Source organism: Demequina salsinemoris, assembly GCF_000974805.1.
GTDB classification, from domain to species: Bacteria; Actinomycetota; Actinomycetes; order Actinomycetales; family Demequinaceae; genus Demequina; species Demequina salsinemoris.
In genome coordinates, this window is the sequence record NZ_BBQZ01000002.1 from 313,510 (window position 1) to 428,852 (window position 115,343).

The 115,343-nt window shown below is 70.1% G+C and carries 97 protein-coding genes and 6 tRNA genes; 70 read left to right on the forward strand and 33 right to left on the reverse strand.

Annotated elements, in window-relative coordinates; translation table 11 throughout:
- Positions 1–42: 42 nt before the first annotated feature.
- Positions 43–2,037: a Stk1 family PASTA domain-containing Ser/Thr kinase gene (gene pknB, locus AOP78_RS05035; protein WP_062202129.1), complete on the reverse strand. Its 1,995-nt coding sequence runs from the start codon at positions 2,035–2,037 to the stop codon at positions 43–45.
- Positions 2,038–2,140: 103 nt separating this feature from the next.
- Positions 2,141–3,511, reverse strand: a complete 1,371-nt coding sequence (locus AOP78_RS05040; protein ID WP_236685298.1) for a LysM peptidoglycan-binding domain-containing protein — start codon at positions 3,509–3,511, stop codon at positions 2,141–2,143.
- A gap of 112 nt (positions 3,512–3,623) precedes the next feature.
- Between AOP78_RS05040 and AOP78_RS05045 the strand changes: the two genes are divergently transcribed.
- Complete coding sequence (locus AOP78_RS05045; protein WP_062202130.1) at positions 3,624–3,974, forward strand: Rv2175c family DNA-binding protein; 351 nt, start codon at positions 3,624–3,626, stop codon at positions 3,972–3,974.
- 35 nt (positions 3,975–4,009) lie between these two features.
- Here AOP78_RS05045 and AOP78_RS05050 read toward each other — a convergent pair whose 3' ends face one another.
- A complete protein-coding gene (locus AOP78_RS05050) occupies positions 4,010–5,092 on the reverse strand; it encodes a polyprenyl synthetase family protein (protein ID WP_062202131.1) in 1,083 nt (360 codons plus the stop codon).
- 110 nt (positions 5,093–5,202) lie between these two features.
- Here AOP78_RS05050 and AOP78_RS15630 point away from each other — a divergent pair, with 110 nt between their 5' ends.
- The 3 genes from AOP78_RS15630 to AOP78_RS05065 all read left to right on the forward strand — a co-directional run bounded on the left by AOP78_RS15630 (position 5,203) and on the right by AOP78_RS05065 (position 8,472).
- Complete coding sequence (locus tag AOP78_RS15630; protein WP_062202132.1) at positions 5,203–6,285, forward strand: DUF4192 family protein; 1,083 nt, start codon at positions 5,203–5,205, stop codon at positions 6,283–6,285.
- A gap of 3 nt (positions 6,286–6,288) precedes the next feature.
- Entirely contained in the window at positions 6,289–7,629 is a 1,341-nt protein-coding gene (locus tag AOP78_RS05060; protein ID WP_236685317.1) for an RNA polymerase sigma factor, read from the forward strand.
- 255 nt (positions 7,630–7,884) lie between these two features.
- Positions 7,885–8,472 (forward strand): hypothetical protein, encoded by a 588-nt coding sequence (locus AOP78_RS05065; RefSeq protein ID WP_152659408.1) that lies wholly within the window; start codon positions 7,885–7,887, stop codon positions 8,470–8,472.
- 96 nt (positions 8,473–8,568) lie between these two features.
- On the opposite strand, the gene AOP78_RS05070 is transcribed toward AOP78_RS05065, so the two are convergent.
- The 3 genes from AOP78_RS05070 to AOP78_RS05080 form a co-directional block, all read right to left on the reverse strand.
- The gene (locus AOP78_RS05070) at positions 8,569–11,496 is read right to left on the reverse strand and encodes a helix-turn-helix transcriptional regulator (RefSeq protein WP_152659409.1); all 2,928 of its coding nucleotides are present in this window, start codon (positions 11,494–11,496) and stop codon (positions 8,569–8,571) included.
- An 86-nt stretch (positions 11,497–11,582) separates the two neighbouring features.
- Positions 11,583–11,795 carry a hypothetical protein gene (locus tag AOP78_RS05075; protein ID WP_062202135.1) on the reverse strand — a complete coding sequence of 71 codons (213 nt, stop codon included), beginning with the start codon at positions 11,793–11,795 and terminating at the stop codon, positions 11,583–11,585.
- 109 nt (positions 11,796–11,904) lie between these two features.
- On the reverse strand, positions 11,905–12,894 hold the full coding sequence (locus AOP78_RS05080; RefSeq protein ID WP_062202136.1) for an EamA family transporter: 990 nt from the start codon (positions 12,892–12,894) through the stop codon (positions 11,905–11,907).
- Positions 12,895–13,037: 143 nt separating this feature from the next.
- Here AOP78_RS05080 and AOP78_RS05085 point away from each other — a divergent pair, with 143 nt between their 5' ends.
- The 5 genes from AOP78_RS05085 (at position 13,038) to AOP78_RS05105 (ending at position 17,800) form a co-directional block, all read left to right on the forward strand.
- Entirely contained in the window at positions 13,038–13,388 is a 351-nt protein-coding gene (locus tag AOP78_RS05085; RefSeq protein ID WP_062202137.1) for a hypothetical protein, read from the forward strand.
- A gap of 7 nt (positions 13,389–13,395) precedes the next feature.
- A complete protein-coding gene (locus AOP78_RS05090; RefSeq protein ID WP_062202138.1) occupies positions 13,396–13,857 on the forward strand; it encodes a GNAT family N-acetyltransferase in 462 nt (153 codons plus the stop codon).
- Positions 13,858–13,948: 91 nt separating this feature from the next.
- The gene (locus AOP78_RS05095) at positions 13,949–16,045 is read left to right on the forward strand and encodes a DNA gyrase/topoisomerase IV subunit B (protein ID WP_062202139.1); all 2,097 of its coding nucleotides are present in this window, start codon (positions 13,949–13,951) and stop codon (positions 16,043–16,045) included.
- On the forward strand, positions 16,042–16,452 hold the full coding sequence (locus tag AOP78_RS05100) for a hypothetical protein (RefSeq protein ID WP_062202140.1): 411 nt from the start codon (positions 16,042–16,044) through the stop codon (positions 16,450–16,452). Before AOP78_RS05095 ends, AOP78_RS05100 begins: the two co-directional genes overlap by 4 nt.
- Positions 16,453–16,531: 79 nt before the next feature.
- The gene (locus AOP78_RS05105) at positions 16,532–17,800 is read left to right on the forward strand and encodes a threonine/serine exporter family protein (RefSeq protein ID WP_160297596.1); all 1,269 of its coding nucleotides are present in this window, start codon (positions 16,532–16,534) and stop codon (positions 17,798–17,800) included.
- 80 nt (positions 17,801–17,880) lie between these two features.
- On the opposite strand, the gene AOP78_RS05110 is transcribed toward AOP78_RS05105, so the two are convergent.
- On the reverse strand, positions 17,881–20,328 hold the full coding sequence (locus tag AOP78_RS05110) for a DNA gyrase/topoisomerase IV subunit A (RefSeq protein ID WP_062202142.1): 2,448 nt from the start codon (positions 20,326–20,328) through the stop codon (positions 17,881–17,883).
- Between the two features lie 122 nt (positions 20,329–20,450).
- Between AOP78_RS05110 and AOP78_RS05115 the strand changes: the two genes are divergently transcribed.
- Both AOP78_RS05115 and AOP78_RS05120 read left to right on the forward strand, forming a co-directional pair.
- A complete protein-coding gene (locus tag AOP78_RS05115) occupies positions 20,451–21,017 on the forward strand; it encodes a DUF5998 family protein (protein WP_062202143.1) in 567 nt (188 codons plus the stop codon).
- Positions 21,014–22,183 (forward strand): alkaline phosphatase family protein, encoded by a 1,170-nt coding sequence (locus tag AOP78_RS05120; protein WP_062202144.1) that lies wholly within the window; start codon positions 21,014–21,016, stop codon positions 22,181–22,183. The genes AOP78_RS05115 and AOP78_RS05120 overlap by 4 nt, the downstream gene beginning before the upstream one ends.
- A 6-nt stretch (positions 22,184–22,189) precedes the next feature.
- Here the strand turns inward: AOP78_RS05120 and sepH are convergent, their stop codons facing one another.
- Entirely contained in the window at positions 22,190–23,206 is a 1,017-nt protein-coding gene (gene sepH / locus AOP78_RS05125) for a septation protein SepH (RefSeq protein ID WP_062202145.1), read from the reverse strand.
- 65 nt (positions 23,207–23,271) lie between these two features.
- Between sepH and AOP78_RS05130 the strand changes: the two genes are divergently transcribed.
- From AOP78_RS05130 to AOP78_RS05150, 5 genes are all read left to right on the forward strand, one after another.
- Positions 23,272–24,090, forward strand: a complete 819-nt coding sequence (locus AOP78_RS05130; RefSeq protein WP_062202146.1) for an inositol monophosphatase family protein — start codon at positions 23,272–23,274, stop codon at positions 24,088–24,090.
- 129 nt (positions 24,091–24,219) lie between these two features.
- On the forward strand, positions 24,220–24,519 hold the full coding sequence (locus tag AOP78_RS05135) for a DUF4193 domain-containing protein (RefSeq protein WP_062202147.1): 300 nt from the start codon (positions 24,220–24,222) through the stop codon (positions 24,517–24,519).
- Between the two features lie 20 nt (positions 24,520–24,539).
- Positions 24,540–25,001 carry a dUTP diphosphatase gene (gene dut / locus AOP78_RS05140; protein WP_062202586.1) on the forward strand — a complete coding sequence of 154 codons (462 nt, stop codon included), beginning with the start codon at positions 24,540–24,542 and terminating at the stop codon, positions 24,999–25,001.
- Positions 24,998–25,285, forward strand: a complete 288-nt coding sequence (locus AOP78_RS05145) for an OB-fold nucleic acid binding domain-containing protein (protein ID WP_062202148.1) — start codon at positions 24,998–25,000, stop codon at positions 25,283–25,285. Before dut ends, AOP78_RS05145 begins: the two co-directional genes overlap by 4 nt.
- Positions 25,282–26,025: a DUF3159 domain-containing protein gene (locus AOP78_RS05150; RefSeq protein WP_062202149.1), complete on the forward strand. Its 744-nt coding sequence runs from the start codon at positions 25,282–25,284 to the stop codon at positions 26,023–26,025. The genes AOP78_RS05145 and AOP78_RS05150 overlap by 4 nt, the downstream gene beginning before the upstream one ends.
- Here AOP78_RS05150 and AOP78_RS05155 read toward each other — a convergent pair.
- Positions 25,955–26,629: a potassium channel family protein gene (locus AOP78_RS05155; RefSeq protein ID WP_062202150.1), complete on the reverse strand. Its 675-nt coding sequence runs from the start codon at positions 26,627–26,629 to the stop codon at positions 25,955–25,957. The two genes, AOP78_RS05150 and AOP78_RS05155, sit on opposite strands and share 71 nt — an antisense overlap.
- Complete coding sequence (locus AOP78_RS05160; RefSeq protein ID WP_062202151.1) at positions 26,626–27,291, reverse strand: potassium channel family protein; 666 nt, start codon at positions 27,289–27,291, stop codon at positions 26,626–26,628. Before AOP78_RS05160 ends, AOP78_RS05155 begins: the two co-directional genes overlap by 4 nt.
- Positions 27,292–27,332: 41 nt before the next feature.
- Between AOP78_RS05160 and AOP78_RS05165 the strand changes: the two genes are divergently transcribed.
- The 3 genes from AOP78_RS05165 (at position 27,333) to acnA (ending at position 33,205) form a co-directional block, all read left to right on the forward strand.
- Entirely contained in the window at positions 27,333–29,246 is a 1,914-nt protein-coding gene (locus AOP78_RS05165) for an APC family permease (RefSeq protein ID WP_152659410.1), read from the forward strand.
- Positions 29,243–30,430, forward strand: a complete 1,188-nt coding sequence (locus AOP78_RS05170; RefSeq protein ID WP_062202153.1) for a class I SAM-dependent RNA methyltransferase — start codon at positions 29,243–29,245, stop codon at positions 30,428–30,430. Before AOP78_RS05165 ends, AOP78_RS05170 begins: the two co-directional genes overlap by 4 nt.
- Before the next feature lie 78 nt (positions 30,431–30,508).
- Positions 30,509–33,205 (forward strand): aconitate hydratase AcnA, encoded by a 2,697-nt coding sequence (gene acnA, locus AOP78_RS05175; protein ID WP_062202154.1) that lies wholly within the window; start codon positions 30,509–30,511, stop codon positions 33,203–33,205.
- A gap of 14 nt (positions 33,206–33,219) precedes the next feature.
- Here the strand turns inward: acnA and AOP78_RS05180 are convergent, their stop codons facing one another.
- Positions 33,220–34,077 carry a hypothetical protein gene (locus tag AOP78_RS05180; protein WP_062202155.1) on the reverse strand — a complete coding sequence of 286 codons (858 nt, stop codon included), beginning with the start codon at positions 34,075–34,077 and terminating at the stop codon, positions 33,220–33,222.
- A 159-nt stretch (positions 34,078–34,236) separates the two neighbouring features.
- On the opposite strand from AOP78_RS05180, the gene dxs reads away from it, so the two are divergent.
- The gene (dxs, locus tag AOP78_RS05185) at positions 34,237–36,105 is read left to right on the forward strand and encodes a 1-deoxy-D-xylulose-5-phosphate synthase (protein ID WP_062202156.1); all 1,869 of its coding nucleotides are present in this window, start codon (positions 34,237–34,239) and stop codon (positions 36,103–36,105) included.
- On the opposite strand, the gene AOP78_RS05190 is transcribed toward dxs, so the two are convergent.
- Both AOP78_RS05190 and AOP78_RS05195 read right to left on the reverse strand, forming a co-directional pair.
- On the reverse strand, positions 36,102–37,370 hold the full coding sequence (locus AOP78_RS05190) for an HRDC domain-containing protein (protein ID WP_062202157.1): 1,269 nt from the start codon (positions 37,368–37,370) through the stop codon (positions 36,102–36,104). The two genes, dxs and AOP78_RS05190, sit on opposite strands and share 4 nt — an antisense overlap.
- Entirely contained in the window at positions 37,367–37,927 is a 561-nt protein-coding gene (locus AOP78_RS05195; RefSeq protein WP_062202158.1) for a DUF3000 domain-containing protein, read from the reverse strand. The genes AOP78_RS05190 and AOP78_RS05195 overlap by 4 nt, the downstream gene beginning before the upstream one ends.
- 102 nt (positions 37,928–38,029) lie before the next feature.
- On the opposite strand from AOP78_RS05195, the gene gnd reads away from it, so the two are divergent.
- The 3 genes from gnd to zapE are packed head-to-tail and all read left to right on the forward strand — an operon-like array spanning position 38,030 to position 41,709.
- Positions 38,030–39,463 (forward strand): NADP-dependent phosphogluconate dehydrogenase, encoded by a 1,434-nt coding sequence (gnd, locus tag AOP78_RS05200; protein ID WP_062202159.1) that lies wholly within the window; start codon positions 38,030–38,032, stop codon positions 39,461–39,463.
- Positions 39,464–39,468: 5 nt separating this feature from the next.
- Positions 39,469–40,692: a carboxylate--amine ligase gene (locus tag AOP78_RS05205; RefSeq protein WP_236685299.1), complete on the forward strand. Its 1,224-nt coding sequence runs from the start codon at positions 39,469–39,471 to the stop codon at positions 40,690–40,692.
- 33 nt (positions 40,693–40,725) lie between these two features.
- Positions 40,726–41,709 (forward strand): cell division protein ZapE, encoded by a 984-nt coding sequence (gene zapE, locus AOP78_RS05210; protein ID WP_062202160.1) that lies wholly within the window; start codon positions 40,726–40,728, stop codon positions 41,707–41,709.
- Positions 41,710–41,727: 18 nt separating this feature from the next.
- Here the strand turns inward: zapE and AOP78_RS05215 are convergent, their stop codons facing one another.
- The 4 genes from AOP78_RS05215 to AOP78_RS05230 form a co-directional block, all read right to left on the reverse strand.
- On the reverse strand, positions 41,728–42,615 hold the full coding sequence (locus tag AOP78_RS05215) for an alpha/beta hydrolase (protein WP_083979846.1): 888 nt from the start codon (positions 42,613–42,615) through the stop codon (positions 41,728–41,730).
- Between the two features lie 8 nt (positions 42,616–42,623).
- Entirely contained in the window at positions 42,624–44,363 is a 1,740-nt protein-coding gene (gene treZ / locus AOP78_RS05220; protein ID WP_083979847.1) for a malto-oligosyltrehalose trehalohydrolase, read from the reverse strand.
- Positions 44,360–46,876: a malto-oligosyltrehalose synthase gene (treY, locus tag AOP78_RS05225; RefSeq protein WP_062202163.1), complete on the reverse strand. Its 2,517-nt coding sequence runs from the start codon at positions 46,874–46,876 to the stop codon at positions 44,360–44,362. Before treY ends, treZ begins: the two co-directional genes overlap by 4 nt.
- A 187-nt stretch (positions 46,877–47,063) precedes the next feature.
- Entirely contained in the window at positions 47,064–47,510 is a 447-nt protein-coding gene (locus AOP78_RS05230) for an organic hydroperoxide resistance protein (protein ID WP_062202164.1), read from the reverse strand.
- Positions 47,511–47,658: 148 nt separating this feature from the next.
- Here AOP78_RS05230 and AOP78_RS05235 point away from each other — a divergent pair, with 148 nt between their 5' ends.
- Together AOP78_RS05235 and fucO are read left to right on the forward strand one after the other, a co-directional pair.
- On the forward strand, positions 47,659–48,237 hold the full coding sequence (locus AOP78_RS05235; protein WP_062202165.1) for a TetR/AcrR family transcriptional regulator: 579 nt from the start codon (positions 47,659–47,661) through the stop codon (positions 48,235–48,237).
- A gap of 224 nt (positions 48,238–48,461) precedes the next feature.
- A complete protein-coding gene (gene fucO / locus AOP78_RS05240) occupies positions 48,462–49,616 on the forward strand; it encodes a lactaldehyde reductase (RefSeq protein WP_152659411.1) in 1,155 nt (384 codons plus the stop codon).
- Positions 49,617–49,724: 108 nt separating this feature from the next.
- On the opposite strand, the gene ptsP is transcribed toward fucO, so the two are convergent.
- Both ptsP and AOP78_RS05250 read right to left on the reverse strand, forming a co-directional pair.
- On the reverse strand, positions 49,725–51,407 hold the full coding sequence (ptsP, locus tag AOP78_RS05245; RefSeq protein ID WP_062202167.1) for a phosphoenolpyruvate--protein phosphotransferase: 1,683 nt from the start codon (positions 51,405–51,407) through the stop codon (positions 49,725–49,727).
- Positions 51,404–51,676 (reverse strand): HPr family phosphocarrier protein, encoded by a 273-nt coding sequence (locus AOP78_RS05250; protein ID WP_062202168.1) that lies wholly within the window; start codon positions 51,674–51,676, stop codon positions 51,404–51,406. Before AOP78_RS05250 ends, ptsP begins: the two co-directional genes overlap by 4 nt.
- Before the next feature lie 453 nt (positions 51,677–52,129).
- On the opposite strand from AOP78_RS05250, the gene AOP78_RS05255 reads away from it, so the two are divergent.
- The 6 genes from AOP78_RS05255 (at position 52,130) to AOP78_RS05280 (ending at position 58,996) form a co-directional block, all read left to right on the forward strand.
- Positions 52,130–53,995 (forward strand): beta-glucoside-specific PTS transporter subunit IIABC, encoded by a 1,866-nt coding sequence (locus AOP78_RS05255; RefSeq protein ID WP_062202169.1) that lies wholly within the window; start codon positions 52,130–52,132, stop codon positions 53,993–53,995.
- 77 nt (positions 53,996–54,072) lie between these two features.
- The gene (locus AOP78_RS05260) at positions 54,073–54,981 is read left to right on the forward strand and encodes a PRD domain-containing protein (RefSeq protein WP_062202170.1); all 909 of its coding nucleotides are present in this window, start codon (positions 54,073–54,075) and stop codon (positions 54,979–54,981) included.
- A complete protein-coding gene (locus AOP78_RS05265; protein WP_062202171.1) occupies positions 54,981–55,244 on the forward strand; it encodes a PTS transporter subunit EIIB in 264 nt (87 codons plus the stop codon). The genes AOP78_RS05260 and AOP78_RS05265 overlap by 1 nt, the downstream gene beginning before the upstream one ends.
- A 69-nt stretch (positions 55,245–55,313) precedes the next feature.
- A complete protein-coding gene (locus AOP78_RS05270; protein ID WP_062202172.1) occupies positions 55,314–56,735 on the forward strand; it encodes a glycoside hydrolase family 1 protein in 1,422 nt (473 codons plus the stop codon).
- Positions 56,736–56,803: 68 nt separating this feature from the next.
- Positions 56,804–57,790 (forward strand): Gfo/Idh/MocA family protein, encoded by a 987-nt coding sequence (locus tag AOP78_RS05275; RefSeq protein WP_062202173.1) that lies wholly within the window; start codon positions 56,804–56,806, stop codon positions 57,788–57,790.
- 9 nt (positions 57,791–57,799) lie between these two features.
- A complete protein-coding gene (locus AOP78_RS05280) occupies positions 57,800–58,996 on the forward strand; it encodes a glycosyltransferase family 4 protein (protein ID WP_083979848.1) in 1,197 nt (398 codons plus the stop codon).
- Here the strand turns inward: AOP78_RS05280 and AOP78_RS05285 are convergent.
- Complete coding sequence (locus AOP78_RS05285; RefSeq protein WP_062202175.1) at positions 58,990–59,916, reverse strand: sulfotransferase; 927 nt, start codon at positions 59,914–59,916, stop codon at positions 58,990–58,992. The genes AOP78_RS05280 and AOP78_RS05285 overlap by 7 nt on opposite strands.
- A 24-nt stretch (positions 59,917–59,940) precedes the next feature.
- Here AOP78_RS05285 and AOP78_RS05290 point away from each other — a divergent pair, with 24 nt between their 5' ends.
- Positions 59,941–60,936 carry a lysylphosphatidylglycerol synthase domain-containing protein gene (locus AOP78_RS05290; RefSeq protein ID WP_152659412.1) on the forward strand — a complete coding sequence of 332 codons (996 nt, stop codon included), beginning with the start codon at positions 59,941–59,943 and terminating at the stop codon, positions 60,934–60,936.
- A gap of 68 nt (positions 60,937–61,004) precedes the next feature.
- Here AOP78_RS05290 and AOP78_RS05295 read toward each other — a convergent pair.
- The 5 genes from AOP78_RS05295 to AOP78_RS05315 form a co-directional block, all read right to left on the reverse strand.
- Positions 61,005–61,079: transfer RNA gene (locus AOP78_RS05295), tRNA-Val, on the reverse strand.
- A 23-nt stretch (positions 61,080–61,102) separates the two neighbouring features.
- Positions 61,103–61,175 (reverse strand) — tRNA-Gly (locus tag AOP78_RS05300).
- Between the two features lie 213 nt (positions 61,176–61,388).
- A tRNA-Val gene (locus tag AOP78_RS05305) sits at positions 61,389–61,463 on the reverse strand.
- Between the two features lie 5 nt (positions 61,464–61,468).
- Positions 61,469–61,539, reverse strand: a tRNA-Cys gene (locus tag AOP78_RS05310).
- Positions 61,540–61,572: 33 nt separating this feature from the next.
- A tRNA-Gly gene (locus tag AOP78_RS05315) sits at positions 61,573–61,645 on the reverse strand.
- A gap of 128 nt (positions 61,646–61,773) precedes the next feature.
- On the opposite strand from AOP78_RS05315, the gene AOP78_RS05320 reads away from it, so the two are divergent.
- The 7 genes from AOP78_RS05320 (at position 61,774) to AOP78_RS05350 (ending at position 69,855) form a co-directional block, all read left to right on the forward strand.
- Positions 61,774–62,874, forward strand: a complete 1,101-nt coding sequence (locus AOP78_RS05320; RefSeq protein ID WP_062202177.1) for a chorismate-binding protein — start codon at positions 61,774–61,776, stop codon at positions 62,872–62,874.
- On the forward strand, positions 62,871–63,743 hold the full coding sequence (locus AOP78_RS05325; RefSeq protein ID WP_062202178.1) for an aminotransferase class IV: 873 nt from the start codon (positions 62,871–62,873) through the stop codon (positions 63,741–63,743). Before AOP78_RS05320 ends, AOP78_RS05325 begins: the two co-directional genes overlap by 4 nt.
- Positions 63,744–63,767: 24 nt before the next feature.
- Positions 63,768–63,839, forward strand: a tRNA-Val gene (locus AOP78_RS05330).
- Positions 63,840–64,000: 161 nt separating this feature from the next.
- Positions 64,001–64,648: a hypothetical protein gene (locus AOP78_RS05335; protein WP_062202179.1), complete on the forward strand. Its 648-nt coding sequence runs from the start codon at positions 64,001–64,003 to the stop codon at positions 64,646–64,648.
- On the forward strand, positions 64,645–65,673 hold the full coding sequence (locus AOP78_RS05340; protein WP_062202180.1) for a C40 family peptidase: 1,029 nt from the start codon (positions 64,645–64,647) through the stop codon (positions 65,671–65,673). Before AOP78_RS05335 ends, AOP78_RS05340 begins: the two co-directional genes overlap by 4 nt.
- A gap of 137 nt (positions 65,674–65,810) precedes the next feature.
- Positions 65,811–68,231, forward strand: coding sequence for a glycosyltransferase family 2 protein (locus AOP78_RS05345; RefSeq protein WP_201774753.1), 2,421 nt, complete (start codon positions 65,811–65,813; stop codon positions 68,229–68,231).
- A gap of 61 nt (positions 68,232–68,292) precedes the next feature.
- Entirely contained in the window at positions 68,293–69,855 is a 1,563-nt protein-coding gene (locus AOP78_RS05350) for a chitinase (RefSeq protein ID WP_062202181.1), read from the forward strand.
- A 201-nt stretch (positions 69,856–70,056) separates the two neighbouring features.
- Here AOP78_RS05350 and AOP78_RS05355 read toward each other — a convergent pair whose 3' ends face one another.
- Positions 70,057–70,902: a hypothetical protein gene (locus tag AOP78_RS05355; protein ID WP_152659413.1), complete on the reverse strand. Its 846-nt coding sequence runs from the start codon at positions 70,900–70,902 to the stop codon at positions 70,057–70,059.
- Positions 70,903–71,047: 145 nt separating this feature from the next.
- On the opposite strand from AOP78_RS05355, the gene AOP78_RS05360 reads away from it, so the two are divergent.
- The 3 genes from AOP78_RS05360 (at position 71,048) to AOP78_RS05370 (ending at position 74,572) form a co-directional block, all read left to right on the forward strand.
- The gene (locus AOP78_RS05360) at positions 71,048–72,238 is read left to right on the forward strand and encodes an aminoglycoside phosphotransferase family protein (RefSeq protein WP_152659414.1); all 1,191 of its coding nucleotides are present in this window, start codon (positions 71,048–71,050) and stop codon (positions 72,236–72,238) included.
- Complete coding sequence (locus AOP78_RS05365) at positions 72,202–73,773, forward strand: deoxyguanosinetriphosphate triphosphohydrolase family protein (protein WP_236685300.1); 1,572 nt, start codon at positions 72,202–72,204, stop codon at positions 73,771–73,773. Before AOP78_RS05360 ends, AOP78_RS05365 begins: the two co-directional genes overlap by 37 nt.
- A gap of 148 nt (positions 73,774–73,921) precedes the next feature.
- Positions 73,922–74,572 (forward strand): hypothetical protein, encoded by a 651-nt coding sequence (locus AOP78_RS05370; RefSeq protein WP_152659415.1) that lies wholly within the window; start codon positions 73,922–73,924, stop codon positions 74,570–74,572.
- Between the two features lie 44 nt (positions 74,573–74,616).
- Here the strand turns inward: AOP78_RS05370 and AOP78_RS05375 are convergent, their stop codons facing one another.
- Together AOP78_RS05375 and AOP78_RS05380 are read right to left on the reverse strand one after the other, a co-directional pair.
- Positions 74,617–75,285, reverse strand: coding sequence for a response regulator transcription factor (locus AOP78_RS05375; protein WP_062202185.1), 669 nt, complete (start codon positions 75,283–75,285; stop codon positions 74,617–74,619).
- On the reverse strand, positions 75,282–76,760 hold the full coding sequence (locus tag AOP78_RS05380) for a sensor histidine kinase (protein WP_062202186.1): 1,479 nt from the start codon (positions 76,758–76,760) through the stop codon (positions 75,282–75,284). Before AOP78_RS05380 ends, AOP78_RS05375 begins: the two co-directional genes overlap by 4 nt.
- A 166-nt stretch (positions 76,761–76,926) precedes the next feature.
- Here AOP78_RS05380 and thrS point away from each other — a divergent pair, with 166 nt between their 5' ends.
- The 16 genes from thrS (at position 76,927) to AOP78_RS05460 (ending at position 93,251) form a co-directional block, all read left to right on the forward strand.
- Complete coding sequence (gene thrS / locus AOP78_RS05385) at positions 76,927–78,933, forward strand: threonine--tRNA ligase (protein ID WP_062202187.1); 2,007 nt, start codon at positions 76,927–76,929, stop codon at positions 78,931–78,933.
- Positions 78,934–78,935: 2 nt separating this feature from the next.
- The gene (locus tag AOP78_RS05390) at positions 78,936–79,487 is read left to right on the forward strand and encodes an HIT family protein (RefSeq protein WP_062202188.1); all 552 of its coding nucleotides are present in this window, start codon (positions 78,936–78,938) and stop codon (positions 79,485–79,487) included.
- 45 nt (positions 79,488–79,532) lie between these two features.
- Positions 79,533–80,270 (forward strand): phosphatidylinositol phosphate synthase, encoded by a 738-nt coding sequence (gene pgsA / locus AOP78_RS05395; RefSeq protein ID WP_083979850.1) that lies wholly within the window; start codon positions 79,533–79,535, stop codon positions 80,268–80,270.
- Entirely contained in the window at positions 80,267–81,160 is an 894-nt protein-coding gene (locus AOP78_RS05400) for a phosphatidylinositol mannoside acyltransferase (protein WP_062202189.1), read from the forward strand. Before pgsA ends, AOP78_RS05400 begins: the two co-directional genes overlap by 4 nt.
- A gap of 1 nt (position 81,161) precedes the next feature.
- Complete coding sequence (locus AOP78_RS05405) at positions 81,162–82,316, forward strand: glycosyltransferase family 4 protein (RefSeq protein ID WP_062202190.1); 1,155 nt, start codon at positions 81,162–81,164, stop codon at positions 82,314–82,316.
- Positions 82,313–83,215: a pyridoxal 5'-phosphate synthase lyase subunit PdxS gene (pdxS, locus tag AOP78_RS05410; RefSeq protein WP_062202191.1), complete on the forward strand. Its 903-nt coding sequence runs from the start codon at positions 82,313–82,315 to the stop codon at positions 83,213–83,215. The genes AOP78_RS05405 and pdxS overlap by 4 nt, the downstream gene beginning before the upstream one ends.
- Before the next feature lie 2 nt (positions 83,216–83,217).
- The gene (locus AOP78_RS05415) at positions 83,218–83,724 is read left to right on the forward strand and encodes an NUDIX hydrolase (protein WP_062202192.1); all 507 of its coding nucleotides are present in this window, start codon (positions 83,218–83,220) and stop codon (positions 83,722–83,724) included.
- Complete coding sequence (gene pdxT, locus AOP78_RS05420; RefSeq protein ID WP_062202193.1) at positions 83,721–84,323, forward strand: pyridoxal 5'-phosphate synthase glutaminase subunit PdxT; 603 nt, start codon at positions 83,721–83,723, stop codon at positions 84,321–84,323. Before AOP78_RS05415 ends, pdxT begins: the two co-directional genes overlap by 4 nt.
- Positions 84,320–84,805, forward strand: coding sequence for a tetratricopeptide repeat protein (locus tag AOP78_RS05425; RefSeq protein ID WP_062202194.1), 486 nt, complete (start codon positions 84,320–84,322; stop codon positions 84,803–84,805). Before pdxT ends, AOP78_RS05425 begins: the two co-directional genes overlap by 4 nt.
- A 95-nt stretch (positions 84,806–84,900) precedes the next feature.
- On the forward strand, positions 84,901–85,656 hold the full coding sequence (locus AOP78_RS05430) for a YebC/PmpR family DNA-binding transcriptional regulator (protein WP_062202195.1): 756 nt from the start codon (positions 84,901–84,903) through the stop codon (positions 85,654–85,656).
- Positions 85,657–85,659: 3 nt separating this feature from the next.
- The gene (gene ruvC / locus AOP78_RS05435; protein ID WP_062202196.1) at positions 85,660–86,214 is read left to right on the forward strand and encodes a crossover junction endodeoxyribonuclease RuvC; all 555 of its coding nucleotides are present in this window, start codon (positions 85,660–85,662) and stop codon (positions 86,212–86,214) included.
- A gap of 52 nt (positions 86,215–86,266) precedes the next feature.
- The gene (ruvA, locus tag AOP78_RS05440) at positions 86,267–86,857 is read left to right on the forward strand and encodes a Holliday junction branch migration protein RuvA (protein ID WP_062202197.1); all 591 of its coding nucleotides are present in this window, start codon (positions 86,267–86,269) and stop codon (positions 86,855–86,857) included.
- Positions 86,850–87,905, forward strand: coding sequence for a Holliday junction branch migration DNA helicase RuvB (ruvB, locus tag AOP78_RS05445; protein WP_062202198.1), 1,056 nt, complete (start codon positions 86,850–86,852; stop codon positions 87,903–87,905). Before ruvA ends, ruvB begins: the two co-directional genes overlap by 8 nt.
- Positions 87,906–87,987: 82 nt before the next feature.
- Complete coding sequence (secD, locus tag AOP78_RS05450; RefSeq protein ID WP_062202199.1) at positions 87,988–89,886, forward strand: protein translocase subunit SecD; 1,899 nt, start codon at positions 87,988–87,990, stop codon at positions 89,884–89,886.
- A complete protein-coding gene (gene secF, locus AOP78_RS05455) occupies positions 89,886–90,968 on the forward strand; it encodes a protein translocase subunit SecF (protein WP_062202200.1) in 1,083 nt (360 codons plus the stop codon). Before secD ends, secF begins: the two co-directional genes overlap by 1 nt.
- Positions 90,969–90,998: 30 nt before the next feature.
- Positions 90,999–93,251: a RelA/SpoT family protein gene (locus AOP78_RS05460; RefSeq protein WP_236685301.1), complete on the forward strand. Its 2,253-nt coding sequence runs from the start codon at positions 90,999–91,001 to the stop codon at positions 93,249–93,251.
- Between the two features lie 112 nt (positions 93,252–93,363).
- On the opposite strand, the gene AOP78_RS05465 is transcribed toward AOP78_RS05460, so the two are convergent.
- The 3 genes from AOP78_RS05465 to AOP78_RS05475 form a co-directional block, all read right to left on the reverse strand.
- On the reverse strand, positions 93,364–93,945 hold the full coding sequence (locus AOP78_RS05465; protein ID WP_062202202.1) for a hypothetical protein: 582 nt from the start codon (positions 93,943–93,945) through the stop codon (positions 93,364–93,366).
- Between the two features lie 115 nt (positions 93,946–94,060).
- Complete coding sequence (locus AOP78_RS05470; RefSeq protein ID WP_062202203.1) at positions 94,061–95,647, reverse strand: DUF349 domain-containing protein; 1,587 nt, start codon at positions 95,645–95,647, stop codon at positions 94,061–94,063.
- Entirely contained in the window at positions 95,644–96,462 is an 819-nt protein-coding gene (locus AOP78_RS05475) for a peptidylprolyl isomerase (RefSeq protein WP_062202204.1), read from the reverse strand. The genes AOP78_RS05470 and AOP78_RS05475 overlap by 4 nt, the downstream gene beginning before the upstream one ends.
- Before the next feature lie 64 nt (positions 96,463–96,526).
- Here AOP78_RS05475 and hisS point away from each other — a divergent pair, with 64 nt between their 5' ends.
- Complete coding sequence (gene hisS / locus AOP78_RS05480; RefSeq protein ID WP_062202205.1) at positions 96,527–97,879, forward strand: histidine--tRNA ligase; 1,353 nt, start codon at positions 96,527–96,529, stop codon at positions 97,877–97,879.
- A gap of 125 nt (positions 97,880–98,004) precedes the next feature.
- Entirely contained in the window at positions 98,005–99,792 is a 1,788-nt protein-coding gene (gene aspS, locus AOP78_RS05485; protein ID WP_062202206.1) for an aspartate--tRNA ligase, read from the forward strand.
- 291 nt (positions 99,793–100,083) lie between these two features.
- On the opposite strand, the gene AOP78_RS14700 is transcribed toward aspS, so the two are convergent.
- Together AOP78_RS14700 and AOP78_RS05495 are read right to left on the reverse strand one after the other, a co-directional pair.
- A complete protein-coding gene (locus AOP78_RS14700) occupies positions 100,084–100,926 on the reverse strand; it encodes an endonuclease domain-containing protein (RefSeq protein ID WP_083979851.1) in 843 nt (280 codons plus the stop codon).
- A gap of 186 nt (positions 100,927–101,112) precedes the next feature.
- On the reverse strand, positions 101,113–102,099 hold the full coding sequence (locus AOP78_RS05495) for an EamA family transporter (protein WP_062202208.1): 987 nt from the start codon (positions 102,097–102,099) through the stop codon (positions 101,113–101,115).
- A 71-nt stretch (positions 102,100–102,170) separates the two neighbouring features.
- Here AOP78_RS05495 and AOP78_RS05500 point away from each other — a divergent pair, with 71 nt between their 5' ends.
- From AOP78_RS05500 to AOP78_RS05545, 10 genes are all read left to right on the forward strand, one after another.
- Positions 102,171–103,067 (forward strand): LysR family transcriptional regulator, encoded by an 897-nt coding sequence (locus AOP78_RS05500; RefSeq protein WP_062202209.1) that lies wholly within the window; start codon positions 102,171–102,173, stop codon positions 103,065–103,067.
- A gap of 161 nt (positions 103,068–103,228) precedes the next feature.
- Positions 103,229–104,707, forward strand: a complete 1,479-nt coding sequence (locus AOP78_RS05505; protein WP_062202210.1) for an SH3 domain-containing protein — start codon at positions 103,229–103,231, stop codon at positions 104,705–104,707.
- A gap of 56 nt (positions 104,708–104,763) precedes the next feature.
- Positions 104,764–106,092 carry a replication-associated recombination protein A gene (locus tag AOP78_RS05510; protein ID WP_062202211.1) on the forward strand — a complete coding sequence of 443 codons (1,329 nt, stop codon included), beginning with the start codon at positions 104,764–104,766 and terminating at the stop codon, positions 106,090–106,092.
- 98 nt (positions 106,093–106,190) lie between these two features.
- Entirely contained in the window at positions 106,191–107,444 is a 1,254-nt protein-coding gene (locus AOP78_RS05515; RefSeq protein ID WP_152659416.1) for a hypothetical protein, read from the forward strand.
- A 157-nt stretch (positions 107,445–107,601) separates the two neighbouring features.
- Positions 107,602–108,228 carry a 30S ribosomal protein S4 gene (gene rpsD, locus AOP78_RS05520; protein ID WP_062202213.1) on the forward strand — a complete coding sequence of 209 codons (627 nt, stop codon included), beginning with the start codon at positions 107,602–107,604 and terminating at the stop codon, positions 108,226–108,228.
- Between the two features lie 148 nt (positions 108,229–108,376).
- Complete coding sequence (gene alaS, locus AOP78_RS05525; RefSeq protein WP_062202214.1) at positions 108,377–111,049, forward strand: alanine--tRNA ligase; 2,673 nt, start codon at positions 108,377–108,379, stop codon at positions 111,047–111,049.
- A gap of 4 nt (positions 111,050–111,053) precedes the next feature.
- The gene (ruvX, locus tag AOP78_RS05530; RefSeq protein WP_236685302.1) at positions 111,054–111,512 is read left to right on the forward strand and encodes a Holliday junction resolvase RuvX; all 459 of its coding nucleotides are present in this window, start codon (positions 111,054–111,056) and stop codon (positions 111,510–111,512) included.
- Positions 111,505–112,632, forward strand: coding sequence for an endolytic transglycosylase MltG (gene mltG, locus AOP78_RS05535; protein WP_062202216.1), 1,128 nt, complete (start codon positions 111,505–111,507; stop codon positions 112,630–112,632). The genes ruvX and mltG overlap by 8 nt, the downstream gene beginning before the upstream one ends.
- 4 nt (positions 112,633–112,636) lie before the next feature.
- A complete protein-coding gene (locus tag AOP78_RS05540) occupies positions 112,637–113,479 on the forward strand; it encodes a shikimate dehydrogenase (protein WP_062202217.1) in 843 nt (280 codons plus the stop codon).
- Positions 113,480–113,578: 99 nt separating this feature from the next.
- Positions 113,579–115,252, forward strand: coding sequence for a GspE/PulE family protein (locus AOP78_RS05545; RefSeq protein WP_062202218.1), 1,674 nt, complete (start codon positions 113,579–113,581; stop codon positions 115,250–115,252).
- The last annotated feature ends 91 nt before the right edge of the window (positions 115,253–115,343 follow it).

The following is a 115,343-nucleotide window of genomic DNA, read 5'->3' on the forward strand; positions in this document are numbered from 1 at the left end:
CGGGGCCCGGCTGATGCCGGGCCCCGCCTCTTGCGTCGAGCGTCAGTTGTCGTAGATCAGGTACACGGTGGTGCCCTGCTCGACCCAGGTGCCGGCATCAGGGCTCTGGTCGACGATCTTCGACTTCTTGCTGAGGTCGCCCGTGATGAAGTCCCAGAAGCGAGGGCTGTACTGCGCCTCAAGGTTGGCGGCGTCCGCCGCGCTGGCCGCGTCGTCGGCCTTGAGATCGATGAAGTCGGGCACCTGCACGAGCGGCAGGCCCTCCGACACAGTGATCGTCACGCTGTCGGTCCGGAACCCTTCCGAGCCGCCCCTGGGCGTCTGCGCGTACACCTGACCGGTGTCGACGGCGTCGGTGCGCCCGTACTCGACGGTGACGTTGAGCGCGTCGTCCTCGAGCGCGGCGGTCGCCTCGGACTCGGACATGCCGTACACGTTCGGGATCGTGATCGGCGCGGGACCCTTGGACACGGTGAGCGTGAGGTCGGCGTCGTGGCGCAGGGTCTCGCCCTCGGCCGGGTCGATCGAGAGCACGGTGCCCTTCGCGACGGTGTCGGAGTACTGGCGCTTGATCGTGACCCCATCGTCGTCGAAACCGGCGTCGGCGAGCGTCGCGACCGCATCGTCCTTGGATCCGCCCGTGACCTCGGGGACCGTGGCCATGCGCGGACCGTCGGAGACGGTGAGCGTGATCTCGGAGCCGTTGAGCACGCGGAGGTCGGGCTCGGGATCCGACGACAGCACGACGCCGGCCTTCACCTCGTCGTCGTAGGCATGCTCGGAGTCGAGGACGACGAAGCCGGCCTCCTCGAGAGTCGCGGTGGCATCGGCCTCCGCCTGCCCCGTGACATCGGGGACGGAGGAGTACGCCCCGGGTCCGATCGTGAGGTACCACCATGTGCCCGCGAGTCCCAGGACGATGAGCGCGACGGTGATCGCGCCGATCCACAGCGCGGGTCGGGGCCGCTTGCGCTCCGTGGTCGGGACGACGAGAGGGCCCGTGAGGACCTCAGCCTCGATGGGCTCCTCGGTGTCGACGGTCGCGAGGCCCACCGGCAGGGCGACGGTGGAGCCCGCGGGGGCCGGGTCGAAGACCGTGGTGGCGTCCGGGTCGGTCGCCACGCGCACGGGGACCGCGCCCGAAGGGGGATCCGCCCGGCGGTCGAGCGTCGGGTCGTCCATGACCGCGCGGACCGCGCGCAGCTCCACGAGGGCCGCGGCGGCGTCGGCAGGGCGGTCCTGGGGGTCGCGCGCGGTGAGGCGCTGCACCAGGCCGTCGACCTCGGTGGGCAGCCATGGCACGTGCGCGGAGGGAACAGGCATGTCCTCGTGCACGTGCATCGATGCGACCGCGTGCGGATCGTCGCCGGTGAACGGCTGCCGTCCGGTGATCATCTCGAACAGCAGGATCCCGACCGCGTACAGGTCGGTGCCCGCGCTCGTGGTGCCGTGGGAGACGAGCTCGGGGCTCAGGTACGCGACCGTGCCCATGATCAGGCCACTGGTGGTCGTGGTCGAGGCGGCGTCCTCGACGGCGCGCGCGAGACCGAAGTCGGCGAGCTTCGCGCGACCGTCCGTGTCGAGCAGGACGTTCTCCGGCTTGATGTCGCGGTGGACGAGTCCGAGGCGGTGCGCGGCGGCGAGCGCGTCGAGCACCTGATCGGCGATCGCGAGCGACTCGCCCAGCGTGAGGGTGCCCTCGTGCGAGATGCGCGAGCGCAGGTTCTCGCCCTCGACGTACTCCATGGTCAGGTACGCGATGTCGCCGTCGAGCCCCTGGTCGTAGACGCGGACCATGCCGGGGTGCGTGAGGCGCGCGGCCGCCCGTGCCTCCGAGCGGAAGCGCGAGGCGAAACGAGCCGAGTCGCCGTCGTCGCCCAGGTAGGGGCTCATGACCTTGATCGCGACCTCGCGCTCGAGCCGCCGGTCGAACGCGACGTAGACCGTGGCCATGCCGCCCGCGGCGACGCGCGAGCGGACCTCGTAGCGGCCGTCGATCAGGCGGCCGAGCAGGGGATCGGTGAGGGTCTCTGACACAGGCACATTCTAGTTGGGGGATCTGAGAGGTCCGCGGAGGCCTGGGCCGAGCCGCGTGACGAGTGAACGCGCAGGGCTGGCGTGGCGCTCCCCGGCGTGCGTGCTACTCGAACCGGTCCATGAGGGCGAGCACGCTCGCGACGTACCGCTTGGTGTCCGCGAACATCCCGTACTTCCGTACGGAGGCGGCGCCCTGGTAGTAGCCGGCGATCGCCGTCTCGAGCGAGCTGCTCGTGCGCAGGAGCTGGCGCAGGATCGCTACCCCCGCGACGACGTTGTCCTCGGCGTCGAGCAGGTCGAGATCCCTGCCGACGAGGTCGGAGGCCCACTCTCCGGAGGTGGGGATCACCTGCATCGCGCCGATCGCGTTGGCGGGGGAGACGGCGCGCATGTTGAAGCCGGACTCCTGGTAGGCGATGGCCTGCGCGAGCGCGGTGTCGACGCCCATGGACGATGCGGTGGAGACGACCATCGACTGGATCTGCGCCTTGGTCGGCACGGACATCGCGAGGAGCGTGGCCTTGTTCCGGTTGGCGGCGGAGACCACCTCGGTCGAGTAGGTGCGGCCTGCGAACGTGTCGCCGACCAGGCCCGAGACGGCGCCGGGGATGGTGAGCGTCTGCCCGATGCGGATGAGGGCAGGGTTCTTGATCCCGTTCGCGGACACGATGGACGACACCGTGACGCCGTACTTGACCGCGATGCTCGACAGCGTCTCGCCGCTCTTGACCGTGTGCGACGCGGTCGCGGCGGTGGTCGTGGTGGTCGACGTCGTCGTGGACGATGCGGACGATGTGGATGATCCCGAGGCGGCGGACGTGCCCGCGGCGGAGGCGCCGGGGATGGTGAGCCGCTGGCCGATCGTGATGACGCCGGACGTGGAGAGCCCGTTGGCCGACAGGATCCTCGCGACGGAGGTGCCGTACTTGCGTGCGAGGTCCCAGACCGTGTCTCCGGCGACGACCTTGTGGGTCGCGGTCGTCGTGGAGGACGATCCCCCGGACGATGCGGACGCCGCGGACGAGGACGAGGCGCCGGGGATCGTGAGGACCTGGCCGATGCGGATGGTCGCGGAGGCGTTCAGCGCGTTGGCCGCGATGATGGCGGCGACCGTCGTGCCGTTCGCCCGAGCGAGGCCCCAGACCGTGTCGCCAGCGGCGACCGTGTGCGTGCCGGAGGTCTTGGTCGTGGCGGTCTTCGTGCTCGTGCCTGTCGAGGTCGGGATGGAGAGCGTCTGCCCGACGTAGATGGTCGCGCGCGAGTCGAGGCCGTTGGCGGAGACGATCGTCGCGACGGTCGTCCCGTACGCGACGGCGAGCGCGCTCACGGTCTCTCCCGAGGAGACGCGGTGACGCTCGTCCGCGGTGGCGGGGAGACCTCCGGCGGTGGTGAGCGCGAGTGCGGCGACGACTCCCGCGGCCGCACGGCGGTTCCTGCGGGGTGGGATGAGGTGGGTGGTGTGGGTGCTGTTCACGTGGGCCTCCCGTGTGGCATGTGGGGCTGATGTGACAGATGTGACATATGCGACTGTAAGTCAGGGTCGGACATCGAGCAAGAGATGGGCCGCGGTTCTATACGCTGAGCGGGTGAGCAACGACATCGAATGGCTGTCCATCCCGGAGTTCGCGGATCGCATCTCCGTGCGCGACTCGCGCGTGCGCGACCTGCTGCGCGACCGCGCCCTCATCGCGGTCCGCAGGGGAGAGAACAACGCGCTGTCGCTGCCCGCGGACTTCATCGTCCCCGGCGATCACGCCCCGCACATCATCGCAACCCTCAAGGGCACCCTCACGCTGCTGCTCGACATGGGGCTGTCGGACGACGAGGTGATCGAGTGGCTCTTCACGCCCTCCGATGAGCTCGACACGACTCCCATGGAGGCACTGCGTCAGGGGCAGCGCGCCGCGGTGCGCAGGGCGGCTCAGACGCTGCTCTGACGCGCCTGCTCGACCGGCCCTGCTCGAACCTCGGGCTAGGAGGCTCGCGTCGTGAGCCCGACCGCAAGGTCGCGCAGCGCCGCGGCGCCCTCTGCCTCCAGCGTCAGCGCGTCGAGGTCGTGCAGTGCCGGGCTCGCGAGCGCATCGATCTCTCGCTCGGCCGCCGCCACCCCGCCGGCGTCCACGATCGCGGCGACCGCGTCGTCGATCGTCGACTGCTCGGCCTCGCGGTCGCCCAGCGCCCTCGAGATCGTGAGGCGCTGGGTTTCGGTGCCCTCGGTCCAGGCGTGCCACAGCAGCAGCGTGCGCTTGCCCTCCCGGACATCGTCGCCAGCGGGCTTGCCCGTGACGGCTGGGGCGCCCACGAGCCCCAGAATGTCGTCGCGAAGCTGGAACGCGATGCCGAGGGGCACGCCGATCGCCTTCATCGCGTCGACGCGCGTGGCGTCCGCGCCCGCGACGGCGGCTCCTAGCGCGAGCGGAGCCTCCGCCGAGTACGAGGCCGTCTTGCAGCGCATCGTCGCGACGATCTGCTCCCGCTGATCACCGAGCCCCTGCAGCGGCGTGCCAGCCAGCCGCATGTCCAGGTACTGGCCCGCGGTGACGAGCTCGGACATGGCGGCGAACAGCGAGGCGACGGGGCGTGGGTCGGGCAGCTCGACCAGAGCGGCGTCGAGCACCCGATGCGAGGTCATGAGGGCGACGTCCCCCGCGAGCACCCCGGCGGAACGGCCCAGCGCGGCCGCGATCGCGGGCTCCGCCGTGACCGCGAGGATCGCCTCGAAGCGACGATGCGCCGCGGGCTGCCCACGCCGGGTGTCCGAACCGTCGAGCACGTCGTCATGGATGAGAGCCGCCGTCTGGAACCACTCGAGCGCCGCGGCGACGGACACCGCGGCCTCGTCCCTGGTCCCTCCGTGGGCGGCATGCGCGGCGATCGTCAGCAGGGCACGCAGGCGCTTGCCCCCGTGCGCCGAGGCCGCGAGCACGTCGATCATCTCGGTTCCGGCGCCGCCGGCGGGGGCGACCGCGAGCGCGGTCTCGGCGAGAGTCTCGCGGATGCGCGCGTCGACGCGCGCCTTGACGGAGGCGGGGGAGAGGTCGAGCTGTCCTGGCACGCGACAAGCCTAGGGTGCTGCGGTGTCCCCAGGCCGCACCACGGTCCCGTTCCTCCACCGATTCACGCTGATCGCCCTGGCGGTCCTGACCTCTCCGGTCTGCTGGGGTCATGGCCGACATCATCAGAATCTCCGATCCGGGCGACCTCATCGCCGCCGTTCCCACGCTTCTCGGCTTCCGCCCGCGCGACTCCGTCGTGGTGCTCGGCATGAACCGCGCGAACAGGGTGGCCATGACCGCCCGGGTGGACCGTGCTGACTGCTTCCTCGAGGACGTCGCGCTGTCGATGTCCCGGGCCATCGTCGACGAGGCCCGCCGCACCGGATCGGTGGGCGCCCATGTGATCGAGTTCGCGGAGGAGCCGCCCGACTGGGGGACAGAGGCGTCGGAGCCACTGTGTCGCGGCTGGGGCGACCTCGAGGTGCGGGACACGTGGGTGGTCCATCGCGACCGGTACTGGTCGCCGGGATGCACCGACCCCGGATGCTGCCCTCCCGGCGGGCGACCGCTGCCGGGCCGGCAAGGTGCGGTCACGGGGGACCGGCGTGGTCATGGGCTCGACGCCAAGGACCGGCGGCGCGCGCGCAGAGCGCGGGCGCGCTTCCTGGCGAGGCGTCGGGATGGCGAGGCGGCGTGGCGCGCGACGGCGCTGGCGGAATGGAGCGAGGCGATGGAGGGCACCGTGCCGTCGGCGCCGCGGCTGGGCAGGCTCGGGGCTGGGCTCGCGGCGCCCGCCGTACGAGACGCCGTCATCCTCGCGGCTTTCGGCGCGGAGGAGCCGCAGCAACGGGCGTTGCTCGAGGACCGTACCGACGCGGCCACGGAGGAGCGGCTCGACCGCGTGATGCATGGCGACCTGGAGCCCGTCGGGGGGGCGGGTCGACCGCCTGCGTGCCGTGCTCGGCGACGTCGCCTCGCTGACGGTGGGCGAGGAGCGCGCGGCGGCACTGGCGGTGATGGCGTTGATCGACTGGTGGTCGGGCGACCAGGCGAGATGCATGCGAGCCGCGGATCGGGCGCTCGAGGCCGACGGGCGCTCGCGGCTCGCCGCGCTTGTGGGCGAGACCGCCGCGCGCGGTATCCTTCCTGGCTGGCTCAGGGAACCGCGGTGACGTCGCGCGGCCGCGTTGACTTTGCAGGATCCCGCACGCGGATCTGGAACATGCTCCTTGCGGTGGGCGTTATACTTTAATGGATTTGCGCGAGGCGGTCACCGGCCTCAACGCTCACTCCCACGTCACGCGAGAGACGGTCGGTGCCGCCCTCGTCGTGTTCGCTCGTGGGGCTGGTGCGCGGATGGCGGTGGCCGACGAGCCGTGACCGTGCCACGCAGCAGGACTGGAGCCCGGACAGCAACCCGGGCGACACGACGAAGGAGAACGCCACGACCACCGCAGCGAAGAAGCCCGCCGCGAGGAAGACGGCCTCGAAGGCCGCCTCCACGACGAAGAAGGCGGCGCAGACCGGCGCCACGCCCAAGGATGTCGACGCGGACGAGCCGCAGACCGACCTTGCCGATGAGAAGGGCCCCGACGAGGTCAAGGAGGAGGAAGAGGACTCGAAGTCCGGCTTCGTCCTGGACCGCGCGGACGACGACGCCCCTGTTCAGCAGGTCACGACGGCAGGCGCCACCGCCGACCCCGTGAAGGACTACCTCAAGCAGATCGGAAAGGTCGCGCTCCTCAACGCGGAGCAGGAGGTCGACCTTGCCAAGCGCATCGAGGCCGGCCTGTTCGCGGAGGAGAAGCTCGGCTCGGGGGAGAAGATCGCCCCCAAGCTGCGTCGCGAGCTCGAGTGGATCGCCAACGACGGGCGCCACGCGAAGAACCACCTGCTCGAGGCGAACCTGCGTCTGGTCGTGTCGCTCGCGAAGCGCTACACCGGACGCGGCATGCTGTTCCTGGACCTGATCCAGGAGGGCAACCTCGGTCTGATCCGCGCGGTCGAGAAGTTCGACTACACCAAGGGCTACAAGTTCTCGACCTACGCCACGTGGTGGATCCGTCAGGCCATCACCCGTGCCATGGCCGACCAGGCGCGCACCATCCGCATCCCGGTTCACATGGTGGAGGTCATCAACAAGCTCGCCCGCGTCCAGCGCCAGATGCTGCAGGACCTCGGCCGCGAGCCCACCCCCGAGGAGCTCGCCAAGGAGCTCGACATGACGCCCGAGAAGGTGGTCGAGGTCCAGAAGTACGGCCGCGAGCCCATCTCGCTCCACACCCCGCTGGGTGAGGACGGCGACTCCGAGTTCGGTGACCTCATCGAGGACTCGGAGGCGGTCGTGCCCGCCGACGCGGTCGGCTTCACGCTCCTTCAGGAGGAGCTGTCGAAGGTCATGGACACGTTGTCCGAGCGCGAGGCCGGCGTGGTCGGCATGCGTTTCGGCCTGACCGACGGCCAGCCCAAGACGCTGGACGAGATCGGCCGCGTGTTCGGCGTGACCCGCGAGCGCATCCGCCAGATCGAGTCGAAGACCATGTCGAAGCTGCGGCACCCGTCGCGCTCGCAGGTCCTCCGCGACTACCTGGACTGACGCAGTCCTTCAACGAAGGGGCCGCCCCGCCGACACCGGTGAGGCGGCCCCTTCGTCGTCCTCGGTGGCCGCCCCGCGCAAGGTCACCGCGTCCCCGCGCGGCGACACGGGCGGCACTTGGTGTCGGAAGGTCCGGGATGCCGATAGCATCTGCCTCACGCGCGCGTCAGGGGGTCGGCGTCGACCAGAAGGGCTGAGCGGGCGCCGCTGACTGGTGCCGCCGGCGCCGGCGGCGGTTCAGGCAAGGGGACCAGGATGAAGAAGAGGGCGATGACGGCTGCGCTGCTGGGGCTGGCGCTGACGTTGGGCGGTGCCGGTGCCGCGAGCGCCGATGACACGGCCGCGGTCGACCGCTCCGAGTTCGTAGCGGCGAAGACGGGGAGCTCGTTCGCCACGGTGGCTCGGCTGTTCGACAGCAAGGGTGACGAGCTGACGCGCATGAAGGTGGATGGCAAGGTCCACCAGGTGCGGATCTGGGAGGCCGCCACGGGGAGCGACGGCATGGTGATGCTCGACTTCGTCAAGGCCGGTCAAGGCTGGAAGCTCAGCTCGAAGCTGGCGATGTGGGCTCTCGAGCCGGTCCAGACGGGGGACACCGTCAACAAGCCGGTGTGGGGAAGCGTGAAGAAGGGCAAGTCCCTCGCGACCGTGCGCAGGCTCGCCGGCAGCCGCGGGACCGTCATCACCGAGGCCCGCGGAGAGGGAGAGCGCGTGATCGTCGTCGCGTGGCCCGTCCGCACCTCGGAGAGCGGGATGGCCCTCGGCACGTTCATGTGGCGCAACGGTGCCTATCGACTCGTGGAGAAGGACGTGGACTGGACCGGCAACGACCTGCTGTTCTGACGGCCTGAAGACACGTGAGAGGGCCGCGTCCCAAGGGGAGGCGGCCCTCTCATATCTTGCGGCATCCCGGTGGGGCGGAGACAGAGCGGGCACCGCTCAGCGGGCGGCCAGGAGTACCGCGGCTTCCGCGCGGTTGGCCGCGCCGGTCTTCGCCAGGATGGACGAGACATGCACGCTCACCGTCTTCGGCGAGATGAACAGCCGCTTCGCGATCGCAGCGTTCGTCAGACCCTGCGCGACGAGCTCGAGTACCTGGAGCTCCCGCTCCGTCAGATCGCCGAGGGGTGCTGTGGCGCCCGCGGCCGCGTCGCCGAGACGCGCGAGGAGCTCACGTGCCCACCGGGCCACGAGACCGCAGCCGTCGGCGGGCGCCTCCGCCACGACCGATCTCAACAGTGCGATCGCCTCGTTCCACTGTGCGTCGCCCCTGGTTCCCTCAGAGGCCAACGCCTCGGCAAGCTGAAGGCGCGCGAGGTGCCGGAGCCTGAGTGGAACGCGTCCGGACTCACCCACCCGTAACGCATCCCGCCAGAGCCGCGTGGTACCGGGACGGCCCTTCGCGTCTGCCAGGTAGGCGTCGACATAGGGTCCGAGCCGATCCGTCCAGTAGCCCTCGCTCAGGCTGGCCGTGAGGGACTCGATGCGGGCGATGTGCGAGGACGGGTCCAGAGCGGAGTGCTTGCGGGCGGCCGCGAGCAGCGCCGCTCCCGAGAGCAGCAGGACGTCGATGTCCGTCGGCGCGTCCTCGGCGTGCTCCCACGTCAGGGGCGCGAGCAGAGACATCGCCTCCTCGACCATTCGCGAGCGTTCCGCCGGGCGAGCGTCGTGGACCTTGGCGAGCGCGCGGTCGATCAGCAGCTGATTCGCTACCCCCACCCATTGGAGATCCTGACCTGCGACCTCCCACGCGTCGCGTGACTGACCCAGCAGGTCGTCGCACTCCGCGATGCGGTCGCCCCAGACGAGGGCCATGCCCTCGATCTGGAGCGCGTTGAACGTGGTCTGCAGCGAGTCGCTGCCCATGAGCTCGCGAGAGCGACGAGCGGCTGCGAGACCCTCGTCGACCCTCCCCGAGGACGTGAGCGCCTCGGCGGTGTTGCTCAGCGTGTGCGCGCCGGCGCGCTCCCGGCCCAGCTCTCGCGCTCGCTGAGCGCACGCGAGTCCCTTCGTCGCGGACTCGTCGAACCGTCCCAGCATCATCAACGCGACGACGATGTTGTCGACCGTCATGAACCACAGCTCCGACCCCTCCTCGACCAGAGGCTCGAGCTTCAGGAGATCCTCGAGAGACTCCTCGACACGTCCGTCGCGCCACCTGACCCGCGCCTGCGTCAGGAGCGCATGGCCTGCGACCTCCGGAGCATCGACGGTCTCGGCAAGTGCGAGCGCCTCCGCGAGCATGCCCATGCGGTCGCCGTCCCGTACATGCGCCGCCCGATACGACAGCGACAGCGCGCGCAGCCGCCGCGACTCGTCGTCCTCGAATCCCTCCAGGAGCGAGTCGACCTCGTCGAGGCGGCGGACGAGGTGCTGACGCTGCTCGGTCTCGAGGCTGGCCTGGATGAGCTCGAAGAGCAGCTGCACCCGCAGATGGACACGATCCGGAGGGACCAGCGCAATCGCGTCCTCGACCACCCGCATGCAGTCGCGGAGCTGATGCGCCGTGGCGAAGTCCCGGGAGATCTGCAGACGAAGCTCGTGCTCGCCCACGCCGGCCGCGGCCTCGGGCTCCGAGACGTGAGGCCACAGATCCAGTAGCCGCTCACCGAGGCGCGCGGCGCTCTCCACTGAGAGCGTCGCGCGTGCGTGCGCGATCGCCTCGACGGTGGCCTCGAAGGCAGCCTCCTGGTCGCCCGCCGCTAGCCAGTGCTCGGCCGCGGCAGCGGCAGAGCCCTTGTCCCCCCAATCAACGCGTGCCTGGAGCATGTGCGCGATCCTCCGATGGAGCTCCGCGCGGTCGACCGGGAGCATGTCCTCAAGCATCGCCTCGCGGATCAGCGCGTGCCGGAAACGGTATCTCTCGCCGTCGACGACGAGCACGTGACCATCGATCGCATCGCGAAGCCCTTGCGCGAGCTCGTGCTCATCGCCGTCCCATACCGAGGCGAGGGTCGCGTGGCTCATCGCCACGCCGCACACTGAGGCCGCCACCGCCACCGCGTGGGCGGCCTCGGGCAGCCGTTCGACGCGGGCGAGGATCACGTCACGCAGTGTGGCGGGAAGGTCGGTCTGCGCGATCGCCAGCAGCTCCTCGACGAAGAACGGGACGCCTTCGCTGCGGGCCTCGAGCGCGGCGAGCTCGTCGGCCGTCACCGGCCTCTCGAGGATCTGAGCCGCGAGCTGCGCGAGTCCGTCATGCCCGAGGCGAGGAATCTCGAGCATGCCGACCGAGCGGTTGCGCTCGAGCTCCGTGACGAGCTTGCGGGCAGGCGCGTCCTTGGCCACCTCCTCGGTGCGGAAGGTCGAGACGAGAGTGAGGTGGGAGCCTCGCAGGGTCGAGGAGAGCGTACGAAGCAGCGACAGCGTCGCGGTATCGGCCCAGTGGATGTCCTCGATGACGAGCACGAGGTGGAGCTCCTGCGACAAGACCTCCAGGAGACGCTCGATCGCCTCGGCCACGTAGTCCCCGCTGCCAGTGGCGCCGGAGGAGGCCTCCGGTTGCAGCTCCGGAACGAGAGCACCCAGGGTCGCCAGGACGGCGGGCCCTCCCGCCGCCCTCTCGAAGACGTCACGTCCGACCTGCGCCAGAAGATCGCGCAGGAGCCTGCGCACGGGGACGAAGGGGGCGCCGATCGGACCCAGGTCCACGCACTGGCTCAGCGCAAGGATCACGGTCGGGGGAGCGGGGCGGGTCGAGGCGATCCTCGTGAACTCCCGAATGAGGCGGGTCTTGCCGATCCCTGCCTCGCCCTTGACGACGATCGCGCGCGGCTGCCCGCGCGCGCCGTCATCGAGCGCGCGGAGCAGCACCCCCAGCTCGGCGTCGCGCCCGACCATCTGCGTCGCGCTTGCGGCCGGCGTCACCGCTCCATGCTCGCACGCCCGACGGGGAATTGTCTCGGGTGCCTATCGATCATCCCTGGCACGCGGTGCTGCCAGGGTGCTGTCGATCAGTGCGCCCCCGCTGCGCCGTGCCGGTGCAGGCCGGTGTGGGTGAGCGCGTGCCATCGCTCGACGAACCGCGCTCGGCGACCAGACCCGGTCGGTGCGCCGGCGTTGCGCCCCGCGCGCTGCTCGCGCTCGTATCCGAGCGACGCCGCGCGCGACAGCTCGGCGTCCGTCGGTCGCGACTGGGTCCACGACATGCTGACCAGCTGGTCCATGATGATCTCCCCTCGACGGGCGCGTCCACGCGTTCCGTCAGGGATCAGCCTGCGCTCTGAGCCGGCGCGGCGGTATCGGGAGATATCCCTATCTTGCGTGGCCGTACCCCTAGGGCGCCTCGGGAGGGACGGCGAGCGCGAAAGCGTCGTCAGGGCTGGCTTGAGCGGGCTTCTCTCGCGCCGTCTGCGCGACCACGATGCCGACGAACACCACTGCCGCGCCGATGATCTGCAGAGGAGCGAGGGTCTCACCGAGCCACAGCCATGCGACCGTGAACGCGAAGAGCACCTCGGACGAGGCGAGGATCCCCGACGCGGTGGCGCTGATGTGCCTGAGCGACATGAAGATCAGCGTGAACGGCGCGAACGCGCCGAGCGCGACCATGGCGACCAACGGGACCCACATCGGCGTGACGATGCTGTCCAGCGCACCTCCGAACGAGACGTCCGCTGTGAAGGTGCCGGGCGGCATCGTCCACCAGCCCGAGAACACGAGCCAGAATGCCGCTGCGAAGGTGGAGGCCCAGAAGGCGACAGCCATGGGCGGGCGTCCCGCGACGGAGCGCTCGCCCGCGAGGAAGTAGAACGCGTACGCGCACGCGGCCCCGAGCCCCGCGACCACGCCGAGCACTGACAGGGAGGAGTCCCAGACCTCGGCCACCACGGCCAGCCCGACGAGCACGGCCCCGATCGCCCACCACAGCCGCGGGTGCACGCTCTCCTTGAACACCACGCGCGCGACGACGGCGACGATGATCACGGCCATGTACTCGAACAGCAGCGCGACACCGACCGGCAGGTGCTTGATGGCCACCGCGTAGAGCCACTGGACCATCGCGAGTCCGGCGATGCCGAGCGCCGCGAACCGGCCCAGGTCCGCGAACGACAGCCGGAACTGCGCCCGATCGGTCACGAGGAGCACGGCCCCCGCGATCAGCGAGGTGCCGAGAACACGCATGAACGTGAGCTGCTCGGGAGAGATCCCCGCCTGCATCACGACCTTCGTCATCGAACCGTTGAAGCCGAACAGGAAGGCGCCCGTGATGACGAAGGCCGCGCCCAGCGCGGGGGAGCGGCGCACCGCCGCGGAGTCGTTCACGGGCTCAGACTAGGGCGCCGGCGCCAGGCCTGTGGAGAGGCGGCGGCACCTGCGCGTCGCGGGATGCTTCGGGCACTAGCATCGTTTCGAGACGGCGTCGCCGAGTCCCCGGCGCTCGCGAGTCGAGGTGAGGAGCGACATTCGTGACCATTCTGAGGACCGTGCTGCTGATCTTGCACTTCCTGGGCCTGGCCTCGCTGCTGGGCGGCTTCCTTTACACGATGAAGGACAAGGTCAAGACGCTGCCGGCGGGCATGTTCCATGGGGCGCTCACGATGCTCGTCACGGGCGTCGCGCTCGTGGGGGTCGCGTATGGCAGCGGCAACGGCGACTACATCGACAACGTGAAGATCACGGTCAAGCTGCTCGTGGCGCTCGCTGTCGCCGTGCTCGTGATCCTGAACCGCAAGAAGGAGTCCGTCCCGGTGCCCGTGTGGGGCTCCATCGGGGGACTTACGATCCTGAATGTCATCGTCGCGGTCGCGTGGCACTGAGCCGCGGGTGAGGCAGGCCGTCGCGTCCGACGCGGCGGAGATCGTGCACCTCGGCGCGCTCATGTACAAGGCGGTCGGCGCCAAGCCGACCCCTCAATGGGCCGCGGACTCGACGCGCACGGTGCGCACGCGGCTGGGGCACGACCTGATCGGCGTCGTCATCGACGCGCCCGAGGGCGGGCTCGCCTGCTGCGGTCTCGTGAACATCGGGCCGCGACTCCCACGGCCCGGGGCGTCCTCGCATGAGGTCGCATACGTCCAATGGGTGTCGACTGCGCCTCAGCATCAGCGCAAGGGCTACGCGCGCACGGTGATGGCGGCGCTGCTGAAGGAGACGGACGCGCGAGGGATCGAGGTCGTCGAGCTGCACTCGACCCCGATGGGCCGCGACATCTACGAGGAGCTCGGTTTCTTCGTCAAGAGCGACAACATCGCGATGACTCACGTGAGGCACCGTCCCCAGGGCTGAGGCTCCGCGACGTGGCCCGCGACAGGGCCCGCGACAAGCCGCGCGGCGTGCCAGGGTGGGCTGTGTCAGCGGGGGTCCGTAGAATCCTTCCGTGAGTTCTGACTACTCGGCCCGCCACCTTTCCGTCCTCGAAGGCCTCGAGGCGGTGCGCAAGCGCCCCGGCATGTACATCGGCACGACCGATTCCCGCGGCCTCATGCACTGCCTCTGGGAGATCATCGACAACTCCGTCGACGAGGCGCTCGGAGGGTTCGGCGACCGCATCGACGTGATCCTGCACCCCGACGACTCGGTGGAGGTGCGCGACAACGGGCGCGGCATCCCCGTGGACGTCGAGCCCAAGACCGGACTGACCGGCGTCGAGGTCGTGATGACCAAGCTTCACGCGGGAGGCAAGTTCGGCGGCGGCTCGTACGCCGCCTCGGGCGGACTGCACGGCGTGGGCGCCTCGGTCGTCAACGCCCTCTCGGAGCGACTCGACGTGTGGGTCGACCGTGGAGGGAAGACCCACCACATGGCCTTCCGGCGCGGCGAGCCCGGATACTTCGCGGATCCCGCCTCGGGCGCGACCCCGCAGGCCGAGTTCACCCCGTTCGTCACGGGCTCCGAGCTCAACGTCGTCGGCAAGGTCGCCAAGGCTCGCACCGGCACGAGGACGCGGTACTGGGCGGACCGCCAGATCTTCAACAAGTCGGCGTCGTTCTCCTACGAGGACCTCATCACCCGCGCCCGCCAGACGGCCTTCCTGGTTCCCGGGCTCGAGATCGTGGTGCGCGACGAGCGCAACCCGCTCGAGCCGACCGAGGAGACCTTCAGGTTCGAGGGCGGGGCCAAGGACTTCGTCGACTTCGTCGCCCCCGACGCCGCCGTCACCGCGACGTGGGAGCTGCGAGGCGAGGCGACGTACACCGAGACCGTACCGGTGCTCAAGGCCAACGGCCATCTGGTGAGCGAGGAGGTCGAGCGCACGTGCGTCGTCGACGTCGCGCTGCGCTGGGGCAAGGGCTACGACTCCGAGGTGCGCAGCTTCGTCAACATCATCTCGACGCCCAAGGGCGGCACTCACCAGGCCGGCTTCGAGCAGGGTCTCGTCAAGGCGCTGCGCAAGGTCATCGAGGCCAACGCGCGCCGGCTCAAGCTCACGGGCAAGGACGGCGCCGAGCGCATCGAGAAGGACGACATCATGGCGGGCCTGACCGCCGTCGTCACCGTCCGCATCCCCGAGCCGCAGTTCGAAGGCCAGACCAAGGAGGTGCTCGGCACCACCCCCGTGCGCGGCATCGTCTCCAAGGTCGTCGAGACCGAGCTCGGCGCGATCCTGGGCTCGGCCAAGCGCGACGACAAGACGCAGGCGACGATCGTGATGGAGAAGATCATCGCCGAGATGCGCGCTCGCGTCGCCGCCCGCAAGCAGAAGGAGATCTCGCGGCGCAAGAACGCCCTCGAGACCTCGTCGCTGCCCGCGAAGCTCGCCGACTGCCGCAGCAACGACGTCGAGTCGTCGGAGCTGTTCATCGTCGAGGGCGACAGCGCGCTCGGCACCGCGAAGCTCGCGCGCCGGTCGGACTTCCAGGCGCTGCTGCCGATCCGCGGCAAGATCCTCAACGTCCAGAAGGCGTCGATCACCGACATGCTGCACAACGCCGAGTGCGCGAGCATCATCCAGGTGATCGGCGCGGGCTCGGGACGCACCTTCGACCTGGAGCAGGCGCGCTACGGCAAGATCATCCTGATGACCGACGCCGACGTGGACGGCGCGCACATCCGCACGCTGCTGCTCACGCTGTTCTTCCGCTACATGCGTCCCATGGTCGACGCGGGCCGCGTCTACGCCGCAGTGCCCCCGCTGCACCGCATCGAGGTCATGGGGTCCGCACGCCGCGAGCGCGAGTACATCTACACGTACTCCGAGCAGGAGCTGAGCGACACGCTCCGCGATCTCAAGCGTGCAGGGCGCAAGTACAAGGAGGACATCCAGCGCTACAAGGGCCTCGGCGAGATGGACGCCGACCAGCTCGCGGAGACGACGATGGACCCCGAGCACCGGACCCTGAGGCGCATCACCGCCGCGGACGCTCAGGCTGCCGAGCGCGTGTTCGAGCTGCTCATGGGCAACGACGTCGGCCCTCGTCGCGACTTCATCGTCGCGGGTGCCGCCGACCTGGACCGATCGAGGATCGACGCATGACCGCCGCCAACCCGAACCCCGCGCTGTGCCCGTCCCACCCGCACGGCTACCACTCCGCTCCACGCGTGAACGCCGAGGGCTCGCGTCACGTCCTGCGTCATCATTCGCTCATCGGCCTGCCCAAGCGCTGCCTCGTGCTCGAGGACGAGCTGCTCGAGGCCGACCGTGAGCTTGACTTCCAGCAGGAGCTCACCGTGATCGAGCGGACCCACGCGCCGGTGTGGGCGGTGCTGTGGCCGCTCGCGGCGGTGCTCGCCGTCGGGGTCGCGCTGCTGTTCACGTGGGTGCCCGCGGTGGCGGCGGTGGCCGCGGGCGTCTCGGCGCTCGTGATCGAGCGCGTCGGCCACGCGGTCCAGCGCGAGCGCCAGCGTCGCATCGCGGACTGGCGTCGACGCGTGGGCCGCTGATCCTCAGGGGCCGTTTCGCGTGACACCTGGGACCTTCGTGCTTCGAACGTCGGGACCTCGGTAGGCAAGAATGGTGGATGTGACCGAAGCATCAGTCCCGGAAGCTCAGATCGACTCGGTGGAGCTTGGCCGCCGTTCCGGCGCCATCATGCGCACGGGCCTGATGATGCTCGAGGCGGGCACGGCGAGCTACCGCGTCAAGCAGGCGATGTCCGCGGTCGGTGACACGCTCGGCGTCGACCAGGTGCACGAGCAGGTGACGCTCACCGAGATCACGCTGACGTCGCGCGTCGGGCACCGGTTCCGCACCGAGGTGGCCGAGATCCGCAAGGCGGGCGTGAACGCCGACCGCATCGCCGCCCTCGACCGGTTCCGCCGCGAGCTTCCCGAGACCAGCACGCCTGGTGACATCCACCGTGCTCTCGACGCGATCGAGCGCACTCCCGCCCGCTACAGCCCGCTGTTCAACGCCGCGGCGGCGGGCGCCGCGTGCGGAGGGTTCGCCGCCTTGAACCAGGCCCACCCCGTCGAGATCGCGGTGGTGTTCGTCGCGGCAGGCGCGGGCCAGTTCCTGCGCCGACACCTCGCGCACAAGGGCTTCAACGCGTTCGGCACCACGATCCTCGCGGCGTTCCTCGCCACGGGGCTCTACCTGGGCGTGCTCGGGCTGATCGGACTCGTCGGGCCCGGCCTGGAGGTCCACGCCTCGGGCTACATCTCGTCGGTCCTGTTCCTCCTGCCCGGTTTCGCGCTCATCACGGGCACACTCGACATGGCCAAGCTCGACTTCACCGCGGGCCTGTTCCGCGTGGGTTACGGCCTGATGATCGTGATGGGGGCGGGCGTCGCCGTCTGGGCGCTGTCGCTCATGAGCAGCCTCGACACCTCGCAACGCGCCACCACCCTGCCGCTGTGGGCGCAGATCCTGATCTGGGCGGTCGCGAGCTTCGTGGGCGTGGCCGGCTTCGCGCTGATGTTCAACTCGCCGTGGCGCATGGCGATGAACGCCGCGTGGATCGGCATGGTCGCCTACGTGGTCCGGCACCTGCTCCAGGAGATCGACATCCCCATCCAGATGGCCACGGCCATCGCCTGCATCCTCATCGGGATCCTCGCTGCGATCTTCTCCTCGGGAGGACGGTGGCCGGTTATCACGCTCCAGGTGCCGGCGGCGCTCGTGCAGATCCCCGGGGTCCCCGCGCATGAGGCGATCGTGGCGCTCAACGAGGCCGACTACACGGCCGCCGTGTCGGGCATCCTGCAGGTCACCCTGGCCGGTATCGCTATCCTCGTCGGCCTGGTCCTCGCGAAGCTCATCACCGACTGGGAGTGGTCCTTCGAGCGCTGACGCGCGTCACGCTGTCGGGACGATGCGGTCGTCGGGACATGCGGCGGTCGCGGACCCGGCGTCGCCAGGCCCGCGACTCATCAACCGATCCCGAGCACGGGTGCCGCGAGAGGCGAGCCGGAACCGTCGCGTCGTCCATGCTCCTCGGGAAGCTCCACGGCCTGGCCGCCGCCGGAGGTCGCGCGAGCGGGCGCGGCGCCGACGTAGGCCACGAGGAGCGCGTCCTCGCCCTTCAGGAAGCGGTGGGCGCGGACGCCGCCCGTCGCGCGACCCTTGCCGGGGTACTCCGAGAAGGGCGTGACCTTCGCCGAACCCGGCGTCGTCCCCGGCAGCGCCGACGACGGGCCGGAGATCGTCACGACCACGGGCTCGCTCTCGTCGGGCTGGAGGACGCCGAAGAACAGCGCCTGAGCGTCACCGAGGTTGATGCCGGCGATGCCCCCGCCGGCGCGACCCTGCGGGCGGATGCCCGAGGCGGGGAAGTGCAGAAGCTGCGCCGTGGTGGACACGAAGACCACCTCGGCATCGTCGGCGGCGTTGCCCGCGCCGATGACCCGGTCGCCGTCCTTGAGGCCGATGACCTCCCAGACCTCCTTGGAGGGCTCGTCGCCCACGGCGACGCGCTTGACGACGCCGTTCACCGTGCCGAGCGTCAGCGGCGCCTCGGCGCCGAGCGGAACGATCGTCACGACCTCCTCGCCCTTGTCGAGCTGTAGGAGCTCGGCGAGTGGGACGCCCCCGCCGAGCGACGGCGGCTCGGCCGAGGGCGCGAGCGCGGGCACATCAAGCAGCGACAGCCGGTGCAGGCGACCCGTGCTGGTGACGACACCGACGTCGGCGCGCGCGGAGGCGGGCACGACGGCACGGAGGACATCGTGGGCGGAACGGCGACCCTCGCGGGCGACGGGGGAGTCGTCGGCGGTGCGCGCGATCAGCCCCGTGGCGGACAGCAGCGCGAAGCACGGGGTGTCCTCGATCTGCATCGACAGCGGGGCCGCCTTGCCGTTCGCGGCGGCGCCGGGCACGCCGGCGGCCGAGGTCGACGCGGGCGCGCCCGCGTCCGCGAGCAGGATCGTGCGCCGCGGGGTGCCGTACTCGGCGGCGACAGCGTCCATCTCGCGGCCCACGACGTCACGCAGCACGCGGTCGGAGCCGAGGATCTCCTCGAGCTCGGCGATCTCCGCGAGCAGCTGCGCCTTCTCGTTCTCGAGCTCGAGGCGCGAGAAGCGCGTGAGGCGACGCAGGCGCAGCTCGAGGATGTACTCGGACTGGATCTCCGACAGGTCGAAAGCGGTCATGAGGGCGCTCTTCGCGGCCGACGCATCGTCGGAGGAGCGGATGATCTGGATGACATCGTCGATGTCCAGGATCGCGATCAGCAGGCCGTCGACCAGGTGCAGACGGTCCTTGCGGGCCGCGAGGCGGAACGCGGAGCGACGACGCACGACGGTGAGCCGGTGGTCGACCCACACGCGCAGCAGCTCCTTGAGGCCCAGCGTGCGCGGCTGGCCATCGACGAGCGCGACGTTGTTGATCGAGAACGACTCCTCGAGCGGCGTGACCTTGTACAGGCGCTCGAGCACCGCGTCGGGGTTGAAGCCGTTCTTGATCTCGATCACGAGGCGCGTGCCATGGTGACGGTCGGTGAGGTCCGTGACCGCGGAGATCCCCTCGAGCTTGCGGCTCGAGACGGCGTCCTTGATCTTCTCGATGACCTTCTCGGGGCCCACCTGGTACGGGAGCTCCGTGACGACGATGCCCTGGCGGCGCGCCGTGACCTTCTCGACCTTGGTGGTCGCTCGGGTCTTGAACGCGCCCTTGCCGGTCTCGTAGGCCTGCTTGATGCCGTCGAGCCCGACGATCCTGCCGCCGCCGGGCAGGTCGGGGCCGGGAACGAAGCGCATGAGCTCGTCGAGCGTCGCGCCGGGGTTCGCGAGCAGGTGACGGGCCGCGGAGACGACCTCGACGAGGTTGTGCGGCGCCATGTTGGTCGCCATGCCGACCGCGATGCCCTGCGCGCCGTTGACCAGCAGGTTCGGGATCGCGGAGGGCAGCACGGCGGGCTGCTGAAGCTTGTTGTCGTAGTTGGGCACGAAGTCGACGACGTCCTCGCCGAGGTCCGCGATCATCGCCATGGCGCCCGTCGCGAGGCGCGCCTCGGTGTAGCGCGAGGCCGCGGGACCGTCGTCGAGCGAGCCGAAGTTGCCGTGGCCGTCGACCAGGGGGAGCCGGAGCGAGAACGACTGCGCCATGCGCACGAGCGCGTCGTAGATCGCGCTGTCACCGTGCGGGTGGTACTTGCCCATGACCTCGCCGACCACACGGGAGGACTTCACATGCGCACGCTCGGGACGCAGCCCCATGTCACCCATCGTGTAGACGATGCGGCGCTGCACCGGCTTCATGCCGTCACGAGCGTCAGGGAGGGCGCGCGAGTAGATGACCGAGTACGCGTACTCGAGGAACGAGCTCTCCATCTCGGCGCTGACGTCGATGTCGACGATCTGCGCATCCGCCTCGGGTGCCATCTCTCTCCTGTCCTTCGGTGGTCGAGGGCCGTCAAGCATTGTCCCTCGCGCTGCGCCACGGCCGTGTCAGGCCACGCTGGGGAGGTCCCCACGGCGTGCGCAGAAGTGGAAGAATAGCGCGCATGCCCCAGACCCTCGAGGAATCCGTCGCCGTCGCGGGATACTACCCGGCGCTCGCCACGACCGTGCTGCGCTCGGCCATCGCGGGAGAGGACGTCCACGCGCACTTCGTGCAGACGGAGACCACGTTCGACACCGCCGAGGTGCGGCGGCACATGACGGTGCTCGTCCTCACGGACAGCAGGCTCATGCGCGTTCACATGGACGACGGGGTGGGCCCGACGGGGGAGAACACCCATGAGGCCCAGGCGACGGTCGAGACCTCGCTCGTGAGCAATCTGCGGACCATGGCGCTCACGCACGTGGTGCACCACCCCGAGACGTTCAAGGAGGGCGACCTGCCGAGCGAGCTCGTGCTCGCGGTGGGCAACGGCATCCACACCCGGATCGAGCTCGAGCCGGCCACATGCGGTGATCAGAACTGCGAGGCCGACCACGGCTACACGGGCGGCATCACCGGCGACGACACCCTCGTGCGCGTGTCCGCCATCGCGGACGGCGCCGACGCCGTGCGCGCTCTTCAGGACTTCGCGGCGACGCTTCAGCGCAGGCTTGGCGAGAAGGCGTGACGTTCGAGGCGAGACTGGCGGCCGTCGGTCTCGAGAAGCCGGACTACGGCGGTCGTGAGCTCGGCGCCGTCCTGCCGGCGGCGCTGGCCGCGGTCGGGGCGGGTCACGCGGTCCGGTCCCGCAACGCCGATGCAGACCGGGTGCGTTTGGGGATCCCGCGTGCGAAGCACGTGATCGTCGCCGTGGTTGACGGTCTGGGCCACCAGCAGCTCGACGCGCGTCGCGGCCACGCGCCGTTCCTGCGCTCGATGGTGTCGGGCAGCATCACCGCGGGCTTCCCGACCACGACGGCCACGTCGCTCGCCCTGTTCGGCACGGCCGAGCCGGCAGGACGCACCGGCATGGCCGGGTACAGCGTCCGCAACCCCCGCACGGGCGGGCTCGCGAACCTGGTCTCGTGGGAGGGCGCCTACCGCGCCGAGGAGTGGCAGCCCCGCCCCGTGCTGCTCGAGGAGGCGGCGCGCGAGGGGCTGACCGTCACGACGCTCGGCCAGGCGAGGTTCGCGGGCTCGGGGCTGACCCAGGCCGCGCTGCGAGGCGGGGACTTCATCGGCGCGGAGCGGCTCGCGGACCGCGTGGACGTGGCCGCCGGCATCGCAGGACGGCCCGGCGTCTCGTACCTGTACTGGGGCGAGATCGACAAGGTCGGCCACCACCGCGGCTGGGGCTCAGGCGAGTGGGTCGCGGCTCTCGAGGACGCGGACGCGGAGTTCAAGCGCCTGGCCCGCTCGCTGCCGAAGGACGCGGTGCTCGTGGTCACAGCGGACCACGGCATGCTCGACGTGACCGGCGCGCCGAGGTGGGACGTCGCCGACGAGCCGGGGCTCGCGCAGGACGTCGAGCTCGTGGCGGGGGAGCAGCGGGCGGTGCATCTGCACCTCACGGCGGGCGCAGACCCCGATGCCGTCGTCGCTCGGTGGCAGGACATCCTCGGCACGCACGCCGCCGTCGGCACGCGGGAGGATGTGGTGGCGGCGGGACTCGTCGGACCCCTGGACGATGCGGTGGCCGCCAGGTTCGGCGACGTGATCGTCGCGATGGCGGGGCGGGCGACCGTCGTCGACTCTCGGACGCAGACGCCTCAGTCGCTCCAGCTCATCGGCGTGCACGGCTCGCTGACGCCGGAGGAGCTGCACGTGCCGCTCCTCACGATCGTTCCCGACTGACTCCTGTCAGTCGTGCTTGGCGCCGAAGACGATCTCGTCCCAGCTCGGCACCGACGCCCGGCCGCGGCGGGGACGCCGCTCGCCGTTCGCGGGAGTGCGCGGAGACGCCGCGGAGGGCGCGGAGCGCGTCGTGGGGGTCTCGAGCGTGTCGCGCGGGGCCTCCTCACGCTGGGGAGCCCCGAAGCCGGTCTCCGCCTGACGCGCCTTGGCGGCGGGGCCGAAGCCCTCGAAGCCGCCGTCCTCGTCGTCGTCGAGCTCGTCCACGGGCTCCTCGCGAGTGCCGCGACGCTCGGCCAGATCCTCGAGCAGCAGCTCGGTCGGGCTCATCGGCTCGTCCTCGTGGGCGACCGCGGTCGGCTGCGCCGGGCGCACCGGGTGGGTGACGACCTCCTCGGTGTCCACCTCGCCGCGCACGGCGGCGAGGTGACGCTTGGGGATCGGCACGTCGAGCAGCTCGGTCTCGGTGAGCCAGCGGGCCTCATCGTCCTGCGCCGCGAGCGACCGCGCCTGGTGATCGAAGGTCCACAGTGCACGCACCGAGCGGCCCTCGGTGCGGAAGTCCACGCAGACCTTCCATGGCTCGTCGATCTCGCGCCAGGCGTCCCAGGCGAGGGCCTCGGTGTCCACGCCACGCTGAGCGAGCCGGTCGGCCACGAGATCGCCGAGGATCGGTGCGCCAGCGTCCGAACCGATGCGGGTGTCACGCGCGAGCGCGACGATGTAGCCGCGCTCCGCGATCACCGGGGCCTCGAACTTCGCGAGGGCCTCGACCGGCTCTCCCGTGAGCTCGGCGAGCTCGGCCGCGGTGAGCCCGGCGCGGATGCGTTGCTGGATCTCCTTGGGCGACATGGTGCTGGACGCTGTCTCGGCCCGGGGCGCCGTCGCGCGCGTGCGCGCGGCCGCGTGCCGCACCGCCTGGCGCAGCTCGTCTGTCACGGCAAGGTGGAACTCGTGACCGTCGTCGTCAGCGAGGATCAGGTGCTGAGCGTCGTCGGCCGGTCCCACCACATGGAGCTCGGTCATGCCCTCAGGGTGCCACGGCGTGCCGTGAGGGGCGCGCACGCCACGCGGTGGGGCAGGATGGACGCATGACAGAGCCGCTCGCACTGCTGGACGTCGCCACCCGACTCGCGCACGAGGCGGGCGATCTCGTCGTCAGGGGGCGTGAAGGCGCGCGCATCGCCGGGACCAAGTCCTCCGCGGCCGACATCGTCACGGAGATGGACCTCGCGGCGGAGCGGCTCCTGCGGGAGCGGATCGCCGAGCTGCGACCCGACGACGGCATCCTCGGCGAGGAGGGCGACGACGTCCCTTCCCGTTCGGGCATCACCTGGGTGCTCGACCCGATCGACGGCACCGTCAACTACGCCTACGGGATCCCCTATTACGGAGTGTCGGTCGCAGCCGTCTCCGGTCCCGCGCGCACGCACGAGTGGACGCAGCTGGCCGGAGCCATCAGCACCGGCACGAATGAGCTGTGGACAGCCGCCCGCGGCGAGGGAGCATGGCACGACGGCGAGCCGCTGCGCCGCGTCTCGGCGCCGCCCCTCGCGACCACGCTCGTCGCGACGGGCTTCCAGTACGTCCCCGAGCTGCGTGAGCAGCAGGGCCGGGTGGTTGCGGGGATGCTTCCGGTCGTGCGCGACATTCGCCGGATGGGCGCCGCCGCGCTCGATCTGTGCCACGCGGCGGCAGGGATCGTCGACGCCTACTACGAGCACAGGATCAACGCGTGGGACATGGCCGCCGGCGGACTCGTCGCGACAGAGGCCGGGCTCATGGTGGCAGGGCTGGAGGGCGGGCCCGCCGATGAGCGCATCGTCATCGCCGCCCACCCGGATGTGTGGTGGGACCTCCAACGCGCGCTCCTCGCCGCAGGCGCCGCGGAGGTCAACGCTCCGTCCTAGGCACGCCGTGCCGCTCACGGGTGGCGCCGTGCCGTCTTTTGGTGCAGAATGCACGCGCCTGCGGGAACAAAACTCCACCGCGGAGCATTCTTGAGGCAGTTCAACTGCCGCGAAGGGACCGATGCCAGGATGGCCACCGATTACGACGCACCTCGCAAGACCGACGACGAGATCTCGGCTGACTCGATCGAGGAGCTGAAGGCCCGCCGCTCCGACAAGTCGTCGGGCGTGGTCGACGAGGACGAGACCGAGGCCGCAGAGGGCTTCGAGCTCCCCGGCGCCGACCTCTCGGGCGAGGAGCTCTCCGTGCGCGTCCTGCCCGCCCAGCAGGACGAGTTCACCTGCATGAGCTGCTTCCTCGTGCACCACCGCAGCCAGCTCGCCGAGTTCAAGGGCGACGACCCGATCTGCTCGGAGTGCGCGGGCTGACGGCCTGGGAGCCTCGATTCATGACCGACGTTGACGTGCTGCTGAGCACGACCTCCCCGGACGTCCCGATCCCCGCCTACTCCCACCCGGGAGACGCGGGAGCCGACCTCACCACGCGTGTCGCCCTGACCCTGGGTCCTGGCGAGCGCGCGACCGTGCCGACGGGGGTGAGGATCGCGCTTCCCGACGGCTACGTCGCGCTCGTCCATCCCCGCTCGGGGCTCGCGTCGCGTCACGGCGTCACCGTCGTGAACGCGCCGGGCACCGTCGACGCGGGGTATCGCGGCGAGGTCGCGGTGACGCTGCTCAACACCGATGCGACCGCTGCCGTGCAGTTCGAGGTGGGCGACCGCATCGCGCAGCTCGTGATCCAGCGCGTCGAGCGCGCTCGCTTCGTCGAGGTCGAGCACCTCCCCGGGTCCCACAGGGGCGAGGGCGGCTTCGGCTCCACGGGAGTCGAGACGGGGCGGACGCCCGCGTGACCGGCGCGATGCTGGTGGAGCGGGTGACTCCCGCACGCGACCTCGAGCCGCGTACGCTCGCCCGGGTTCAGGGACGCATCGTCGCGGTTCAGGTCGAGCCGGCCGACGCCGCGCCCAAGGTGATCGTGCGCGTGGATGACGGCACGGGCTTCGTCCATGCCGTCTTCATGGGCCGTCGCGAGATCCCCGGCATCGAGCCGGGACGCAGCCTCGACCTCGAGGGCCGCGTGTGCGAGACCGGGGCGGAGCCCAAGATCTACAACCCTCGCTACGAGATCCGATGATGAGCGAGCAGGGCACCGGGCCGTCCCGGAGCTCCGAGCCGGACCAGGACGGCGAGTCGACGCAGCAGGCCGAGGCCTCCGTGGACCGCCGCGCGGGTCTCGCCGCGCTCCTCGACTCGGATGAGTTCTCGCTCCATGAGGCGGTCGGCGGCTGGCGAGGCTTCATGGAGTCCGCGCTTCCGGGGCTCGTCTTCGTGATCGCGTTCGTGGGATGGGGCGGTTTCAGGGTCCCCGTCATCGCGTCCGTCGGCACGGTGGTCGTCCTCGTGGCTGCACGCCTCATCCAGCGCACCCCGATCACCCAGGCGCTCTCCGGAGTACTGGGCGTGGGACTCGGCGCGGTGTGGGCGTGGCGCGCGGGGGACGCGAGCGGCTACTTCGTTCCGGGCCTGTGGATCAACGCCGCCTGGATGGTGGGCGTGGCGCTCACGATGCTCGTGCGGTGGCCGCTCGTTGGGATCGTGATGTCCCTCGTGAACGGCCAGGGGACCGAGTGGCGCAGGCACAAGGGGACGATGGCCCGCTACCAGTGGGGCAGCGCGATCCTCGCCGCGATGTTCGGTCTGCGGCTCCTGGTCCAGGTGCCGCTGTACCTCAGCGACCAGGTCGCGGTGCTCGGAACGGCGAAGCTCGTGATGGGGCTGCCGCTGACCGCGCTCACGCTGTGGGCTATCTGGTTCCTGGTGCGGACCCCAGCACATCCTGAAGAGCCTGAGGCTCCGCTTCCGCCGACACGATGAACAGCAGCTCGTCCCCGGCCTCGAGGGTGTCCTCGGGGGTGGGGGCGATGGTGCGGTCGCCGCGGATGATGCAGGACAGGACGGTCTCGGAGGGCCACGGGATCTCGCGCATGAGCGCGCCCACCACGGGCGAGGTCTTCGGCAGCGTGACCTCGATGATGGACGCGCCCGACTGATGGAAGGTGAACACCTTCACCAGGTCTCCGACGGACACGGCCTCCTCGACCATGGCGGTCATGATGCGAGGCGTGGAGACCGCGACGTCGACGCCCCACTGGGTGTCGTACATCCACTCGTTGCGAGGGTTGTTCACGCGCGCGACCGTGCGGGGCACCGCGAACTCCGTCTTCGCGAGGAACGACACGACCAGGTTGGCCTTGTCGTCGCCCGTCGCGGCCACGACGACGTCCATCTCCTCGACGGCGGCCTCGCGCAGAGCGGCGAGCTCGCAGCCGTCCGCGAGCATCCACTCGGCCTGAGGGACCTGAGCGACGCGCATCGCCGTCGGCTGGTTGTCCATGAGGAGCACCTCGTGACCGTGCGCGATCAGGTCGGACGCGATCGACCGGCCCACGGAGCCGGCCCCGCAGATCAGCACCTTCATCGCTCGCCTCCCGGGCGTCGGGCGGCCACTCGCTGCGCGGCGGACGCGACGGCGTCGGGGACGGCGAAATAGGCCTCGTCGCCCGACTGGATCAGGCTCGACGCGTCCGGCAGCACGCACTCGCCGAAGCGCACCACGTACGCGAGACGCGTGCCCATCGCCTTGTCGATGGCGGAGTACTTGGTTCCGATCCACTCAGCGTTCACCGCGATGCGCCGTACCGACACGCCGACCGCAGGGTCGTGGAAGACCTCATCGACTCCGCCAGGGAGCATCCGGTCGACCATCTGCGCCGCGGTCCACGGCACCGGGGCGACCGTGGGGATGCCGAGACGTCGGTAGACCTCCGCGCGGCCGGGGTCGGCGATGCGCGCCACGACGTTGTCCACGCCGTAGGTCTCGCGCACCACTCGGGCGGCGAGGATGTTGGAGTTGTCGCCGCTCGACACGGCGGCGAACGCGTAGGCGTCCTCGACACCGGCGGAGGACAGGGTCTCGCGGTCGAAGCCGATCCCAGTGATCTTCTGTCCCTGGAAGTCTGCTGGCAGGCGGCGGAAGGCGTCGGCGGCCTGATCGATGATCGCCACCGAGTGTCCGCGCGCCTCGAACTCCGCCGCGAGCGACGCGCCGGTGCGACCGCACCCGAGGATCACGATATGCACAAGCCCACACGCTATACCCCCCGGCCCTAGGATGGTGCGACGTGCGAGGGTTTCTGAAGAAGATGAAGGGCCTCGTGTTCGGCAGCCCGGTGGCCACCGACCGCGCGACGCCGATCCTGCTGCGGACGCGGCTGGCGCTGCCGGTCTTCGGCGCGGGACTGCTCTCGGCGGTCGCCTACGCTCCCGACGCGATCATCTCCTCGCTGCGCAGCGGCGGCCAGCAGACGGCGTCGATGGTCGTGGGACTCGGCGTCGTCGCCATCCTCATGCTGCTCGCGCTCGCCTACGGATCCAACGTCCGCAGCCGTCCCGACGAGCGCGCCGACTACGGGCTCGTGCGAGAGGTGCTCGGCGCCGGCCCCGGGCTCGTCACGGGCGCGGCGCTGCTCGTCGACTACCTGTTCACGGTCGCCGTGTCCGTGTCGGCGATCACGGGGATCCTCGTCTACATCGTCCCGGAGGCCGACGGCTGGCAACGCGCCATCGGCGTGTCCGTGATCGCGATCATGACGCTCGTGAGCCTGCGCGGCATCCGCGACCGGACCCGCGTGCTGCTCGCGGTGTGGTTCGGTTTCCTGATCGTGATCGGCGTCCTCGTCGTCGTCGGCGTCGCGTTCCCGGCGCTGTCCATCCAGGCGCCGGAGCAGCCCGAGGTCACCCGATCCGCGTTCCTCGCGTTCGCTGGAGCGATCTCCTCCGGCGCCGTCATGGTCACGGGCATCGAGCACCTGGCGTCGTCGGGTCCGTATCACGCGCCTCCTCGCGGCCTTCGCGCCGGGAGGACGGTCCTCATCGCGGCCGCGGCCGCGAGCGCGGCGTTCCTCGCGGTGATCTGGCTCGCGTGGCGGTTCCGCGTGACCGGCTGGGTCCAGGGGCCGGTGCTCCTCCAGGTGACGGAGAGGGTCACCGACCTGCACCCGGCGGTGTGGGTGGTCGGCTTCGCCGCCGCAGGCATCCTCTACGCGGCCGCCTCGGCGGTGTTCCGCAGGTTCTCCAACCTGGCATCCCTGCTGTCGCGCGACGCGTACCTCCCGCGCCAGCTGTCGATGGCCAACGACCGCTTCGTGTTCCGGGGCGGGGTGCTCACCGTGGCCGTGGCCTCGTCGCTGGTCGTGATCGCCGCCGACGCGGACCTGCTCGTGCTCGTCCACATGTACGTCATCGGCGTGTTCTCATCGATCGTCCTCAGCCAGCTCGCGATGGTGCGGCACTTCAGCGGTGTGCTCGAGCGCGAGGGCTCCGCGCGCAAGCGGCGCTCGCTGCACGGGCGTCGGGTCCTGCACGCCGTCGCCGCGGTCGTGGCGCTGATCGTGTGGATGGTTGTCGTCATCTTCAACTTCCTCGCGGGCGCGTGGATCGCGATCGCGGCGATGATCCTCCTCGTCGTGCTGATGCGGGCGATCCACGTGCACTACGCGCGCATGAAGGAGGACGTCCAGCTCACGCCCGAGGATCGCTCGGACGCGCTGCCGAGCGCGACCCATGGCGTCGTGCTCGTCGCGCAGCTGCATCGGCCCGCGATGCGCGCGCTCGCCGTCGCCAAGGCGGCACGGCACGCGCGCCTCGAGGCGGTCGCCGTGGCCACCGACAAGCACGCGGCCAAGGAGCTGCAGCGCGAGTGGGGGCGGCGGACGATGGGCATGCCGCTGATCGTGCTCGACTCGCCCTACCGCGATCTCGCGGGTCCCGTGCTCAAGCACATCCGTCACCTGCACCGCGAGAGTCCCCGCGACGTGGTCGTCGTCTACGTGCCCGAGTACGTGGTGGGCCGGTGGTGGGAGAGGTTTCTCCACAACAAGTCGACCGAGCGGCTGCGGGAGCAGCTGCTGCACGTGCCGAACGTCGTCGTGTCGGCGGTCCCGTGGCAGCTCGAGTCGGCGCGCGAGCGCGCCGCAGAGATCGCCGCGGTGCAGGAGTCGGGGAACCAGGACCGAGACGAGGAGACCGCATCATGACCACCCGCATCACCGTCGAGGTGGGCGCGCCCGCGCACGGCGGGCATTGCGTCGCCCGACACGAGGGACGCGCGGTGTTCGTGCGCCACGCGCTTCCCGGTGAGACGGTCGTCGCCGAGGTCGAGGACGATGCGCCCGACGCGCGGTTCTGGAAGGCCGAGACGGTCGAGGTGCTCGAGGCCTCGCCCGACCGGGTCGAGCACCCGTGGCCCGAGGCCGGGGCCGGGGGCATCGGCGGAGCGGAGCTCGGCCACGCGTCGCTCGACGCGCAGCGCCGGTGGAAGCACGCCGTCCTCGTCGAGGCGTTCGAACGGTTCGCAGGCGTCGCCTTCGAGGGCGCCGTGCACGCCGCGCCCGGGGACGATGCGCGGGGCGGGCTCGCGTACCGCACGCGGGTGAGCGCGACGGCGGGGGAGGACGGCCGGCCGTCGATGGTCGTCCCCTCGACGGGCGAGCGGCGGGCGCTGATCGAGATGCCCCTCGCGGTCTCCGAGGCGGAGACCGCGCTCCTCAAGGCGCGCACCGCGCCGGGCAACCGCATCGACGTCACCGCGACGTCGACGGGCGAGCTCGCGGTGACGACCACGGGACGCGAGGCCCGTGAGCTGTGGCTGAACGAGCGCATCGTCCATGGGGACGGCGAGCTGGCCTACCGGGTGCGTGCCGCGGACTTCTGGCAGGTCCACCGCGAGGCCCCGCGCGTGCTCGTGGATGCCGTGATGTCGCGGATCCTGACGGACGGGCCGGTGCTCGACCTGTACTCGGGCGCGGGCCTGTTCGCGCTGCCCGTCGCGGTCGCAGGACGTCCCGTCGTCGCGGTCGAGGCTCCGGAGCGAGGCGCCGCCCCGCCGGCGCTGGCCGCGAACCTCAAGGGCCGCGCCGGCGCCGAGGCGATCGGCGCGGACGTCCGTCAGTACCTCATGCGCGCGGCCACGACGCGGGACTGGACCGACGCGAGCATCGTCCTGGACCCTCCGCGCGCCGGAGCGAAGGCGCGCAACATCGCCGCGCTCGCCGCGCTCGGCGCGCCCCGCATCGTCTATGTGGCGTGCGACCCCGTCGCGCTGGCCCGCGACACCGCGCTGCTGCGCGACGAGGGCTACGACCTCATCGAGGCGCAGGCGCACGACCTGTTCCCGATGACCCACCACATCGAGACCGTCGCGTCGTTCACCCGGCGGTGACGCGCGAGGATGCGGCCTCGGCGATGACGCGTCACGCGAGGCTAGGATGAACCCGATCGACAGCACTGGAGGAGCCGCATGAGCGTGAACACCCTGGGAGCCAAGGCAACGCTGGCCGTGGGAGACCTGGACTACGAGATCTACCGGCTGGATGCGGTGCCGGGGCTGGAGAAGCTCCCGTACTCCCTCAAGGTGCTCGCCGAGGCGCTGCTGCGCACCGAGGACGGCGCGAACATCACCGCCGACCACGTGAAGGCACTCGCCTCGTGGGACCCGTCGGCCGACCCCGACACGGAGATCCAGTTCACGCCCGCGCGCGTCGTGATGCAGGACTTCACCGGAGTGCCGTGCATCGTGGACCTCGCGACCATGCGCGAGGCCGTCGCCGAGCTCGGCGGCGACCCGTCCGTCATCAACCCGCTCGCCCCCGCCGAGATGGTCATCGACCACTCGGTCGTGATCGACATCTTCGGCCGCAAGGACGCGCTCGAGCTCAACACCGCGCTCGAGTACCAGCGCAACCGCGAGCGCTACCAGTTCCTGCGCTGGGGCCAGACCGCGTTCGACAACTTCAAGGTCGTGCCCCCGGGCACCGGCATCGTCCACCAGGTCAACCTCGAGTACCTGGCGCGCGGCGTGATGACCAAGGACGCCGACGGCGTCACCCAGGCGTACCCCGACTCGTGCGTCGGCACCGACTCGCACACGACGATGATCAACGGCCTGGGCGTGCTCGGCTGGGGCGTGGGCGGCATCGAGGCCGAGGCGGCGATGCTCGGCCAGCCCGTGTCGATGCTCATCCCGCGGGTCGTCGGCTTCAAGCTCTCGGGGGCGATCCCCGCGGGCGCGACCGCGACCGACGTGGTGCTCACGATCACGGAGATGCTTCGCAAGCACGGCGTCGTCGGCAAGTTCGTCGAGTTCTACGGCGACGGCGTCGGCGCCGTGCCGCTGGCCAACCGCGCCACGATCGGCAACATGAGCCCCGAGTTCGGCTCGACCGCCGCGATCTTCCCGATCGACGGCGTCACGATCGACTACCTGCGTCTGACCGGTCGTTCCGCCGAGCAGGTCGCGCTCGTCGAGGCGTACGCCAAGGAGCAGGGGATGTGGCACGACCCGGCGGCCCCGGGTTACATCGAGCCCACCTTCTCCGAGTACCTCGAGCTCGACCTGTCGACAGTCGTCCCGTCCATCGCGGGACCCAAGCGCCCCCAGGACCGCGTCGCGCTGTCCGAGTCGAAGCCGCAGTTCGAGAAGGCGATCTCGCAGGTGCGCGCCGGCGACGCGAAGGACGCGACCTACGTCAACGAGGCCGGCGAGACCGTGCCGCTCAAGGACGGCGACGTCGTCATCGCGTCGATCACCTCGTGCACCAACACGTCGAACCCGTCGGTGATGCTGGCCGCCGCGCTGCTCGCGCGCAACGCCAACGAGAAGGGCCTCGCGTCCAAGCCGTGGGTCAAGACCTCCATGGCCCCCGGCTCGCAGGTCGTGACCGACTACTACGAGAAGGCCGGCCTGTGGCCCGACCTCGAGGCGCTCGGCTTCCACCTCGTGGGCTACGGCTGCACCACGTGCATCGGCAACTCGGGCCCGCTGCCCGAGCCCGTGTCCGGCGCGGTCAACGACCACGATCTGACCGTCGTCTCGGTGCTCTCGGGCAACCGCAACTTCGAGGGTCGCATCAACCCCGACGTGAAGATGAACTACCTCGCGTCGCCGCCGCTCGTCATCGCGTACGCGCTCGCCGGCACGATGGACTTCGACTTCGAGACCCAGGCGCTCGGGACCGACCCGTCCGGCGCGGACGTGTACCTGCGCGACATCTGGCCCGACGCGGCCGAGGTCGAGGCGATCGTCGGCTCGTCCATCACGCAGGAGATGTTCGAGAAGGACTACGCGGACGTGTTCGCGGGCGACGCGAGCTGGCAGGGCCTGCCCACGCCCGACGGCAAGACCTTCGAGTGGGAGGACGCCTCCACGTACGTGCGGAAGCCCCCGTACTTCGAGGGGATGGGCCTCGCGCCGGAGCCCGTCCAGGACATCACGGGAGCCAGGGTGCTCGCGCTGCTGGGCGACTCCGTGACGACCGACCACATCTCGCCCGCGGGCTCGATCAAGGCGGACAGCCCTGCGGGCAGGTACCTCGCGGAGCACGGCGTCGAGCGGCGAGACTTCAACTCGTACGGCTCACGTCGCGGCAACCACGAGGTGATGATCCGCGGCACGTTCGCGAACATCCGCCTCAAGAACCTGCTGCTCGCGGACGCCGAGGGCAACGTCGTCGAGGGCGGCTTCACCAAGGACCACCTCACGGGTGAGCAGACCACGATCTACGACGCCTCGGTCGCCTACGCGGAGGCCGGCATCCCTCTCGTGGTGCTCGCGGGCAAGGAGTACGGCTCCGGATCGTCGCGCGACTGGGCGGCCAAGGGGACGAGCCTGCTGGGCGTGCGCGCGGTCATCACGGAGAGCTTCGAGCGCATCCACCGCTCGAACCTCATCGGCATGGGCGTGATCCCGCTGCAGTTCCCCGCGGGGGAGTCGGCGGCCTCGCTCGGGCTCGACGGCACCGAGACCTTCGACATCGTGGGCGTGAGCGCGTTCAGCGCGGGCGAGCACCCGAAGACCCTGCCGGTGAAGGCGACCAAGGCGGACGGCTCGGTCGTCTCCTTCGACGCGGTGGTCCGCATCGACACCCCCGGAGAGGCCGACTACTTCCGCAACGGCGGCATCCTTCAGTACGTGCTCCGCTCGCTCGTGAACGCCTGAGACCGGTCTCTGCGTCAGGGGTCGAAGACGAAGGACTCCGCTACCGTCGCGAGCTGGTCCATCGTGGCGGTAGCGGAGTCTATGTCCGAGATCTCGATCGCCAAGGTTCCGCCGTCGTAGGCCAGCAGGTAGAACCGCATCGTCATGTGCGGGATCACGCCGTGCAGCAGGCTCGACGGGTCCTGGCCCATGATCAGCGCGCCCACGGTCACCTCGTCGAGCCCCTCGTGGCATGTGGGAAGGTCGACGTCCTCACGCGCGCGTACCTCGAGCATCACACCGGAGAGGCCACCGATGCTGACCGGAACCGCCTCGGTGGCCTCGATCCACGGCCTCCGGGCCATCCATGAGGCCAGCTGCTGCGGCGTCTCGGCGCCATCGGATGCCCTCGTGAAGACGCAACCTTCCGCCGCCTCGAGACTCGGCGCGACCACCGACGTGTAGACGCCGATGAAGTCGGAGGTCCCGGCGTTGATGCCGGCGAGCGTCTGGCCGGGCGGCGTGAGATTGAAGTTGCCGAAGGTGTCCTCGTAGTTGAACCATCCGTCGTCGGGGACCGAGTACGTCAACGTGGGCAAGAACGCGACGGTGGTGTAGTCGCGGGCAGCGTCGATCGCGCCGAGGCAGAGGAAGCCTTCCGGGTCCGGGCACGCAGGACGCTCCGATGATGCCGTCGCGGTGGACCCGCTCGCCGCCTCCTCGGCTCCGGTGGGGGACGAGGCAGCGGTGGCCGCATCGTCATGCACATCGCCTGAAGCGCAACCCGAGAGCGCGGCCGCGAGCGCCGCGACGGCGGTTGCCGCGGCACGCTGAGCACCTCGGAACGTCGGGCGCGGGGACCCGGCGCCGGGGACGGAGGCGTCCTCACGCATCTCGCCAGTGTACGTCCGGGGCCGCCGGATCGTGCTTGGGGATCGTGGTAGGGGCGTGGAGGAGCCGTGAGAGAGTGTGCCCGTGAGCGTCCGGCATGGCGCGAGCGCCGGGGGCGGAACCGCGTAAAGTGGTGTGACCCCGGTCCCGTCGAAGGAGGAATGAGCGTGCTGGAGCGCATCGAGTCACCGCAGGATCTGCGGGGACTCACGTACGAGGAGCTGGGCGAGCTCGCCGAGGAGATCAGGGACACCCTGGTCGACTCCGTGTCGCGCACCGGCGGGCACCTGGGGCCGAACCTCGGCGTGGTCGAGCTGACCCTCGCGCTGCATCGCGTCTTCGAGTCGCCGCGCGACTCGCTCGTGTTCGACACCGGGCATCAGTCGTACGTGCATAAGCTCGTCACGGGCCGTCAGGACTTCTCGGCGCTCCGCCAGCGTGGGGGCCTGTCCGGGTACCCGTCGCGTGCCGAGAGCGAGCACGACGTGGTCGAGAACTCGCACGCGTCCACGGCGGTCTCCTGGGCGGCCGGCATCGGCAGGGCCTACGCCCTCAAGGGCGAGTCCGAGCGCACCGCCGTCGGCGTGATCGGCGACGGCGCGCTCACCGGCGGCATGGCGTGGGAGGCGCTCAACTCCCTCGCGGACAGCGACGACAGGGTCGTGATCGTCGTCAACGACAACGGTCGCTCGTACGCCCCGACGATCGGCGGGCTCGCGCGCAAGCTGGACGGCGTGCGGGTGGACCCGCGCTACGAGCAGTTCCTGGGCTGGGGCAAGCGCAACTTCCAGAACCGCGGGCGCTTCCGCGCGTTCACCTACACGACGGTCATGCACGCCAAGCGGGCGCTCAAGGGCCTGCTCACTGACCAGGGGATGTTCGAGGACCTCGGGCTCAAGTACATCGGCCCGATCGACGGGCACGATCAGCGGCACCTCGAGCTCGCGCTGCGTCAGGCGCGCGACTACGGCGCTCCCGTCCTCGTGCACGTCCTCACCGAGAAGGGCCGCGGCTACGAGCCAGCGGAGCAGGACGTCGCCGACCGCTTCCACGCCGTCGGGCAGATCCACCCCGAGACGGGCCTGCCGGTGGTTCCGTCGCGCTTCGGGTGGACCAAGGTGTTCGCCGACGAGATGGTGAAGGTGGGGAGGGAGCGGGACGATGTGGTGGCGCTCACCGCGGCGATGCTCGCCCCGGTGGGGCTGCAGCCCTTCGCGGACGAGTTCCCCGGGCGCGTGATCGACGTCGGGATCGCCGAGCAGCATGCCGTCACGAGCGCCGCCGGCCTCGCCTTCGCGGGGATGCACCCCGTCGTCGCCGTCTACGCGACGTTCCTCAACCGCGCCTTCGACCAGGTGCTCATGGACGTCGCGCTGCACAAGGCGGGCGTGACCTTCATGCTCGACCGCGCCGGCATCACGGGCGACGACGGCGCGAGCCACAACGGCATGTGGGACATGGCGCTCCTGCGCCACGTGCCGGGACTGCGGCTCGCGGCTCCGCGCGACGAGGCGACGCTGCGGTCGGCGTTCCGTGAGGCCCTCGACGTCGACGACGCCCCGACGGTGGTGCGCTACCCCAAGGGCGCCGTGGGCGACGATCTCCCGGCCCTGCGGCGCGTGGAGGACCTTGAGATCCTCACCGAGCTCGGTGAGGGGCCCGCCCAGGTCGTCGTGCTCGGCATCGGCGCCATGGCGCCCACCGCGGTCGAGGTCGCAGGCAAGCTCGCAGCCGAGGGCCGGTCGGCGATCGCCGCGACCGCCACATGGGTGCGCCCGGTGCCCGAGGGGCTGCTCGAGCTGCTCGGTGACGCCGAGCTCGTCGTCACCGTCGAGGACGGCCTCACCGACGCGGGGGTGGGTCAGGAGTGGGCGGAGTTCGCACGACTCGCGGGTCGCACCGCGCGATGGTCGCACCACGGCGTCCCGCGCGAGTTCCTCGATCATGCGACGCGCGCGCAGATCGTGGAGCGCGTCGGGCTCGACGCGTCCGCGATCGCGGAGCGCGCGAGCGCGCTGCTGTCCCGCTAGCCTTCCGCGTCGTCGGCCGCGCTCTGCGCGGCGGCCTCGAGGAATGCCTCGGCGAGAACGGGTGCGACCAGGTCCATCTGCCACTCGCGGGCGCCCCGGGACGCGAGAAGGTCGCGGATCTCTGGCTGTCCGCCGCCCCGGTGCTCCCAGCACGCGCGCCGCACGGCGTCCGGCTGCAGGAGGTTCTCCGCGGGGATCCCGTGCTTCTCCGACAGATCGGCGATCCTGGGCTTGACGAGCTGCAGCCGCGCCGCGGCGTCGGGACGCTTGTCGTTCCATGCGCGGGGCGGAGGCGGGCCGTCGCCCTTGGGTCCGCGTCGCGCGGGAAGCTTCTCGGTCGGCAGCGTCATCGCGGTCTCGATCGCGGGCCACCACCGCGGGGCCGCCTTCTTGGTTCCGCGGGAGCGCCATTCGGGAAGCTCCAGCAGCGCGGCGTACGTGGCGGGCTTCGCGTGAGCGGCCGCGACGATCGCGGCGTCCCGCAGGACCCTGCCGGGGGAGATGTCCCTCCGCTGCGCCTCGCGATCCCGGCTGAGCCACAGCTCGCGCACGATCGCGAGCCCTCGCTGGTCGCGGACCTGATGACTTCCGGAGGTGCGCCGCCACGGCTCGGGGCGGGGCGCTGGGGGACCCGCGACGCGCGCGGCCTCGAACTCCTGCCGCGCCCACTCGAGCTTGCTCGCGGCCGCGAGCTCGGCCTCCAGGTGATCGCGGATCTCGATCAGCACCTCGACATCGAGCGCGGCGTACACGAGCCAGTCGTGGGGGAGCGGGCGCGTCGACCAGTCCTGAGCCGAGTGCTCCTTCGCGAGCGCGAGGCCGAGCACGCGCTCCACGACCGCCGCGAGGCCCACCTTGGGCCACCCGAGGAGGCGAGCGGCGAGCTCGGTGTCGAACACGGCTGCGGGCGCCATCCCGAGCTCGCGCATCCCAGGAAGGTCCTGGCTTGCCGCGTGGAAGACGAACTCGGCGTCACCGACCGCCTGCTGCAGGGACGAGAGGTCCGGCAGCGCAGCGGTATCGATCAGCGCGATGCCCGCCCCCGCCCGCTTGAACTGCGCAAGATACGTGGCCTGGCCGTAGCGGAAGCCCGAGGCGCGCTCGGCGTCAGCCGCGATCGGACCGGTGCCGTTCGCGAACGCGGCGACCGCCTCGGCCAAGGCCTCGGGAGTGTCGATGACGGGCGGGACCCCGCCCGCCGGCTCGGTGAGCGGAACGGGCACGGGAGCCTGGTCGGCCTCCTCGGCGGGTGCCTCGGCGCTCATGCGCGGCCCCCAGGGAGCAGCGTGACGCCCTCGGGCACCGGAGGCACCCCCGCGCACGACGCGAGCAGCTCGGTCCAGGCCACGATGTGCGGGCCGATCTTCGCGTCGGCGGGCGTCCACGACGCGCGCAGCTCCACCCGGACCTCATCGGGACGTTCGTCGAGATCGCCGTACGACCTCGAGACGACCTTCGTCACAGTTCCTCCTCGGTGCCTGTGCGGCACATCCTCAAGCGCCTCCTCGAGGCGCGACCACGCGACATCCGCCCAGATGTCCTCGGCGCCGACCTCGGCGTCCGCGAGGGCCTTGACGAGCGCCACGACGCGCCAGGTGCCTTCCCAGGTCTCCTGGCCCTCAGGGTCGTGCAGCAACACGAACCTGCCGGTGCCTTCGACATCGGCACCGATGACCTCGCCGTCGACAGCGGCGGCGAACGGCGCTATCCGGGTGGGCGCGGGACTCTCCGACAGCCGCACGTCGGATCGTGTCCGAGCGTCCCTGATCGACCGCAACGCGTCCTGGAAGACGGGCGGCGCCGAGGAGAGGTCGGGTGCCATGATCCTGAGACTAGGACCCTCGGTGCTCCCGTCATCGTACGCCACGCTGTCATCGACCCTCTAGGCTGGTACGCGGAGTTCTCCCCGACGTAAGGAAGTGCTATGTCCCTCGCTCAGATCGGTGTGACCGGGCTCGCGGTCATGGGCCGCAACCTCGCCCGCAACTTCGCGCGCAACGGGTTCACCGTCGCGGTTCACAACCGTTCGCCGCAGAAGATGACATCCCTCCTGGCGGACCACGGCACCGAGGGTGACTTCGTCGGCTGCGAGTCGCTCGAGGACTTCGTCGCGGCGCTCGAGCGCCCGCGCAAGATCGTCATCATGGTCCAGGCCGGCGCTGCGACCGACGCGGTGATCGACTCGCTCGTGCCGCTGCTCGACGAGGGCGACATCATCGTCGACGCGGGCAACGCGCACTTTCCCGACACGCGTCGGCGCGAGGCTGACCTCAAGGCCAAGGGCCTGCACTTCGTGGGCTGTGGCGTGTCGGGCGGTGAGGAGGGAGCCCTCCTCGGCCCGTCGATCATGCCGGGTGGCCCTGCCGAGTCGTACGAGACCCTCGGCCCGATCCTGGAGAAGATCTCCGCGAAGGTCGACGGCGTGCCGTGCTGCACCCATGTCGGCCCCGATGGCGCGGGTCACTTCGTGAAGATGGTCCACAACGGCATCGAGTACGCCGACATGCAGCTCATCGGCGAGGCGTACCAGGTCCTGCGCGACGCGCTCGACCTCACGCCCTCCGAGATCGGCGACATCTTCGCCGAGTGGAACGACGGCGACCTTGAGTCGTTCCTGATCGAGATCACCGCCGAGGTGCTCAAGCAGGTCGACGCCAAGACGGGCAAGCCGCTCGTCGACGTCATCGCCGACCAGGCGGGACAGAAGGGCACCGGCCGCTGGACGGTCCAGAGCGCTCTCGACCTCGGGGTCCCCGTCACGGGCATCGCCGAGGCGACCTTCGCCCGCGCGATCTCGAGCCAGCTCGCCCAGCGCGAGGCGGCTCGCGACGTGCTCTCGGCGTCGACAGGCGACTGGCACATCACCAACCGCGAGGGGTTCATCGAGGATGTCCGTCTCGCGCTGTACGCGTCCAAGGTGGTCGCCTACGCGCAGGGCTTCGACCAGATCCAGGCCGCCTCCGCGGAGTTCGACTGGAGCGTCGACCGTGGCGCGATGGCTCGCATCTGGCGCGGAGGCTGCATCATCAGGGCGCAGTTCCTCAACCGCATCACGGAGGCCTACGAGCGCGACTCCGATCTCGCGACGCTCCTCGTCGACCCGTACTTCTCGGACATCCTGTGCGGCGGCGTCGGCGCGTGGCGTCGGATCGTGTCGCAGGCGGCTCTGACAGGTGTTCCCACGCCGGCCTTCTCGTCGTCGCTCGCGTACTACGACGCCCTGCGCTCCGAGCGCCTGCCTGCCGCGCTGATCCAGGGCCAGCGTGACTTCTTCGGCGCGCACACGTACAAGCGGGTCGACGCTGAGGGCACGTTCCACACGCTGTGGTCCGGTGACCGCAGCGAGGTCGAGGCCTAGCCCCGGTGCGCGCCCCGACCCCTGTCCTCGTCGGAGGAGACATCGGCGCGTACGCGCTCATGCGCGCCTTCCATGAGGCGTACGGGGTGCGGGGCGTCATCGTGTCGCGCGTCCACACGAGGGCCTTCGCCCACACGCGGATCGCCGACCAGGTGATCGCCAACGTCGACGACGCGGACGCGCTGATCGCCGCGCTCGAGTCGATCGCGGCGGAGCGGCCCGACGAGCGGCTCGTCCTGCTCACCAACGCGGACTGGTACGTCGAGACCCTCGCCGCCGCGCGCGAGCGCCTCGAGCCTCGCTACGAGATGCCGATGTGCACCGAGGAGCAGTTCGCGAGGGTGTCGGACAAGGCGCTGTTCCAGGCGGACTGCGAGGCGCTGGGCATCCCGGTGCCGCGCACGGTCGAGGTGTCCTTCAAGGACGGCGTCCCGTCGCCGAGCAGGGACCTGGGGCTCCTGACCTACCCCGTCATCGGCAAGCCCGCGTCGTCCGCGGAGTTCTACTACGTCGACTACCCGGGCAAGCTCAAGATCCACGACCTGGCGGACCGCGAGGGCGTGGACGACCTGCTCGAGCGCCTTCGCGCCGCGGGTTTCACGGGCACGTACCTCCTGCAGGAGTTCATCCCCGGGGACGAGACGCAGATGCGGTCCCTCACCGCGTATCGGGACGCGCGCGGCAAGGTGACGATGCTCGTCACGGGGCGCGTGCTCCTCGAGGAGCACACTCCCGGCACGCTCGGGGTGCCCGCGGCGATCCTCACCGAGCCCTACGCCGACGCGATGGACGCGATGAGCCGTTACCTGGACCGGGTCGACTACCGAGGCTTCGCGAACGCCGACTACAAGCGCGACGCGCGCACGGGCCGGCACGTGTTCTTCGAGGTCAACCCGCGCATCGGACGCAACAACTGGTACACGACCGCGTCCGGCGTGAACCCCGCCCACCACGTCATGGCCGACCTCGACGAGTCGCCGATCACGCCGGTCCACGGCGACGAGTCGGTGCTCTACTCGGTGGTGCACCTGACGCTCCTGCGCCGCTACCTCCCGGAGCGCGCGCTGCGACAGCGTGTGTCCCAGGTCGCGAAGCGCGGGATCGCGCGCCCGCTGCACAACCCCGAGGACCGGTCCTTCAAGCGCTGGGGCGTGATCACCGCCCTGACCTGGAACTACTGGCGCAAGTACCTCCAGTACTACCCGCGACCCACCGAGTCCGGGCACTGATCCGCGCCGTCCGGATCGCTAGGCTCGCGTGACATGACCCCGGAACTGGTGGGACGTCGCCCGACTCTCACACCCTCGGCGCTCGTCGATCAGCTCGTGCCGCCGCCCCACTTCGCGGACGCGGCCTTCGACACGTACCTGCCCGATCCCGACTATCCGAGCCAGGCGGCCGCGCGCGAAAGGACGCGCGACTTCGCGACGCGGTCCGTGCGCAGGGGCATCCCCGGGCTCAGGCCGACCAGCGGCGGTACGGGGCTGTATCTCGACGGCGGCTACGGCGTGGGCAAGACCCACCTGCTTGCCGCGGCAGCGCACGCGATCGGCGCGCGGGCGGCCTTCGGTACCTTCGTCGAGTACACGCATCTGGTGGGCGCGCTGGGGTTCGCGGCCGCGCGCGGGGAGCTGTCGCGCTTCGCGCTCGTGTGCATCGACGAGTTCGAGCTCGACGACCCGGGGGACACGCTCCTCATGGCGCGGCTCATGCGGGAGCTGACCGACGCGGGCGTCGCGGTCGCGGCGACCTCCAACACACTTCCCGACAGCCTGGGGGAGGGTCGGTTCGCGGCCGAGGACTTCCGGCGCGAGATCCAGGCCGTCGCGAGCCTGTTCACGGTCGTGACGATCGACGGCCCTGACTATCGGCACCGAGGCGATCTCCGCGCGCCGGAGCCCGCGGCGCCCGCGCTCGTGGAGAAGGTCGGAGGTGATCCCTCGGGGGCCGTCGAGGATTGGGCGGCCCTGGTCGACGACCTGTGGCACGTGCATCCGAGCCGCTACGGCGCCTATGTCGCGGGGATCGCGACGCTGGGCCTGCGGGACGTCGCGCCGCTCGCCGACCAGGCTCAGGCCCTTCGCGTGGTCGCGCTGGTCGACCGGCTCTACGACCGCGACGTGCGCATCGTCGCGTCCGGTGCGCCGCTGGACCAGGTGTTCCCTGAGGACATGCTTCGCGGCGGCTACCGCAAGAAGTACTTCCGGGCGCTGTCGCGGCTCACGGCGATGGCCGCGCGCGAGTGAGAGGTGACGCGGCGGCGGTCAGCTCAGCCCTGCCTTGACGTGTGAGGCGACCCGCGCGTAGATCTCGTCGACGCGCTCCGGGGTCACGGTGCGGCTGTGGTCGTATCCGTGCCCCGACTCGGGCACCTCGATGAGGTCGACGAGCCTTCCCGCGGCCGCCAGGACCCCCGCGTACTCCCGACCCTCGGGCTCCAGGGAGTCCCTCCCGCACAGGACGACGACGGCCTGCGGGACATCCAGCAGATCCCTCGCCTCGACCTTTCGGCCGGGCGAAACCCCGGGATCCGCGCGAAGCGAGGCGCTCGGCGCGTAGGCCGCGTCGAAGGCTCTCGCGAGAAACGGCGGAATCGCGCCCTTCGGATGGGGCTTGTTCCCGGGGTCGATGGTCAGATCTAGCGGCGGGTACTGCAGGACCTGAAGTCTCACGGGCGCGGGGCTGCCCGCGCGGCAGACCGCAGCGGCGAGATTGCCTCCAGCGCTTTGGCCACCGAGCGCGAGCCGGGAGCCGTCCCAGGGCCGAGACGGGCTCGCGGCCCAGCGGACCACGTCCTGGATCTGCTCGAACGCGATGGGGAACGGCTTCCTGGGAGCTACTGCGTAGTCCACCGAGACCACGGTCGCACGGCACGCGTGCGCGAGGAACCGGCACCAGCCGTCGTCCTGCTCGGGGTACGCGATCACAAAGCCCCCGCCGTGCAGGTTGACGTATACGGGCATCGGCTTCGAAACGGCCGTGGACGTGTAGATGAGGCAGCGGACGTCGCCCCGTCGGGTCGGCACCCGGACCTCGCTGACATCGATGGGCAACGTGGTGTGCGGTCCCCCGGGGGTGCCCGACCGCCGTGTGGACGTGACCGAGATCGCGCGAACGGCCAGACGGCCGACGAGTCCAGATCCAGGGCGCATGGGCGAGATCAGGCCGGCGGGACGACGAGCGCGACCGAGTCGGGTGCCAGGACGATGCCGGCGGCGGTGGTCGTGACCTCGCCGAACGTCGCGATCACCTCAGCGCCGGGGACGATGCTGGGTTCGGAGGACAGATTCGCGTGCACCGTCACGGGGCCGATCATGGTGACCACGCGCGGCGCGCGCTCGGACACGGAGACGGGGTGGACCGCCCACGCGCCGGGCTCGAGCGTGCGCGCTCTGGCGGCGATGACGGCCGCCGTCCAGTCCTCGATGCGCCGCCTGGCCTCAGCGGATGGCGGCGCGGCCCCGAGCTTCGATCCGACGAACGTGCCGCGGCTCTGCGGGTCTGGGACATCCGGCGCGCCCCCGTAGAGGTCGTCCCATCCGTGCCCCGCGAACTCGCTCATCCGTCCCTTCGACACGGCGGAGCCGAGGGGCTCGTCGTGGTCGGTGAAGAACATGAACGGCGTCGTCTCGCCGTACTCCTCGCCCATGAACAGCATCGGCGTGAAGGGGCTGAGCAGGATCAGTGCGAGAGAGGCAGCCTGGGCGCCCTCCGTGAGCCGCGCCGACGGCCTGTCGCCGAGCGCACGGTTGCCGATCTGGTCGTGGTTCGAGGCGAACACGACGAACCGCTGCCGATCCATGGCATCCGGCACGGGAGCGCCCCAGTCCTTGCCGCGGAAGGTCGAGTAGGAGCCGTCGTGCACGAAGACGCCACGGTAGGCCTTGTCGAGCGTCTCGACCGAGCCGAAGTCGCCGTAGTACCCGTGAGTCTCCTGGGTGAGGTACGCGTGGAGGGCGTGGTGGACGTCGTCCGCCCACTGCGCGGTCATCCCGAGACCTCCGTCGGCGGTGGGCGTGACCATGGAGGCCTGGTTGAGGTCGGACTCCGCGACGAGCGAGAGCGGCCGTCCGAGCTCGGAGGCGAGCTCGGCGACGGTGTCGGACATCTCGGCGAGCAGGTGTCGCGGCGAGTCGTCCTGGAGCGCGTGGACGGCGTCGAGGCGCAGGCAGTCGAGGTGGAAGTCGCGGAGCCATCTCACCGCGTTGTCGATCAGGAACGCGCGCATCTCGTGGGCCTGAGGCTGGTCGAGGTTGACCGCCCAGCCCCACGGCGTGTCGTGGGCATCGGTGAAGTAGGGACCGAACTGCGCCAGGTAGTTCCCATCGGGACCGAGGTGGTTGTAGACGACGTCAAGGCATACCCCGAGCCCTGCGACGTGCGCGCGGTCGACGAACCGCTGCAGCGCCTCCGGGCCGCCGTAGGCGTCGTGCACCGCGTAGAGCGCGACCCCGTCGTAGCCCCACCCGCGCTCGCCCGGGAAGGCCGCGACGGGCATGAGCTCGATCATCTCGATGCCGCGCGCGGCGAGGTCCTCGAGGCGTGAGGCATCGATCGCGTCGAGCGTGCCGCCCTCGGTGAACGTCCCGATGTGGAGCTCGTACGTGACGGCGCCGAGCGCGGTCAGCCCGGCCCACGAGTGGTCCCCCCACCGGTGCGCCGACGCGTCGAAGGCGCGAGAGAAGCCGTGGACGCCGTGGGGCTGCCACGCGCTACGCGGGTCGGGGAAGGGGCCGTTGCCATCGATGGCGAACGCGTAGTCGGTGCCGGGCACGAGGGTGGGGCCCGTCCACCAGCCGCCGTCCGCGCGCTCCATGGGCTCGATGAACGGATCCGTCGAGTCGGGGCGCAGGTGGACGTCCACGCGCGTCGCGTCGGGTGCCCAGACGCGGGCCCTCATTCGACACGCTCCAGCAGCGCGACGGGGTGGTGCTTGAGCATCGCCCCGAGCGGCACCATGCCGCCGTCGAACTCACCCTTGCCGATCACGTCGCGCCATCTGCCCTCGGGCAGCTGGACGGTGGCATCGGACCAGCCGCCGAGTCGCTCGAGCTCGAGCGCGACCCGCGTGGCCACGGTGACGACCTCGGCCCTCTCGCCGACGGTGCGGGCGAAGACGACCGCATGGCCCGACGACGAGGCGAGCGCCTGGTAACCGGAGGTCTCGCCCATGAAGGCCTCATGGTGCTCGCGGCGGGCGTGCAGTGCTCGGGTCGTGACGAGGAGCTTCTCCTCCCACAGGGTGCGGGGCTTGCCGCCCTTCTCGAGGTGCTTGAGCGACTCGTCGCGCGAGTCGTAGTCGACGGGACGGCGGTTGTCGGGGTCGACGAGCGAGGGGGAGACGCACTCGTTCCCCTGGTAGCAGTCCGGCACGCCCGGCATCGTGAGCTGGACGAGCTTGCTGGCGAGAATGGCGGCGCGCACGCCTTCGGCGGTGTCGTGGTGCCATTGGAGGACGATCTCGCGCACCGCGGGGTCCCCGTGAGTGGCCCGCGCGAAGCTCTGCACCGCGAACTCGTACTCCTCATCGATCTTGGTCCACGTCGTGTAGGTCTTCGCCTCGCGCATCGCCTTGGTGAGGTAGCCGGACAGCCGCTCCCACTCCATCATGCCGTCCTCGTCGGAGGTGCCGACGAGGGTCTGCCACCAGAGGTTCTCCATCCGGCCGTCGAGCTGGGACGGCATGAGCTCGGACGAGAGCGCATGAAGCCTGTTGATGAGCTCGTCCCAGTCCTCCGGGACCTCGCTGAGGACCCCGAGCCGCGCGCGGACGTCCTCCGAACGCTTCGTGTCGTGCGTGGTGAGCGAGGTCATGGCGTGCGGGAAGGTGTGCTGCTGCTCCCACGCCCACGCGTGGAAGCCTGCGGGGGGCAGCGCGAAGCGCACGGCGGGCGAGCCGACCTCGCACAGCGGGAGCAGATGCGTCCAGCGGTAGTAGGCGGTGTCCTCCACGCCCTTGGCCATGACCGCGCCGCACGCCTGCTGGAAGCGCGTGATGAGCTCGGCGCGGGTCGCTCCCTCGGTCTGGCCGGCGGAGCCGACCTCGCGGCCCTTGAGCAGGTCGACGACGACGTCGAGCGTCTCGTAGCGCTCGGGATCCAGCAGCTCCCGTGCCTTGTGGGCGGCCTCGTCGATCGCGTCGAGCGACATGGGCTTGGGAGGCGTGCCAGGCACGACGTAGGCGCGGTAGCGGTTGAACGCCACCAGGAGGCGGCGGATCGAGTCGTAGAGCGCGCGCCACGTGTGGTCGCGCAGGCGGACGTCGGAGACGCAGATCTGGTGGGCGAGGTTGGCGAGCCGGTGGACCTCGCTCGACAGCGACTCCTTGACGATCTCCCGCTTCGCGTCCTGGATGAGCGTGGGCAGCGACCCGAGCGCGTCTCCGGTGAGCCGGTAGAGCGTGCCCGCGAGGGGAGCGGCGCCCGCGGGGTCGCGAAGCAGCGCTCCGACGCGCCATCCGGCGTCGTATCCCGTGGTGCCCGCGGTCTTCCAGGCGGTGGGGAGCTGCTCGTCGTCCTCGAGGATCTTCTCGACGACGATCCAGGCGCCGTCGGTCGCCTCGGAGAGCCGCTCGATGTAGCCGGCGGGGTCGGCGAGGCCGTCGGGATGGTCGATGCGCAGTCCTTCGAGGGTGCCGTCCTTGACCAGGTCGACGATGACGCGGTGGGTCTGGTCGAAGACGTCGGGGTCCTCGACACGCACCGCGACGAGGGAGCCGACGTCGAAGAAGCGCCGGTAGTTGAGCTCCTCGTTGCCGACGCGCCAGTAGGCCAGGCGGTAGTGCTGCTCGTCGACGAGCGTGGCCATCGGCAGGTTCTCTGTGCCTTCCTTCACGGGGAACACATGCTCGTAGTAGCGCAGCACGGGAACCTCGCCCGCGTCCTCGAGACCGGGGACCACCATGCGGTCCAGCTGGAGCTCGTCGCCCGCGAGGAGCGAGCCGAGGCGCTGGCCGAGCACGGGCATCAGCACGGGGTCCCCGCTGGACCAGTCGACGTCGAACCAGTGGGCGTAGGGCGAATCCGCGCCCTCGGCGAGCACGGACCACAGCGCGCGGTTGTGGTAGGCGGGAGTGGGCACCGCCATGTGGTTGGGCACGAGATCCGCGACGAGGCCGATGCCGCGCTCGCCTGCCTTCCAGGCGAGATCCCGCAGCGCCTCCTCGCCGCCGAGCGCCTCCGAGATTCTCGAGTGGTCGACGACGTCGTAGAAGTGCGTCGACCCCGGCGCGGCGGTGAGGATGGGGGAGAGGTACAGGTGGGAGACCCCGAGCCGTTCGAAGTAGTCGAGTCGCTCCGCCGCGTCCGCGAACGTGAAGTCCTGCGTCAGCTGAAGGCGGTAGGTCGAAGTGGGAACCGGCGCATCAGGCCGGTGTCCGAGCCGCTTGGCGCGTTCATGCGGTCCGTCTGCCATGGAGGTGACTCCCCTCGTCGGTGTCCGGCTTCAATCATGTCAGAACCCGGTCACGGGAGTGTTAATTCCCTGGCAAAGCAAGGTAAAGCATCGTCCGCTCGATCGATGGCCGCATGGCTCGGCCAGGCCGGGCCGGGCCGTGAGGCGCCTGGACCCGGGGCCGCCCGAGCGGGGCGGCCCCGTCAGGTCACGCGTCGATCGACTCGCGCGCGGTCACCGTGACCTGGACCTCGATGTTGCCGCGCACAGCGTTCGAGTACGGGCACATCGTGTCGGCCTTCGCGGCGATCTCCTCGGCGGTCGCCTGGTCGATGCCGAACGCCTCGACCTCGAGAGTGACCGCGAGAGCGAACTCGTGCATCGACACCGGCCCGATGCCGACCTTGGCGGTGACGTGCGAGCCCTCGAGCTTGATCTTCATCATCTTCGCCGCGCTCTGGAAGGCCGAGTTGAAGCATGCGGAGTAGCCGGAGGCGAACAGCAGCTCAGGGTTCGCCTTCTTGGGCGTCATGAGCGGGTTCGGGATGACGAGATCGAGGTCGATGAGGCCGTCGGACGATGCGACGTGGCCCTTGCGGCCGTCTCCCGTGGCCTTGGCGGTGGCGGTGTAGAAGACCTTGGGCTTCGCGGTCATGAGTGCTCCTTAGCGCGGTGCGCGGTGGAGCGAGATGCTCCGGGGGCCGCGAACCTTTCGTGATCCAATGTAGACGAACTAGTATGTCTACGTCTACGAGAGGCACAATGTTCCCGTGTCGAGACCGACGCGCGGGTGAGGAGGAGCGATGACCGAGGTGCTGCAGGCGCGGCCCGAGAGCCCGGTGCGGCAGCGCATCCTCGAGGCGGCGACGAGGATGTTCCGCGAGCAGGGGATCCGTGCGGTCAGCGCCGATCGCATCCTCGCCGAGGCCGGCTGCGCGAAGGTCACGTTCTACCGGCACTTCCCGACCAAGGACGACCTGGTGGTCGCCTACCTCGAGGCGGAGCTGGAAGGCGCGCGACGCATCGTCCAGGCAGCAGGGTCCCTGCCCGAGGGAGAGCGGATGGGCGCGCTCGCGCGCGCGATCGGCGACGAGATGTGCGCGCCCGGCTTCCGGGGATGCCCTTTCATCAACGCCGCGGCGGAATATGCAGACCCTGACCATCCCGTGCGGGAGGTCGTGTCACGCTTCCGTGGGTGGCTCGCGGAGGAGATCGCCGACCGCCTCGAGGCCGTCGGGGTCGCGCAGGCGCGCGACCGCGCCGACGAGATCATGATGCTCCGCGACGGAGCGATGGTAGCCGGCTACCTCTCGGGCGACCCCGAGTCGGTGACGGCCGCGCTGCGGCGCGCGGTCGGCGCGATCGTCGACAGCTCCGACTGATCCTCCCGCGCCCAGCCCTGTCGGCAGGCAGGGGCACCAGGACCTCCGTCTCAGGTGACGCGGCGGCCGCAGGACGATGCTCGAAGTGCGTTCCTTCTCTTCGGGGGGCGGGCGCGCGGGACCTCGGTCCCGGCGGATCGGTCGAAGAGTTTGAAACGATTCACTTAGCGGGCGAGGCCCGTCAACATCCCTCGGGCCACGCGGCCCACGACTGGAGGTGCAACGTGGCACAGCGCATGATCTGGAACCAGACGGCCTACTTCGGGGCCGGCTCGATCTCCGTGATCCCCGACGAGATCAAGGGCCGCGGCTTCGCCAAGGCCTTCGTGGTCTCCGACAAGGTCCTCGTCGACACCGGCGTGACGGGCAAGGTCACCGACCTGCTCGAGCAGGCCGGCATCGACTTCGAGGTCTACAGCAACGTCGTCCCCAACCCGCCCATCGAGAACGTCCTCGCCGGCGTCGACGCGTTCAAGGCGTCCGGGGCCGACGTCCTCATCGGCATCGGCGGCGGCTCGCCCCAGGACACCTGCAAGGCGATCGGCATCATCGTCGCGAACCCCGAGTTCTCCGACGTGCGCTCGCTCGAGGGCGTGGCGCCCACCAAGAACCCTTGCGTCCCGATCATCGCCGTGCCCACCACTGCTGGCACCGCCTCGGAGACGACCATCAACTACGTCATCACCGACGTCCAGAACCGCCGCAAGTTCGTGTGCGTCGACCCCCACGACATCCCCGTGCTCGCGGTCGTCGACTCCGAGATGATGGCCACCGCGCCGCGCAGCCTCAAGGTCGCGACCGGCCTCGACGCCCTCACGCACGCGATCGAGGGCTACACCACGGCCGGCGCCTGGGAGCTGTCCGACCTCTTCCACCTCAAGGCCATCCAGGTCATCGCGAGCGCCCTCAAGGACGCCGCCGACGGCGACGAGAAGGCGATGGAGCGCATGGCGCTCGCCCAGTACATCGCGGGCATGGGCTACTCCAACGTCGGCCTGGGCCTCGTGCACGGCATGGCGCACCCGCTCGGCGCGTTCTTCGAGGCGCCCCACGGCGTCGCCAACGGCATCCTGCTCGCGCCTGTCATGGCCTACAACGCGCCGAACTCCGGCGAGAAGTACCGCGACATCGCCGAGGCCTTCGGCGTCGCGGACGCGCAGACCATGCCGCTCGAGGACGCCCGCAAGGCGGCCGTCGACGCGGTCGCTAAGCTGACGACCGACCTGGGCAACCCGACGACGATCACCGCGGTCGGCGCCACGCCTGAGGACGTGCAGCCCCTCGCGGAGGCCGCCTTCGCCGACGTGTGCACGGGCGGTAACCCGCGCACGGCCACGGTTGAGGACATCGCCGCTCTGTACGGTTCGCTGCTCGGCTGAGCGACAACGAACAAGGCGGCCGGCACCTGAGGGTGCCGGCCGCCTTGTGTTGTGTGAGACGGCGTCCGCGCCGGGTGGTTGGAGTGGGACCTGGCGCGGACGCAGGCTTCAGAGCCCGAGCGCCTCGCGGACGTCGGGGTCGACCTTGGCCAGGGCGGCGTCGCGCGCGGGGCCTGCCTCGTCCTGGGACAGGACGGCCTGTGCGATGGCCTCGCACTGTGCCTGGGTATGGTGGCGGATCGCGTAGCGCACCGCGGGCAGCGCGCCGGGCGACATGGACAGCGATGTGATGCCCAGCCCGGTGAGCACGAGTGCCATGAGCGGATCGGAGGCGGACTCGCCGCACACGCCGACGGGCTTGCCCAGCTTGAGGCCGGCCTGCGCGGTGGCGCGCACGAGCTCGAGCACGGCGGGCTGCCAGGGCGAGAGCAGGTCGGCGAGCTCGCCCCGGAGGCGGTCGGTGGCCATCGTGTACTGGGCCAGGTCGTTCGTGCCGAGCGAGACGAAGTCGACCTCGTTCAGGATCGCCTCGGCGCGTAGCGCGGCGGCGGGGACCTCGACCATGACGCCGACCTTGCCGATGCCTGCGGCGCGGGCGCGGGAGGCGAAGTCGCGGGCCTCGGAGGGGGTCGCGATCATGGGGGCCATCGCCCACACGGTCTCGTCCGCGACGGTGCCCAGCGCGGTCACCTGCGTGTCGATGAGCTCGGGCAGGGTGCGGGCCAGGCGGAAGCCGCGCACGCCGAGTGCGGGATTCTCCTCGTCTGTCTGCGTGGCGAAGGCCAGGGGCTTGTCTGCTCCTGCGTCGATCGTGCGGACCACGAGCTTGCGGCCGGCGAGCGCGTCGATCGCTTCCTTGTAGGTGGCGGCCTGGCCTTCGGCGGTGGGTGCTTCAGTGGCGTCGAGGAACAGCACCTCGGTGCGGAACAGGCCCACGCCCTCGGCGTGGGCGGCGACGGCTCGCACGGCGTCGGCGGGGGTGCCGATGTTGGCGAGCAGCTGGATCGCGTGTCCGTCGCTGGTGGCGCCGGGTGCGGTGTCGGCCGCGAGGGCGGCCTCGGCCTCGGCGCGCGCGGCGTACGCGTCCTGCAGGGCGGCGTCGGGGTCGATGGTGACGATGCCGGAGGCGGCATCGACCGCCACCAGCGAGCCCTCGGGCACGCCCAGGATGCCGGTCACGCGCACCAGGCAGGGGATGCCGAGCTGGCCGGCGATGATCGCCGTGTGCCCGGTCGGCCCGCCCAGCTCGGTGACGATGCCGGCCACGAGGTCCAGGTCGAGCGTCGCGGTGTCGGCGGGGGAGAGGTCCTCGGCGGCGACGATCGAGCGCTCGGTCAGCGTCAGCCCGGGCTCGTCGGCGCCCAGCAGGCGGGCGACCACGCGGTCGCGCACGGAGTTGAGGTCGGTGACGCGCTCGGCGAGATACCCGCCTGCGGCCTCGAACATCGCGGCGAAGCCCGCGACGGCCTCGGTCACGGCCGTGGCCGGTCCCGTGCCGGCGCTGATGCGGTTCTTCACGTCGCCGTGCAGGGAGATGTCGGAGGCCATGAGCGCGGTGGCCTGGAGGACCTCGGCCAGATTGCCGGAGGCGGCGTCGGCGCGCGCCTGAAGCGACGCGGCGACGGCATCGAAGGCGTCCTGCGTCGCACTCAGCGTCGCGTCGACGTCGGCGGGAGCCGCCTCGTTGGCGGGGGCCTTGGGGGCCGCGTGGACGAACGCGACCGGCGCGACGGCGCAGGATCGGCCGACGCCGATCCCCGTCAGCGTCGCCGAGGAGGTCTCGACGCTCATGCGGAGACCGCGTCCAGGTCCGACTCGAGCATCGTCACGAGCTCGTCAAGGATCGACTCCGAGCCCTCGTCTCCCGTGAGGGTCACCGCGTCGCCGCAGCTCAGCCCCGCGCCCATGAGGCCCAGGATGCTGGAGGCGTCGATCGGAGCGGCGCCGTCCTTCGCGATCGTGATCGCGTGACCCGACGCGCCGGCCATCTTGGCGAACGTCGCGGCCGGACGCGCGTGCAGTCCGGTCTTGTTGAAAACAGTGGTGGTGCGCTGCGGCATGACATGTGCCCTTTCTCGAGCTCCGTTGCTGGAAGCGGACTTGCCCGGGAAGCAAAAAAGACCCGGAGCGGCTGGTGAGCCACATCCAGGTCTTGCCCGTGAGAACCGGTAACAATCCGTCAATGAACGGGACACTACCTCGCTGAGAGATGAAGCGCAACCACGTGTCGCGTCGGTCACGTGTCTCGCGCGCGCGAGATGTGACGAACCGGTTCGGAGGCGACATGCCAGCGATGTCGAGAACTGCTTGCGTTGCTGTTCGACGGGTGTTATCTTCGCTTCAATCGCGGAATGGCCCGCGATCGAACACACGGGATTGTGACTGCTTCAGGCAAGACCCGGGTCTCGAAGGACGAGCAGCCCTCGGCTGCTGCGAAGCGTCCCTTCTCGAGGTCCGGGTCTTTTTTCGTCTGAGGGGGTCCTCGGTCTCGGCAGATGATTCAAGGAGGAATCATGGCAGCTCCGACCAAGTTCGACACGATCGCTCACGCGGTCGTCGAGGCAGTTGGCGGGAAGGACAACATCAATTCGGCGACGCACTGCGCGACCCGTCTCCGCCTCACCCTCAAGGACCGCGACAAGGCCGACAAGGCCAAGGTCGAGTCGACGAAGGGCGTCATCACCGTCGTCGAGTCCGGCGGTCAGTTCCAGATCGTCATCGGCAACGACGTCTCGAGGGTCTTCGAGAGCGTGGTCGCGAACGAGGGCGTGTCAGGTGAGGGCGGCAACGCCTCCGGTGGCATCGGGGCGAGGCTCATCGACCTGGTGACCTCGATCTTCACCCCCTTCCTGTGGGTGCTCGCCGGCACCGGTCTGCTCAAGGCGTTCCTCGCGACCGCGGTGGCCTTCAACGGCGACATCGCGACGACGAACACCTACGCGATCTTCTACGCCGCGGCCGATGCCACCTTCCAGTTCCTGCCGATCTTCCTCGCCGTCACCGCGGCGAAGAAGTTCAAGGCGAACCAGTGGGTCTCGATCGCGATCGCCGGAGCGCTGATCTACTCGCAGACCGTTGCGCTCGACGCCTTGGGCGGAGTGACGCTCTACGCGTGGGCCGGTGCGGGGGAGTCGCTCGACTTCTTCGGCATCCCGGTCATCATGCCTGCGTACCTGTCGGCGGTCATCCCCGTGATCCTCGCCGTGTACGTCCAGTCGAAGTTCGAGATCGTGCTGGACAAGGTCCTGCACTCGTCGATCCGCAACTTCGTGAGCCCGATGGTCACCGTCGGAGTCATCGTGCCCGCGACCTTCATCGTCATCGGCCCGATCTCCGACTGGCTCGGCACGATGCTCTCGGAGGGCGTCAACTGGGTCTGGGGCCTCAGCCCGCTCGTCGGTGGCGCGATCCTCGGTGGCCTGTGGCAGGTCTTCGTGATCTTTGGCCTGCACTGGGGCTTCGTGCCCTTCATGGTCCAGGACCTGTCCACGCAGGGCTACTCGCTCCTCACCGGCCCGCTGTTTGCTGCGGTGCTCGCCCAGGGTGCCGCGGCCGCCGCGGTGTTCATCAAGACCAAGAACAAGGACCTCAAGGGTGTCGCCGGTCCGGCCGCGATCTCGGGCATCATCGCCGGTATCACCGAGCCCGCCATCTACGGTGTGACCCTGCGTCTCAAGAAGCCGTTCATCTACGGTGTCATCGGTGGCGCCATCGGTGGTGCGATCGCCGCATCCGGCGGCTCGGCTGCCGAGGGCTTCGTGCTCCCGGGTCTCATCACCCTCACCGCCGCGATCAACATCGGAAACTTCACGCTGCAGCTCATCGGTACCGGTCTCGCCATGGTGATCGCCTTCACGTTGACCCTGGTGCTCGGATTCAAGGACATTCCCGAGGAGGAGGAGGCCGTCGGTGACGAGGCCTTCGACGAGCTCGATGTCGAGGTCGGCGCTCCCGTGGAGGGCACCGTCATCCCGCTGGCCGAGGTCGCCGACCCGGCGTTCGCCTCGGGTGCGCTCGGTCACGGCGCCGGCATCATGCCGACGAGCGGCACGATCGTCGCCCCGGTCGATGGCGAGGTCATCACCGCGATGCCCCACGCGTACGGCATCCGCACCAAGGGCGGTCTCGAGGTGCTGGTGCACATCGGGATCGACACTGTGAAGCTCGAGGGCAAGCACTTCGAGCCCAAGGTGAAGCAGGGTGACCACGTGTCCCGCGGCGACGTGCTCTGCGAGGCGGACATCGCGGCCCTCGGGGCAGCCAACTTCGACACGACGACGCTCGTCATCGTGACCAACACGAAGGAAGGCAACCACGTGACGATGTCGACGGACGCCAAGGTCGGCGGAGCGGACTACCTGCTCACCGTCGTCCGGTGATGTGACGGAAGGGGTTCGCGCCGAGAGCTCGGCGCGAACCCCGACCCACGTCCGTCGAATTCGTCAGGAGGCTCGGTATGGTCGGAAGCAAGGGCAGCGTCGCCCTGGCTGAGGGAGCGTGTGCATTGCGTGTCGCGAAGGTGTTCAACAACTCGGTGGTGCTCGGCGTGGACGAGCAGGGAGGCGAGGTCGTGCTCTTCGGGCGCGGCGTCGGCTTCCAGGCCAAGCGGGGGGACACCGTCGACGAGTCCATCGTGGAACGACGATTCGTGCCGGGTGCGAACGCCTCAGCGGAGCGGATCGCCGCGCTCATCGAGGAGATCCCCTCGGACGACCTCGACCTGTCCGAGCGCATCGTGGCCGCGGGCCGTGTGGCGCTTGGTGAGCACGTGACCGACCACGTCCTGGTTCCCCTCGCGGACCACATCAGCTTCGCGCTGCGACGGGCGCGTGAGAACGTGCCCGTAATCGACTACCCGCTGCGGTACGAGGTCGAGTCCCTCTATCCGGAGGAGCTCGCCTTCGCCCGCGATGCGCTGGGGATGATCGAGCAGGCGAGCGGGGTCCGGCTTCCGGACGTCGAGGCGGTGCCGCTCGCGCTGCACTTCGTGAACGCGCAGTTCGGCTCGCGGGACATCTCCACGACGATGAACATGACGACCGAGCTGGCTCATCTGCTCGACATCATCCGCGAGGAGTACAGCGCGGACATCGACGAGGACTCGACCGCCGTCGCGCGCTTCGTCACCCACCTGAGGTACCTCTACGTGCGCGGCCGCACGGGCATCAAGCGTGACCTGGAGACGCCCCCGCTCGCGGCGGCGATCAAGGCCACGCAGCCCCGTGAGCACGCGACTGCGTTGAGGATGGCCGAGTACCTGGCGGAGCGTTACGGCTGGGATGTCGGTGAGGGCGAGACCCTGTACCTCTCGATCCACGTGATGCGCCTGACGGCCGGCCTGAGCGTCGGCTCGGAGGGTGCGTGATGGACGCCGAGAGCGCGCTGCTCGCGGCGTCGGTCATCTCGCTCGCGGGAGGCGTCGAGAACATCGCCGCCGTCGAGCGCTGCATGGTGCGGCTCCGCCTCGTGCTCGCGGACCCCGAGGCCTCGGACGTGGAGGCGATCGGAGCCCTTCCTGGGGTCGCGCTCGCGATGCACCTCACCGGACAGCTCCAGATCGCGCCCCTGTCCCACCTCGACGACCTCTACGCGACGGTCACCCGCATCGTCGCCACGTCACGCGCCTGAGACGGCGCGTCCAGACCACCTCGGTGCGCGCCGCGCGCGCACCGGCAACCGCAGACAGAAGGAACAGCCATGACTGACAACGCCACGTACTTCCCGCAGGGCTTCCTCTGGGGCGGCGCTACCGCCGCCAACCAGATCGAGGGCGCCTACGCCGAGGGCGGCAAGGGCCTCTCCATTCAGGATGTGACGCCGAAGGGCATCATGTTCGACCGGATCGAGGGTCCCACGGAGGACAACCTCAAGCTCGAGGCGATCGACTTCTACCACCGTTACGCCGAGGACATCGCGCTGTTCGCGCAGATGGGCTTCAAGGTCTTCCGCTTCTCGATCGCGTGGTCCCGCATCTTCCCGCTGGGCGATGAGGAGACCCCGAACGAGGAGGGTCTGGCGTTCTACGACCGTGTGCTCGACGAGCTCGAGAAGTACGGCATCGAGCCGCTGATCACGCTGTCGCACTACGAGACGCCGCTGCACCTGGCGGAGAAGTACGACGGCTGGGTCAACCGCGACCTGATCGGTTTCTACGAGCGCTACGCGCGCACGTGCTTCGAGCGCTACGGCTCGCGCGTGAAGTACTGGCTGACGTTCAACGAGATCAACTCGGTGCTGCACATCCCGTTCGGCTCGGGCGGCATCAACACGCCTAAGGAGCAGCTGTCGGAGCAGGACCTCTACCAGGCCATCCACCACGAGCTGGTCGCCTCGGCTCGCGTCACGAAGATCGCGCACGAGCTCAACCCCGAGATGAAGATCGGCTGCATGGTCATCTCGATGCCGATCTACCCGCTGACGCCGAACCCGGACGACGCGGTCGCGGTCATGAATGCCGATCACGCGAACCTGATGTTCTCCGACGTGCACACGCGCGGCTACTACCCGGGCTACGCCAAGCGCTTCTTCCGCGAGAAGGGCGTCGAGCTGACCATCACCGATCAGGACGTCGAGGACCTCAAGAACACCGTCGACTTCGTGTCCTTCTCGTACTACATGTCGATCTGCGAGTCCGCGGACCCGGCGGTCAAGGCCGACGGCGCGGGCAACATCATGGGCGGCGTGCCGAACCCCACCCTCGAGGCATCCGAGTGGGGCTGGCAGATCGACCCGCAGGGCCTGCGCATCGTCCTGAACCAGTTCTGGGACCGCTGGCAGAAGCCGTTGTTCATCGTGGAGAACGGTCTGGGCGCGAAGGACCAGCTGGTCGAGGTCGACGGGGTCAAGACCGTGGACGACGGCTACCGCATCGACTACCTCAACGCGCACCTGGTGCAGGTGGGCGAGGCGCTCGCCGACGGTGTTGAGCTGTGGGGCTACACGACCTGGGGTCCGATCGACCTCGTGTCCGCGTCGACCGCGCAGCTGTCCAAGCGGTACGGCTTCATCTACGTGGACCGCAACGACGACGGCACGGGCACGCTCGACCGCTACAAGAAGAAGTCCTTCGACTGGTACGCCGAGGTCATCCGCACCAACGGCGCCTCGCTGCAGGCCTGACGCCGCCGCTGACCGTCCCGGGCCGCGCATCTCCCCGAGGCCCGGGACGGACGCGGCAGGATGTCCTCATGAGACTCGCACTGCTCGGCTCCGGCATGATCGTCCGGGACCTGCTCGAGGCTGTGGGAGACGTGTCGGGGCTTGACGTCGTCGCGATCCAGGGTCGCGCATCGTCCCTGGCCAGGCTCGAGGCGATCGCCTCCGAGCACGGCATCCCGAAGGTCTTCACCGACCTCGACGACTGCCTGGCCGACCCGGAGATCGACACGGTCTACGTCGGTCTCCCCAACGACCTGCACCACGGGGCGGCGCGCGCGGCGCTGCTCGCAGGAAAGCACGTCGTGTGCGAGAAGCCCTTCACCAGCACGCTCGACGAGCTCGACGAGCTCGCCACTCTCGCCCGTGAGCGGGGCCTCGTGCTCGTCGAGGCGATCACCACGATCCACCACACGGCCTTCAAGGAGATCGAGCGGCGCCTGCCCGAGCTCGGACGGATCCGGCTCGTCGAGTGCGTGTACTCGCAGCGCTCCTCAAGGTACGACGCGTTCCTGGCCGGGGACGTGCACCCCGCGTTCGACCCCGCGCGGGGCGGGGGAGCACTGCGCGATCTGGGCATCTACGGGATCCACCTCGCGGTCGCGCTGCTGGGCGCGCCGTCCGCGGTGTCGTACCACCCCACGGTCGAGCGCGGCGTCGACACCTCGGGCGTCCTGGTGCTCGGCTACGCCGACGCCCAGGCCGTCATCGTGTGCGCGAAGGACTCGCACGCCTCGTCCCATGCCACGGTGCAGGGTGACGTCGCGACGGTCGAGATGGCGGGCGCGCCGAACACGTGCGGACCGCTCGCGGTCACCACGCGCGCGGGGACGACGCCGGTGCCTCTCGACCTGCCCGCGCACCGGATGACCGACGAGTTCCGCGAGTTCGTGCGGATCGTCGCCGAGCGCGACCTGGAGGTGCGCGACCGGCTGCTCGCGCACAGCAGGGCGGTGCTTGAGACGATGCAGCGCGCCGCCGCCAGCGCCGGCCCCGGAACCGGCAGCACGTCGCGATAGGGTCGCCGGGTGGAGCCACCGACCCGTGAAGCGCGCCCGCCGCGCTCCGTGCTGATCCTCGCCTCCACGTATCCGCGGTGGGCCGGTGACAGTGTGCCGTCGTTCGTCGCGCAGTACGCCGCGCAGCTGCGCGACGCGGGGCTCGAGGTCACGGTGCTCGCCCCCCACCACGAGGGTGCCGCGCGGGCCGAGACCGTCGACGGCATCCGGATCGGGCGCTTCCGCTACTGGTGGCCTGCCTCGGGGCAGGACATCGCCTACGGGCAGTACGGGCGCGCGCGCCTCGGGGCGCTCAAGGGCGCCTGCTACACGCTCGCGCAGATCGTCGCGACGGCACGTTCCGCGCGCGGCAGCGACGTCGTCAACGCCCACTGGCTCGTGCCCCAGGGCTTCGCGGCCGCGGTCGCGACGCTCGTCGTGCGTCGTCCGCTCGTCGTCACCGTCCACGGAGGAGACGTCTTCACGCTCCGTGGGGCGCTCGCCACGCGTCTCAAGCGATGGACGCTCGGCCGCGCCCGGATCGTCGTCGTGAACAGCTCGGCGACCCGAGCGGTCTGCCAGGACCTGCGCAACCGGGACTACCGCATCGTCCCCATGGGCGTTCCCGACCGCTTCTCCGTCGCTCGCCCCGCCGCCCCCGCGAGCCCTCTGCGACTCCTGTTCGTCGGCCGGCTGGCCGACGGCAAGGGCGCGGACGATGCGGTCGCCGGGCTGGCCGCGGCGGTCGCCTCAGGCGTCGACGCGACTCTCACCATCGCGGGCTCAGGACCCGAGAGGGAGCGTCTCGACGAGGTCGCGGCGTCGCTCGGCGTCGCCGAGCGGGTCTCTTACGCCGGGTGGGTGGATCCGGTGGAGCTTCCCGGCCTCTACGCGGAGTCGGACGTGCTCCTCGCTCCGTCGACGATGACGGCCTCGGGATGGCAAGAGGCCTTCGGGCTGGTGCTCGTCGAGGCCGGGCTCGCCGGCATCCCCACGATCGCGACGCGCAGCGGGGGCATCCCGGACGTGGTCGCCGACGGCGAGACGGGGATCCTCGTGGACGAGCATCGTCCCGATCAGATCGCGAGCGCGATCGCTGCCCTCGCGGGCGACCCGCAGCGGCGTCGGGCCATGGGCGATGCGGCGAGGCGCAGGGCGGGGGAGTCCTTCACGTGGGAGGCGGTCCTGCCGCGGCACGTCGCGGCGCTGACGGATGCGGGTCAGTAGCCCCATTCGGTCACGAGGTCGCGGCCCAGGAGATCGGACACGTAGAGCACCTCGTCGAGGAGCTCTCGCTGGAGGTCCTCGCGGATGTCTGCGGACACCGGGTCACGCGTCGCGTCCTTCATGAGCGCGGGCTCGACGAAGCGCTTCTGGAGCTCGGTGTATCTCCGGTTGCCGAGGATGGCCCGGACGGGACGCTTCACGGCGTCCGAGCGCACGATCGCGTTGAGGGTCGTCGAGCGCGGAGCCTTCGACTCGTGCACGCCACGGAACTCCGGGCGGAAGCCCGTGTCCGCGACGTCGAGATGCGTGAGGATGCGTCCGTACAGGTCATCGGGATCGTCACGCAGATCGGTGGTGAGCGCGACGAGGACGCGGTCGCGTCCGAAGACGTCGAAGTAGCGCTCAAGCTGCTCGCGGAAGCGCGTGCGCTCTCGGTAGAGGAGCAGCGAGGGGACGGGGGCCCGCGGCGGCACGTCTCGGCCCGCGGCCCGCGCCGGTTCGGCGCTGAGCGCCTCACGAAGATCTGCGAGGTCCTCGACCGACTCGTTCACGTACTGCTGGTGGAGGGACGCGATCATGGCCACGGGCTCACGGATGAGGGCGACGATGCGGGCCTCGGCGTTGTGCTCGTGGATCCGGCTTGCCGCCGAACGCGAGTACAGGTTCCACGTCGACGCGTCTCCCCGCAGCTGGTCCGCCGTGGCCGCTGCGAAGCACGCCGCGTAGTCCGACTCGGAGGCGACCGAGACCTTGCGGGTGTCGCCGTGAGCGGCGACGCTCTCCTCGATGAGGTCCGAGGCCATCCAGGCGGGCTCCTTGGGCACGGCCATCGAGATCTCGGGGTGCTCGTCCAGGAACGTGGCGAGCGCTGTGGTCCCGGACTTCGGCTGCCCGACGATGAAGAAGTCCACGGGGCGCATGAGCGCCAGTCTAGGGTGGTCGCCGTGACAGGAAGCGAAGCTGGGCCTGAGATGAATCCGGTCGAGGACGCAGGCGGCAAGCCCGCGGGCCGGAGCGTGCGGCGCGTGGCGGTCAGGTGGCTGTTCTACCTCGCGATCGTGGTGGCGTTCGGCTGGTTCGTCTGGACCGTGGACTGGGCGTCGCTCGAGGGGCTCCAGGTGGGCTGGGGCTGGGTCGTCGCCGCCACCGCGGTCTCGCTCGCCTTCCGCTATCTCGGCGTGCTCGTGTGGCGCGTCGTCCTGGCCCGACTCGGGGCCCGCGACCTGCCCCCGTTCCGCGCGATGTCCGACATCTACGCGAAGGCCTGGCTCGCGCGCTACATCCCGGGCACCGTCCCGTGGATCGCGGGCAAGATCTACATGGCCGCCGAGCATGGCATCTCCAAGTCGAGGCTCGCGGTGTCGACCCTCGTCGAGGCCGCCGCTCAGGTGGTCGCCGTCGGGACGGTCTCGCTGACGCTGCTCGCCGTGGACCCCCGCATCGGCGAGGTGTCGCCCACCCTGCGCCTCGTCGTGGCCGTCGGCGCCGCGTTGGGCCTCGTCACGATGACGCCGCCCGTGTTCAACCGGGTGCTGCGGCTCGGCTTCCGTGTGCTCCGCCGCCAGGCGCCCGAGCGGATCGGCTGGGCGGTGGTCCGGGACTCGCTGGGGCTGTACGCCGTCGGAGCCGTCCTGTCGGGTGTCGCCTACGCGCTGCTCATGCGCTCGCTCGTGCCTTCCACCACCGCCGCCGACATGCTCTTCCTCGTCGGCGCGTTCGGCTTCTCCGGCGTGGTGGGGATGCTGACGCCGCTCGTGCCGAGCGGCCTGGGCACGCGCGACGCCACGCAGTTCGCACTCCTGCTCGTGGTCCTGCCGGCCTCGACAGCATCCCTGGTGGTGCTCGCGAGCCGCGTGTGGTCGGCGCTCGTCGACGTGCTCTTCTGGGCGATCGCCGTCGCGCTCGAGCGTGCGCGACGCGGGGGAGCGGGGGCAGCGTAGCGGCACGAGCGCAACTCCCGTCTCGGGAGACGACGAAGGCCCCCGGCGTCCGCCGGGGGCCTTATGCGTGGTGGGCGATACTGGGATCGAACCAGTGACCTCTTCCGTGTCAGGGAAGCGCGCTACCGCTGCGCCAATCGCCCGTGCGACCGGGTCGCAACCTGCGAGCGGACGACGGGACTCGAACCCGCGACCCTCACCTTGGCAAGGTGATGCTCTACCAACTGAGCCACGTCCGCGCGGCCCGTACTGCGTTTCGGGCCGGGGAATAGTATGCCCGATCCCGAGGCCCTCTGGTGACAACTCGATGAAATCGGCGTGTCCTGGCGTCCCGCGGCGTCGTCTCGTATCGGAGGCCGAGACCTGGGAGGCGGCGCATCGTCGAGGGGCGCCCGCATCGTCCTCGCAGGGGAACGACGAAGGCCCCCGGCTTCTGCCGGGGGCCTCATGTCTGGTGGGCGATACTGGGATCGAACCAGTGACCTCTTCCGTGTCAGGGAAGCGCGCTACCGCTGCGCCAATCGCCCGTGCGAGGTGGGTACGGGATTCGAACCCGTGTATACGGCTTTGCAGGCCGCTGCCTCGCCTCTCGGCCAACCCACCGTGGTGACCAACGAGTTGGCCTGAAGAACTCCGAGCGGACGACGGGACTCGAACCCGCGACCCTCACCTTGGCAAGGTGATGCTCTACCAACTGAGCCACGTCCGCGTGTCTGGGCTGTTGCCCTGACAGGAAGAAAACCTTAGCGGAAACATCAGTGCAACACCAAATCGCGAGCCGCTCGTGCGGGGCGGCGCAGCGTCCCACGCACGGCCGGCCCCGCTAGCGTAGGTCCGGTGGAATGGAACGACGACGGCAGACGGCTCGGCAGCGCCGAGTTCCGGGGGCTCACCGCCTCCGAGCCGGTCGAGCACATCGACGCGACGGTCGACGGGCATCGGCTCGCGGAGGGCGGGCTGTGGGTCGTCGTTGGGAGCTTCGAGGGCAGGGTCGACGCGTGGCGCTTCGCTCGCGCCGAGCATGTGACCCCGCGCGCGGAGCCGTCGGCGCCGCGGCGCCCGTGGAGCGGCCCTTCGGCCACGGACTGGCGCACGTCGCTCGACCGCGACGCCTACGTCGCCGGCGTCGAGGCGATCCGACGCGACATCCGCGACGGCGAGGCGTATCAGGTGAACCTCTGCAGGGTGCTGTCCGCGCCGCTGCCGTCGCCGTCGCCGGGCCCGGACGCCGTCGCGCTGTCGGAGCGGCTCGCGCGGGGCAACCCCGCGCGCTACGCCGCGCGCATCGTGATCCCGCGCACCGAGACGATGCCGGGGGCCTGGGTGGTCTCGGCATCGCCCGAGTCGTACCTGTCGGTCACGGGCGGGACGATGCGGTCGTCGCCCATCAAGGGAACGGCCGCGCCGGGCGAGCGCATGCTCGACAAGGACGTGGCGGAGAACGTGATGATCACCGACCTGGTGCGCAACGACCTGGCGCATGTCGCCCGTCCCGGGACGATCGCGGTGCCCGAGCTCCTCGGGGAGCACGAGCATCCGGGGCTCACGCATCTTCAGTCGACCGTCGAGGCCGAGCTCGACGACCGTCACGACTGGACCGCCGAGATGTGGCCCGACCTGCTGGCGGGAACCTTTCCGCCCGGCTCGGTCTCGGGCGCGCCCAAGTCCTCTGCCCTCAGGATCATCGCGAGGGAGGAGACGGAGCCGCGTGGGCCCTACTGCGGTGCGATCGGCTGGATCGACGCCGACGCGCGCCGTGCCGAGCTCGCCGTGGGGATCCGCACCTTCTGGTGGGACGATGCCGCGGGCGGCACGCTGCGCTTCGGCACCGGGGCCGGCATCACGTGGGGGTCGGATCCCGCGGGGGAGTGGGAGGAGACCGCGCTCAAGGCGCGTCGCTTGATCGGCCTCGCCTCTGCCGACAGAATGTCCCAATGATTCCCGTTGCCTGGATCGATGGCGCCCTTCAGGACCCGGCGTCGCCCGCGCTCGCGCCTATCGACCACGGCGTGACCGTCGGCGACGGTGTGTTCGAGACCCTCGAGGTCCGCCAGGGCGCCGCATTCGCGCTGACCCGCCACCTGCATCGCCTCGCCTACTCCGCGGAGCGCATGATGCTCAAGGGGTTGGATCTCGATCTCGTGCGGCGGGGCGTCGGCGAGGCGCTCGCCGAGGCGGGCGACGAGGCGACGCGCGTGCGCATCACCGTCACCTCGGGTCCCGGGCCCATGAGCTCGGTGCGCGGCGAGGGTCCGCTCAGGGTCATCGTCATCGTCGCCGGTGGACCCGCCCCGGCGCGCTGCCGGGCCGTGCGCTCGCCGTGGCGTCGCAACGAGCGCTCCGCGGTCGCGGGAGTGAAGTCGACCTCGTACGCCGAGAATGCGGTGATGGCCGCCTACGCCGCATCCAAGGGCGCCGACGAGGCGATCATGGCGAACACGCACGGACACCTCTGCGAGGGCACGGGGACGAACGTGTTCCTCGAGAAGGACGGCGAGATCGTGACCCCGCCGCTCGCCTCGGGATGCCTGGCCGGGATCACCCGCGGGCTGCTCCTCGAATGGGGTGCGCGGTCGGGGATCCCCGTGCGCGTCGCCGCGCCGGGCGAGCTCGAGATGAGCGTGCTCGACGACGTCCTCCAGGGGGAGGCGCACCTTGCAGTCACCTCGTCGACCCGCGGCCTCCAGCATGTCGAGATCCTCGATGGCGTCGAGCTCGCGCCTGGCCGGCTGCTGGAACGGCTGAGCGGCGTCTACACGGCCGCGGCCGACGCGGATCTGGACCCTGCACCTCCGAGGTCCAAATAGCCGCTATAGTGGTATCCGCTCACCGGGCGATTGGCGCAGGGGTAGCGCGCTTCCTTCACACGGAAGAGGTCACTGGTTCGATCCCAGTATCGCCCACCGAACACGAGGGCCCTCGGCATCCGCCGAGGGCCCTCGTCGCGTCTCCGGGCGCGGCGAATCGCGCTCGATCTGTCGCAGGTGCGATCCTGCTTGTGCTCACATGTCGGGCGCGGTGTGCGATAGGACGGTCATAGGTACATCTACCGGGGGGAGCAGCTGTGAGGCACGCGGATCCGGCGCCAGGCGCCGGGATCGTGGTGGCGAAGCGCCTTCGGCGCGGCTCTGCCTCACCTGGGCTGCGCCTGACGCGGGGCGCGATCGTCTCCGTCGTCGTGGCAGCGCTGGTCGCGATGTTCGCCCCGGCCGCGTACGCCACCGACGACGTCGACACGTCGGCATCCACAGACGCCACGCCTGCAGAGACTTCTGTCTCGGAGGAGCCATCCGAGGCGACCTCACCCGAGCCCACGGCGACGGCGACCACGGCGGCCCCATCGACCATGGCCGACGCTGCGACATCGGCCGACCCGGTCTCCGAATCAGACGCCGAGAGCACCCCGGAGCCCGACCCCACCTCGGAACCCGACCCGATCGTGGTCGCTCAGGGGTCGATCAGCGTGGCGACGACGGGGACGTCGGCCAGCACCCTGCGTGTGCAAGGTGAGGCCATCTTCACCTCGAGCGGCGACGTCGAGTCGCTCGGAGGCGAGGGGCTCACCGCCGAGGTCGCGTACCGCCTTGACTCTGGCACGACGGTGACCAGGCGGGTCTCGGCGGTGCTCGCTCAGGATGACAACGGCGAGCAGTCCTGGAGGGTCGCGCTCAGCCAGCAGCTGCAGGGTGCAGGTACCGTGGCGGTGACGTGAGTCGACAGGCCGGGAAGACGTGGACCCGCGAGGTCCTCATCACCAACGCCTACGGTCGTCAGGTCAAGCTGCAGGTCAAACGCGACGGCGGGTGGAAGACCATCCAGACCAAGCGCGCGGACGATACGCGTCTCGACACGGTGGTCTTCCGATTCAAGGGCGGCGACGACACCTGGTACGCGAATGATCACAACCGCTACCTGTTCAGGGTCGTGGTCGGCGGCACGCGAGCGATCGCGCCCACGCAGTCGAAGGCCCTGGTCGTCAAGCCGACGATGCGGTATCGCGCGGCCAGCGGATACCTCCAACCGGTGACCAGGATCCGTGCGGTCGACGGTGGATACGCGCTGACCCCCGGGAGGAACGGCAACAAGGTCAAGCTGGTCCAGCGCGCGCTTGGCATGGGAAGCCGGTGGGAGACGATGGACTCCGCGACGGTGGCTCGGGTCAAGGCGTTTCAGCACAGCCACGGCCTTCGTGCGACGGGTACCGTGAACAGGGCCACATGGCTCGCGCTGGGCTTGAGCTCGCGCTCCTGGACCTCGGTAGGCGGCTACACGCATGAGGTGGTCGCGGACCGCTCGGCGACCAGGCGCGAGCGCATCGAGATCATGATCGACACCGCCCTGGAGTACGTGGGCTCCGACTACGTGTGGGGCGGTGCGGGGACCCCGGGTCAAGGGGCGGACTGCTCGGGCATGGTCATGCAGGCTCTCTATGCGGCAGGCATGCCCACAGGCAGGACGAACGTCGCACGTCACTCGCTGAGCGGCTTCCGGTCCACTCGAGCCCTCTACGCCTCGAACTTCAAGCACGTGCCCTTCTCGCACGCCAAGCGCGGCGACCTGGTGTTCTTCACGGGCAACGGCGGAACGTATCGCGGGATCACTCACATGGGCATCTATCTGGGCGATGGAAAGATGATCGATCTCTCCACGTCCCGTGGCACCGCGCAGGTGCGTTCGGTGCACGTGCTGGACCCGTGGTTGGACATCGTTCCCCAGGCGGTGCGGGTCTTCTCCTGAGGCGGGACGGTGCTCGTGCCGTCCCGGAGTCTCGGTCACCAGCATGGCATCGGGTGCCTACAATGGACCGGCTGTGCGTGCACCGAGTGTCAGACGGTGCGCGTGCCGCTGGGGGAGCAGGCCTGAGGGAGGCAGCAGTGAGTTCCGACATTCTCGTCGGCAAGACGGCGGAAGGTGAATCTTCGATGGACGCCGGCGGCAAGGGCGCCGCAGCGATCGTTCGCGACCGCGACACGGATGACGCGCGCGGTGGCAACGCGCAGCAGAAGCCGCGCCGCCGTCGCCGTCAGTGGGGCGCCGAGCGTCCCCGGCCGCCGCTCCCGATGCAGGAGAAGCGAGCGGGGATGGGTGCCACCTGGATGGGTGGGCTCGGGATGGCGGTCACCGTCGTCGCCTGGTTCGTCTACCTGATCCAGGTCCTGATCATGCGCTTCATCGACGACGGGGTCCACGACTCCCGCCTGGTCGTGGGCACGATCGCCTACGCCACGATCGTCAGCCTCCTGCTGCTCAGCGCCTTCATGTACCTGCTGGCTCGTCAGGGAGCCCTGTACAGGACGCGACTGCACGCGCGTGTGCCGCGCGCGGAGATCGATGCGTTCATGGCTCACACGCGACGCTCCCTCACCGTGCTCGTGCCGTCGTACGCCGAGGAGCCCGCCGTGGTGCGGGCGACCCTGCTGTCGGCGGCGCTCCAGGAGTACCCCGGGATGCGCATCGTCCTCCTGATCGACGACCCCCAGAACCCCAAGGACGACGCCGCTCGGGCCAGCCTGGAGGGCTGTCGCGCGCTGCCTGGCGAGATCATGGAGCTCCTGCGCGGACCCCATGAGCGGTTCCTCGCCTCGCTTGCGCGTTGCGAGGCTCGTGCGGAAGCGGCGGGAGCGAGCACGGCCGAGGACGTGCGGTCGCTCGCGTCCGACTACGTGTGGGCCGCCGGGTGGCTGCGAGAGCAGGCCGAGGCGTACCCGCGTCCGAACCACTCCGACGACTTCCTCGCGGAGGAGGTGCTCGGCGGGCTCGCTGGGGACCTCGAGCGCACCGCGGCAGCACTGTTCCAGTCGCTCGATGATGGCGCTCCGGTGCCCGCGGCGCGGCTCGTGCAGCTGTGCCGCCGTCTCGTGTGGACCTTCGACGCGACGCTCACGTCGTTCGAGCGCAAGGCTTACGCCAACCTGCCGCACGACGCGAACAAGGCGATGAACCTCAACGCGTACATGGGCCTCATGGGGCGCCGCGTGCGCGAGGTCGAGACCCGGCTCGGACTCGTCCTCAGGGACGCCGAGGAGGGTGATGAGGGCGCTGCGATCATCCCCGACAGCGATTACCTCCTGACCTTGGACGCGGACAGCGTGCTGCTGCGCGAGTACTGCCTGCGGCTGATCCACCACATGGAGATGCCCGGCAATGAGCGGATCGCGGTGATCCAGACCCCCTACTCCTCGTTCAGGGGAGCACCGACCCGCCTGGAGCGTATCGCCGCCGCGACCACCGACATCCAGCACATCCTCCACCAGGGCCTCAGCCACTACGGGGCGACCTTCTGGGTGGGTGCCAACGCCGTGATCCGCAAGGTGGCGCTCGACGACATCGTTGAGGTCTCGTACGTCCGAGGCGAGCCCGTGCGCCGCTATGTTCAGGACCACACCGTGATCGAGGACACCGAGTCGAGCATCGACCTCGTCGCGTCGGGCTGGACGCTCCACAACTACCCCGAGCGGCTGAGCTACAGCGCCACTCCGCCCGACTACGGGTCGCTCGTGGTGCAGCGCGCCCGTTGGGCCAACGGCGGGCTGCTGATCCTGCCCAAGTTCCTCCGCTTCGCACGCAAGTCGCGCAAGGAGGGAAGGCGCGTTCCGTGGGCTCACTCGATGCTGCGCTTCAACTACATGGCGTCGATCTCGTGGGCGAGCATCGGCCTGGTCCTCCTGCTCGCGTTCCCGTTCGACTCGCGCCTGCTGAGCCCCCTCGTCGTGGTCGCATCGCTGCCGTACTTCCTGGCGATGTCCTCGGACTTCAAGCGGCTGGGCTACAAGCGCACCGACATCTTCCGCGTCTACGCGTTCAACCTGATCCTGCTCCCCGTGAACCTCGCGGGAACGTTGAAGTCCCTTCAGCAGGCCGCAGCGAAGACCAAGATCGCCTTCGCGCGCACTCCCAAGGTGGAGGGGCGCACCGCGACGCCCGCGCTCTACGTGCTGGCCGCCTACCTCATCGCCGCCTTCTCGTTCTACACGCTCGCGTACGACGTGCGGACGGAGAACTGGGCCAACGGAGCCTTCGCGCTCTTCAACGGCGTCCTGACGGTCTACGCGATCATCGCGTTCATCGGCCTGAGGCACTCGATCATCGACGTGCTGCTCGGATTCGCGCACTGGGTGCGGGTGCCCGCGCAGCCCCGCCGGACCAAGGACACCGTGCAGGCCGAGCCTGAGCCGGACTGGGAGGCCGTCCTGTACTTCGGGCCTGACCACGAGCCCCACTCGGATGGGATGCCGGCGCAGCATGCCGCGCCCGCGCCGCGCCGCGGCGACACCCGCGCAAGGCAGAGGAGCTGATCGTGGACCCCTCGCAGCGCACCTCCATGCCCTCTGACGACCCCACCCAGGGGAGGACCCGATGACCGCCCAGGCCGCACCCCGCACCCGAGTCTCGTTCCTGCGGGTGGGCGTCGCGCTCGGCTGCGCCGCCGCCGTCGGCTGGGGCGGGTACCGGGCGTTCGCCGATGTGCTCGCGGCGCCGGTGGACACCGACGTGGCGACCTTCGCGGCCTACGTCGACGCCACGGTGACGCCGACCTACTCGTTCGGCACGCCCTCCGGCCCGTCGGAGGAGAACATCGTCCTGTCCTTCGTGGTCGCGGGCGACGACTCGTGCACCCCCATGTGGGGCGGCGCCTACACCCTGGACGATGCGGCCGACGACCTCGATCTGGAGCGTCGCATCTCGCAGCTGCGCAGCACCGGCGGCGACGTCAGCGTGTCGTTCGGAGGCCAGGCCGGGACCGAGCTCGCGGTGTCGTGCACCGACACGACGACCCTCGCGGCGTCCTACGCCGAGGTCGTGGACCGCTACGACCTCTCAAGCATCGACCTCGACATCGAGGGCACGACGCTGACCGACACCGCGGCCGGTGAACGCCGGGCGGAGGCGATCAAGACCGTGCAGGACGACGCCGCCGCGTCGGGCGAATCGCTCGACGTGTGGCTCACCCTCCCCGTCGCCGAGACGGGGCTCACCGCCGACGGCCTCGCCGTCGTCGAGCAGATGCTTGAGGCCGGCGTGGACCTGGCGGGCGTCAACGGCATGACGATGGACTTCGGCACCGACCTGTCGGGCTATGAGGCGTACTCCGACGTGGTCGTCGCCGCGACACAGGCGCTTCACGATCAGATCGAGCAGGCCTACGCGGACCAGAGCATCGGCCTCGGTGATCTCGAGGCCTGGGACAAGGTCGGGATCACCCCGATGATCGGCCAGAACGACATCGAGGACGAGGTGTTCACCCTCGAGGACGCTGCGGCCGTGAACGAGTTCGCGAAGAGCAACGGCGTCGGCAGGGTGTCGATGTGGTCGCTCAACAGGGACTCCACCTGCACGAGCCCCCTGCCCACCGAGCTCTCGGTCGTGCAGACCGACTGCAGCGGCATCGATCAGGACGGACAGTCGTTCGCCGAGATCCTCTCCGACGGGCTCGAGGGGGCGTCCTCGACGTCCTCCACCGCGACGACAGACGAGGCCTCGGCCTCCGCGACCGCCTCCGCGAGCGCGAGCGCGTCTGCGACCGCCACCGACGATGACGAGGACGACCCGGCTTCGAGCCCCTACCCGATCTGGGACGCCATGGGTGAGTACCCCGCGGGCACCAAGATCGTCTGGCATCACTACGTCTACGAGGCGCGGTACTGGACCAGCGGCTTCGCACCCGACACCGAGGTGGACAACGCCGCGGACTCCCCGTGGGAGCTGATCGGGCCGGTGCTCGAGGGCGACACGCCTGAGCCTCTCGCCACCGTCGCCGCGGGCACCTATCCCGAATGGGATGAGGAGGAGGCCTACTCCGCGGGCGACCGCGTGGTGGTCGACGACGTCCCCTACGAGGCGAAGTGGTGGAACCAGGGCCAGGAGCCCGGGACCACGGTGTCCGGCGGCAATCCCTGGGTGCTCGTCATCCCCGAGTAGTGGCAACGCCGGCCGCGCCCTGGTTCTGCGGAGCCGGGCGCGGTTCGCGTGGTTCATTCGCGTGGCTCAGCAGAGCAGCGCGCGCTCGGCGACCGCACGCCATGGCGTGCTAGGCGCTGACGTCTTGTGACAGCAGAAGGCACGCGCCCCAGGAGTCTCCCTCAGGGGCGCGTGCGAAGGCTCCGGTCAGGGCCCTGACGGTCAGGCGAGTGCGAGCCTGCGCCTCGCCACGGCGGCGACCTCGTGGTTGCTGTAGTTCGTGAAGACCTCGACGAGGCTGTCGGGCAGGTTCGGATTGATCAGCAGCGCGGACAGCACGGTCGGATGACGCTCGGCCTTGACGACCTCGATCAGGGTCTCGGACGCGGTGCTCGGGTTCTGCGCGGCCCACCAGCGGATGTCCGCGTCGGGATCGAAGGAGAGCTCGTGCAGCGTCTCGGCGGGGGTGTTGATGTTGGACGCCTGAAGAAGGCGGTTGACGCCCTCGGTGCCCTTCGCGATGTCGCCGGCCACGTCGTCGAGCACCTTCGCGACGTCGCTGTGGTCGGCCCGGTACTGCTCGGAGACCTCGCGGACATAGTTGGAGAGCTCGCGGGCCTCCTCGGCGCGGGCCATCACCTCGAGCGTCGTGGGCGAGTCCGGGTCGCGGATCTCCATGCGGATGGTGAGGGCGAGGTGGCGCAGCGTCTCCGCCATGAGGAACGCGGGGTGCTGAGCGTCGCCATCGGCCTCGGCGCGGAGCTCGCCCTCGGACCTGCCGATGACGGCCAGGGCCTGAGCGATGGCCTCCATGCGGCCGTCCTGGTGCGCCTGCTCGAGCTGAGCGGACAGCGCGGCGTCCTCCTCATGCGCGCGGGCGGATGCGTCCATGCTGAGCACGCCTTCGGCGAGCATCACCAGATCGCACTGCACGCCCGAGCGACACGAGTCGCAGTAGTGGTTCTGAAGCGCGATCGTCGCGGCTGCGGCGAGTCGAGCGCGATCCTGCGGGCGTGCGTCTGCTCCCGCCGGAGCGGTGGCCCTGGAGGCCGAGTCACGGTTCAACACGTGGTGAGCCCTTTCCCTGCGTCGGTGCTGCGAAGTGACCGAGAGGACGGTCGTCATGGCCCCCATCGGCCATCCGTCGGCATGCGTGAGGGTTCGCGGCGCGCCCGTTCGGCAATCTGAGAAGTGCCTTCGGTAGCGTGGGCGCATGACGGAGCAACGACGGGCGCGGCTCACAGGCGAAGGCGCCGGTGCGCTCCTGAGGGAGGCCTTGGGCGCGGCGGGTCGCTCGCTCGACGCCTGGGCCGTCGACGCGGTGCACGACCGGCCGGGCGCGGAGACCTCGGTGTCGTACGACGTCATGGTCGACGGGAGCCATCGTTACCTCGTGGCGTCCACCGTGGAGCTGCCGCGCGGCTCTCATCCTGGCGTGATGACCGTGGGTGCGGGTGCGGACGAGGTGCACGTCTGGGAGCATCCGGTGGATCCTCATCTGCCCGCGCTCGCCGAGGCCTGCGACCCTGTCGCGCTCGGACGGGCCATGTCGGCGGCTCTCGGCCGGTCTGTCGAGGTGCGCGGCATGCGCGTGCTCGTCCTTCGGCCGTTGCGCCGCGCGGTGCTGCGGATCGAGTCGACGTTGGCGCACGCGGAGCCGAGCGCTCCGCCCGACGTCCATTTCGTGAAGGTCGTGGGCCCGAGCATGGCGGAGGACGTCGCTCAGCGGTACGCGCTGAGTCCTCACGCGCCGCGTGCCTGGGTGCTGGGCGACGGTCTCGTCCTGCTCGACGCCGCGCGTGGACGTCCGCTCACCGAGCACCTGTACGACCCCGCCGGTCGGGTGCTGCACCCGCCCGTCGTCCCTCCCGAGGCCGTGATGGGCGCCCTCACGGCGCTGTCCCCGCGAGCGCTCGAGCTTCCCGGGCGCCCGGCCTGGACGGATCGGCTCCCGCAGTATGCGGCGCAGGCCCGTCTGCGGGGGCTGCCGTGGGCGGACGAGATCGAGGACCTCGTCGCGGACCGTCTGCGACGAGGCGAGACCGGCCCCGTCGTCCCCGTGCACGGGGATCTCCACGCGGCCAATCTGTTCCTCGCCCCAGGCCCCGAGGGGCTCACCGCCTCCGCGCTCATCGACCTCGACACCGCGGGACCCGGGTACCTGGTCGACGACGTCGCATGCCTCCTGGCGCACATGCTCACGCTTCCGACATTCAGCCCTCACGGCTACCGTCACGTCCCCGACGTGCACTTCGCGCTCGTCAAGGGGATGCTTCCCTACGTGGACGCCAATCAGCTAGCGGGTCGTACCGCGGCGGTCCTCGTCTCGCTCGCGGCGGGCGCGGCGAATCTGGAGCACGCTGAGGCGTGGATGCATCAGGCCGCGCGGGCCGCGGCCTCATGACCGCGATGAGCATGGACGGCGCCGACGGGCTCAGGCGCGTGCGCAAGGTGGCGGAGACCCTGGATGAGTCGCAGCGGCTCGAGCGAGGGCCCGAGTACAGGGTGGACCTGGAGCGGATCAGGTTCTCTCCGTACTTCTCGCGGATGTCGGCCGTGACCCAGGTGATCTCGCAGTCCGGCGCGGGGCTCGCGGTCCACAATCGCCTGACCCACACCGTGAAGGTGACGGCCGTCGCGCGGGCGATCGCGGTGTCTCTGGCCGCGGACACGGGGGAGCGGGGCCAGGTCGTCGCTCGTCTCGGGGGCTGCGACCCGGTCGTCGTCCAGGCCGCCGCGAGCGCGCACGACCTGGGGCACCCGCCGTTCGGGCACCTCGGTGAGCAGACGCTCGATCGCCTGGCCAGGGACCGGTTCGGGCTCGAGGAGGGGTTCGAGGGCAACGCGCAGTCGTTCCGCATCCTCACGAGGCTCGATGAGTACGATCGCGCGGGCGCGGGGCTCAACCTGACGGCAGCGGTGCGCGCGGCCGTGCTGAAGTATCCATGGGACCGGGCCGAGGGCGACAGATGGTCGGGCGGAGCCGAGCGTCCACGGGGGCTGACTCCCCGCGTCCCTGGTGAGGGCGCCCCGAAGTTCTCGGCGTACACGCTCGACCTCGACGACTTCGAGGAGGCTCGCGCTGCCTACCCCGCGATCGCCGCGCGTCAGCAGACCGTCGAATGCTCGGTCATGGACATCGCTGACGACATCGCCTACTCGCTGCACGATCTGGACGACTTCTACAGGGCGTCGCTGCTGGGTCACGCCGCGGTCTCGACGGAGTTCCGGACCTGGAGGGCCGAGCGGGTCGCGCTGTCGCAGCTCCCCGCCGCGACGCTCGCGGCGACCTCGCGCGCGCCGGGGCGCGGGCTCGAGGCGCTGAGGCGCCGCCTGCTCGCGAAGGATGCCTGGATCGCGCAGGACGATGCGTTCGGCGACTCGGTCGCTCGGATCCAGGAGGACGTGGTCGACGGGCTGCTCGCCGTCCCGTTCGACGGCTCTCTCGACGCGGACCGCGCGCTCGCGGTGTTCATGTCCGGCTGGGTGTCGCGCCTGCAGCGCTCGATCATCGTGATGGAGGAGCCGCCGATCCGATCCGGGCACGTCAGCCTCGACACCGCTGCGTGGCACGACGTCGCGGTGCTCAAGTTCCTGCAGGAACGCTTCGTGCTGCATCGTCCGGACCTCGCCGTCTATCAGCGCGGTCAGGCGAGCGTCATCGAACGCCTCGTCGAGGCGCTCGCAGCGTGGCTCGACGATCCGCGGGACGTGCACCGCGCGCCGCGTCGTCTCCTCGACCTCGTCGGCCTCGCGGAGCTCGACTACCGCGAGGCTGCGATCGGGCTCGACCTGAGCCGGGATCGCGTCCATGCGCTGGCGATCGGCAGGGGAGTGATCGACTACATCGCCTCGCTCACCGATGCGCAGGCGCGAGCGCTCGCGGGGCTCGTGTCGGGCTCCTCCGAGCGGCTGTGGGACGGCGGTCAGGTCCTCTAGGCCCTACGCGCGCCCCGGATGAGAGCTCTCTCATCCTGCGCTCCCTTTGCTCTCAGCCTGGCGTCGCATCGTTGACGTGTCAGCAGAAGCACACCGACGGCGACGCGAGGAGATGGCGATCATGAGGGTGCAAGGGAAGGCTGGATGGATGATCGCAGGTGCGATGGGCACCTTGGCGATCGGAGGAGTGGCGTTCGCGAGCTCGGTGCCGTTGCCGATCTTCTCGGGAGGCTCGGACGAGCAGACCGTGGACCAGGGCGTCGACCCGGCGGCGGACGCGGAGGCGGTGCAGCCGAGAGACACCGAGGTCAGGGACGTCCAGGGCGACGATTCACCGGACGGTGAGATCGGCCCGGTGACCGCTGACGACGGCTCCGACGACTCCTCGGACTCGGACGGGCTGCTCACGGTGGTCAAGGACGACTCCCCGGACGACGAGACCGAGGACGTGAACGACGACTCGGGCGACGACGCGAACGACGATTCGTCGAGCGGCTCCTCCCGGGAGTCGCAGGGCTACGGCGCATCGTCCGGCGGCGGCTCGTCGCACACGGAGAAGTCCTCTGAGGCGGAGCACGGGACCGAGGTCGAGGCTGAGGACGACTCGTCGGACGACTCGAGCGACCACGAGTCCACCCACGAATCGACGCATTCGTCGACGCATGAGTCGTCGTCCGGCTCCGAGTCGGAGACGGAGGTCGAGTCCGAGCGCGAGACCGAGGTCGAATCGGAGGACGAGGTCGAGGTGGAGCACGAGGACGAGGTCGAGGTCGAGCACGAGGACGAGACCGACTCGTAGGCCATGCCCCCTGAGGTCGCGCCGATCAGCGACGCGGGCGTCGGCTACCGGCTCTGAGCGAGCCGGTAGCCGGCGCCTCGCACCGTCTGGATCCGGTCGGCTCCGAGCTTCCTGCGCAGGTAGCGGACGTACACCTCGACGACATTGGAGCCGGGGTCGAAGTCGTATCCCCATACCCGCGAGAGGAGCTGCTCTCGGCTCAGCACGCGACCGGGGCTGGCGAGCAGCGCCGCGAGGAGTCCGAACTCTCGGGATGACAGCTCGACGGGGGAGCCGTCGACCGTCACCGTGCGGGTGAGCGGGTCGAGGACGACGCCCTCATGCACGAGCGTCGCTGAGTCCGCTGACCTCGGGGTGTCGCGCAGGCGAAGACGGACCCTTGCCAGGAGCTCCTCGAACCGGAACGGCTTGCCGAGATAGTCGTCCGCGCCCGACTCGAGGCTCGCGACCGTGTCCTCCACCGACGTGCGTGCGGTGAGGATGATGACGGGCGCCCGGCTCCCGGAGCCCCGCAGGCGCTCGAGGACGGCGTACCCGTCCATGTCGGGGAGCCCGATGTCCAGGATCACCAGGTCGCAGTCCGGGGACATGGCGAGCTCGAAGCCGTCGCGACCGGATGCCGCGCGGGACGTCGTGAACCCGGCCGCCGCGAGCCCCTTGGCCACGAACGATGCGATGCGGTCCTCGTCCTCGATGATCACGATCCGGCTCATGACTGCTGTCCTTCGTCGGTGGGCTCACCCACGGGCAGGACCAAGGTGAGGGTGGATCCCTCGCCAGGCGTCGATTCGACGTCGACGGTGCCGCCGTGGGCCTGGGCGATCGCGGAGACGATCGCGAGGCCCAGGCCGATGCCCTCGTTGCGTCGTCCCTGCGAGTAGCGCTCGAAGAGATGGGGGAGCAGCTCGGGCTCGATCCCGCGGCCGCGGTCCCGCACCCACAGTCGCACGGTGTCCCCGTCGACGCTGCTGCCGATTCCGATGTCGGAACCGTCAGGGGAGAACCTCACAGCGTTGGACGCGAGCTGGAGGAGGGCCTGCGCGAGGCGCTGCTCGTCGACGACGATCGTCCCCGACGCGCACTCGTCGAGCACCCACTCCCTGTCCCCGAGCGCGCGAGCCCTGGTGAGCACCGACTCCGTGAGGTGCTCGAGATCGACGGGGGCCGGCCGCACGAATCCGGGCCGGTCGGACTTCGCGAGCGTCATGAGGTCCTCGACGAGACGGCTCATGCGGTCCAGCTCGTCGAGGCCGACCTCGCGCGCCTCGGCTGCGTCGGCGGAGTCGTCCGGGTCCATGAGCTCGAGGTGACCCCGCACGACGGTGATGGGCGTCCGCAGCTCGTGGCTGACGTCGTCGAGGAGCGCGGTGTGGGAGGCGAAGGCCGCCTCGATCCTGCCGAGCATCTCGTTCACGGCCTCCGTCATGTCGGCGAGGTCATCGTTGCCGGTCACGGGGATGCGCTCGGACAGGTCGTCGCGGCCGATCTCGCGTGCTGTGCCGGCGAGCACGCGCACGGGCCTCAGCAGGCGTCCCGCGATGCTCCACGCGGCGACGCTCACGAGCACGAAGCAGCCGAGGGCGACCCACGCGTAGATGCTGAACGCCCGGTTGAAGCGCGCGAGCTCCGCGACCTCGTCGTAAGCCCGCACCTCGGCCGCCACCTCACCGTCGGCGACCACGCCGGAGTCGGCGCCCACGACCAGGCTGCCGTCGGCCGTGGCATGCGCGGGAGTGACGGCGACGCGGTACGTCGTCACGTCCGTCTCGATGCGCACGATCGACTGGTCCGTCGCGAGCGTCAGCGGGGCGATGGCGGCGAGCAGCTCCGCGTCGCTCTCCAGGGTGAGCGGCGCATCGTCCACGACGTACGCGAGCTCGCCGTCGACGAAGCCGACGATGCCCTCATGGGGCTCGGGGATGGTGCGTTCGAGCGAGGCTCGCAGCGCCTCGCGTGGGGACGCGAACGCCTCGCCGGTCGTCGGGTCGACGCCGTCCTCGACGAACTGGACGAACTCCTCGGCGTCGGAGGTGATGTCCTCGTCGATCCGTGCCTTGATCTCCGAGTCCTGGATGCGCTCGGCTATGAGGCCCGAGACGAGCAGCGCCGCTGCGGCGAGGAACATCATGGACGCGACGATGCGCGTGCGCACGTTCACGGTGCGCAGCGACAGCGTCCTCGTCGACATGGCTGCTCCCTCAGCATCCTGGTTCCAGGCTACCGAATCGGCCGTCGAGAGGGCCTGGGGTGACGATCAAGCGCGTTCCCGCGTGCCGTGGCGGTGCGTGCGCGTGGCCCGGGGTCGGTAGCATCGTGTCGGTAACTCTCACGCCCACGCATCAAGGAGCACGAACGTGTCCAGCCTCATCGCGACCATCGACGGCATCGAGCGAGAGCTCGCGGCCGGGACGACGGGGTCGGACCTCTTCGGAGAAGCCAGGGACGTGCTCGTCATGCGCGTCGACGGCGCGCTGTGGGACCTCGCTCGCGAGGTTCCGGCGGGCGCGACGGTGGAGGCAGTGACCATCGCCGAGCCCGATGGGCTCATGGTGCTCCGTCACTCGACCGCGCACGTGCTCGCGCAGGCGGTTCAGCAGGTCAACCCGGACGCGAAGCTCGGCGTGGGCCCGCCCATCGAGAACGGCTTCTACTACGACTTCGACGTCGAGACCCCGTTCACCCCCGAGGACCTCAAGGCTCTCGAGAAGGCGATGCAGCGCATCGTCAAGGAGGGGCAGTCCTTCGTGCGGCGCGAGGTCACCCGCGACGAGGCTCTCGCCGAGCTCGCGCACGAGCCGTACAAGTGCGAGCTGCTCAATCACGAGGCCGGCGCCGCTGAGGGCGCGTCGGTCGAGATCGGCGATGGTGACATCACGATCTACGACAACGTGCGCAGGAACGGCGATCGCGCGTGGGGCGACCTGTGCCGTGGCCCGCACGTCCCGACCACCAAGGTGCTCGCGAACGGCTGGTCGCTCATGCGCTCGGCCGCCGCGTACTGGAAGGGCTCGGAGAAGAACCCGCAGCTCCAGCGCGTTTACGGCACCGCGTGGCCCACCAAGGAGGAGCTCGTCGCGTACAAGGACCGCCTGGCCGAGGCCGAGCGCCGCGACCATCGCAAGCTCGGCGCAGAGCTCGACCTGTACTCGTTCCCCGAGGAGATCGGCTCCGGCATGGTGGTGTTCCACCCGCGCGGAGGCGTCATCAAGCGCGAGATGGAGGACTACGTCCGCCAGCGTCACATCGAGGAGGGCTTCGAGTACGTCTCGACCCCGCACATCTCGAAGGACGCGCTGTTCTACACCTCGGGCCACCTGCCCTACTACAAGGGCACGATGTTCCCGCCGATGCACGTCGACGAGGAGATCGACGAGCAGGGCAACGTCACCAAGCAGGGCCAGGAGTACTTCCTCAAGGCCATGAACTGCCCCATGCACAACCTGATCTTCCGCTCGCGCGGGCGCTCGTATCGCGAGCTGCCCCTGCGCTTCTTCGAGTTCGGCTCGGTCTACCGCTACGAGAAGTCGGGCGTCGTCCACGGCCTGACCCGCGTGCGGGCCATGACGCAGGACGACTCGCACTCGTACGTCACCCCCGAGCAGGCGGGCGCGGAGATCGAGCACCTCCTGAGGTTCGTCACCGGGCTGCTCGAGGACTTCGGGCTGACCGACTACTACTTCGAGCTGTCCACCCGCGACACCGAGGGCGACAAGAAGGACAAGTTCATCGGCTCGGACGAGCAGTGGGAGTCCGCCACGGAGGTGCTGCGCTCCACCGCGGCGAGCTTCGGCCTCGAGCCCGTGCTCGACCCGGGCGGCGCCGCGTTCTACGGTCCCAAGATCTCCGTCCAGGCCAAGGACGCGATCGGGCGCACCTGGCAGATGTCGACCATCCAGTACGACTTCAACCAGCCCGAGCGCTTCGGCCTCGAGTACACGGCCGCCGACGGCTCGCGCCAGCAGCCGGTCATGATCCACTCGGCGAAGTTCGGCTCGATCGAGCGCTTCCTTGGCGTGCTCGTCGAGCACTACGCGGGCGCGTTCCCCGTGTGGCTCGCTCCCGTCCAGGTGCGCTGCGTGCCCGTGGCCGAGCCCTTCAACGACTACCTCCACGAGGTCGCCGCGAAGCTGCGCGCGCAGGGCGTGCGGGTCGAGGTCGACGACTCCGACGAGCGCTTCCCCAAGAAGATCCGCACCGCCTCGAAGGAGAAGGTGCCCTACGTGCTCATCGCCGGCGGCGAGGACGCCGAGGCGGGCGCCGTGTCGTTCCGCTTCCGTGACGGAAGCCAGGACAACCAGGTTCCCGTGGACGAGGCCGTCGCGCGCATCGTCCAGGCGATCAAGGACAAGGCGCAGGTCTGACGATGCCCGAGGTGGTCGACTCCGAGACGATGGGTGGGGAGCCCGACGGCTTCGAGCGTCTGTGGACGCCGCACCGGATGGCGTACATCACCCACTCCTCTGAGCGATCGCGAATCGAAGGGGACAGCGACTGCCCGCTGTGCAAGAAGGTCACGGATGACGACCGCGCGCACCTCGTCGTCCACCGGGGGCAGACGTGCTACGTGGTGCTCAACCTGTTCCCCTACAACCCCGGGCACCTCATGATCTGCCCCTATCGGCACATCGGCTGGTACACGCAGGCGACCGTCGAGGAGCGCGCCGAGATCGCGGAGCTCACCGCCGAGGCGATGGGCGTGCTCCAGGCGCTGAGCGGCACCCAGGGCTTCAACATCGGCATGAACCAGGGCGTCCCGGGGGGAGCAGGCATCTCCGAGCACCTGCACCAGCACGTCGTGCCCCGGTGGACCGGCGACGCGAACTTCCTGCCCATCATCGGACGCACCAAGGCCGTTCCCGAGCTGCTGGATGACACCTGGCAGCGCGTGAGCGAGGCCTGGGCCGCGCGCCGCTGAGCCCCCGACCACGACCCACGACCGCTCCTGAGAAGAAAGGCAACGATGCTCTCGAGCCTGCGGCCGCTGATGGCCAAGATCTGGCAGGCCCCCGCCAAGGCGCTGCTCGGCGCGGGGATCCACCCGAACACCGTGACGATCATCGGCACGATCGGAGTCGTCCTCGGCGCGGCGCTGTTCTTCCCCCGGGGCGGAACGAGCCTCGCCTGGGGTGTGCTCGTCATCGGGATCTTCGTGATGACCGACATGCTCGACGGGACGATGGCGCGGCTGTCCGGCAAGACGTCGCGCCTGGGCGCGTTCCTCGACTCGACCCTCGACCGGGTCGCGGACGCTGCGATCTTCGGCGCGCTCGCGTGGACGTTCAGGGACGACACGTGGACGGGCCTGGGAGCGCTCCTGTGCCTCGCGATCGGCTCGTTCGTCCCCTACGCGCGTGCGAAGGCCGAGAGCCTCGGCGTGGAGGCGGCGGTCGGCATCGCGGAGCGGTCGGATCGGCTCGTGCTCGGCCTCGGCGCGACCCTCGCCGTGGGCCTCGGAGCCCCGCTGTGGGTCCTCACGATCGTGCTGTGGCTGCTCGCGGCCGCCGCCGCGATCACCGTGGGGCAGCGCACGTGGCGCGTCGTCCTGGCCAATCGCGAGGACCTGGCCGAGACGCAGGACCACCACCGCGACTCGCTCGACTACCAGCATCACCCGGACGATGCGCCGGGACGTCCGCACGCCGAGGCCGCCCGGCATGAGGACGGCTCGGGCGACGGGGAGACCTCCGCCGCTCGATGAACGCCTTCCTGTTCGCCTGGCGCGCCTCGCGCTGGCTGCCGGCCAGCATCGTCCGGGCTCTCGCATGGGCGCTTGCGATGCTCGGCTGGGCGACCCATGCCAAGGCGACGCGGCGGCTCGAGGACAACCTCGCGCGCGTGACCGGGGCCGACGGGCGTGCGCTCAGGCGGCTGTCGCGGCGCGGGCTGGCGTCCGTGGCCCGCTACTACGCCGAGGTGCTCGAGATGAGCCGCCTCGACGCCCGCACCGTGGACGCGCGCGTGCGCTGCGAGCTGTCGGAGGAGACGCGCGGGGTCTTCGCGGGAGACGACGCCGCCATCGCGGTGCTCGGACACTACGGCAACTGGGACCTGGTCGGCTCCTACGCGTCGCGTCACCTGATGCCCGTCACCGCGGTCGCCGAGGTGCTCAAGCCTCAGGAGGTGTTCGAGGAGTTCGTTGCGCTGCGCGCGAGGCACGGCATGCGGATCCTCGGTCATGAGGGCGGCGCGACCTTCCGATCGCTCATCCGCATCGCGCGGGCGGAGCGACAGCTCGTGTGCCTCGTCGCGGACCGCGACCTGTCCGGGTCGGGCGTGGCGGTGGCGATGTGGGGCAGCTCGGTACGGGTCGCGCCGGGTCCCGCCGCCCTGGCGGCCGCGACGGGCCGGGTGATCCTGCCGGCCTTCGTCAGGTACGAGCGGCTTCACGGCGCGCGGCGCCGGGCCGCGCGCTCGCGCTGGGGTACCGTGCTCTCGTTCGGGCCGGTGATCGATCCGGCCCGGTTCGAGGGAGAGCAGCGGGTGGAGCAGATGACTCAGGAGTGGGCATCGTCGCTCGCCGACTTCGTGGCGGCCCATCCGGAGGACTGGCACATGCTGCAGCGCTTCGGCTGGGTGGAGGACGCGTGACATGCGCATCGGCATCGTCTGCCCGTACTCCCTCGATCGCCCCGGCGGGGTCCAGCTCCATGTGATGGACCTCGCGCAGGCGCTGCTCGCGCGCGGCCACTTCGTGTCGGTCCTCGCGCCCTCGGCGCCGAACACTCCCGTGCCCGGCTACGTGACGAGCACAGGACGCTCCATCCCGGTCCCGTACAACGGCTCGACCGCGCGCCTGTCCTTCGGGCTGCTCACGGCCGCCCGCGTGCGCAAGTGGCTGCGCGAGGGCAGGTTCGACGTCGTCCACCTGCACGAGCCGGGCGCGCCTTCGATCTCCGTCATCGCGATGTGGGCGAGGCTCGGTCCCACCGTCGCGACCTTCCACACCTCGAACGACGACTCGGCGCTCATGCGCATCGGCCGCCCCTTCATCAAGCCCGGCTATCAGGAGCTCGACGCGCGGATCGCCGTCTCGCCCTCGGCCGCGCGCACGATCGAGCAGCACCTCGGCGTCGAGGCGACGCACATCATCCCGAATGGCGTGGATACCAGCACCTACGTCTCGGCCGTCCCGCGTGAGCAGTGGCGCGGGACGTCGGCGGAGCCCACGATCGGCATCCTCGGCCGCATGGACGAGCCGCGCAAGGGCCTGGACACGTTCCTCGGAGCGATCGCGCACGTGCGGGCGGAGATCCCCGGCGCGCGCTTCCTGGTCGCGGGCCGCTACGCCGAGCGCACCGCCGAGCGCATCCGACGCGCGGGCGGCACCTCGATCGGCCCGCTCGACGAGAAGGACAAGGAGCGCTTCATGTCCTCGGTGGACGTGTACGTCGCGCCGAACACCGGGGGAGAGAGCTTCGGCATCGTCCTCGTGGAGGCGATGGCCGCGGGCGCCGCGGTCGTCGCGAGCGATCTGACCGCGTTCCAGGACGTGGGCACCGCGGGCGACGGCGAGCTCGCCGTGAGGCTGTTCCCCGTGGGCGACTCGGAGTACCTCGCTGGCGAGCTCGTGTCGCTCATCCGGGACGGCAACGCCCGCCGCAGGCTCGCGCGCCGCGGACAGGCGCTCGCTGGCACCTTCGATTGGCTCCAAGTCGTCCCGAGGGTCGAGGAGACCTACCTCGACGCCATTAGACTTGACGCCGAACTGAGTCCCCAGTCGGCGAAGGAAGAAGACAGAGCATGAGCGAAGCCACCACTGCCCCCCAGGTCGGAACCGACCTCGTCAAGCGCGGCATGGCCGACATGCTCAAGGGCGGCGTGATCATGGACGTCGTCACCCCCGAGCAGGCGAAGATCGCCGAGGACGCCGGCGCGGTGGCCGTCATGGCCCTCGAGCGCGTCCCCGCGGACATCCGCGCGCAGGGCGGCGTGTCCCGCATGAGCGACCCGGACATGATCCAGGGCATCATCGACACCGTCTCGATCCCCGTGATGGCGAAGGCCCGCATCGGCCACTTCGTCGAGGCGCAGGTGCTCGAGAGCCTCGGCGTCGACTACATCGACGAGTCCGAGGTGCTCACCCCGGCCGACTACACGCACCACATCGACAAGTGGAACTACACGGTTCCCTTCGTCTGCGGGGCGACCAACCTGGGCGAGGCGCTGCGCCGCATCTCCGAGGGCGCGGCGATGATCCGCTCGAAGGGCGAGGCCGGCACGGGCGACGTCTCGAACGCGACCACCCACATGCGCAAGATCCGCGCTGAGATCAAGGCGCTGACCGCGATGCCCGAGGACGAGCTGTACGTCGCCGCCAAGGAGCTTCAGGCGCCGCTGCCGCTCGTTCAGGAGATCGCCAAGACCGGCAAGCTGCCCGTCGTGCTGTTCACCGCGGGCGGCATCGCCACCCCGGCCGACGCCGCGATGATGATGCAGCTCGGCGCCGAGGGCGTTTTCGTGGGCTCCGGCATCTTCAAGTCCGGCGACCCCGCGACGCGCGCCAAGGCGATCGTCAAGGCGACGACCTTCTACGACGACCCGGCGGTCATCGCCGAGGTGTCGCGAGGCCTCGGCGAGGCGATGGTCGGCATCAACGTCGACGAGATCCCCGAGCCCCACCGCCTGGCCGAGCGCGGCTGGTGAGCATGGCACCCGAGCCCGCTGAGCGCGTCGTGCGCGAGGGGGCACGGGTGCTGGTGGTCGCGCGGGACCGGCGCATGCTGGTGCTGCGCGCGCACGACCCGCATCAGCCCTCGCGGTCGTGGTGGTTCACGCCCGGCGGCGGGCTCGAGGCGGGGGAGACCCCGGCTCAGGCGGCGGTCCGCGAGCTCGCGGAGGAGACGGGCATCGTGTGCGGCGAGCAGGAGCTCGTCGGCCCGGTGTGGGAGCGCACGGCGTTCTTCGACTTCATGAGCCGGCCCTATGTGCAGCACGAGCTGATCTACCTGCTCGAGGTCGACTCGATCGATCCGCACATCGAGCAGCGGTGGACCGCGGCGGAGCGCGACACGATCGATGAGATCGCGTGGCTCGCCGAGCATGAGCTGCGCGAGGCCGAGATCGAGGTGTTCCCGCTCAGGCTGCGCGAGTCGTGGGACGAGTTCCTCGCGTGGAACGGTGAGACGGTGAACCTGGGAGAGGTGGACGAGTGACGACGATCGGTGTGCTGGCGCTGCAGGGCGACGTGCGCGAGCACGTGCAGGCGCTCACGCGCGTCGGTGTCGAGGCCGTGGGCGTGCGCCGCCTCGCGGAGCTCGAGGCCGTCGACGGCCTGGTGATCCCCGGCGGCGAGTCGACCACGATCGACAAGCTCCTGCGCATCTTCGAGCTCCACGAGCCGCTCAAGGCGCGCCTGGCCGACGGGCTTCCGGTGCTCGGCACGTGCGCGGGCATGATCATGCTCGCGACCGACATCATCGGCGGCATCGACGGCCAGCAGACGCTCGGCGCGATCCCGATGACGGTGAGGCGCAACGCCTTCGGCCGCCAGGTCGACTCGTCCGAGGTGAAGCTCACCTGGCGCCCGGACGGCACGGACATGGACGCCACCTTCATCCGCGCTCCCTGGGTCGAGTCCTTCTCGGACGACGTCGAGGTCCTCGCGGTCGACGAGGCGCACGGGGACCGCACCGTCGCCGTGCGCCACGGCAACGCGATCGCCACGAGCTTCCACCCCGAGATCGTCGCGCCCGGCGCCACGCCCGACGATCGCGTTCACGCGCTGCTCGTCGACATCGTCGAGGGACGATGACCGTCTCGCCGTGGGAGCAGGACGTCGCCGACTTCTGGTCGCATGCGGACCGGTCGCGCGCCGCCGAGACGGTCGAGGAGGCCGAGCGGCTGTGCCTCGACGCTCCTGACGGCGCCGCGGCCCTCTACGAGCTCGCGTCGGCGCACGACTTCGTCGACGACGAGGAGGGCGCGGTGCCGCTGTACCGCCGTGCTCTCGCCGCCGGGCTCGACGGCATGCGTCGCGACGAGGCGGTGATCCAGCTCGCGAGCTCGCTGCGCAACGTCGGGAGGCCCGAGGAGGCCGTCGCGCTCCTCGAGTCCGAGCCCGTGCGCGAGGAGCTCGTTCCCGCCGCGCAGGCCTTCCTCGCCCTCGCGCTTCACGACGCGGGACGATGCGATGACGCGCTCCGCACGGCGCTCGCCGCGCTCGCCCCTTCGTTGGCGCTGTATCAGGGGGCGATCACGCGCTACGCCGACGCGATCGGCACGGACGAGGGCTGACGCAGCCGTCCGCGCTATCCGCGGTGCACGCGGGTCCGCCTCTCGCCTGCGTAGAATGGTCGGCAGTTCAAGAACCTGCGCGACGAGGAGCACACGTGTCCGGTCACTCCAAATGGGCCACCACCAAGCACAAGAAGGCGGTCATCGACGCCAAGCGCGGCAAGCTGTTCGCGAAGCTGATCAAGAACATCGAGGTCGCGGCGCGCACCGGCGGTGGTGATCCTGCCGGCAACCCGACGCTGTTCGACGCCATCCAGAAGGCGAAGAAGTCCTCGGTGCCCAACGACAACATCGACCGCGCGGTCAAGCGCGGATCGGGCGACGAGGCCGGCGGCGCGCAGTACGAGACCATCATGTACGAGGGCTACGGACCCAACGGCGTCGCGATGCTCATCGAGTGCCTCACGGACAACCGCAACCGCGCCGCGATGGAGGTCCGCACCGCGCTGACCCGCAACAACGGCACGCTCGCCGACCCGGGGTCGGTCGCGTACCTGTTCTCGCGCAAGGGCCAGGTCATCGTGCCCGCCGAGGGCACGACCGAGGATGCGCTCATGGAGGCGACGCTCGAGGCCGGCGCCGAGGAGATCGAGGACGCCGGAGAGGTCTTCGAGATCACGTCCGAGGCGACCGACGTCGTCGGTGTGCGCACCGCGCTGCAGGAGGCCGGGATCGACTATGACTCGGCCGAGGCCGTGTGGACCCCGTCCATGAAGGTCGAGCTCGACGTCGAGGGCGCCAAGAAGATGCTGCGCCTCATCGACGCGCTCGAGGACTGCGACGACGTGCAGAACGTCTACGCCAACATGGACGCCTCCGACGAGGTGCTCGAGGCGGCAGCGGCCGAGTAGCCGATGCGGGTCCTCGGCGTCGACCCGGGCCTCACCCGCTGCGGGCTCGGCGTCGTGGACGCGCTGGCGGCGCGGAGGATCGCGCTCGTCGACGTGTCCGTGGCGCGCTCGCACCCGGACGATGCGGTGCCCAGGCGGCTGCACCAGATCGCCGAGGCCGTGGAGACGATGCTCGAGACGCATCGTCCGGAGGCCGTGGCCCTGGAGCGCGTGTTCGCCCAGCACAACGTCTCGACGGTCATGGGCGTCGCCCAGGTGTCGGGCGTCGTGATGGTCGCGGCCGAGCGACGGGGGATCCCTGTCGCGCTGTACACCCCGTCCGAGGTCAAGGCCGCCGTCACCGGCGATGGCCGTGCGGGCAAGCAGCAGGTCGGCACCATGGTGACGCGGCTGCTCGGGCTCGACGAGATGCCGAGGCCGGCCGATGCTGCCGACGCGCTCGCCATCGCGATCGCGCACGCGTGGCGAGGCGGCTCGGCGCCGACGGCGTCGAAGGCCACGACGGACGCCCAACGCAGGTGGGCGGAGGCCGAGCGGGCGGCGCGTCGGCGCGGATAGGTCGGTCCCATCCCGTAGCCTCGTTCGTACATACGTTCGATGAGGAGGCCGAGTGATCGCGCAGCTGACGGGAACCGTCGCGCACGTCGGAGCGTCCGCGGTGGTGATCGACGTCGCCGGCGTCGGGTATCGCGCGCTGGCCACGCCCGCGGCGCTGTCCGAGCTCAGGACCGGACAGCACACCACGCTGCACACCCACCTCGTGGTGCGCGAGGACTCGCTCACGCTGTTCGGCTTCGCCGCGGCATCCGAGCGCGACACGTTCGAGGCGCTCCAGAACGTCCAGGGCGTCGGCCCCAAGATGGCCCTCGCGATGCTCGCCGTCCACTCGCCCGACTCGCTCGTGGCCGCCGTCCAGGCGGGCGACCAGAAGGCGCTCACGAAGGTTCCGGGCATCGGCCCCAAGGTGGCCGCGCGCCTGCTGCTCGAGCTCGGCGGCCGACTCGTGCTTCCCGAGGAAGGCGCCCCCGCATCGTCCATGGACGCGAGCGGGCAGGTCGTCGAGGCGCTCGTGGGACTGGGCTACCAGCTCAAGGCGGCCGAGAAGGCCGTCGAGGCCGTGTCCGACGGCCCCGTCGGGGAGGCCGCGGTGCCCGAGACGCTGAGGGCCGCGCTCAAGTCGCTGGGAGGATCGCGTGGCTGACGAGCTCGATGACCTGGAACGCGTCGTGAGCGCCGAGGCCGACGCGATCGAACGCTCCTCGGAGGCGGCGCTGCGCCCCCGCAATCTCGACGAGTTCGTCGGCCAGCGCACGGTGCGCGAGCAGCTCTCGCTCGTGCTGCGCGCGGCCGTCGCGCGCGGCGGAACCTCCGACCACGTGCTGTTGTCCGGCCCGCCGGGACTCGGCAAGACCACGCTCGCGATGATCATCGCGCAGGAGATGGGCTCGACGCTGCGCGTGACCTCAGGACCTGCGATCGCGCACGCGGGCGACCTCGCCGCGATCCTCAGCTCGCTCGATTCGGGCGACGTGCTGTTCATCGACGAGATCCACCGCCTCGCGCGTCCCGCCGAGGAGATGCTGTACCTCGCGATGGAGGACTTCCGCGTGGACGTCGTGGTCGGCAAGGGGCCCGGCGCCACGTCGATCCCGCTCACGCTGCCTCCGTTCACCGCCGTGGGCGCCACGACGCGCGCGGGTCTGCTTCCCGCGCCGCTGCGCGACCGCTTCGGCTTCACCGGGCACCTCGACTTCTACGAGCCCGACGAGCTCAAGGCGATCCTCGTCCGGTCCGCGGGGATGCTCGAGCTGTCGATCTCCCATGACGCGGCAGGGGAGATCGCCTCGCGCTCGCGCGGCACGCCCCGCATCGCGAACCGGCTGCTGCGCCGCGTGCGCGACTGGGCGCAGGTGCACGGCGACGGGCGCGCGACGATGGAGGCCGCGCAGGCCGCGCTCGAGGTCTACGAGGTGGACGCGATGGGCCTCGATCGGCTCGACAGGGCCGTGCTCGGCGCGCTGTGCACGCGCTTCGGTGGGGGGCCGGTCGGGCTCACCACTCTCGCGGTCGCCGTGGGCGAGGAGCCCGAGACCGTGGAGACCGTCGCCGAGCCCTTCCTGGTCCGCGAGGGGCTCATGAGCCGCAGCCCGCGCGGCCGGATCGCGACGTCGCTCGCGTGGGAGCACCTGGGACTGTCGGCGCCTGATCGACCGAGCGAGGCGACCGGGGGCTCGCGACTGTTCGACTGACGCGCTGGGGTTTTCGACTCTGGGCATTCTCAGGGCTAGACTTCCCAGGGCCCGTACGGGCGCAACAACGTTAAGGAAACCTGTGTCAACTGCAGCGAAGGCCGCGCGTCGCGCGCTCATGTGGCTGGGCATCATCCTCGTCGTGGGCTACGGAGCCCTCGCGGCGGGAGTGGTGACCGGCGCCACGACCCTTGCCCCGGGCCTTGCCCTCGACCTCGCGGGAGGTCGCCAGCTCACGCTGCAGGCGACCACCACCGACGGGTCCGAGGTGACCCAGGAGGACCTCGAGCAGGCGGTCGAGATCATCCGCAAGCGCGTCGACGCGTCCGGCACGTCCGAGGCCACGATCACGACGCAGGGCTCGAACGTCATCGTCGTGTCGCTGCCGGGCAACCCATCCGACGAGACCATCGACCTGGTCCGCCAGAGCGCCCAGCTGCAGTTCCGGCCGGTTCTCAACTACCAGTACTCCTCATGGGTCACCGAGGCCGCGGCCTCGGCGAGCGCGAGCGCGTCGGCGAGCGCCTCCGCGAGCGCGACCGCCTCGGCGTCGGCGACCGCCGACCCCACGCCCTCGGGCTCGGCCTCCGCCGCGAGCAACGTGCTGCGCGACTCGGCGTCCGAGGACGCCACCCCTGCCGCCTCGGCGACCGCCGCCGATCCCACGGCGAGCGCGTCAGCCAGCGCATCGGCGAGCCCGTCCGCATCGGCCTCGGCCAGCGCGAGCGCCGAGACGAGCTCCGACGACGCCGCCGCCGGCACGGCCTCCGACCTCACCTGGCTCACCGACGAGCTCCAGGCCGAGGCCGACGCCCTCGACTGCTCCGACGAGGCGAACCTCGGCGGCGCCGACCTCGGCGACTCCGACGCAGGGCACGTCGCGTGCTCCTCGGACGGCTACTACGTCTACCTCATGGGTCCCGTCGAGCTCACGGGCTCGGACGTCGCGAGCGCGACCTCCGGCCCGTCGTACAACACGACCGGTGCGCTCACCGGTGAGTACGAGGTCGTCCTCAACTTCACCGACGAGGGCACGCAGATCTTCGACGACATCACCCAGCGCCTCATCCAGTTGGACAGCCCGCAGGACCAGTTCGCGATCATGCTCGACGGCGTCGTGATCTCGGCCCCCGCGGTGCAGGTCCGCATCTCCGGCGGCACCGCGTCGATCACCGGCGACTTCACGCAGGCCGAGGCCGCCCAGCTCGCCGCCCAGCTCCAGTTCGGTGCGCTGCCGCTGACGCTCGAGCTCCAGTCGAACGACAACATCCCCGCGACGCTCGGTCAGGACCAGCTCGAGGCCGGCCTCATCGCGGGCCTGATCGGCCTGATCCTCGTGGTCATCTACTCGGCGTTCCAGTACCGCGCTCTCGGCCTCGTCACGGTCGGATCGCTGGTCCTCGCCGGCGTCATGACCTTCATGGCCGTCGACCTCCTGTACTGGATGATCGGCTACCGGCTCTCGCTCGCGGGTGTGGCAGGACTCATCGTCGCGATCGGTGTGACAGCCGACTCGTTCATCGTGTACTTCGAACGAGTCAAGGACGAGCTGCGCGAGGGCAAGTCCCTCCCCGCGGCCATCGAGCGCGGCTGGAAGCGAGCCAAGCGCACGATCCTGGCGTCCGACGCGATCAACCTTCTCGCGGCCGTCGTCCTTTACCTGCTCGCCGTCGGCTCGGTCAGCGGCTTCGCGTTCACGCTCGGCCTCACGACCGTGATCGACATCATCATCGTGTTCCTGTTCACCCACCCGGTGCTGGTGCTGCTGTCTCGCACCAAGTTCTTCGGCGAGGGGCACAAGTGGTCCGGGCTCGACCCGCGTCAGCTCGGGAGGGACTCGTTCTACAAGGGCCGTGGGCGCACGCGCTCCTCGGAGTCGAAGAAGTCGCTCGCGGAGCGCAAGGCCGAGGCCGCGAACGGCACCGGCGCAGACGCTGACGCGGATGCTGACGCCGAGCCGGCGAAGGGTGGAGAGAACTGATGGCCGGGAACCTTGCACAGTGGGGCAACGCCCTGCACTCGGGTGAGAAGATCTACCCGATCGTCCGCCAGCGCAAGCGCTGGTTCGCGATCTCTGGCGCGCTCATGGCGCTGTCCATCGGCTCGCTGCTCATCTTCGGCGTCCAGCTGGGCATCGACTTCACCGGCGGCAGCCAGTTCCTCGTGACGACCGACTCGGACGACGTGTCGATCGCGCAGGAGGTCGGCGACGAGTACGCGCCGGACTCCGAGCCGCTCGCGTCGACGCTCGGCACGGACCGCATCAAGCTGTCCATGGGCGAGGTCGACATCGAGGTCGCGCGTGAGATCACCGCGGCCCTCGCCGACGGCTACGGCGTGGACGAGGCGGACGTCGCCTCGACGCAGATCGGTCCGACGTGGGGCGCCGAGGTGGGCAAGAAGGCCGCCCAGGGACTCATCGTGTTCCTCGTGCTCGTGTCGATCGTCATGACCCTGTACTTCCGCGCGTGGCGCATGGCCGCCTCCGGCATCATCGCGCTGATGCACGACCTCATCTTCACGGTCGGCATCTACGCGCTGATCGGGTTCGAGATCACCCCTGCCTCCGTGATCGGCTTCCTCACGATCCTCGGCTACTCGCTCTACGACACCGTCGTGGTGTTCGACAAGGTGCGCGAGAACACGAAGGACGTGCTCTCTCAGAACCGCTTCACGTACGGCGAGCTCGCGAACCTCGCGCTCAACCAGACGCTCGTGCGCTCGATCAACACCTCGGTCGTCGCGCTGCTCCCGGTGGCCTCGATCCTCTTCATCGGGTCGTTCGTGCTCGGCGCGGGAACGCTCAAGGACATCTCGCTCGCGCTCTTCATCGGCATGGCCGTGGGAACCTACTCGTCGCTGTTCGTCGCGACGCCGCTCGAGGTCCAGCTGCGCACGCGCGAGGAGAAGATCGCGAAGCACACCGAGAAGGTGCTCGCGCTGCGCGAGTCCGGTGAGTCGCTCGTCACGATGGGCGAGGACGGCGAGGTCCGCGTCGGCGCGCTGCAGCCCGGCGAGCACCTCGGCACGTCGTCGCAGCCGAAGCGCAAGGGCCGCAAGTAGACTGGGGACCTGCCGCGGAAGGAGGATCGATTGACTGAGACACGTTCCTCCACCGCGTCCGTGGGTCCGCTGGGATTCCTGCGTCGCGGCCAGCGCGAGCCGACCGCGATCGACGGGCTGATCGAGACCTTCCGGTCGCACTACCCGCGCGAGCGTGTCGAGCTGATCGAGCGTGCGTACGGTGTCGCCGAGAAGGCGCACCGTGGTCAGAAGCGCAAGAGCGGCGAGCCGTACATCACCCACCCCATCGCGGTCGCGCAGATCGTCGCGGACCTGGGCCTGCCGGCGTCCGTGATCGCGGCAGCGCTCCTGCACGACGTGGTCGAGGACACCGACTTCTCGATCGAGCGCATGGAGGAGGAGTTCGGGCCCGAGATCTCGATGATCGTCGACGGGGTCACGAAGCTCGACAAGGTCAAGTACGGCGACGCCGCCCAGGCCGAGACGGTCCGCAAGATGGTCGTCGCGATGGCCAAGGACATCCGTGTCCTGCTCCTCAAGCTGTGCGATCGCCTGCATAACGCGCGCACCTGGGAGTTCGTCAGTCCCGAGTCGGCGCGCAAGAAGGCGCAGGAGACGCTCGAGATCTACGCGCCGCTCGCGCACCGCATGGGCCTCAACGCGATCAAGTGGGAGCTCGAGGACCTGTCGTTCCGCGCGCTGTACCCGAAGATCTACCAGGAGATCGTCGAGGTCGTGGCCGAGCGCGCGCCCGAGCGGGAGAAGTACCTGGCGCAGGTGCGTGAGGAGATCGCCGCCGACCTGCGCGAGATGCGCATCAAGGCGACCATCACCGGCCGGCCGAAGCACTACTACTCCGTCTATCAGAAGATGATCGTCCGGGGCCGCGACCTCAACGACATCTACGACCTGGTCGGCGTGCGCATCCTCGTGGACACGGTGCGCGACTGCTACGCGGTCCTTGGCGCGATGCACGCGCGCTACCAGCCTGTGCCAGGTCGCTTCAAGGACTACATCGCGACCCCCAAGTTCAACCTGTACCAGTCGCTCCACACCACGGTGATCGGACCGTCCGGCAAGCCGGTCGAGCTGCAGATCCGCACGCATGACATGCACCGTCGCGCCGAGTACGGCCTCGCGGCGCACTGGCGCTACAAGGAGAACGGGCGCACCGGTCAGGAGTCGACGGGCAACCCCGGCGACATGGGCTGGCTGCGGCAGATCGCCGACTGGCAGCAGGAGACGGCGGCCCCGAGCGAGTTCCTCGACTCGCTGCGTGGCGAGATCTCCCGCGCGGAGGTCTACGTCTTCACCCCGCGCGGGCGACTGCTGTCGCTGCCGCAGGGCGCGACCCCGGTCGACTTCGCCTACGCCGTCCACACCGAGGTGGGGCACAAGACCATCGGCGCGAAGGTCAACGGCCGCCTCGTACCGCTCGACTCGACGCTCGAGAACGGCGACACGGTCGAGGTGCTCACCACCACCGACGAGAACGCGCATCCGCGCCGCGACTGGCTGGACTTCGTCCAGTCCACGCGCGCGAGGAACAAGATCCGGCAGTGGTTCACGCGCGAGCGCCGCGAGGAGTCCGTCGAGACCGGGCGCGACATGCTCGCGCGCGCGATCCGTCGTCAGCACCTCCCGATGCAGCGGCTCATGTCGCGGTCCACGCTCCTGGCGCTCGCCAAGGAGATGCACTACGACGACGTGGACGCGCTCTACGCCGCGATCGGCGAGCACAAGGAGCAGCCGTCTGACGTCGTGGCGCGCATGGTCGAGGCCGTGGGCGGTGCCGAGGGCGCGGACGAGGACCTCACCGAGATCACGAGGCCGGGGACTGGACAGAAGACCCGCAGGGGAGACCCCGGCGTGTCCGTCCACGGGCTCGCGGACGTCGTGGTCAAGCTCGCCAAGTGCTGCACTCCCGTTCCCGGCGACGCGATCCAGGGGTTCATCACCCGCGGACAGGGCGTGAGCGTGCACCGCGCCGACTGCGACAACCTGGCGAGCCTCAAGGTCCAGCAGCCCGAACGGCTCATCGACGTGCAGTGGACGGGCCAGCACGAGGCCACATACATGGTGCAGATCGAGGTCGAGGCGCTCGACCGCAACCGGCTGCTGTCCGACGTGGTCCAGGTGCTGTCCGACCACCACGTGAACATCCTGGGCGCGAACGTCTCGACGTCGAGGGATCGCGTCGCGCTCAACACCTTCACGTTCGAGATGGCCGATCCGTCGCACCTGGGCGCGGTGCTGGGCGCCATCCGCCGCATCGAGGGCGTGTACGACGCCCGGCGCATCACCGGTTCGCGCCGGCGCTGACGGTCCGGGCTCCACGGACTCGCGGATGACGCGGGCTCGTGCATGACGCGGGCTCGAGCGCGACGCGACCGTCCCGGTCAACGGGGGGACAGGCCACGCCGCCCTGTCCCACCTACGCCGCGCAGGCGGACTTCGGCTGGCCTCCATTCGCTGCCCATGCGTCCTGGATCGCACTCCATGCACTGGCGGCGCGCACTCGCGCACGGTCGGGCGCCGTTGTGAGCAGTGCGGCGGTGACCTCCCGCTCGCTCACGCCGTCGTCGCGCAGCTCGCGCCACACGAGAGGGATCGCCAGGCGGAGAGGTGCCCATCTGAGGGCGTCGACGAGGCAGCGGGCCGGGGCGGCGACCGCCAGGGGTCCCGCGGCCACGGTCGGCAGCTCCGTCGCGCCGGCGGCGTGGATCCGGATCCTCTGCGCTCCGCGCGGGGAGGTCCGTGCCCGATGCGATCCGGAACGCCGCACGACGTCCACCGTTGAGGGCAGGAGGCCGCCGCGGAGGACCCAGATGCCCGCGAGCCCGGAGACCACCGCGCCGCGGGGGATGTCGACGCTGAGCGCGAGGCCCCGGAGCGTCGGAGACGCCGGGATGTCGACCGGCGCACCCGAGGTGGCCGTCAGCGGCATGAGGCTGCCCTCGCGGACGGCGCGCGCGTAGCCCGGGGAACCGATCTCTGATTCGCGTACGAGGATCATGGGCCGAGGATCGCAGGAGGCGGCCCGTGCGCGCCCGCCGAGAGCCCCCGCCTGGGGACAACAAGGCCGGCGTCACCCGTGGGTGAAGCCGGCCTCGTCGTAGTCGCGGCTGTGATCAGCCCTGGACGGCCTCGATCTGCTTGAGCCAGGCCTTGCGGGCGGCGAGCGCCTCCTCGGCCTGCTTGATCTTGCGCTTGTCGCCGGCGGCGTTCGCCTTCTCGAGGTCCTTCTCGAGGTCGGCGATCGCGGCGTGGAGCTGCGCGGTCGCGCCCGACACGCGGGCCTCGAGCTCCGGGTTGGAGGAGTGCCACTCGGCGTCCTCGGCGTCGCGGACGGCCTTCTCGACCGCGCCGATGCGCTTCGCGAGACGCGCCGCGTCAGCGCGAGGCACGCGCCCCGCGGCCTCGAAGCGGTCCTGGATCGACCGGAGCGCGCGCTTCGCGTTGCGCAGGTCGGTGATGGGCATGAGTGCCTCCGCCTCGACGACGATGGCCTCCTTGTCCTCCACGTTGCCTGCGAGCGCCTCGTCCTCGGCGTCGGAGGCCGCGCGGCGCGACTCGAAGAAGCCGTCCTGGGCTGCCTGGAATCGGCGCCACAGCGCATCGTCCACGCTGCGACGGCCTCGGCCGGCGTTGCGCCAGTCGTTCATGAGGTCGCGGAACGCGCGAGCGGTCGAGTCCCAGTCGGTGGAGGACTGGAGCGCCTCGGCACGGGTGACGAGGGCCTCCTTGCGGTCGGCGACGGTGGCGTTCTCGCGGTCGAGCTCGGCGAAGTGGTGCTTGCGCGCCTTCTCGAACGACGAGCGGGCGTGCGTGAAGCGGCGCCACAGTGCGCGCTCGGCCTCCTTGGGGACGCGGGCGCCGTTGCGCTGCGCCTCCTTCCAGCCGTCGAGGAGCGACCGGAGGGTCTCCGTGTCGTTCTTCCAGTGGACCTGGGCCTCGGGCTTGGCCGCGAGGGCCTCCGCCTGCACCACGATCTCCTCGCGGGCCGCGAGCGCGGCCTCACGCGCGGCCTTGCGCTCGGCCTGGATGCGCTCGCGCGCCTCGGTGGCCTCCTTCTCGACCTCGGTCCAGCGGGTGCGCAGGGCCGAGATGTCGCCCACGACGACGGGCGTGGCGAGTCCCTCGCTGATGGAGGAGAGCGCCTCGTCCAGGTCCTTGACGGAGAGCTCCGCGGACTCGAGGCGGGCGTGCAGGCGCTCGATCGAGGCCTTGAGCTCGTAGTAGGCCTCGGCGTACGGCTTGAGCGGGTCCTCGCCCTTGGCGGCGCCGACCTCGAACTTCTCCGATTCGATCGCGACGAACACCGTCTCGCCGTCGACGGAGCCGAAGGCCTCGGCGGCTGCGAGCATGTCGGCCGTGACCTCGTCGACCACGGGCACCTTGACGGGGTGGGTCGCGTGGGCCGCGACCACCGCGGGAGTCGCGGGGGCGAACGAGCCGGGCTTGGGTGCGCGGGGCTTCGGTGCCCGCGGGCGCGGCTTCGCCTCGGCCTGCGGCGCCGGGGTCTCAGCCTCGGCGGGCGCCTCAGGTTCGGCGGGGGTCTCAGCGGCGGCCTCGGCCACCTCTGCCTCTGCCTCGGCCGGAGCCTCAGCGGGTTCCACGCTCTCGGGCGCGGGGGTCTCGGCCTCGACGACGAGCTCGGGCTCGGTCTCGGGGGTGGGGGTGGCGTCGATGTCGGCGGGGCGATCGGCGGAAGTCATGAAACGGATACCTCGTTCACGATGACGGACAGTGCCGGTCGACCATCGGTGTCTCCGGTGATCGTGCCGGCTTCGGCAACAGACTCAACAATACCCAGGCCGGACACCACTCGGCCGAACACGGTGTAGCCGCCCGCGTCATCGTCCGGAATCTCCGAGTCCTCGTAGACGATGAAGAACTGGCTTCCCATGGACGATGCGGCGGTCTCGGCGTCCGAGGCGCTGGACGAGGTGCGCGCCATCGCGAGCGTGCCCGCGGCGTACACGCCGTCCTCCGGGGCGTTCTCGATCGGACCGAAGCGGTACGACGGTCCGCCGGCGCCGGTCCCGAGCGGGTCGCCGCACTGAAGGACGTAGATGCCGGACGTCGTCAGGCGGTGGCACTCGGTCGATTCGTAGAAGCCGTCCTCCGCGAGCGCGAGGAAGGATGCGACGGCCTGCGGCGCCTCCTCGCCGTCGAGCTCGACGACGATGTCGCCCAGGTTGGTGCTGATCGTCGCGGTCCAGGTCTTGTCCTCAGCCATGCCGGTCGGCGGGGGAGACGGGGAGGCTCCCCACCCGGTCGCCGTCTCGATCTCGTCCTCGGTGGCGGTCGCGGTGGCCGAGGCGGAGGCGGAGGCCTCAGCGCTCGTGGAGCCGGAGTGGATCAGCGTGAACACCGCGGCGTAGCCGACGAGGGCGACCAGCGCGGCGGAGGCGGCGTACATGACGATCTGCCAGCGCCGGCGAGACCGAGCGGCCGCCTGCTGCGTGAGACGTGCCTGCTCCTCGCGGGCCTTGCGCTCCTTGGCCGCCGCCTTGTGCCTGCTGCTCACCTGTGCTCCTCCTGGCTCTGGGCCCCGTCAGTCTAGGCCCCGCTGGAATGGAACAATGGGCCGCATGGCTCGCGTACGACCCCTCTCTGGATTCCCCGAATGGACCCCCCGCGAACGCGTCGTGGAGGCCCACGTGCTCTCGACGCTGCGCGAGGTGTTCGCGCTGCATGGCTTCGGCGAGATCGAGACGCGCGCCGTCGAGCCGATCGACCGCCTCGCCGGCGACTCGGAGGCCTCGAAGGAGATCTACGTCCTGCAGCGCCTGAACGCCGAGGGCGACTCCGAGGCGAAGCTCGGGCTGCACTTCGACCTCACCGTGCCCTTCGCGCGGTACGTCGAGGAGAACCAGGGCGCGCTCCAGTTCCCGTTCCGGCGCTGGCAGATCCAGAAGGTGTGGCGGGGCGAGCGGCCCCAGGAGGGCCGCTTCCGCGAGTTCTACCAGGCCGACATCGACATCGTGGCGCGCGAGATGCTGCCCGAGCACCTTGAGGCCGAGGTCGCGATCGTCATGGCCCGCGCGCTGCGCGAGCTGCCCATCCCGACGGTGACGATGCGCGTCAACAACCGCGCGCTCGTCGAGGGCTTCTACAAGGGCGTCGGCATCGAGGACGTCGCGGGCGCGCTGCGCTCGGTCGACAAGCTCGACAAGATCGGCCCCGACGGCGTGCGCGCGGAGCTCGCGGAGCAGGGCGTGTCCGAGAGCGCGGCCGACGCGGCGCTCGAGCTCGCGAAGATCTCCGCGCCGGACGCGTCGTTCGCGTCCGCGGTCGAGGATCTGTGGGAGACGACGACCAAGGTCGCCGACGCCGCGGAAGCCGAGGCCCAGCTCGCGCGGGGCATCGCGTCCCTCGCCGCGCTCGTCGAGACGGTCAACGCCGCCGTGCCGGGAACCGCGGTCGCCGACCTGCGTATCGCGCGCGGGCTCGACTACTACACGGGCTCGGTCTACGAGACGTTCATGGACGGGCACGAGGGCTTCGGCTCGATCTGCTCGGGCGGTCGCTACGACTCGCTCGTCGCAGGGGGCGGCTTCCCTGGCGTCGGCATGTCGATCGGCGTGAGCCGCCTCGTCGCGCTCCTGCTGTCAGCAGGCCTGGTCGAGGCCACACGCGGCGTGCCGTCGGCCGTGCTCGTCGCGGTGACCGACGAGGACTCGCGCGCCGCCTCGAACGGCATCGCCGACAGGCTGCGCGCGCGGGGCATCCCGTGCGAGGTCGCCCCGACCGCGGCCAAGTTCGGCAAGCAGATCCAGCACGCCGACCGTCGGGGCATCCCGTTCGTGTGGTTCCCGGCCCCGGACGGGGACGGCCAGGTCAAGGACATCCGCTCGGGCGATCAGGTGGAGGCCGACGCCGACGCCTGGGCGCCCCCCGCAGCGGACCTTCGCCCCGGCATCGTCCGTCCCGACGCGTCCTGACCGGACCTGGCACGAGACCGCGGCAAGGTCCAACACCCCGGCCGACCGCGCATCGTCCCTCCCCGTTAGACTGATTCCCGCTCCAACCCTTCTGCGCCGCTGATGGCGCGAACGAAAGGCAGACCTTGCTCCGCACGCATCTCGCAGGAAACCTCCGTGCCGCCGACGCAGGCACGACCGTCACGCTGGCCGGCTGGGTGGGCCGTCGCCGCGATCACGGCGGCGTCGCGTTCATCGATCTGCGCGACGCGTCGGGCTTCGCCCAGGTCGTCATCCGCGAGGAGGTCGCGCACGCGCTGCGCACCGAGTACGTGGTGCAGGTCACCGGCGAGGTGCGCGAGCGCCCCGAGGGCTCCGCGAACCCCAACATGCCGTCGGGCGAGATCGAGGTCGTCGTCTCCGACGTCGTCATCCTCAACGAGTCCGCACCCACCCCGTTCCCGATCGACGAGCACGTCAACGTCGGCGAGGAGGCGCGCCTCAAGCACCGCTACCTGGACCTGCGTCGCCCGAAGCAGCGCGCGAACATCGTCCTGCGCTCCAAGGTGAACCAGGCCGCGCGCCGCGTGCTCGACCGCCACGACTTCCTGGAGATCGAGACCCCCACGCTGACGCGCTCCACGCCTGAGGGCGCCCGCGACTTCGTGGTGCCCGCGCGCCTGTCGCCCGGCTCCTGGTACGCGCTCCCGCAGTCGCCGCAGCTGTTCAAGCAGCTGCTCATGGTCGCCGGGATGGAGAAGTACTACCAGATCGCGCGCTGCTACCGCGATGAGGACTTCCGTGCGGACCGCCAGCCCGAGTTCACGCAGCTCGACGTCGAGATGTCCTTCGTCGACCAGGACGACGTGATCGCGCTCGGCGAGGAGCTCGTCAAGGAGATCTGGGCCCTCATCGGCTACGAGGTGTCGACGCCGATCCCGAGGATCACGTACGCGGACTCGATGGCGCGTTTCGGCTCGGACAAGCCCGACCTGCGCTTCGGCCTCGAGCTCACCGAGCTGACCGAGTACTTCGCCTCGACTCCGTTCCGGGTGTTCCAGGCCGACTACGTCGGCGCGGTCGTCATGCCCGGCGGCGCCTCGCAGCCCCGCAAGGTGCTCGACGCGTGGCAGGAGTGGGCCAAGCAGCGCGGCGCCAAGGGCCTCGCGTACGTCCTGGTCCAGGAGGACGGCACGCTCACCGGCCCCGTCGCGAAGAACCTGTCCGAGGCCGAGCTCGCCGGGCTCGCTGAGAAGGTCGGCGCGAACCCTGGCGACTGCGTGTTCTTCGCCGCGGGTGGCGTCGACGCCTCGCGCGCGCTGCTCGGTGCGGCCCGCAACGAGATCGCGGCACGCGTCGGTTTGATCGACGAGGACCGCTTCGAGTTCTGCTGGGTCGTCGACGCGCCGCTGTTCAAGCCCGTCGTGGCCGATGACGACGACGTCGCGCTCGGCACGTCGGCCTGGACCGCCGTGCACCACGCGTTCACGAGCCCCAAGCCCGAGTTCATGGACACGTTCGACACGGACCCGGGCCCCGCGCTCGCCTACGCGTACGACATCGTCTGCAACGGCAACGAGATCGGCGGCGGCTCGATCCGTATCCACCGCCAGGACGTCCAGCAGCGCGTGTTCACCGTCATGGGCATCGGCGAGGAGGAGGCCCAGGAGAAGTTCGGCTTCCTGCTCGACGCGTTCAAGTTCGGCGCCCCGCCCCACGGCGGCATCGCGCTCGGCTGGGACCGCGTCACGGCGCTGCTCGCCAAGGCCGACTCCATCCGCGACGTCATCGCGTTCCCCAAGTCTGGCGGCGGCTACGACCCGCTGACCGACGCGCCCGCTCCCATCACCCCGGAGCAGCGCAAGGAGGCCGGCGTGGACTTCGTGCCGGAGGACAAGGACGCGGAGAAGGCCGAGGAGAAGGCCGAGGCCTGATCCGCGCCTGACTCATCCGTTCCGCAGGGCGGGCTCCCGTGAGGGGGCCCGCCCTGCGGCGTTCCGGGGTTGGCCGGCTGGCTGCCGCCGCCGGTTCGTCACGCGTTCTGCGTCCTGTCCTCCTGCCTTCCCGCCGTCTGCCTTTCTGGGTCCCGCACGTCTTCCACACAACTAGGTCTGCGATCGGCGTGTCGCAAGCCCGACACGCCTGGTGCACGGTCATCTGTGTGCAGCACGTGCGGGCCGGCGGGCGGCTGCACGTCACGCCACTGCACGTCACGCCACTGCACGTCACGCCACTGCACCCGGCGGCGTCGCCAGGAGCTCATGCACGTCCCGTGCCACCTGGTCCGGATCGGCGAATACCTCGGATGCCGCGTAGCGCAGCACGGTGAGTCCCAGCCGCCTCAGGCGTCGGTCCTTACTCCGGTCGCGTGTGAACGCGGCGGGATCGGAGTGGTAGTCGCGGCCGTCCGCCTCGACCACCACATGCTCCACCTGGAGGTCCGCTCGGCCGATCCCGTCGTACTCCACCTGGCTGCGCGGAATCAGCCCCGACCTGATCAGGGCAAGCCGTGCCACCGTCTCGGCGGGCGACTCTGCAGCCGGGTCGAGGCACGCTCGGACGTCTGTCCGCGTGCGTGAGTCACCGCGCCACAGCGCCACTGCGGTGGACAACGAGACAACCCCCTGGTGCAGGGCGGCATCCACCGGGACCACCCACTCCTCGAACGGGAGGCACCGCGACGCGCACCTCAGTGCCTCGATGATCTCCGCAGGCCCCTCGGCGGGATCGCCTGGCAGCCGATGCAGGGTGACGCCGCTGAGGCGTCGACGATCACCGGCAGTCCGCGCCCGGTTCCGCGGAACCGCGAGATGCAGGCCGCGCGGCCGTCTCAGCAGTGGCAGCTCCCGCGATGCGAGAAGTGTCACGCATGTCGGCCGACCTCGGAATACTGCGGCGAGCGTGGGATGCCACTCAGCACCCGGTACTGCGTACACGCCCCGCCAAGCTCTGACGATTCGTCCTTGCTCCAGCGCGGTTCTGATGCTCCACAACGTCACTCCGGCGGCGAGCAGGCTCTCGCGGCGCGCGGCGCCGCCGAAGTCGTGAAGCACTTCCATCGGATCCATGGGCCGATCACACGACCGACAGCCGAGGAAGGCGGGAGCGGTCCGCTCATCTGGGGAGGGGCCGGGCGCGAACGCGGGATGTGGATGGCGCGTCAGCGCGGGCGCGCCGCCGCACGTCCTGCACACACTTCGGTCTGCGCCAGGCGTGTCGCGGCGTCTGAGCGGGCCGCCACGCCGGGTGCATTGCTATCTGTGTGCAGCACGTGCGGCGGGAGTAAGGGCCGCGGACGATGCGGTGGCGGACGATGCGGTGGCGGAGAGCGGGTCGGGTGCCGGGGACGATGCGGGTGTCGGCGTCGGGGGAGCGATCCGGGACGCACGCGAAGCCCACAGCACGCCGCCGATGACCAGCACGCCTCCCGCGAGCTCGCCGAGCCCCGGGCGCTCGCCCAGTGCGAGCCATGCGGTGACGATGCCGACGACGGGGACGAGCATCGAGAACGGGGCGACGACGCCCGCGGGGTGCCGCGACATGAGCCACACCCAGATGCCCGAGCCCGCGAGGGTCCCGAGCAGGACCGTGTAGGCCAGGCCGATCCACGCGGGTGCCGCCGCAGCGGTGAACGAGGTGCTCAGGGACGTGGTGATGGCGCCGGGGCCCTCGACGATCAGCGAGATCGCGAGCATCGGCAGCGGCGGCACGACGCTCATCCACAGCACGAGGTGCAGGGGCTTCTCGGCGCGGGCCTGGCGGCTCGCGAGGTTGCCGAACGCCCACGCGAGCGCGCCCAGCAGGACCAGGAGGAACGGCCACAGCGGGGCGTCCGCGCCGTAGGAGAGTCCGACGACGACGAGTCCGAGGGCGGCGACGGCGACTCCGAAGCCCGCCCGGGCGCCGATCCGCTCGCGCAGCAGCGCCGCGCCCAGCACGACGGTGAACGGCGCCGACGCCTGGAGCACGAGCGACGACAGCCCGGTGGGGAAGCCGGCGGCCATGCCGAGGTAGAGGAACAGGAACTGGAACGTGCCGAAGCCGAGGCCGTAGCCGATCAGCCACCGCAGGCGAACGCGGGGACGCGGGACCAGCAGCATCGTCGGGATCGCGATGATCGCGAAGCGCAGCGCCACCAGGAACAGGGGAGGGAACTGCTCGAGCGAGGCGTGGATCGCGAGGAAGTTCACGCCCCAGAGGACGGCGGTGAGGATGGCGAGTGCGATGTGGCGGGTCGACATGCGGCCAGTCTGGGCCCGCGCTGTGTGAAGCACCAGCGAAGATTTGTGAAGGGACTATGTAGGCTGGCTTCATGGAAGTGAGGCACCTCGAACTGCTGCGGGAGCTGCGCGACCGGGGCACGCTCGGCGCCGTCGCGGAGGCGACGTTCCGCACCCCGTCGGCCTTGTCGCAGCAGCTCAGGAGCGCGGAGCGCGAGTTCGGAGTGCGACTCACCGAGCCTGCGTCGCGAGGCCTGCGCCTGACCTGGGCCGGGGAGCTCCTGGCTGACGGCGCCGACGACGTGCTGGGCGCGATCACCGCGCTGCAGGCGCGGCTCGATGCCGGCAGGGGAGAGCCCTCGGGCGTCGTGCGCATCGGCACGCTGCCGAGCGCGGGCGCCGCGCTGCTTCCTGGCGTGCTCTCGCGGCTTGCGGACACCTTGATCGAGATCGATCTGATCGACTTCGACCTCGCGGAGGCGGACTATGCCTCTCGCACCGCTGACGTCGACCTGGTGATCGGCCACAGCCTGATCGCCGACGTCCCGGTGGGCGCGGAGCGCGTCTTCAGCAGGGTGATCGCGCGCGAGCCGATCGACATCGCGGTCCCGACTGCCCACCCGCTCGCCGCCAGGACGATGCTGGAGCCGGCCGAGGTGGTCGGCGAGTCCTGGATCGCGGTGCCGGAAGGGTTTCCGTTCGACACCGTGCTGCAGGCCATCGAGACGTCGTGCGGCGAACGCGCCGACCGCATCGTCCGCATCCGGGACAACAGGCTTGTCGAAGCTCTCGTGGGCCAGGGACTGGGCATCGCGATGCTCCCCAGGTTCTCGACCCCGCCGAGCGACGCGTACCGGCTCATCCCGCTCGCGGGTGTGCACGCGGTGCGCAGCATCGTCGCGCTTGCGCGCCCCGACCGGGTGGAGCGGCTCGCCGTGAGAACCGTGCTGAACCTGCTCGCAGAGGAGGGGCAAGCGCTGAGCGGCTGACGTCTCGCCCCTTTCTGAGAAATCTGAGACGTGTCCCCGATAGCCTGTGGGCCTTGTCACAGAGCAGCGCGTCCTCGTTGCCGCTGGGCGCCGGCTGGCCGATTCTTGTGGCAGCAGCGACATGTTGAGCGTCGCGTTCGTGAAGGGTGAGGAATCGATCCATGGCAGTCGCACAGCGTCTCGACGGTACGAGCGACCCAGGTGCGCGCGCCGCGAGAGGCTGGTCGCCGGCCTTCGCGATCATCGTCGCCGTGCTGATCGCCGTGCTTCCCACGCCGGCGCTCGCCGCCGTCGAGGCGGGCGCGACGCGCGTGCCGACGGCCACTGACGCTCTCGAGGCGCCGCGGGGGACGAAGCTCTGGGTCGCCGGCAAGGACGTCGCGCTGAGGAACGAGGCCTCCTCTTCCAGCCGGATCGCTTTCCGCAGCCAGCCATACACGACGCTGAAGGCAACCGGGCGGACGTCCGGCGACTGGGTCCAGGTGGTGCGGGCCGGCATCACGGGTTGGGTTCAGTCGTCGGCGCTCACCACCACTGCTCCCGGGGCGAAGGCTGCCAGGGTCATGGTGACGGCGTCGTCGCTGAGCCTCCGGTCAGGGCCCTCGACGTCATCGCGGGTCAAGGTGACCGCGAGCCGCGGCACGGCCGCGACGCTGACGGGGCTCAGCGTCGGCAACTGGTGGCAGGTGAAGATCAAGGGCACCGTCGCGTGGGCGCCGCGCAAGCGCCTCGCGCTGATCGCCGGCACCGCCCCCGCGGCCGCGACGCACGACACCGCGCGCGGCAACGTCTGGGTCATGGCCGACACGCTCGCACTGCGCTCGGGACCCTCGACGTCACGGGGCACGACCGTCACCGCCTACGAGGGCGCGCGCGCCTACGCGACGGGCGAGGCGAGCGGCACGTGGATGCGGGTGCAGATAGGCAGCGTGCGCGCCTGGGCGCCCAAGTCGTCCTTCACGGCTTCGAAGCCGAGCGGCTCGCTTCCGCGCGTGTGGGTCACCGCGGCGTCGCTCGCGCTGCGCGCGAAGCCCTCGACTTCCTCGGCAGTGACCGGACGGGTCGTGGACGGCACCAAGGGCGTCTTCACCGGCGTGGTGCGCAACGGATGGTGGCTGGTCGCCTTCGACGGCACCAAGGGCTGGACGCGCCCGGGCAAGGTCTCGGTCGGTGGGTACTGGGACGCCGACGCCCTGCTCTCCGTCGCCCGCTCGCAGATCGGCTACCTGGAGCCGTCCCGGAACGTGAACAAGTACAACGACTGGATCGGCGCCAACTACGCGTGGTGCCACGTGTTCGTCGCGTGGTCGTTCTGGAAGGCCGGCTACGCGGCCGGAGTGCCCAAGAAGGCGCTGTACGCGGACTGGGCCAAGGTGGCCGAGAGGTCGGGCGCGCTCGACCGCACGCCGACGCTCGGCGAGATGAAGCCTGGCGATGTCCTCCTGTTCGACGTCTACCCCTACAACGGGCCGACGCATGCGGGCATCGTCGACCACGTGTCGGGCGGATACGTCTACGCGATCGAGGGCAACTACCCGACCGCGAACCGCGAGGACTGGGGCGTCTTCCTCATCAAGCGTCCCGTCAAGGACGTGTACGCGATCCTCTCGCCCACGGAGTATGCCGCCGCCACGATGTGACGCGACCGCTCGGGGCGTGGGCCGGCGATGTCCCACCCACGCCCTAGGCTGACGGCATGGACCTGTTCGACGCGACGCGCACCGATGCCTCGGGCGTCCCGGCGCCCACCGCGTCGTCGCCGCTCGCCGTGCGCATGCGCCCTCGCACGCTAGACGAGGTCGTCGGCCAGTCACACCTCCTCGGCGCCGGCTCGCCGCTGCGTCGGCTGATCGGGGAGACCGCTCCCGCCACGTCGGTGATGCTGTGGGGACCTCCAGGGACGGGCAAGACGACGCTCGCCTACCTCGTCGCGGGCGGTCGCCGCTTCGTCGAGCTGTCCGCGGTGTCCTCTGGCGTCAAGGACGTGCGCGCGGTCATCGACGACTCCAAGCGCCGCCTCGCGACGGGGGAGCGCGAGACGGTCGTCTTCATCGACGAGATCCACCGTTTCACGCGCAGCCAGCAGGACATCCTGCTGCCCGCGGTCGAGAACCGGTGGATCACCCTGATCGGCGCGACGACGGAGAACCCGTCGTTCTCGGTGGTGGGCCCGCTCCTGTCGCGGTCCCTGCTGCTCACGCTCAAGCCGCTGGGCGTGGACGATGTGGTGGCCCTGGTGGAGCGCGCGGTCGCCGATCCGCGCGGGTTGGGTGGAGAGGTCACGCTTCAGGATGATGCTCGGGACCAGCTCGTGCGCGTCGCGGGGGCTGACGCTCGCAAGGCGCTCACGCTGCTCGAAGCGGTGGCCGACACGGCGGCCGACGGCGACGGGGTGATCACGGAGGCGATCATCGAGGCCACGATGGACGCCGCGCTCGTCGCCTACGACAAGTCGGGCGACCAGCACTACGACGTGATCTCCGCGTTCATCAAGTCGGTGCGTGGGTCGGACGTCGATGCGGCGCTGCACTACCTGGCGCGCATGGTCGTGGCGGGGGAGGACCCCCGGTTCATCGCGCGCAGGCTCGTGATCCTCGCGTCCGAGGACATCGGCCTCGCCGATCCGCAGGGGCTGGTCATCGCGCAGGCGGCCGCGGACGCCGTGAGCTTCATCGGCATGCCGGAGGGTCGCATCCCGCTCGCCGAGGCCACGGCCTATCTTGCGATGGCTCCCAAGTCCAACCGCGCCTACATGGCCATCAACCAGGCGATCGCCGACGTCAAGGCCGGCCGCGCCGGCGTCGTCCCCGAGCACCTGCGCGACGCCCACTACAGCGGTGCCGAGAAGCTCGGCCACGGCAAGGGGTACGTGTACAGCCACGATGCGCCGCGCGGCGTCGCGCGCCAGGAGTACCTGCCGGAGACGCTGCGTGGCACGCGGTACTACCAGCCGACCGAGCACGGCGTGGAGCGCACCTTGAGCGAGCGCCTCGCGACCATCCGGGAGATGCTGGGACGGGACTGACGGCGCGCGCGAGTGACATGCGTCGCGTTGGTCTTCCAGAACTTCCACGGTGTCGTGAATAATCAGGCGCGATGTCGAAACTCAGGACTCTTCCCGGCGTGTCCGCTGCCTACCGTTGGCTGTCGGCTCCAACATCGGGTCGCTTCTCGTGGCTATGGGCCATGATTGCGGCGGCCTTCGTCGTTGTCGTTGCTAGTGCGGCAGACGTTGAGCACTCTCCGTTGGATGCCGCGACGTGGAGCTCCATACATGCCGCACACGACTCGATTTCTAGTGACTACTTCGGATTCGCCGAAGCAGGCAGCCACATTCTGCACGGCGATCTCGGCGAGGTGTTCAGCGACCCGTGGATTCAGACGGGTCCATTGGCGCTGCTCTGGGCCGCCGTGAGTGCACTTGTCTTCGATTTTTCAGGGGTTTCCTCGGAGCTTGCCTTCGCGAGCGCGGCGTTCGCCATGCTTGCTCCCGCGTTCTACGCCGCAACGCTGTGGTCGATGCGGCTCAGACCTCCGCGATGGCTCTACATTGGCGCAGCCGCGACGTTCGCCTTGCTGTTCCTGGCTTGGGACCTAGCGAGCGAGATCGGGTGGCAGCATCCCACCTACTTGTGGATACCGGCGCTATGGCTTCTGGCGGCCGACAGTGCAGGGAGATCGCACCAGTGGCGCGTCGGTGCGTTTCTCGGCCTCGCGTGCGGACTCGAGACCTGGGCGGTTCTTGCGATCCCGGTGCTCCTGCTCGCGTTGCCTGGTTGGACGTCCAGAATCAGAGCCGCCGCTCTTGGGGGAGCGATTGCGCTGTCGGTGTGGGTGCCTTTTGTACTCAGCGGCAGTTTTCACATGTTCGACAAGACGTGGCCAAGCCGAGGCGCGTCTGCAATTGGTGCTCTGTGGGGCCAGCCCTCGGAGATCACTTGGCAGATGCGCATCACCCAAGCTGTGCTGATCGTCGGCGCGTCCCTCATTGCCTGGCGCGTCACGCGGAACAGCACGGATGGCGCGACCGTCGCCGTCGCCGTTGTTGTCTGGGCAAGGGTGTTGACGGACTTCATCTTCTGGCCCTACTACCGGCTTGGTCTTTATGCCCCAACGGTAGCGATTCTTCTGGCGGCTGTGGCGGCTCTTGTCCATCGGCGTACGGGACGGACTGCTGTCGCGCTTGCACCCCCCGGGCTGTTGGTCTCGCTCGCCAAGTCGCAGCAGCTCCCACTCTCTTGGACGGTCACGCTTCCGTTGCATCTCGCTCTGCTGACCGGCCTTGTGGCGGCCTCACGCTGGATTCCTGCAGGCTTCCCAGGCGCCCACAGTGTTCGAGAACCCGCAACGTCGCCGAAAGCGGTCCCAGTGACGTGAGTCTCGCGCGAGCACCGGGGTCTATGGACTGACAAGGCGCCCACCTCCTGGTATCCTTGTTCAGCCCTCGCGGACGGTTGGCTGCTGTCGCCGCGAACATGCACACATTCGTACTTTCCCGGTCGCATCCGCGCGCCCGGGGACAGTGAAGGAAATCATGACCTCTGTTCAGAAGGCACGTCGCCAGGTGCGACTGTCCCGCGCCCTCGGCCTCGCTCTGACGCCGAAGGCCGTCAAGCACTTCGAGAAGCGCCCCTACCCGCCGGGTGAGCACGGCCGTACCGCCCGCCGCAAGGAGAGCGACTACGCCGTCCGTCTGCGCGAGAAGCAGCGTCTTCGCGCCCAGTACGGCCTCCGCGAGAAGCAGATGCTCTCCACCTACGCCGAGGCGAAGAAGGAGCAGGGCCTGACCGGTGAGGCGTTCGTCGAGCTTCTCGAGATGCGTCTCGACGCGCTCGTGCTGCGCGCCGGCTTCGCCCGCACGATCCTCCAGGCCCGCCAGTCGGTCCTGCACCGCCACATCCTCGTGGACGGCAAGATCGTCGACCGCCCCTCGTTCCGCGTGAAGCCGGGCCAGACCATCCAGGTCAAGCCCAAGGCCGTCACGATGGAGCCCTACATGGCCGCCGCCGCCGGTGCGCACCGCGACGTGCTGCCCGAGGTGCCGGACTACCTCAACGTCACGCTGGAGAAGCTCACCGCTCAGCTCGTGCGTCGCCCCAAGCGCGCCGAGGTCCCGGTGACCTGCGAGGTCCAGCTGGTCGTCGAGTACTACGCTCGCTAAGCCAGACCGACGGTAGGCTCTGATCCAGAGCCTTTACCTCAGCAGACGCCGCGGTGCGCTGCTCCCGCAAGGGAGGGCGTGCCGCGGCGTTTCGCTTACCCCCGCCAGACTTCTTCGAATACGCAAGCTTTGAGAGACAAGGACACGCATGCGCTCCGCTGAGATCGCCACGCGATGGAACGACTACTTCGCGAAGCAGGGGCACCACATCGCCCCCAGCACCTCGCTCGTGTCGCCCGACCCGTCGCTGCTGTTCACCGTCGCCGGCATGGTGCCGTTCATCCCGTACATCATCGGGACCGAGCAGTCGCCGCACCCGCGCATCGCGTCCGTCCAGAAGTGCATCCGCACCAAGGACATCGAGGAGGTCGGCAAGACCACCCGTCACGGCACGTTCTTCCAGATGCTGGGCAACTTCTCGTTCGGCGACTACTTCAAGGAAGGCGCCATCAACTTCGCGTGGGAGCTGCTCACCACGCCTGAGGACCAGGGCGGCTACGGCTTCGAGCCCGAGCGCTTCTGGGTCACCATCTGGAACGAGGACGACGAGGCGCTGTCCTCGCTCGTCAACGCGGGCGTGAACCCCGACCAGATCGTCAAGCTCACGCGCGAGGAGATCTTCTGGGACACCGGACAGCCCGGCCCCGCCGGACCCTGCGCCGAGTGGCACTACGACCGCGGCCCCGCCTACGGGCCCGACGCGGTCGGCGGCACCGTGGATCCCGGTGGCGACCGCTACCTCGAGATCTGGAACCTGGTCTTCGACCAGTACCTGCGCGGTCCCGGCGACGGCAAGGACTACGAACTCATCCGCGAGCTCGACCAGAAGGCGATCGACACCGGCGCGGGCCTCGAGCGCATCGCGTTCCTCAAGCAGGGCGTCGAGAACTTCTACGAGACCGACGAGGTGTTCCCCGTCATCGGCGAGGTGCAGCGCCTCACCGGGCTCACGTACGGCGACGACAAGGAGGCCGACGTCCGCTTCCGCGTGATCGCCGACCACATCCGCTCGTCGCTCATGCTCATCGGCGACGGCGTGAAGCCGGGCAACGAGGGCCGCGGCTTCGTGCTGCGTCGCCTGCTGCGTCGCTCGGTGCGCAACATGAAGCTGCTCGGCGTCGAGGACGCCTCGCTCCCCGAGCTCCTGCCCGTGTCCAAGGACGCGATGAAGTCCACGTACCCGAACCTCGAGGCCGACTTCGCGCGCATCAGCGAGATCGCGTATCGCGAGGAGGACGCGTTCCGTCGCACCCTCGTCGCCGGCACCACGATCTTCGACACCGCGGTCGAGAAGGCGAAGGGCGAGGGCAACAAGGCCATCACGGGCGCCGACGCCTTCCAGCTCCACGACACGTACGGCTTCCCGTTCGAGATCACGCTGGAGATGGCCTCCGAGGCCGGGCTCCAGGTGGACGAGGCGAAGTTCCGCGAGCTCATGACCGAGCAGCGCGAGCGTGCCAGGGCGGACGCCAAGGCGAAGAAGGGCGGTCACGCCGACACCGCGGTGTACCAGGGCCTGCTCGAGGCCCACGCGACCGAGTTCAAGGGCTACCACGAGCTCGCGACGGCCACCGAGGTCCAGGGCCTCCTCAAGGACGGCGTCGCCGTGCCGGTGGGCGTCGAGGGCGACACGCTCGAGGTGATCCTGCCGCAGACGCCGTTCTACGCGGAGTCCGGAGGTCAGGAGGCCGACGCGGGCGTGATCCGCGCCGCGAACGCGACCCTCGAGGTCGTGGACGTCCAGAAGCCCATCAAGGGCCTCGTGGTCCACACCGTCAAGGTGGTCGAGGGCGAGGTCGCCGTCGGCGATGCGGTCTCGGCCGAGGTCGACGCCGACTGGCGCCTCGGCGCACGTCAGGCGCACTCCGGCACGCACCTCCTCCACGCCGCGCTGCGCGAGGTGCTCGGCCCGGAGGCGCTCCAGTCGGGCTCGTACAACAAGCCCGGCTACCTGCGTCTCGACTTCTCGTGGGGCCAGGCGCTCAGCACGGAGACCCGCTCGGAGATCGAGGAGGTCACGAACCGGGCGATCAGGGGCGACCTGCCGGTGTCGTGGCAGTACATGACGCTGCCCGAGGCCAAGGAATGGGGCGCGGTCGCGCTGTTCGGCGAGACCTACGACGACTCGAACGTGCGCGTGGTCCAGATCGGCGGCCCTTGGTCGCGTGAGCTGTGCGGAGGCACGCACGTCGAGCACTCGAGCCAGGTCGGCATGGTCGCCGTCAGCACCGAGTCCTCGGTGGGCTCCGGCTCGCGTCGCATCGAGGCCTTCGTGGGCTTCGAGGCCTTCGAGCACCTTGCCGCCGAGCGCGCGCTCGTGAGCGAGCTGACGTCCACCCTCAAGGTGCAGCCCGGCGAGCTCAAGGGCCGCATCGAGAAGCTCCTGGAGCGCGTCTCCGACGCCGAGAAGCAGCTTGCCGGCTATCGCGCGCAGGCCATGCGCGAGGCGGCCGCCTCGCTCGTCGACACGGCCAAGGAGGTCGGGGGAGTGCGCGTCGTCGCCCACGAGTCCGACGCCGCGGGCTCCGGGGACGACCTGCGTGCCCTGGTCATGGACGTCCGGGCGCGCCTCGGCGAGTCCGGTCCCGCCGTGGTCGCGGCCTCGGCCGCGATCGACGGCCGCCCGCAGATCGTGATCGGCACCAACCAGGGCGCGCGCGACCTGAAGATCAAGGCGGGCGACCTCGTGAAGGTGGCCGCCGGCGTGCTCGGTGGCGGTGGCGGCGGCAAGCCCGACCTCGCTCAGGGCGGCGGCCAGGACGCGACCAGGATCGGCGCGGCCCTCGAGGCCGTCGAGGCGGCGATCGCCAATCGTGGATAGGCACGTGCGCGTCGGCGTCGACGTGGGCACGGTCCGCGTCGGCGTCGCTGCGAGCGACCCTGACGGGCTCATGGCCTTCCCGGTGGCGACCGTGACCCGGTCGCCGAAGGCGGTCCAGGAGGTCGCCGACCTCGTCGCTGAGCGCGAGGCCACCGAGGTCTTCGTGGGCCTGCCGCGTACACTGAAGGGACGTGAGGGCACCTCGGCCACCGACGCGCGGGGCTTCGCCGCCCAGCTCGCGGAACTGACGCCCGCTACAGTGCGTTTGATCGATGAGCGGTTCTCGACCGCCTCGGCGTCGCGGCAGATGAGCGCCGCGGGAAGGTCAGCCAAGGCTCAGCGCCAGGTCATCGACCAGGCCGCCGCGGTGGTGATCCTGGAGACCGCTCTGGAAGTACAGAAGAGGGACAACCTCGGTGCAGTGACGACCGAGGTCCTACCCAGCAAGGGGAACGATGACTGACCTGTTCGAGGCCGAGCCAACGTCGACCACGTCGCTCGACATGCGTCGTCTGCAGCGGCGCAAGCGTCGCGCGACGAGGCGCAAGTTCACGCTCGTGGCGACCGCCATCGGGCTCGTGGTGCTCGCGCTGGGCGGGTCCGTCGCCTACAACTTCTTCGCGTCCCTCAGCAGCGGCTCGGCCGCGGTCGAGGACTACGAGGGCACCGGCCAGGGGACCGTCCAGGTCGTGATCTCCTCGGGCGACACCGGCGCCCAGATCGCGCAGACGCTGTACGACGCTGGCGTCGTCGCGTCCACCGCGGCGTTCATCCAGGCGTACAACGACAACCCCGACTCGGCCAGCATCCAGGCCGGCTACTACTTCATGCACCGCGAGATGTCCGCGTCGGCGGCGGTCCTGCAGCTGCTCGACCCCGACTACCGCGACCTGCGGACGATCACGGTGGTCGAGGGCAAGACGCTCGACACGTACTACCAGAAGATCGCCGACCTCACCGACTACACCAAGGAGGAGGTCGAGGAGGCGGCGCAGGACACCGAGGCGCTCGGCCTGCCCGAGGAGGCCGACGGCAACCTCGAGGGCTGGCTCTTCCCGTCCACGTACTCCTTCAACCCTGGCGTGACGCCGACCGACGTGCTCGCCAAGATGGTGTCCACCACCGTCGACGTGCTCGAGCGCAACGGCGTGGCCGAGGAGAACTGGGAGGAGATCCTCACGGTGGCGTCGCTCGTGGAGCGCGAGGCACGTCTCGACAAGGACCGTCCGTTGATCGCGGGCGTCATCTACAACCGCCTCGCGATCGACATGCCGCTCCAGCTCGACTCGACGATCCACTACTTCGCGCCGTCGGACAGCGTCTTCACCGACGAGGACGATCGCGCGGTCGACAACCCGTACAACACCTACCTGTACGCGGGTCTGCCGCCTGGCCCGATCGCCGGCCCAGGAGAGGCCTCGATCCAGGCGGCTGTCTCGCCCGCCGAGAACGACTACCTCTACTTCGTGACGGTGAACCTCACCACGGGCAAGACCAAGTACGCCGAGACGTACGAGGAGCACCTCCAGAACGTCGCGCAGCTCCAGCAGTGGTACGCGAAGAACTCCGACAGCTCCGACTGATCCCGTGACGGACCAGCCGCGTCGGGCGGGGGTGCTCGGTCACCCCATCGCGCATTCGCTGTCCCCCGTCCTGCATCGTGCCGCGTACGCGGAGCTGGGGCTGGACTGGGAGTACGACGCCTACGACGTGACCGAGGAGGGGCTCGCCGACTTCGTGGCCGGCCTCGGTCCCGAATGGGCCGGGCTGTCGCTGACGATGCCGCTCAAGGTCGCGGCGATGCCGCTCATGGACTTCATCGAGCCCATGGCCAAGCTCGTGGGCGCGCTGAACACGGTGGTGGTTCAGCATGTGGGCAGCACGCGGCAGCTCGTGGGCGCCAACACGGACGTGCACGGCATCGTCGCGGCGCTGCGCGAGGGCGGCCTGGAGCACGTGGAGTCGGCCGTCGTGATCGGCGGGGGAGCGACCGCCACCTCGACGATCGCAGCCCTCGGGCAGCTGGGCTGCACCGCGCCGGTCGTGGCCGTGCGCAACCGTGCGCGTGCCGGGGGGCTGGTGAGGGCCGCGTCCCGCATGGGTCTGTCCCCGGTGCTCGTGCCCCTGGGCACGGACGATGCGGACGCTTCGGTGGTCGCGAGGGCATCCGTCGCGGACGCGGTCGTGTCCACGATCCCGGCGGCGGCGGGCGCCGCGCTCGGCGCGCGGCTGCGCAACGCACGGGGAGTGCTGCTCGACGTGGTCTACGATCCGCTGGTGACGCCGCTCGCAGAGGCCTGGGTCGCGGGCGGAGGAACGTTCGTCGGCGGGCAGCGCATGCTGGTTCACCAGGCGGCCGAGCAGGTCAGGCTCATGACTGGACATACCGCGCCAATCCGCGCGATGGAGCACGCTCTGGCACGAGTGTGATGTTTCCGACGCTTGGGTGATCGCCCACTCGTGCCGATGTAGCATCTGCGGTGTTCAGAACCGCGAATGGTTCAGCATCGGTACGCCTGGGGAGGTCCTGTGAAGCGTCTCGGCACGATCCTCCTCGAGGAGGGCCTGCTCACCGAAGACCAGTTGATCGATGCCATCGACGCCCAGCAGCAGCGCGGGCAGTCGCTCGGCAGCACCCTGGTGGAGCTCGGGCTGCTCACGGAGCCTCAGCTCGTGCAGGTGCTCGCGGCCCAGGTCGGCATGGAGTTCGTGGAGCTCGCCGACTACCCCGTGGACCGCGCGGCGGTCGCGCTCGTGCCCGGGCCGGTGTGCCGCAGGCACGCGGCGCTCCCGATCGGCTTCAGCGAGGCCGGCGAGCTGCGGGTCGCGATGTCCAACCCGGGCAACGTGGTCGCGGTCGACGACTTCCGCACGATCTCCAAGCGGACGGTCGTCCCCGTGGTCGCCGCCCACGAGGACTTGCTCGCGGCCATCGACCGCTACTGCCGTTCCGACGCGGAGCTCGAGGACCTGCAGGAGTCGCTGTCCGAGTCCGAGGTCAACCTCGATGACGAGGACCTGGGCTCCGGGATCTCGGACGACGACGCGCCGATCGTGCGCTTCGTGAACCTGCTCATCTCCCAGGCTGTGCAGGACCGCGCGTCCGACATCCACATCGAGCCGACGGAGACGGACCTGCGCGTCCGCTACCGCATCGACGGCGTGCTTCACGAGATGCAGCGCGCGTCGAAGACGATCGCCAACGGCGTGACGTCGCGCCTCAAGATCATGTCGGACATCGACATCGCCGAGCGCCGCAAGCCTCAGGACGGCCGCCTGTCGGTCAACCATCAGGGCCGCAAGATCGATCTGCGCGTCGCGACTCTTCCCACGGTGTGGGGGGAGAAGGTCGTCATGCGTATCCTCGACAACTCGACCGCGACGCTCGATCTCGCGGACCTCGGCATCCGTGAGCGCAACTACGCGCAGTACTCGGAGACGTTCACGAAGCCGTACGGCATGATCCTCGTCACGGGCCCCACGGGCTCGGGCAAGTCGACCACGTTGTACGCGACGCTCAACCAGATCAGCAGGCCCGAGATCAACGTCATCACGGTCGAGGACCCGGTCGAGTACCGCATCGCGGGCATCAACCAGGTGCAGGTGAACCCCAAGGCGGGACTGACCTTCGCCTCGGCGCTGCGCTCGATCCTTCGTGCCGACCCCGATGTCGTCCTCCTCGGTGAGATCCGCGACCACGAGACCGCGCAGATCGCGATCGAAGCGGCGCTTACCGGTCACCTGGTGCTGTCGACCCTTCACACGAACGATGCGCCCTCCGCGCTCACCCGCCTCATCGAGATGGACATCGAGCCGTTCCTCGTGGGTTCCGCCGTCGACTGCGTGGTCGCCCAGCGACTCGCGCGTCGCCTGTGCGATCACTGCTCGGTCGAGTATCCGATCGAGGACGCGAGCGAGATCCCCGCGAACGTCGGTTGGGACGAGACCAAGCCCCTGCCCGTCGTCTACCGGCCGGTTGGCTGCCAGCGCTGCTCGAACACGGGCTACCGCGGGCGAGTCGCGCTCCACGAGGTCATGACGGTCGACGAGGACCTCGAGCGGCTCGCGGTCGCGCGCGCCTCCGCGGCCGAGATCGGCCGCAAGGCCCGGGAGGCCGGCATGGAGACCCTGCTCATGGACGGCTGGGCCAAGGTGCTCGAGGGCACGACGTCGGTGGAGGAGCTCCTTCGTGTGGTCAAGTAGCGCTGTGTCGGTAGGTAGCAGGCACGACGGGGGTCGTTGCCAAAACGAGGAATGTGCGGCACAGTGGTCGGGACTTGAGTCCTACGCACCG

Coding starts and splice junctions, on each gene's coding strand:
- AOP78_RS15630 (WP_062202132.1), top strand. CDS start 5,203: ATGGCCGACATCATCAGAATCTCCGATCCGGGCGACCTCATCGCCGCC.
- AOP78_RS05065 (WP_152659408.1), top strand. CDS start 7,885: ATGAAGAAGAGGGCGATGACGGCTGCGCTGCTGGGGCTGGCGCTGACG.
- AOP78_RS05075 (WP_062202135.1), bottom strand. CDS start 11,795: ATGGACCAGCTGGTCAGCATGTCGTGGACCCAGTCGCGACCGACGGAC.
- AOP78_RS05100 (WP_062202140.1), top strand. CDS start 16,042: ATGACCGCCGCCAACCCGAACCCCGCGCTGTGCCCGTCCCACCCGCAC.
- AOP78_RS05110 (WP_062202142.1), bottom strand. CDS start 20,328: ATGGCACCCGAGGCGGATGCGCAGATCGTCGACATCGACGTCAGCGCC.
- AOP78_RS05115 (WP_062202143.1), top strand. CDS start 20,451: ATGCCCCAGACCCTCGAGGAATCCGTCGCCGTCGCGGGATACTACCCG.
- sepH (WP_062202145.1), bottom strand. CDS start 23,206: ATGACCGAGCTCCATGTGGTGGGACCGGCCGACGACGCTCAGCACCTG.
- AOP78_RS05130 (WP_062202146.1), top strand. CDS start 23,272: ATGACAGAGCCGCTCGCACTGCTGGACGTCGCCACCCGACTCGCGCAC.
- AOP78_RS05135 (WP_062202147.1), top strand. CDS start 24,220: ATGGCCACCGATTACGACGCACCTCGCAAGACCGACGACGAGATCTCG.
- dut (WP_062202586.1), top strand. CDS start 24,540: ATGACCGACGTTGACGTGCTGCTGAGCACGACCTCCCCGGACGTCCCG.
- AOP78_RS05150 (WP_062202149.1), top strand. CDS start 25,282: ATGATGAGCGAGCAGGGCACCGGGCCGTCCCGGAGCTCCGAGCCGGAC.
- AOP78_RS05155 (WP_062202150.1), bottom strand. CDS start 26,629: ATGAAGGTGCTGATCTGCGGGGCCGGCTCCGTGGGCCGGTCGATCGCG.
- AOP78_RS05170 (WP_062202153.1), top strand. CDS start 29,243: ATGACCACCCGCATCACCGTCGAGGTGGGCGCGCCCGCGCACGGCGGG.
- acnA (WP_062202154.1), top strand. CDS start 30,509: ATGAGCGTGAACACCCTGGGAGCCAAGGCAACGCTGGCCGTGGGAGAC.
- AOP78_RS05180 (WP_062202155.1), bottom strand. CDS start 34,077: ATGCGTGAGGACGCCTCCGTCCCCGGCGCCGGGTCCCCGCGCCCGACG.
- dxs (WP_062202156.1), top strand. CDS start 34,237: ATGAGCGTGCTGGAGCGCATCGAGTCACCGCAGGATCTGCGGGGACTC.
- AOP78_RS05190 (WP_062202157.1), bottom strand. CDS start 37,370: ATGAGCGCCGAGGCACCCGCCGAGGAGGCCGACCAGGCTCCCGTGCCC.
- AOP78_RS05195 (WP_062202158.1), bottom strand. CDS start 37,927: ATGGCACCCGACCTCTCCTCGGCGCCGCCCGTCTTCCAGGACGCGTTG.
- gnd (WP_062202159.1), top strand. CDS start 38,030: ATGTCCCTCGCTCAGATCGGTGTGACCGGGCTCGCGGTCATGGGCCGC.
- zapE (WP_062202160.1), top strand. CDS start 40,726: ATGACCCCGGAACTGGTGGGACGTCGCCCGACTCTCACACCCTCGGCG.
- AOP78_RS05215 (WP_083979846.1), bottom strand. CDS start 42,615: ATGCGCCCTGGATCTGGACTCGTCGGCCGTCTGGCCGTTCGCGCGATC.
- treZ (WP_083979847.1), bottom strand. CDS start 44,363: ATGAGGGCCCGCGTCTGGGCACCCGACGCGACGCGCGTGGACGTCCAC.
- treY (WP_062202163.1), bottom strand. CDS start 46,876: ATGGCAGACGGACCGCATGAACGCGCCAAGCGGCTCGGACACCGGCCT.
- AOP78_RS05230 (WP_062202164.1), bottom strand. CDS start 47,510: ATGACCGCGAAGCCCAAGGTCTTCTACACCGCCACCGCCAAGGCCACG.
- AOP78_RS05235 (WP_062202165.1), top strand. CDS start 47,659: ATGACCGAGGTGCTGCAGGCGCGGCCCGAGAGCCCGGTGCGGCAGCGC.
- ptsP (WP_062202167.1), bottom strand. CDS start 51,407: ATGAGCGTCGAGACCTCCTCGGCGACGCTGACGGGGATCGGCGTCGGC.
- AOP78_RS05250 (WP_062202168.1), bottom strand. CDS start 51,676: ATGCCGCAGCGCACCACCACTGTTTTCAACAAGACCGGACTGCACGCG.
- AOP78_RS05255 (WP_062202169.1), top strand. CDS start 52,130: ATGGCAGCTCCGACCAAGTTCGACACGATCGCTCACGCGGTCGTCGAG.
- AOP78_RS05260 (WP_062202170.1), top strand. CDS start 54,073: ATGGTCGGAAGCAAGGGCAGCGTCGCCCTGGCTGAGGGAGCGTGTGCA.
- AOP78_RS05265 (WP_062202171.1), top strand. CDS start 54,981: ATGGACGCCGAGAGCGCGCTGCTCGCGGCGTCGGTCATCTCGCTCGCG.
- AOP78_RS05270 (WP_062202172.1), top strand. CDS start 55,314: ATGACTGACAACGCCACGTACTTCCCGCAGGGCTTCCTCTGGGGCGGC.
- AOP78_RS05275 (WP_062202173.1), top strand. CDS start 56,804: ATGAGACTCGCACTGCTCGGCTCCGGCATGATCGTCCGGGACCTGCTC.
- AOP78_RS05285 (WP_062202175.1), bottom strand. CDS start 59,916: ATGCGCCCCGTGGACTTCTTCATCGTCGGGCAGCCGAAGTCCGGGACC.
- AOP78_RS05325 (WP_062202178.1), top strand. CDS start 62,871: ATGATTCCCGTTGCCTGGATCGATGGCGCCCTTCAGGACCCGGCGTCG.
- AOP78_RS05350 (WP_062202181.1), top strand. CDS start 68,293: ATGACCGCCCAGGCCGCACCCCGCACCCGAGTCTCGTTCCTGCGGGTG.
- AOP78_RS05360 (WP_152659414.1), top strand. CDS start 71,048: ATGACGGAGCAACGACGGGCGCGGCTCACAGGCGAAGGCGCCGGTGCG.
- AOP78_RS05370 (WP_152659415.1), top strand. CDS start 73,922: ATGATCGCAGGTGCGATGGGCACCTTGGCGATCGGAGGAGTGGCGTTC.
- AOP78_RS05375 (WP_062202185.1), bottom strand. CDS start 75,285: ATGAGCCGGATCGTGATCATCGAGGACGAGGACCGCATCGCATCGTTC.
- AOP78_RS05380 (WP_062202186.1), bottom strand. CDS start 76,760: ATGTCGACGAGGACGCTGTCGCTGCGCACCGTGAACGTGCGCACGCGC.
- AOP78_RS05390 (WP_062202188.1), top strand. CDS start 78,936: ATGCCCGAGGTGGTCGACTCCGAGACGATGGGTGGGGAGCCCGACGGC.
- pgsA (WP_083979850.1), top strand. CDS start 79,533: ATGCTCTCGAGCCTGCGGCCGCTGATGGCCAAGATCTGGCAGGCCCCC.
- AOP78_RS05400 (WP_062202189.1), top strand. CDS start 80,267: ATGAACGCCTTCCTGTTCGCCTGGCGCGCCTCGCGCTGGCTGCCGGCC.
- AOP78_RS05405 (WP_062202190.1), top strand. CDS start 81,162: ATGCGCATCGGCATCGTCTGCCCGTACTCCCTCGATCGCCCCGGCGGG.
- pdxS (WP_062202191.1), top strand. CDS start 82,313: ATGAGCGAAGCCACCACTGCCCCCCAGGTCGGAACCGACCTCGTCAAG.
- AOP78_RS05415 (WP_062202192.1), top strand. CDS start 83,218: ATGGCACCCGAGCCCGCTGAGCGCGTCGTGCGCGAGGGGGCACGGGTG.
- AOP78_RS05425 (WP_062202194.1), top strand. CDS start 84,320: ATGACCGTCTCGCCGTGGGAGCAGGACGTCGCCGACTTCTGGTCGCAT.
- ruvC (WP_062202196.1), top strand. CDS start 85,660: ATGCGGGTCCTCGGCGTCGACCCGGGCCTCACCCGCTGCGGGCTCGGC.
- secF (WP_062202200.1), top strand. CDS start 89,886: ATGGCCGGGAACCTTGCACAGTGGGGCAACGCCCTGCACTCGGGTGAG.
- AOP78_RS05465 (WP_062202202.1), bottom strand. CDS start 93,945: ATGATCCTCGTACGCGAATCAGAGATCGGTTCCCCGGGCTACGCGCGC.
- AOP78_RS05470 (WP_062202203.1), bottom strand. CDS start 95,647: ATGACTTCCGCCGATCGCCCCGCCGACATCGACGCCACCCCCACCCCC.
- hisS (WP_062202205.1), top strand. CDS start 96,527: ATGGCTCGCGTACGACCCCTCTCTGGATTCCCCGAATGGACCCCCCGC.
- AOP78_RS14700 (WP_083979851.1), bottom strand. CDS start 100,926: ATGGATCCGATGGAAGTGCTTCACGACTTCGGCGGCGCCGCGCGCCGC.
- AOP78_RS05495 (WP_062202208.1), bottom strand. CDS start 102,099: ATGTCGACCCGCCACATCGCACTCGCCATCCTCACCGCCGTCCTCTGG.
- AOP78_RS05500 (WP_062202209.1), top strand. CDS start 102,171: ATGGAAGTGAGGCACCTCGAACTGCTGCGGGAGCTGCGCGACCGGGGC.
- AOP78_RS05505 (WP_062202210.1), top strand. CDS start 103,229: ATGGCAGTCGCACAGCGTCTCGACGGTACGAGCGACCCAGGTGCGCGC.
- AOP78_RS05510 (WP_062202211.1), top strand. CDS start 104,764: ATGGACCTGTTCGACGCGACGCGCACCGATGCCTCGGGCGTCCCGGCG.
- rpsD (WP_062202213.1), top strand. CDS start 107,602: ATGACCTCTGTTCAGAAGGCACGTCGCCAGGTGCGACTGTCCCGCGCC.
- alaS (WP_062202214.1), top strand. CDS start 108,377: ATGCGCTCCGCTGAGATCGCCACGCGATGGAACGACTACTTCGCGAAG.
- mltG (WP_062202216.1), top strand. CDS start 111,505: ATGACTGACCTGTTCGAGGCCGAGCCAACGTCGACCACGTCGCTCGAC.